Genomic DNA, 82,807 nt, shown 5'->3' with positions numbered 1-82,807 from the left:
GCTAGAGGTCCGTCAATCCGTCAATCGGGCGGCGTGACAGTTAGAAATTCTCGCGGCGCTCAGTGCTTCAGATAAGCTGCGGCCCGATCACGGCGTGTTTAGCTCCGCAGGCTGCTGGACGGTTCCTAATAGCGCTATGCTGACTGCCTCCGCCGTCGAATAAGCTCCAGAGTACGGCCCATCTCGTTAGATTGTATCATTAGTGCCTCGTCTCCCCCCAACCCGGGTTTCGACCCTATGAAGTCCGGTCTTGAGGCGAGAGCGATATGCATTGATATACGCGTCGATTGGTCGGTTTCATTCGCCGAGCCGCCCAAAAATGCGCCCATACCATGCGCCTTGCAATATAGGACGGCCTCCATGGAGTTGTTGACTCCACCGAGATCCGGCATTTTGATCTGAACGTAGTCAGACGCTTCCTGATCGGCAAAAAGGCGTATGTCATCGATGCTATTGCACCAATCGTCGGCAATAATACCTGCGTTAACACCAGCTTTTCGAAGCGCGCATCTCAATTTCCGCAAGCTGTCGATCTGTGCCTTTTGGCTCTCTTCTAGTACCGGCGACTCTATCAGCAACGGCAATGGACCTGCTGCCGTGGTCGCTCTGCCGATTAGGGTCGCAATCTCCGCCGTGTCCCCTGAGAATAGTTCTCCAAGTACGCCATAGAAGTCGAAATGAAGGGCAGGTGTATACGCCGCGCCACCAATCGCTTTCACGCGTGATGAGAGGTGACGAATATGCTCAAGCAACTTCTCACCGTCTCGACCAAGCTGTTCGACATCCGTGAAATACGTGTGCGGAAGGATGGCAGGCTGCTTCAAAATCATCCGGTCAAGTTGTCGAGCATCATCAGGTTCGCAACTGACGGAGATGGGAATAGGAGTTGTGGAGAGGGTTGTGTCGTACTCACGTGCGAGGACTTCGGCCATCGTCTCTCGGTTAGTCAATGCAACGGCATGCAAGATCGCTTGTGTTAATCCGTAACGCAATGCGACATGCAACCTGTGACCCTGGTAGACGAAGTTATCCAACTCCTGAGCCAGGGAGCGGAAATCAGAAACGTCGCGGCCACACAAGCGGCCTGCAACCTCACCCTCGAGCATGGGCAAGTTTTCATGGCCCCGAAGAACGGGGTCCCTTCCTGAGACCCCCGCGAAAACAACGTCACAGCAATCTCCAAATCCTACTTGCCCGTCGTCGAGAACCAACATGACCGAAATAGCATCGGCGGGCTCTACAATTTTCGTGAAGCCGGGTGTCTGCGGCTCACCGTCGTAAATGAAGCCGTCTGAGGTAACTCCAGATCTAAGAGCGGCGAAATCAATGTGGAAGTAACCCGATCGGCCAACGGAGCAGACGACTCGATCTATTTTCATCATAAAGCCTTTATCGGATCGTCGCGCAGAGTGTGGTCTCCGCGTCACTAGGCGTCAAAATTCGCTTTGACCGCATCGTATGCTGCTTCAGATTTCGGCTGGATCGTTGTCCACTGTGAATTGAACCCGATCGCCTGCCCATACTGCCTCCGAAAAGCAGATGGGACTGCCAGCCTCGTCAACGTCAACCTTTTGGGTACACAGTACCCATCGAGAGCGCGGCTGTTGTAGCGCCCTGGCCTCGGTGTCGGTTGGTGGTCGAGTGGTGATGATAGTGTTGAGGCGAGTATAGTCATGAATTCCGTAGGATTGGAGAACCGGGCTTATAGATCCCTCTTCGATGCGTTTTTGGGCAAATCCAGGAAAGCGAAGCGAGGGGTAATACATCTGTCCATAAGAAATAATTGTTTCGTTCGCGAGGGAGAGCGTTTCGACCACAACGACCAAGTCGCCCGGTGTGATCTTCAGGCGCTCTGCAACCAGGTCCGACGCTGGGATCTCCTCTACACGCTTTGTTATCCTACTGGGGTCTACACCCTGACGTTTCAGATTCTCGGAATAACGCGTACGCTTTGAAATCTCGTAGTTGATTATTCCCTCATGGACAAAAGTGCCCCGGCCCTGCTCTATCCGAACCAGTCCGTCATCCTCAAGCATCGACATCGCACGCCGCACCGTGGTGCGGCTGACATCGAAGCGGGAAGCGAGTTCTGGCTCCGTCGGGAGGCGTGAGCCAGGTTCGAGTCCCTGAGCAGCGATTTCATCGGCGATTTGGTCACCGATTTGCCGCCAAAGTGCTTCTCCTGATTTTCGCTCAAGCACCGTTGATACACTCCCTATCTGTGCTGAATCGTGATTTCGACAAAACGGTCCGAACTCACGTTGACGTCGATGCGTCCAATCGGTCACGAAGCCAATCTCCAACTAAAGTGACCGACAACGCCGTGAGGAAAATTACTAATCCAGGGGCAACCGCGGTCCACCATGCTGTGGTCATAAACTCTCGTCCATTGCCGATCATCAGACCGAGACTTGTTAGAGGGGGTTGTATCCCGAGACCAAGAAAACTCAATCCACTCTCAAGAATGATAATTCCAGGAAGGTTGAGAGTAATCTGCACGAGCAATGACCCAGCAATGTTCGGAAGAACATGCATCCCATATATACGGACTGGGTGGAAACCCAGGTTCCGCAACGCTTCGACGTAACCTAACTCCTTTGCCGAGAGAACAAGCCCTCGCACGAGTCGCGCATAAACCTCCCATCCGTAAAGCCCGAGCAGGGTAACAAAGAGGAGTATGCTATTGCCGAAGAAAGCCAAAGCGGCCAGGGCAAATATCATGAAGGGAATGGCCGCTTGGAAATCGATCAATGCGGACAGAGCCTCGTCGCAGACACCGCGAAAATGTGCGGCCAGGAAACCGAGCAGCGTGCCGAAGCCGGCTCCAATCAAGGTTCCGGCAATAGCGATAATCAGGCTGAAGCGCAAGGAAAACACAAGCCGGCTGAAGACGTCCCGCCCCAATTCATCCGTCCCTAGATAATGCCCTTGAGGACCGCCAAGAAAGGATGGTGGCTTCAGGCGATACAGCAAGTTCTGGTCATTATATCCATATGGCGCGAGCACATTCGCGAACACGGCACACAGGGCTGCTATCAGTAGAAAGCCCATGGCCGACGATATTAGAACGCTCGGTATCCGAAAGTTTCGAGGTGCTTTAGCGGTCGGAGTAATGGAGCTAACGACGGCTTGGTTGCTCATCTCGACTTTCCTTCCGTGGAAGAGCCGATCCTAGGATCGAGCCAGCCATAAAGAAGATCGACCAAAAGGTTGGCCGCTACCATTGTCAGCGCCGCAAGGAAGACGATGGTCTGTACGACCGCCACCTCGCGAGCCGCTACTGCCGTAACAGTTAGCCGGCCTATTCCCGGCCACGCGAAAACGGTTTCGACAATAACTGCCCCACTTAGGAGCTGTCCAACAATCAGTCCAATAATCGTAACGATCGGGATCGCGGCGTTTGGCAAGGCGTATCCGAGAATTCGCCAAGACAATGGCAGACCATTCGCGACTGCAGTTCTCATGAACGGTTTTGAAAGCACATCCAGCATGGACGCCCGTGTGAATCGGGCGATGGTGGCCGCATTCCACAGGCCTATCGTGCACGCGGGCATCAGCAGATGCGCCCAGGTTGCGCTGCCTGAACTTGGAAGCCATCGCAGTGACATCGAAAACAGCAAGATAAGCAAAATTCCGAAAAAGAAAGTTGGAATGCTGTGGCCAAGAACAGCGAAAGAAATAACCGCGCGGTCTATGGCGCTATTTCGCTTCATGGCCGCCGCAATTCCAGCGGGCAACCCGACAAGAAGTGCCACAATCAATCCCGCAAAGCCAAGTGTCGCGGTTGCCGGAATACGCTCCGTCACCACCTCGAGAGCAGGCCGTCCGTCGCGAAATGAAGTGCCGAAATCTCCGCGAAGAACGCTACTAATGTAGCTGACATACTGAACATATATCGGGGCATCCAGGCCCCACCTCGCACGATATTGCTCAATGACGTTTGCCGGCGTCTCTTCGGGCAGCAGCATTTTGATGGGGTCTCCGGCGAGGCGGAGCATTACAAAGACAAACGTGACCACCAGTATGAGGGTCAGCAACGCCCTGAGAGTCCTTGCTATCAAGAATCGGACGTTCATTGGGAACCTCCATTCTCTGACAATCCAGTCATATGGCAGGCCACTGTGTGATCTCCGCCCGCATCGGCCAAGGCTGGTTCCACCTGGCGGCAGATATCGTGCACTAAAGGACAGCGTGTTTGGAATCGGCAGCCCGACGGCGGAGAGGCCGGATCGGGCAGTTCGCCTTCGATGAGGGGAGTTCGTGAAGAATGTCGGTTTCGGGAATCAATTGCTGGCACCGCCGCCAACAGGGCACGTGTGTACGGATGGAGCGGGTTCTCAAAAATCTCGAACGTGCGGGCCATCTCGACGATGCGCCCCAGGTACATAACCGCGACACGGTGACTGATATGGCGCACAACCCGGAGATCATGCGAAATGAATAAGTAACTCAGGCCGAACTTCTCTTGCATTTCGACCAGGAGATTGACGATCTGGGCCTGCACCGAGACATCGAGTGCTGAAACCGGTTCATCGCAAACGATCAGCTTTGCCTGCATCGCCAATGCTCTCGCTATGGCGATACGCTGCCGCTGACCTCCCGACAGTTCCCTTGGATATCGAAGATCTGCCCCGCCGAGGCCAACGCGGTCGAGCGCGTCCATCATCAGGTCACGAGACGAATGCTTTTTGTCGGCTAGTCCATGGACTGAAATGACTTCCTCAATCTGCGCCCCCACTGTCATACGTGGGTCAAGGGCGCTCGATGAATCCTGGAAAATCATTTGCATGTTTCGGCGTGACCGTCGCCACGCTGTTCCATGGAGTTTGGATAAGTCCTGGCTTTCGTAACGAACAACACCACTCGTCGGCTTCATCATGCCGAGGGCGAGGCGACCCGTTGTTGACTTGCCCGAACCGCTTTCGCCGACGAGTGCCAGCGTTTCACTGCGGCCGAGAGCAAATGTTACGTCGTCGACCGCCTTGACTATGCGCTGTTTAGAATTAAACAACCCTCGGTTGAAGAAGAACGATCGCGACAACTTTGTCGCTGTCAGCAGCGGTAAGTCGTTCATTGTGTCCATCCGTTTGGGAAATGACAGGCAACCATTGCGCCCATGGACGTCGGCTCGAGATGCGGAGGCATTCGGCCACACTTGTCATTTGCACGCCGGCATCGAGGCGCGAAAGCGCAGCCACTTGGCGCCCCCAAGAGCGACACGACACTTCCCGGTATCGTTACCAAGGGCCCGACTGTTGGCTCGATGCCTGGTGAGGCTTCAATCAGTCCCTGTGTGTAAGGATGCTTCGGGTCTTTTAGCAGAACCTCTGTCCGAGCCTCTTCTACCACCTCTCCGGCGTACATGACGGCAATGCGGTCCGAAGTTTGCGCTATGACGCCCAGATCATGCGAAACGAGGATAATCGCCATCCCAAGTTCGCGCCGAAGCTCGCCAAGAAGGCTAAGGATTTGGGCTTGGATGGTCACGTCCAGCGCGGTCGTAGGTTCGTCAGCTATGAGAAGCTTGGGTTCGCATGACAACGCCATGCCAATCATGATGCGCTGGCATAGGCCACCGGAAAGCTGGTGAGGGTAATCATTAAGACGCTCCCGAGCGGCAGGCACTTTTACCAGATCGAGAAAGCGGGCGGCCTCGGCTAGCGCAGCTCCGCGAGATAACCCCTTATGTACCATGATCTTGTCAGCGATCTGCGCTCCCACCCGCCGGACAGGATTCAGCGAATTCATGGGATCCTGAAAAACCATTGCAATCTCCCGGCCACGTATGCCGGAAATTCCCTTGGACGAGATCGTTCGCAGATCCTTTCCCCCGAACAAAATTCGCCCGTCGATCCGCGCATTGTCTGGAAGAAGTGAAAGAATTGCCGAACAAACGGTGCTCTTGCCGCAGCCGCTCTCGCCAACGACGCCAAGGCACTCGCCGGCATTCACGCTCAATGATACATGCCTGACGGCATGCACTTCACCGTGTCGGCTAGGAAGACGGACACTGAGAGCGTCAAGGCGCAGCAACGCTTTTTCGGGAACAGAACCGACTACGCGGAGTGGTACTGCGATCTCTCGCAGTACCTGACCGACCACAAAAGTTGTCGTTTTAATTGTCGACATCGTGCCGCCTTTAACGGGTAGCCTCAGTGAAGCTAAGGTTCCCCGGTCGGAAATCCGTCCTAAAATCGGGACTCGGAGCCCACAATATGCTCCGCTTGCCCGCAAAGAAGTGGGGGGTGCGGTAGAGAGGGGTGGCGGGCACTTCGTCCTCCAGGATATCGAGCATTGCCTGGAACGTTTGTCTCCGCTTCGCCGTGTCCAGCGTTGCCAGATTTGCAGCGAGTGCATCCAACCCTGGAATTCCGTCAGGAAACCCGCGTTTGCGAGTGAGAGCTTCGTCGCCAAAGAAGCACGAAGCAAGCGACTCCGGAGATGCCAACTCAAAACCGCATCCGCCCATTACTACCGATGCACCTGGCGCAAACGCCTGCGTAAAGTTCTCGACAATCTCAAGCTTTGCATTGATCCCGACCGCCTGCCACATGGCTTGGATAGCCTGTATGGCAGCTTCGCCATTTACGTAGTAGTTCGCTATCACGCGAAGCGTCACGGGTGCGTTTGAATAACCCGCTTCTTTCAGCAACGTCCGGGCGCGGTCCGGATTAAACTGAACTCCGGGACGATTTGGGTCATACAGCACACCCAGTGTCGGCAGCTGAAACTGGTCTTCAACTTTCGTTTGATTATTCCAAAGTGATTGAACGATGGCTTCTCGATCAATCGACATGGCAAGCGCCTGGCGAACGCGCTTATCCGATACGGCCGGTTCCTTGCCTACTATCCAAAGCATTTGCATCTGTTCCAGCAAGGTCGGCAAAACTTGAAGGTCTGGGCTTGCTTCGATTGTGGGAAATTGATCCGGAGTGACCTGCGTAATAAGGTCAAAGTCTCCACTAACTAAACCAGCCACGCGAGCAGCGGTCTCGGGAACTTCACGAAAGGTGATAGAGTTGAAAGTTGGGTGCCCATCGAAATAATCGTCGAATGCCTTAAATTTGATATAGTCTCCGTCCTTCCACTCGACAAATTGCAGAGGACCTGTACCGACCGGAGCTCGTTTGAACGCTGCTTGACCCTCTTTTGTGTATACTGCCCTGTTGACAATACCTGCGGAATAGTGGGTTAGCTTCAGTTCAATGACCGGGTCCTCCGTGCAGCCGACGATCCGTACCTTATAGCGCGAGAGAACTTGGACAGGCTCCCAACACCCGAAGAACGATTTCGCGGAAGGGAGTATCGCATTCGCGCCAAAAATTCTTTCGGGCGAAAACGTGAATGCCACATCCTCGGATGTAAGCTCGTCACCATTGTGGAATTTGACTCCTTGGCGAAGCTCGAGCTCTAAAGTTCGGCCGTCAATCCTGGTCCATGCGGTAGCCAGCGCCGGAACAAGGACGGCACCCTTCGATGGATCGATGCCTTCGGCCTTGAAATCGCGTTTGATGAGGTTGTCAAAGACCGAACCATAGACCCGCAACTCGGTCGCCAATGGGAAGTCGGCGGGATCCATTTTCTGGCCGAGGGAATTCACTGCGACCGTGAGGTCTGGGCGATCTCGCGCGCTAGCTCCCGGCGCCAAGAATACGGAAGCAAAAGCGATGGCGCCGAACACGGCGTGTACGGGTCGTAACCAGTGTTGCATCAGGAACATCCTTTGAAGTGAACGGTGAATGTCCGCTCAGGAGATTCGAAGCGGCACCGAACCAAAATACATAGGAACGATTGCATCTATGTGACGATTTCCACCATTTGCGATGTACAAGGTACCGGTCGGGTGACACTTCGAAGACTCGATCACCGCGGCTCGGTCTTACCGCAAAACCCACCGGTCGGGCTGCGGACGGCAGTGAAGGCCGTGTTAGGAAGATTAATGTTCGAGTCAGATAGTGAACTGGCATAATTCTCGAACGCGGATCATCTTGGTTCTGCGGTGTTGGCGTGCCAAGTCGTACCTGTGATTGAACGCCAATCATCGGAATTATACTCGCCATTGTTTGACAGGAGCCGAGCGCATTGCGCCGTACTGGCGGATGATATCTGTAACATCGGTCGCAACCATACCGCTTGGTTCGACCAAACCGAATTCCAGGCTCCCGTCGTCGTCCAGCCAAAAGTTGACGAGGCCGGGCCTTAGCAGCGCAGTAAATGGTCTAGCCATATGAAGGATTTGGGCCGTGCTAGGGGCCCAGACCATCTTCACTTCTCCTGACGTCAGCGTTCGATAGTGATGGTTGTGACCGCTGGCTACAAATCGAAGATTTACACCTTGCATGACGGAGAGCAGCCGGTCTCGACCCACGTCGACGACACACGCGTCCGGTGAACTTTCTTCATCGATGCGATTGATACAAAGTGGCTTGTGAAGGAACAATGCCGTTGGTCGGTTCGGGTCTTCATGAGCAATCTCACGAAGCCATTCGTACTGCTCAGCCTCGACCTGTAGTCCAGAGCCCGGCAGCATTGCGTTCAGGCCGATGAGTAACCAATCGCCGAGTTCTCTGGTCCAGAAATCAGCGCCAAAGCTACGCCTGTAACGCTGAAGGCGAGACACATCGAAGCGCTGCCCCATGTATGGGTTTGGGTGCGTATCGCCGATGTCATGGTTCCCGGGTATTGATGCCCAAGGGGCCGATATCCGATCCAATTGACTCCGTACGAAATGATGATCCTCATCACGGTCCGGATCATCAAGCACTAGATCGCCGGTGACAGCAACAAATTCTGGCCCGCTATTCTTAATATACTGAACGCAAGCCTCCCATCCGGGCTGATTGTAGCTCCGCTCCTCGCTCAGGTGCAGATCAGAAATCTGGATAACATGGTGTCGTGCCACTGGTTCCGCCGTCTTTCGCTGCGCGCCGCATTCCTCAGAATGCGCTTTGAATGTGAGTGCCACAATAGGTAGGAACGATTACATGTTTATGACAGCAAATCAAGTGGGCTATCGATCCTGGCGTGGCGCGGGAAGGACGTTGGATATCCACGGGTTTGCGCGACCTTGCGCAGTCCTTTTGGCGCCGTTTCATTGTGCAAGCGACCCTTTTCACCGGACTTCGCCGAAGACGCCGTACGTCCTCATAACCGAAGTGCCCGACAGCGAGTGCGAGTGTCAGTGCCTAGCACGGCATCGTCTTTTCGTGTTGCTGGCTCTAGGAATTGAGGACGATGACATTCTGGATGATCCCTTTGAACCGACGTGCGAAGAGATCGCCTCGACAGACGACCGTCGCTATGTGCCCACAAACAGGCCGAGGCGATGCGTGACGGGATCAGAAAAATCCTAGTCTTAGTCTAGATTCATGGCTTCGCGAACACCGAGTAAGCATGTGGACATTGGCGCGTTGCGTCCGCTCGCATGCGTCAATCGTTCCGCGCCTTGCCCTCCATGAGGTCTAGCACTGTGCGCGCTGCGTCGAGGACGTTGGTACCCGGGCCGAAGATGGCGGCGACACCGTTGTCCAGCAAAAACTCGTAGTCCTGGCGCGGCACCACGCCGCCGCAGATGACCATGATGTTTTCTGCGCCCTTTTGCTTCAGTGCCCCAATCAGCTGCGGCAGAAGCGTCTTGTGGCCGGCGGCCAGCGAAGATACGCCGATGACATGGACTTTCGCGGCGACCGCCAGATCGGCGGCCTCGTCCGGCGTCTGAAACAGCGGTCCGGCAAGGACATCAAAACCTATGTCGCCGAACGCCGAGGCGATGACCTTTGCACCCCGGTCGTGGCCGTCCTGACCAAGCTTGGCAACCATGATCATTGGTCTAGTTCCGAGCGAGGCCGAGAAATTTTCAAGGCGTGAAACCAGTGTGCTGAATTCCGGCTCGCCGTCATACGCCTTGCCATAGACCGTGCAAACCACTTCCGGCTCGGCGGTATGAGTGCCAAAGGCGCTGCGCAGCGCGTCTGAAATCTCGCCTACCGTGGCGCGCGCACGCGACGCTTCGATGGCAGCTTCAAGGATATTGCCCTTGCCGTTAGCCGCGGTCTGGCCAAGTACGACAAGGGCAGCGTCAACTCGCTTGGGATCGCGTTGGCGCTTTGTTGTTTTGATCCGAGCAATTTGCGACAGCTGCACAGCGGCATTGTCAATGTCGAGGATGTCGATCTTGTCTTCCTCGTCCAGCCGGTATTTGTTGACACCAACAATCACCTCGTCGCCCCGGTCGACGGCTGCTTGACGACGCGTCGCCGATTCCTCGATCATGCGCTTGGGCAGGCCGGTGGCGACGGCCTTAGTCATGCCACCCATTGCCTCGACTTCTTCGATGAGCGTCCAGGCCGCGTCAGCGAGCGCATTGGTCAGGCCTTCGACATAGTAGGAGCCGGCAAGCGGATCAACCACCTTGGTCACGCCGGTCTCGTGCTGGAGGATGAGTTGTGTGTTGCGAGCAATGCGGGCCGAAAACTCTGTAGGCAATGCGATTGCCTCGTCGAACGCATTGGTGTGCAGCGACTGTGTGCCGCCGAGTGCTGCGGCCATCGCCTCATAGGCCGTGCGCACGATGTTGTTGTAGGGGTCCTGTTCCTGCAGCGACACCCCGGAGGTCTGACAATGGGTGCGTAGCATTAGCGACGACTGCTTCTTCGGCTCGAACTCCTCCATGATGCGCGACCACAGCAGACGCGCGGCGCGCAGCTTCGCCGCTTCCATGAAGAAGTTCATGCCTATCGCAAAGAAGAAGGACAGGCGGCCAGCAAAGGCGTCGACATCGAGGCCCTTGGCGATCGCCGCGCGCACATATTCGCGGCCGTCCGCCAGCGTGAAGGCAAGCTCCTGCACCAGCGTCGCACCCGCTTCCTGCATGTGATAGCCGGAAATCGAGATCGAGTTGAACTTCGGCATCTCCTTGGCCGTATATTCGATGATATCGGCGACGAGGCGCATCGAGGGTTCGGGCGGGTAGATATAGGTGTTGCGGACCATGAACTCCTTGAGGATATCGTTCTGAATGGTTCCGGAAAGTTTCGCGCGCGGCACGCCCTGTTCCTCGCCGGCGACGATGAAACTGGCGAGGATCGGAATGACGGCGCCATTCATCGTCATCGATACAGACACTGCGTCGAGCGGGATGCTGTCGAACAGGATCTTCATGTCCTCGACGCTGTCGATTGCCACGCCCGCCTTGCCGACATCGCCCTCGACGCGGGGATGGTCGCTGTCATAGCCGCGGTGGGTGGCGAGGTCGAAGGCGACCGACACGCCCTGCTGTCCCGCGGCCAGCGCCTTGCGGTAGAAGGCATTGGATTCCTCGGCCGTCGAGAAACCGGCATACTGGCGGATCGTCCACGGCCGCCCGGCATACATGGTGGCGCGCGGCCCGCGCAGGAACGGCTTTATGCCCGGCATGGTGCCGAGATGGCCGACGCCTTCGAGATCGGCCTGCGTATAGAGCGGCTTGACGTCGATGCCTTCCGGGGTTCGCCAGACAAGACTCTCCGGCGATGCTTTCAGTTCGCATTCGGCGAGCTTTTGCCAGTCCTCATAGTCTACGCGGTCGGCCATTGCCCCATCCTCACTCGAATTCCATGATGAGTTCGTCGACGGTAAGGCTGGCGCCCGCTTCCGCGGAAATGCGCCGGACGATCGCCTTGCGCTCGGCGCGCAGGACATTTTCCATCTTCATGGCTTCGACGGTGGCCAGCGCCTGTCCGACCTCAACCTGGTCTCCAGCCTTTACCGTGACTGCGGTTATTACCCCAGGCATCGGGCAGAGCAGCATCTTCGATGTGTCAGGCGGCAGCTTTTCCGGCATCAGCAGCGCCAGTTCGGCAACGCGCGGCGTACGGACGTGGGCCACCACATCCATGCCACGCCAGCGCAAGCGGAAGCCCGTCGCTGCCTGCGCCGTCTTCACGCCGAGCACGTCATTGTCGACGGTGAATTCCGCGTGGTGGCGGCCGGGCAACCAGTCGCTGGCGACCGAGACTGAGGGACCATCGCCGAAGCTGACAATGGTCCTGCCGCCTTCTTCCCTTAGCCCGATCAGAAACCTCTCACCGGCCAGCGTCACCACCCAGTCGCGGCCGACGACGCGGCGATGATTGTCCATCGCGCCGGAGATCAACACGCTGCGTTTATGTCCGCTGAGGTTGATGAAAGCGGCAATCGCCGCGAGCTTCCTGGCGTCGCCCCCCGACGGCTCGACGCCTGAAAAGCCGTCCGGATATTCTTCGGCGATAAAGGCTGTGGTCAATCGGCCTTCACGGAAGCGGGGATGATCCATGACGGCTGACAAGAACGGCAGATTGTGGCCGATGCCTTCGACCTCGAAATCATCCAGCGCCTTGCTCATCGCTTCGATTGCAGCGCGACGATCCAGCGCCCAGGCGCACAGCTTGGCGATCATGGGGTCATAGTACATCGAGATCTCGCCGCCTTCGAAGACGCCGGTGTCGTTGCGCACGACCGCGCCGTCCGCCCGGACGCCTTCGACCGGCGGCCGATAGCGTGTCAGCCGGCCAATCGACGGCAGGAAATTGCGGAAAGGATCTTCGGCGTAAAGCCGGCTCTCGACCGCCCAGCCGTTCAGCACCACGTCCTCCTGCCGAAGGCGCAACGGCTCCCCTGCCGCCACGCGGATCATCTCCTCCACGAGGTCGACGCCGGTGACGAGTTCGGTCACCGGATGCTCAACCTGCAGCCGTGTATTCATTTCGAGGAAGTAGAATTTCTTCGCGCCATCGACGATGAATTCGACCGTGCCGGCGGAAAAATAGCCGACCGCCTTGCCCAGCGCGACAGCCTGTTCGCCCATGGCCCTGCGTGTTGCAGCGTCCAGGAACGATGACGGCGCCTCTTCGATGACCTTCTGGTTGCGGCGCTGGATCGAGCATTCCCGTTCACCGAGATAGATGAGATTGCCATGCTGGTCGCCAAGCACCTGGATTTCGATGTGACGCGGTTGTGTGACGAATTTCTCGATGAAGATGCGATCGTCGCCAAAGGAGGATTTCGCTTCGTTCTTTGACGACTGGAAGCCTTCACGCGCCTCGGAATCGTTCCAGGCAATGCGCATGCCTTTGCCACCACCGCCGGCGGAGGCCTTGATCATCACGGGATAGCCGATCTCGCTGGCGATCTTCACGGCCTCGTCGGCGTCCGCAATCAGGCCCATATGGCCGGGCACGGTGGAGACGCCAGCCGATGCGGCGATCTTCTTGGAGGTGATCTTGTCGCCCATCGCCTCGATCGCCACCGGCGGCGGGCCGATGAAGGCGACGCCAGCAGCCTTCAGCGCCTCAGCGAAATTCGCATTCTCGGACAGAAACCCATAGCCGGGATGAACAGCATCCGCGCCTGTCGCCGTTACGGCGTCGAGTATCTTGCCGATGACGATGTAGGATTGGCTTGAGGGCGAAGCACCGATATGGACGGCTTCGTCGGCCATCTTCACGTGCAATGCATCGCGGTCGGCATCCGAATAGACGGCGACGGTGGCGATGCCGAGTTTCCTCGCCGTCTTGATGACGCGGCAGGCGATCTCGCCGCGATTGGCGATGAGGATTTTCCTGAACATGTTCTGCGTCCTCACAGCGGTATCGTGTCGTGCTTCTTCCAGCGTGTATCGACGCTCTTGCCGCGAAGCGCGGCGAAGGCGCGGGCGATGCGCTTTCGCGAGGAATGCGGCATGATCACTTCGTCGATGAAGCCGCGCTCGGCCGCCACGAACGGGTTGGCGAAGCGCTCCTCGTAATCCCTGGTGCGCTGGGCGATCTTCTCCTTGTCGCCGAGTTCAGACCGATAGAGGATTTCCGTCGCGCCCTTGGCGCCCATCACCGCGATCTCGGCGGTCGGCCAGGCATAGTTCACGTCGGCGCCGATATGCTTCGAGGCCATCACGTCGTAGGCGCCGCCATAGGCCTTGCGGGTGATCAGCGTCACCATCGGCACGGTGGCCTGCGAATAGGCGAACAGCAGCTTCGCGCCGTGCTTGATGACGCCGCCGAACTCCTGCGACGTTCCCGGCAGGAAGCCAGGAACGTCGACCAGCGTCATGATGGGGATCGAAAAGGCGTCGCAGAAACGCACGAACCGCGCCGCCTTGCGCGCGGAATCGATGTCGAGACAACCCGCCAGAACTATCGGCTGGTTGGCGACGACGCCGACCGTCTGGCCTTCGATGCGCATGAATCCGGTGATGATGTTTTTTGCGAAGGCGGCCTGAATTTCGAAGAAGTCGCTCTCGTCGGCGATTGCCAGGATAAGCTCCTTCATGTCGTAGGGTCTGGCGGCACTGTCGGGGATCAGTGTGTCGAGCCGCATTTCCAGCCGCGACGGATCGTCGTGGAACGGCCGCACCGGCGGCTTCTCGCGGTTGTTGAGCGGCAGGAAATCAAACAGCGTGCGGATTTGCTCCAGCGCCTCGACATCATTGTCGAAGGCGCCGTCGGCAACCGACGATTTCTGCGTGTGGGTGCGTGCGCCGCCGAGTTCTTCGGCGGTGACGATCTCATTCGTCACCGTCTTTACCACGTCAGGGCCGGTGACGAACATGTATGAACTGTCGCGCACCATAAAGATGAAGTCTGTCATTGCCGGCGAATAGACCGCGCCGCCCGCGCACGGGCCCATGATCACTGATATCTGCGGGATCACGCCGGACGCACCGACATTGCGCTTGAACACGTCGGCATAGCCGGCGAGCGACGACACGCCCTCCTGGATGCGCGCGCCGCCGCTGTCGTTCAATCCGATCACCGGCGCGCCATTGCGCACCGCCATGTCCATGATCTTGCAGATCTTCTGCGCATGGGTCTCGGACAGCGAGCCGCCGAGAACGGTAAAATCCTGCGAAAAGACATAGACCAGACGGCCGTTGATCGTGCCCCACCCCGTCACCACGCCGTCGCCGGCCACCTTCTGCTCGGCCATGCCAAACTCGGTGGCGCGATGGGTGACGTACATGTCGTATTCCTCGAACGACCCTTCGTCGAGGAGCACGTCAAGCCGTTCGCGGGCGGTCAGCTTGCCCTTCGCATGCTGGCCAGCGATACGCTTTTGGCCACCGCCGAGACGCGCCTCGGCGCGACGGGATTCCAGCTGGTCGAGAACCGCGCGCATCAATGACCTGTCCGCGCGCTGATCCACTTCCAGGTAGTCGGAAAAACCAGGGCGGCGAGCAGAGCCTTGGCGATGTCACCGAAGATGAAGGGGTAGAGTCCGAACTGAAGAATGGGCTTGTCGAAGCCGAGCACGGCACCAAGCCACAGCAGCCCCGGCACATAAATGACAGCCCCGGCAAACAGGGCCGCAGCCATTGCGTAGAGCGGATTACGATCCCAACCGCGCACAGCTAGCCAACCGGCAAGGAGCACAGCCGGCAAGTAGCCCAAAAGGTAGCCTCCTGTCGGTCCCATCATGTAGGCAAGTCCAATGCCCTTCTCGGGCGTGCCGGCGAAGACTGGAAACCCTGCCGCTCCTTCTGCGAGATAGAGCAGCACAGCAGCGAGGCCGCGCCATGGACCCAGAGCCAGGCCGAGGCCGATCACCACAAAGGTCTGCATGGTAATCGGTACTGGATAGAACGGCACGGCGATCTTGGCCGAGATCGCCAGCAGCAGCGAGGCTGCGACGACGGTGGCGCCGTGGATGGCAAGGTTGCTCGTTCCCCACCGCTTGGCAATGGCGCTGTAGATCGTCATTTCGCTTCTCCTGTCTAGACGCCGCCTAACTGCTGCCATCAGCCTTTAGGCGGTGCGATCGAATGAGAAAACGTTTGAACAGGTAGGCGGGCGTAATATAGAAAGTTGCAATCTGACTTTTGCAAAATTGCGAACATGGTCACAGGCAAGCTCTTTATTGGCAGAAAAGTCCGAGAACTGCGCGAAAGCGGCAAGGCGACCCAGGCCGCCTTCGCTGAGCGCATTGGCATCTCGACCAGCTACCTCAATCAGATAGAAAACAATCAGCGGCCGGTTTCGGCGGCCGTGCTTTTGACCCTGGCAGAGAACTTCAAGATCGATATTGGATCTATCTCAGGAAGCGACAGCGACCGCCTGCTCTCCGCGCTCAGCGAAGCGCTTGCCGACCCGGTTTTCGATGCCTACTCGCCGAGCCTGCAGGAACTGAAACTTGTCACTCAGAACGCGCCCGGCTTTGCCCACGCGCTGATCGCCAGCCACCAGGCCTACCGCCGCAACAGCGAACAGCTTGCGAGCCTCGATGATCACATGGTTAGGACCAACGCATTCAGCGATCCGACACCTTACGAAGAGGTCCGCGATTTCTTCCACTTCGTTGACAACTACATTCCCGACCTCGATCTGGCAGCTGAACGGCTGGCGGCGGAACTCGGCATCCCGGATCGTGATGCCGGGCTTGTTCTGCCGAACCATCTGGAGAGCCGCCACGGGGTTCGCATACTGCGCGCGGAACCCGGCGAGGATCTTCTGCGCCGATATGACGGCACTTCCCGTGCCCTGTTCCTCAATCCCTATTCGCCGACCTCAACGCGAACTTTTCAGATGGCGTTCCAGGTGGCCGCCTTGGAATTGGACAGAGAGATCGATGCGATTATCCAGCGGGCAAACTTCCGCACGCAAGAATCTGGTGAGATTTGCAAGATCGGTTTGCGCAATTACTTCGCCGGAGCGCTGACGCTGCCCTACCAGCATTTTCTGGCGGTAGCGAAAGAACTTCGTCACGACCTCGAATTGATGGCGACGCGTTTCGGTGCGAGCCTTGAACAGGTCGCGCATCGTCTTTCCACCTTGCAGCGGCCGGGCGTCAAGGGTGTGCCTGTGTTCTTCGCCCGCATCGATCGCGCGGGGAACATCACCAAGCGTCATAGCGCTGCGAAACTGCAATTCGCCCGCTTCGGGGCAGCATGCCCGCTCTGGAATGTACATCAGGCCTTTGAAACGCCGGGCCGCATCATCCGGCAGCTAGCTGAGACGCCCGATGGTGCGCGCTACTTGAGCATTGCGACAGAAATCACAAAGGGCAGCGGAGGTTTCAATGCGCCGCAACGGCGATACGCCATCGCTCTGGGATGTGAGGTCGCCTATGCGCAAGACTTCGTCTATGCCGACGGCCTCGACCTCACCAGCCGCGCGGCATTCGATCCGATTGGCATTTCATGCCGTATCTGCGAACGCGCGAATTGCTTCCAACGTGCCGTTCCGCCGCTCAAAAGTCGGCTGACGGTCAATCACGACCGGCGTGCAACATTGCCGTATTCGATTTCTTGATGCGCCAGGAATACTTCCTCGCGCATGGACAGCGTCACTTGCTGTATCTGAACCTGCCGATAAGGAGCTGCGACGATCATCTGTCTGCGCGCGGTGCTTGTTCTTCTGAATACGATTCATTCGACCAAAGGGTCGGTTGCGCCGATATCGAACAGCTGCACGCTCTCCATCATCGATGGGCTGCAGGAAAGAGTATGTCTTGGTCTACGAGCACATTGAACCTGTAGCCCGGCCGAATTTCCAATGTTGGCTGGACATCGAGATTTTTGGAGATCGTGCGCTCGGCGACCCGGCCAAAGGTTTCCGCGAAACTCCTCCGCGCGGCGTCGGACGCCGTGTCCTGTGTCGCGAGGGTCGAGCTTTCGGGGATTGCCATATCAGTGCCGGCACCGATGAGCGCAATCAGGATCGCAGAGCCGAAAGTACGGAGATAGTGGTTGTCGACCTTGTCGGAAAACCCGCCATACCCGGCGGCATCCGTGCCGGCCATGCCGCCGATCTGCAATGTCGATCCATTCGGGAAAATGATGTCCGTCCAGACGACGAGCACGCGCTTCTGGCCAAAGGCGACCTTGGAGTCATAGCGGCCGAACAGCTTCGAACCCTGCGGGATGAGCAGGTGGTGACCAGTGGCGCTGTCGAAGACGTTCTGACTGACCTGTGCGGTGATACGGCCAGGAAGATCGGAATTGATGCCGGTGACAAGCGTGGCGGGAATGACCGAACCGCGCTTCAGCTCGTAGCGTGAGAACTGCGGCACGACCTGGTTGGGCAGATAGCCAAGTTCCTTGATATCCTGGTTGAAGAATTCCGCCTTTGACTCCTGGCCGTTCGGATCGACGTTCTGGCCGCCGAGCCCGGCCTTGAGGGCCGCAGAATAAAGATCAGCCGCGATGCCGGGGCGGCCCGGTGAACCGTTGTCGCCAGGCTCTTCTCCGGATGTTGCCGATGCTTGTGCGCTCTTGAGGTTGACGGCGATCGGGGAGTCGTAGGCGGCATCGTCGGCTTGCAGACGCGCCATCTGCTGGCGGTGTTGTTCGCGCAGATACTGCTCCTGCTGTTCCCGGCGCAGACGTGCTCGCCAGACATCCTCCGGCTCCAGCTCGGCTGCTGAGGTCTTCGGAGCAGCTGTTTCGGCGGGTTTCGGGGAAAACGGGTTGGGCTGGATTTCCGTCTGCTCGGGCGGTGAGGGTTGGAACGGTGTCTCGGCAGGCTCGCCGATGATGCCGTCGCCCACGCCTCGCTTGAGTTGATCGCCATAGGTGGAAGCCGGCGGCGCGTCGGATCCGGTGTCAATATCAGGATTACCGCGGAAATATATCCCGCGGTTCGAGAGGCCGTAGACGATGACGCCGAGAAACAGCACGACGAGGATGATCGCGACGATGACTGGCAGGCGGTTCAGTCGCCGGATATGGGGCGCGCCTGCTTCGCCGCCGCCGAGCTTGAGTGTTTCCGTCATGTCGCCCCCCCTCGCTGCAGCAAGGAGATCGGGCTTGATGGAGACGCGCCAGTCGGCGTGAGTTGATAGACGCGGCCAAGGTCGAAGGTTTTGGTCGACAGTCGAGCGAGCACGCTGCCTTCATAATTCTCGACAACATAGGCGAGCGATACCGTCGCCTTGCCATCGGCCGTCTGGTCGGTGACGACGGCATAACCCCAGCCCTTCAGGGACGTCTCCAAGGCCTGCCCGAACGCCGAGCTGTCCGGTGCCAGGTGGATCGTGGTGCTGCCAGGGCCGACATGCTCCGTGAAGCGGCTCACCATGTCGCCGGCGATGGCGCTCGCGGCAGCAGGCGGAAGTTCGGTCGGCGCGTGGCTCGCTACGAGTTCCGTCCTGTCGAATGTCTGGCATCCGACGAGCGTGATCGCGATAGCTACGAGACCCGCGCGGACGGCAAAGGATCGGCTGAGCAACATCCTCACCCTCCCCGCCGGATGGTGATCTTGTCGCGCTTCCAGCCCACCCCGGAAACCAGCACGGCCTTCTCGATATAGTAGTCGACAACCATCATCGAACCGTTGAGACGGTAATTGACGATGCGGTTCTCGCCACCGGAGACAACGAACAGGACCGGGGCGTCCTGGCCGGCAAGGGAGGACGGGAATTGGATGTAGGTCTTGGTCCCGTCGGAGTAGACCCGCGTCGGCCGCCAGCGGGCGCTACCGCTGACCTGATAGGCAAAGCTCAGCTGTTCGGCCGCCACGCCGGCGCCGGGAACGACGCTTGCCTCTATGCGTGAATTGACCTCGGCCAGCTTGGCGCTGACATCTTCCGGATATTCGAAGCCGACACGGGCCATGTACTGGCCCTGACTGGATTTGAGCTGGATATGATAGGTGCGCCGCGACGTGGTCACCACCATCGAGGTGAGCAGGCCGGGTTCCGAGGGTTTTACGATCAGATGGATCGCCTGGCCGCCGACCGCGCCCGACGTCGCCGGTTCCACCTGCCATCTCACGGTGTCGCCGACCAGTACGTCGCGGACCACCTCGCCGGCCTGAAGCTCAATGTCGCAAACCTGCAGCGGCGAGCAGACGACGGAAGGCTGCACCTCGCCATAGAGGAAGATGACCTTCCCGTCCGGCCCTTTCGTGACGAGCCCCCTGCCCTGCCGCCACTGTCCGGAGATGGCGGTTCCCTTGGCTTCATTGGTGCTCATGTCCTGCACTTGCGCGGATGACACTGATAGGGGCATGGCGATTGCAAGGCCAGCGACGGCAAGGATCGCCCGGAGCTCGTTGACTGTCATTCCTGTCTCCTTCCGGGCACTCACAATTGCGCCGTCCATTCAAAGTCCCTGAGGTAGAGCCCGATCGGATTGAGCCGGATGATCCCCTCGTCCTGGGGCGGGGTGAGCGTCACCGTGGCGATACCGCGGAAGCGACGCACAGCTGTCTCCTTGCCTTTGCGGTCACGCTCGTACTCGGTCCAGTCGATCTGATAACTCTGATTGGAGAGCGGCACGATGTTGGTGACCTCGATGGCTACTGTGGCGTTCCGCGCCTTGTCGAATGGAGAGTTGCCCCGGAACCAGGCGTTGACCTTCTCGGTCGCCGGGTCGGAAGTTCGCAGCAGCGAGTAGGTCCGGTCGATATATTGCTTCTGCACGACCGTATCCGGAGTGACGGAGCGGAAATTGGAGACGAAACCGCCAAGCGTCGCCCGAACGACCCGGGGATCGGCATATTCGATCTGCTGCGGGAAACCGACGCTTGCCGCGGTACCGAGCTTGTCGACCTCGACAATGTAGGGGACGAGTTTTACCTGCGTGCTCTGGTAAAGTGCGTAGGCGGTGCTGATCACCGCCAGCGCCATGCCGGTGATCCCGACGATGCGCCATGAGGCGGCCGCCTTCACATAGGAGCCATAGCGCTCGTTCCATTCCTGGCGCGCTGCAAGATAAGGATTGTCCGGAGGATTACGGCCAGCCATCGGCGCCCCGCTCGTTCGTTATTGTCATTTCTTGGGGCCGGGCTGGGTTTTCGTGCCCTGGTCGAGTTTGGCGTTGGCGAGGCCCAGGGTCGAGGCACCCCAGCTTCCCGGCACGCCGATCGCCTTGTCACGGGCGGCCGAAGCAAGCGCACCACCGGCGGCCCCTGCACCCTCGGTCATGCCCCTGAGCGCTGCCGCACCGAAGGACGAGCCGCTCGCGCGGGCATCGGAGTAAGCCGCAGCCCCTGTCCTGGCCCCACCAGCCGCCAGTGAGACGCTGCCGGCAGCGAATGAGCCGGCTTGGCCACCGTGGCGGATCGTTTCCATGCCGCCGGTGACGGAGACGCCCTGCACGACGCCCTGCACAATGTTGGGTACGTAGATCGAGATGATGAAGACGACGACAGAGATGCCGCCGATGGCGAGTGTCGAGACAAATTCGTCGGAACCTGCCGGCGCGTTGGCGAGATTGAGCAGAACCTGCGAACCGATGCGGGCGATCATGACCAGCGCCATCAGCTTCATACCGACGCTGAAAGCATAAACGAGATAGCGGACGGCAAAATCCTTGGTGAAGCTCGATCCGCCGAGGCCGAGCATGATCATACCGGCGAGCAGGCCGACATACATCTCGACCATCACCGAGACGAAGATTGCCGCGACGAGGGAGAAGCAGACCACGACAATGACCATGGCAAAGACCGCCGCGATCGCCAGTGCATTGTCTTCCCAAAGGCCGAACTGTGCCTTCTGCGACATGGCGGAGGCGACCTTCAGGCCGGCATTGAAGACATCCGCCGGAGAGGCCGATCCGCCGGCGGCGCCAATCTGGAACAGGCTGTCGACCATCGCCTTCGCGAATGCCGGCCCCTGTTCGAGAATGAAGACGAAGAGACCGATGAACATGATGCGGCGGACGAGCTCGGCGAACCACGCGTCGAGCGAAGCCGCCTGAAGGGCAAGCCACACGGCCGCGATCCCGACCTCGATGCCGGCAAGGATCCAGAACAGGGAACGCGCCGCCTGCATCACGGTGGCTTCCCAACCGCGCGCGGCCGTCCCCACTTCGTTTTCGAGATTGGTGAGCAGGCTGCCATCCTGCGCAAACGCGGGCGCGATGCCGGCGACCAGCCCGAGCGTTGCGATCAGCCAGATTCTGTGCGGCCGCCCCTTTCCCAATTCACTCACCCCAGCGCGGCTTCATTTGCCGGCCGCCGGTCGTGTCATAGTCTCTGGTGGAGTCCAGGAAATCGCCCTGTTGCGCCGGCCGCGTGGCCTTCGGCGGAGACGGGGGTGACAGGAACACCCACGCGATTGTACCGAATGCAACCACGAGGATGATAATGAACAGATGGATCGGCCTCACCAGCGCGGCTCCATAGTCTGGCCGCCAGTTGTGGAAGGAGCGGTGGAGTTGAAGAAGTCCTCACGACGCGCCTGCGCCAGATCCTTGTCGGCCTGCTCGGACTGATACCAGGTGCCCATCATGGTCATCTGCTGTGCGACCAGACCACGCAGCTTCTGCATCTGCGCGACCTGCTGCGCCGCGATCTCATGACCGACCTGCAGCGCCTTCATCTGGCCGTCGGCCGATTCCGACATCGATCGAAGCTCGCTCATCGTCGACTCCTCCGACGAGAACTGCTCCGCGGTAAGACCGGCCGCCCTCAACGTTCCGCCGATCGTATCGCGATTGGTCTCGGACCAGTTCTGATAGGTCGACGAAAAGGCTTCGCCGTCGGGCAGGTTTGTCTTGAAGTCGGCGTAGCTCTGGAAGCGCTGTTTCAGGACGTCGTCCACATTGCCCATGGAAAAGGCGATGCCCTGCCCCTGGCTGACGACGCTTTGCAGCCGGTTTAGATCGTTCTCAACTTGGCCCCAGACGTGGCTTGGAAGCTGCATGGTGTTCTGCAGCATGTTTTCGTAGATGCGGATCTGGTTCTGGATCTGCTCGGCGAGCTGCGTGATCTGCGTAATCTGATTGTTTATCTGCTCGGTCGACTGGCCGACGAGACTGACCAGTTCACCATTGTTGAGCAGCTGGGTCCATTCGGTCGCCTGGCCGGTGACGCCGCCGGCGTGAGATTGTCCCGACAGAGCAAGGATGGCGACCGCTGTTGTCGTCGCGCAGATCCTACGAAATTTCGAGAAGCGCTTGCGCATTGCCGATCCCCCTTTCCGTGAGCCAATGGATCGGCCATTCCGACCCATGGGTTTCGCTGAGCGCCTGGATGCGCTTCAGATCATCCTTGCCCGATGCGCCGGCGAAGGCGAGCGCAACTGGTCCAAGCGCCATGTCGAAGAGGCGTCGGCCTTCGGGCGAAGCGACGTAGTATTCGCGCTTGGGCAGAGCGGTTGCGACGATCTCGATCTGGCGCTCGTTGAAGCCGATCCGCTCGTAGAACTCCCGTGTGCCGGGCTCGCGCGCCGCACCGTTCGGCAGACAGATTTTAGTGGGACAGGATTCCTTCAGCACATCAATGATGCCGGAGCGCTCAGCGTCGGAGATCGATTGCGTCGCTAGCACCACGGCACAGTTGGCCTTGCGCAGCACCTTAAGCCATTCCCTGATCTTGTCGCGAAACACTGGATGGCCGAGCATCAGCCAGGCCTCATCGAGGATGATGAGGCTCGGCACGCCGGTGAGCCGCTTCTCGATCCGCCGAAATAGATAGAGGAGCACCGGTACGAGGTTGCGCTCGCCCATATTCATCAGTTGCTCGATCTCGAAGGTCTGGAACTGGCCGAGCGCCAGGCCGTCTTCCTCGGCGTCGAGCAACTGCCCCATCGGACCATCCACGGTATAGTGATGGAGCGCGTCCTTGATCTCACGCAATTGCACGCCAGAGACAAAATCCGAGAGCGACCTGCCGCGAGCCTTGGTCATCAGGCCGACCTGTCGGGAGATGGCATTGCGGTGATCTGGAGTGATCGAGATACCCTGAAGGGCGACGAGGGTCTCGATCCATTCGGACGCCCAGGCGCGATCTCCGTCAGTTGACAGCTCCGAGAGTGGGCAAAACGAAAGGGCCGCTGCCTGGCCTTCCCCTCCCCCGACATCGTAGAGATCGGCGCCGGCGCCAAGCGTCAGCGGCAACATCGAGAGGCCCTTGTCGAAGGCGAAGATCTGCGCGCCTTCATAACGGCGGAACTGAGCGGCGATCAGCGCGAGCAGGGTCGATTTGCCGGAGCCGGTCGGGCCGAAGATCAGCGTGTGGCCGACATCGTCGACATGAAGATTCAGCCGAAAGGGAGTGGAGCCCGAGGCGACCTGCATCAGCGGCGGCGACGCCGGCGGATAGAACGGGCACGGCGCGGTCGCACTTCCCGACCAGACCGAATTGAGGGGTATGAGATCGGCGAGGTTGCGTGTGCTGATCAGCGGCTCGCGGATGTTGGCGTACCAATTGCCAGGGAGGCTGCCGAGATAGGCTTCGGTCGCGTTCAGGGTCTCGATCCGCGCTCCGAATCCTTCGGCCTGGATCAGCCGGCGAACGGCTTCAGCCCTCTCTCTCAGTTTGCCGTCGTCCTCGGCGAACAACACAATGACGGGCGTGAAATAGCCGTAGGCAACGAGTTGGGACGACGCCTGCGCGATGGCATCTTCTGTTTCGGCCACCATCATCATGGCGTCCTGGTCAACCGAGCGGCTCTGGGTCTGGAACAGCTGGTCGAAGAAAGGCCGCACCTTCTGCTGCCACTTCTTGCGCGTGCGCTCAAGCCGCGTCCGGGCTTCCTGATCGTCGAGGAACATGAAGCGTGACGACCAGCGATACGATAGCGGCATCAGGTCGAGCGAATTGAGGATGCCCGGCCAGCTCTCGGCCGGAAAGCCGTCGATCGCAACGACCGCGAGATAGCGGTTCTCGACCATTGGCGAGAGGCCGTGATGGAACTCGGCGGTCGCCAGGAAATCCAGATACATGGGGATCTCGGGCAACCGCACCGGATGGTTCTCGCCGGAGATGCAGAAGCGGATGAACTGGAAGAGTTCGTCATAGCGCACGGTGCGGCCATCGGCCTCGTCGACCGACCGAGTGACCATGCGGCGGATCGACAGCACATTGCCGAGATACTGCTCGACCTCGCGGATCGACGTCTGGAACGTGTCGAGCACCGTGTCGGCATAGGAGGCCGCACGGCTTTCGTCATCGGAATAGACGTAGCGCGCCAGGCCGGACTTGCGTGTGCCCGTGGGCCGGTAGGTCAGGATCAGTGCATGCTGACTTTCGAAATGCCCTCTCTCCCGTTCGAAATGCGTCCGCCGTTCCTCGTCGATCGCGAGGGAGACGGGATCAGGAAAGTGGCCGGCTTCGCGGGAGGGATAGGCCACCGTCGGGACCCGCACCGCCTCGACCTGAATCATCCAGCCAGAGCCGAGGCGGGAAAGCACCGCGTTGATCTGGCGGGACACCTCATTGCGCTCGACATTGGTCGAACTCTCGGAATCCGGTCCGGCAAAATACCAGCCCGCCATCAGCGAGCCGTCCTTCAACAGGATGACGCCGTTCGCGACCAGCCCGGCATAGGGGAGGAGATCTGAGAACGACGGACCAGCATGCTGGAATCTTTTGAGGGCCACCATCAGCGCGACCTCAGTATTTGCGCCAGGGCGTCGAGGTCGGCCGGTAGTGCGGGTGGTAGCCGATATGGCGGGCGTAGACACGGCGCATCATCGGATCCGCCTTGGCCATCATGCGCAGGATGGCGACGACCACGATCCAGATCGCCACACCCAGCAACGCCGAGAACCAGGTCAGCACGACGAAGATCAGGATCGCGGCCGCCAGACCTGTCAGCAGCACCAGTTCACGGTCCGCACCCAGGAGCAGGTTCGGACGGGACAGCGCCCGATGGATGCGCGAGCGATTGAGAGGAACGCCCTCGTCACTCACGGAGTGGGCCTCCCGTCGTCCGCGAGCTCGGCGACGTCGCCGATCGATGCGCCGGCGGCGCCGAACAGCGCGACGATCTGTGTCGCGCCGAGCAAGATGCCGGCGACGAGCACCACATACATCAACCGTCTCGCGAAATCGTTGAGTTCGCCGCCGAAGATCAGCATGCCGCCGGCGATCGCGACGGCCGCCAGTGCGATGAAACCCGCGACCGGACCGGTGATCGACTGCTGGATCTGCTGAAGCGGTCCCTCCCAGGGCAATCCCCCTCCCCCTCCCGCAAAGGCCGGTTCCATCGCTGTGACTGAAATTACAAATGCTGCGAACGCCAGAAGGCTCGTCCGGCTAAGCGACATGGCGCTCTTTCTCCCCCGAATAGGATTCGATCTCGTATTGGCCGTTCGCGAAGCCCTCGACATGGATCACGTCGCGAACGCGCCTGCCCTTGGGCGTGCGCTCTATCGAAACGATCAGATCGACCGCTTCGCCGATCACGTCCCGCATCGGCTGCTGGCTTGCTTCTGCCGTGAGCTGCTCGAGTCGACGCAAGGCCGAGTTGGCGCTGTTGGCATGGATCGTGGTGATCCCACCTGGATGGCCGGTGTTCCAGGCCTTGAGTAGTGTTAGTGCTGCGCCATCCCTCACCTCACCGACGATGATCCGGTCCGGTCGGAGGCGCATGGTCGATTTGAGCAGCCTGCCCATGTCGACGACATCTGTTGTGTGAAGGGAAACCGCATTCTCGGCGGCGCACTGGATCTCGGCGGTATCCTCGAGGATCACCAAGCGGTGCTCAGGCGCGGTTTTCACGATCTCGGCGATCACCGCATTGGCAAGCGTCGTTTTGCCCGATCCCGTGCCACCGGACACCACGATGTTAAGCCGCGCGTCGATCCCATTGCGGATCACCGAAGCTTGATTGGTCGTCATGGTTCCGTCCCGGACATAGTCGTCGAGCGGGATCAGGCGCGACGCTCGCTTCCGGATCGTGAAGCTGGGGGCGCTCACGACAGGCGGGAGAAGACCTTCGAAGCGGTGTCCACCGATTGGCAGCTCGCCCGAGATGATCGGCCGGTCCTCGTCTGCCTCCGAGTGCAAGGCGTGCGCGACGCTGCCGATGATGATCTCGGCGGCTCCCCCGGGCATCGTTCCTGCCGCGGAGATCCCCTGCCCCAATCGTTCGATGAAAAGGCGGCCACAGGGATTGAGCATAATTTCGACAACGGCGGGGTCATCGAGCGCAGCGCAGATCGCCTCGCCGAGGGAATCCTGGAGCTTCCGAACGAGGCGCGGATGGGAGCGAGATTCGGCCATCAGGGACGCCCCTCGCTCACCCAGCCGATTTGGCCACAATGCCGAAGGATCGGGCGCTGGTTTGTAGTGATGTTGTCGCTGTTTGCATGCAGGTGCTCCGCCGATTCAAGTTCGGCCGAAATGCATCACGCACTAGTGGGACGGTCACCCCGTCAAATATGACGGGGCTGGCCGAAGATGAGTCGCCCGCGGCTCCGCCCGCGAGACGGAAGTGGTTCGTTGGTGGGCTTGGGTCTGGCGTACGAGACCCGTCAAATATGACGGGTCCAACACTATCTTTACTCTTGGCTGGATTTGACCCTAAGTAGCGGAATAGATGTGACAATTTGCAGTTTGCGAGGACAATCCCGGATCGTCGAGCAATCGCGATTAAGTATCTGTTAACCTTAAACCGCTGGACGAACGTGAAGAATCGTGGCCTACCTTTTGTCGGGCAAAGGGCGATAAACCGCCTAAAGGCCGACAAAGAGGGTGTGTTACGACAATGGCTGCACAGGCTGCGACCGCTGCACCGCAGGAAGATCCGGCGGACAAGATTGTCCGGCACGCCGGGATGCTATCTAGCCATCTACAAGCCAGACGTCAGCAGATGTATCCGCCCAACGCCCAGAAGAGCCTCAGGTACTTCATGACTCATGAGGTTTCAAGACTTACTTCAATACCTGAATCTACCCTCAAGTTGATGTCGAATGAGGGCAAAGGCCCGGTGCCGGCTCGACTCGAGAACAATCATCGCGCCTATACGCTCGCGCAGATCAATGAGCTTCGCGAATTGTCCGCGGCACAACGCCCGACTGAAGCCTTGCGTTTCTTGCCACATCGGCGTGATGGCGAGCATCTTCAAATTTTAGCTGTCGCTAATTTTAAAGGCGGGAGTGCTAAGACAACGACGAGCGCGCATCTCGCACACTACCTCGCCCTCCACGGTTATAGGGTCCTGGCGATTGACCTCGATCCTCAGGCTTCGCTGTCGGCCATGTTCGGCGCCCAGCCGGAGATGGATGTACAGCACAATGAGACCATCTATGCGGCACTTCGCTACGATGACGAGCGGCGCCCGATCCGGGAGATAATCCGAAAGACCTATTTTACCGGGATCGACCTGATCCCGGGAAACATCGAGGTCATGGAGTACGAGCATGAAACTCCCCGCTTCCTATCGAAGCGGCAAGTCAGTTCCGACAGCATCTTCTTCGAACGGCTTCGGCTCGCGCTGGGAGAGGTCGAAGATGCTTATGACGTCGTCATCCTGGACACCCCCCCTTCCCTCGGCTTTCTGACGCTAGGCGCAATCTATGCAGCGACGGGTCTTCTGGTGACGGTCCATCCGGCGATGCTCGACGTGATGTCGATGAGCCAGTTCCTGTTGATGATGGGCGATTTGATATCGGTCATCCGCGATGCGGGAGCAACGATGAAACAGGACTTTCTTCGCTATGTCGTGACGCGCCATGACCCGATGGATCACTCTCAAGTTCACGTCGTAACGATGCTCCGGCATCTTTTCACCGAGGATGTCCTTACGTCGACAGCGGTAGAAAGTGCCGCCATCGAGACCGCGGGTCTCGCTAAACGGACCCTGTACGAGCTTGAATCCGGGAACATCTCTGCCGCGACCGCTAAGCGCGCGAGGGAGTCCATCGACGCCGTCAACGATCAAATACTCGGCTTGATTAGCCAGAGCTGGGGACGAACGTGATGAGCAAGCGTCCATCTGGGAAGTCGATTCTCGCTAACTTTAGCTCTTTTTCTGAACCAGAAGCTGGTGAGCCGCCATCCTCAGGCGGGGCGACTCCTCCGACGCAGGCGCAACCCCTGCCTCGCGTGGGTGCAGGCGTGATCGGCGCGACTCAGCGATCTCTTTCCGAACTCAGGGAAGAGCGTGACCGGCTTCAGGCCCTGGTTGATGCCGGTGGCGGAGCCGAGCTTGATCCAAAGTTGATCGATCCGTCTCCGTTCCCCGATCGATTGCCCGACGACAGTGATGTCGAGTTCGCGGCACTGAAAAAGCTAATATCGGAGGAAGGCCAGAAAGTTCCCATTCAGGTCCGCCGGCACCCGACCATGGAAGGTCGTTACCAGGTCATCTATGGACATCGCCGTTGGCGTGCCGCGATCGACCTTGGCATCAACGTCAAGGCGACGGTGGTTGCATTGTCAGACGCCGAGCTTGTCGTTGCACAAGGTATCGAGAATGCGGCGCGCCAAGATTTGAGCTGGATAGAACGCGCGCTTTTTGCCTGGCGGATGGATGAGGCGGGCATCAAGGCGCGAGATATTCGCGCCGCTTTGTCCATCGACGACCCAGAGTTGGCGCGTCTTCGGACTGTGTGTAGAGCTCTTCCCCTTGACGTGATTGAGGCGATTGGACGTGCACCCAAGGTGGGTCGACCGCGCTGGCTCGCGCTGGCTACTGCTGTTGGCACTGACAACTCTGCGCTTGGTCGGCTGCGAAAAACCTTGTCAGCTGACAAGGTTTTGGGGCTGACCTCGGATGAGCGATTCAGACATGCGCTGGATGCGATTAAGGTGCCGGCACAGCGCTCGCACAGTGAAATTGAGCTCATGAGCCCGAGCGGCAAACCCGTTGGGAGGGCATCCTTCTCAGGTGCGGATGTCAAGCTTTCAGTAGCTGGCGAGCATGCTGCGGCATTCAATGCCTTCATCGAAGCAGAGCTGCCAGCCCTGATGGAGAGATTTTTTTCGCAGGAGGAGCGGACGTGAATTCAGTGTCGGGCTCAAAATCTTGTCATCTGACAAGGGTGGGCGAAGCGCTGGACGGGGTGGAGGCTTCGGCCAAAGCCAGACAGACTTGGCGCAACAAACACAGAGGTAGCAAGCGGTAAAAGAAAGGCCCCCGAAACAGCGTCTCGGAAGCCCCTCTCGTTCGTTTGGCGACAACGAGAATCTCACTTCCGCGAATCACAGTCAAGGGTCTCCTTGCGGAGATTGGACGCCATTTTGGTGAGCGCTTTCGCTTTGCCTAAAAGCTGAAGGGCAGAACCATGACTGAACTACTAGCGACGACGCCCTTTGGGCGGCGGCCGATGACGCTTGGCATGATCTCAAGCCAAGTCAACGCACGGACGGTGTCGAAGGACGCGACCGTCCACAAATGGCATGTTTTCCAAGATATCAAGGACGCCAGGATCGCTCTGGGCGCTACTGATCGCGCTTTGGCTATTCTCGACGCACTGTTGTCGTTCCATCCGGACACGGCGCTTTATGGCGACAGCGAGCTGATCGTCTGGCCATCCAACGAGCAGCTGATCCGCCGCGCCAACGGAATGCCCCCAACGACGTTGCGACGGCACCTGGCCGTCTTGGTCGAATGTGGATTGATCATCCGTCGCGACAGCCCAAACGGCAAGCGCTTCGCCCGAAAAGGGCAGGGGGGCGAGATCGAGCAAGCCTATGGCTTCGACATCTCGCCGATCGTCGCGCGCGCAGAGGAGTTCAAGGAGCTGGCGGAAGCGGTCAGATCTGAGAAGAAGGCCTTTCGGCTCGTTAAGGAGCGGCTAACCATATGCCGGCGTGACATCGTCAAGATGATCGACGCTGGAATTGAGGAGGGCGTGCCGGCGAATTGGGGCAGGGTCCAGCAGGCCTACCAGGCGATTGTCGGCCAGATACCACGCACCGCACCCAGACAGGCCTTCGAGGCGATTGCCGAGGAGCTGGAGGGCCTTTGGGCTGAAGTGCGTGAAGCACTGGAATCATTTGTAAAAACACAGAAAATGGAGGCCAATGAGTCCCGAAATGGACGCCACATACAGAATTCAAAACCAGACTCTAAATCTGAATCTGAAAGTGGCTCAGGAAATAAAGATGAAGCGGACGGCAACGTTGCGGATACCGACAACGTACGGAGCCTGCCGAAGCGCGAGCTGCCGTTAGGAATCGTGCTGGATGCCTGCCCGAACATGCTTTGGCTGGTGAAGGGCGGCGGCGGAATCCGCAACTGGCGTGACTTTCTGGCTGCGGCCGAGGTTGCCCGTCCAACCATGGGCATCAGCCCGAGCGCCTGGGAGGAAGCGCGAACGGCGTTGGGTGAGCAGCAGGCGGCGATAACCATTGCCGCGATCTACCAGCGGCAAGACCAGATCAACAGCGCCGGCGGCTATTTGCGCAGCCTGACGGATCGAGCAAAGGCCGGAAAGTTCTCGGTATGGCCGATGATCATGGCCTTGCTGCGGGCAAAGCTTGAGGCGTCAAAAGCCGCCGGGAATGGAACTGAAGCCGCTGCCGTCGATCTCGAAATGGCTGGGAAGGTAGTTCGCACCGAATCCCGGCTGGAAATCAGCGATGCGTTGCGCCGCAGCCTCGACAAGCCGGGGCGCAGATCATGATGAGGCGGACGGTTCGGCGACGAGTCCAAGCCGGCGGGCTCGATCGAGCAGGTTCTTGATTGATGAGGCCGACCATTTTGCGCTCCCTCGTGGGGTTCGCTCATGCAGGCGCTCGAGCTGGCCAGCGATGTCGCGTAGCGATAGGTCTGGGTTGGATTGCGAAATCCCTGCCACGAGGGTCATCAGGCGATCTTCGGGAGGCTGGGGAGACGCCCGCTTTAGCAGTGTGGATTCGGCTAGGTGCTCGGTGACGAGCCACCTCACTGCCCGCCGCAGTCGTTCAGGCGTCCAGTTGAGGCCGCGCTGCTTCAGGACCCGAGCGATATCGTCCCAGTTGTGGTCTGGTCGCATCCGGCGGACCGTCGGAAGCCACTGGTTCATCGTTGATTGAAGCCGTCGGCCATAAGCCGCCTTTTGCACCGCGGTCATCTTCGCCAGGGCTTCGGGCTTGCGCTCCCGGATACCAGGATTGCCGGGCAGTCGCCCCTTCGATCTTGCAGCGATGATGCCGGCCTTGGTCCGTTCCGAGATCAGCGCACGCTCGAGCTGGGCAACGGCGCCGAGTACCTGCAGCGAAAACATGCCCTGTGGCGTCGACGTGTCGATCGGATCTCGGAGAGATCGGAAATGCGCGCCCTTCTCGGTCAGGTCCTCGATCACCTGAAGAAGGTGGCTGACCGAGCGCGCAAGGCGATCGAGACGCACGACGACCAGGACATCGCCGGCGCCGATATCGCTGATCAACCGCAGTAGGGCAGGGCGAGCTCTCGACGCACCGGATCCATGTTCCTGGACGACGACGTCGCAGCCGGCCGATCGCAGCTCAATTTCCTGCGCTTCCGTCGCTTGTTCGTCCGTCGACACGCGCGCGTAGCCGATTTGCCGGCCCTTTGGTCGTCGGGAGCGTCGATGTTGCGCTTCACGGGCCATTTGCGGCGTCTCTCAGCATTGGAAAGGGGTGTTTGTACAAACACCGAAGATAACAACAAACGATCGTTTGTAAACGTCCCTAGTGGCCCTTCGGATCGCTCCTACGGCTTCGATAAGCCTGAAAATCAACGTTTCAGCCTTCCTGAGCGCCCCAGGGCGTGGTGCTGTACAGTCCCGATAGGAGGTCATTATCGATAGTGAAAAAACCGCCCGAGAAAATCCCCTGCAAGTCAACTTAATATCGAGATAGCTTGACTATGGCAAATCGGCTATTGTGAAAACAATGGCTTACCAGATTCGAGATTTGCCCCTGGAGGCTCTATTTGGGCCGGTCGCGCGCGCGACTGTCGATTTTACTTCCCGATTTCAATTGAAGCGCTAAGCTGAAAATCCTCACCCGTCCGAGCCGCTATTCGGCGGCCGTAAACGGGGGAGGGGAGGGGGCTTTTCTACAGCCTTCTACAGCCCCGACGCCTTGGTGAGATTGACGCGAAAGCGGTCGCGGCGGCGCTGATACTTGCGGGTCATCTCCGCGCTGGTGTGGCCAAGCTGCTTCTGCACGTAGCGTTCGTCGACCTCGGCCGAGGACGCCAGGCCGGCGCGCAGCGAATGGCCGGCAAACATCATCCCGCGTTCGCCTTCGGGCAGATCTCCACGCACGCCCGCCGCCAGCGCGGTTCGCTTGACGAGCCGGGCGACCTCCTGGTCGTTGAGCCGGTTGGCGCCGACCGCCTTGCCTTGGCCGGTGACGCGCCGGAAGAGCGGGCCATGCGCGATGCGCGCGAGCTTGAGCCAGGTTTCCAGCGCCACGACGGGGCAGGTGGCGTCCGACGAACCACGCCCGACCTCGACCTCGCGCCAGCCAGTCTTGCCGCGCAGGCGCAACAGCATTCCCTTGTCGAGGATTTCGATCCAGCCGGAAGAATCCTCGGTCTGGTCGCGGCCGCAATCGAGCCCGACGACCTCGGAGCGGCGCAGGCCGCCGGCAAAGCCGAGCAGAAGCAAGGCGCGGTCGCGCAGGCCGCGCAGGGTGCCGCGGTTCAAGGTCTCCAGCATGGCGATCAGATCCTCGGGCAGCACCGCTTCCTTCTGCCGCGGTGGGGCGGCGTGCTTGTTGCGGATGCCGGCCATGACGGTGGCTATGTGGCGGTCCTTCCTGTCGAGCGGCTGGCCGCGTTGCGCATAGTTCCAGGTGAGCGAGGAGAGGCGGCGCTCGATCGTCGAGACCGAGTTGGGCTTCTTGTCCCCGGTCGCCTTTCCAGAGGCGCAGGCGGTGATGTAGAGGCCGACCACCTGCGGATCGGGCGGAAACATCTCGACGCCCTGCCGACGGCACCAGCCCGCAAACTGCTTCCAGTCCGAAGCGTAGGCGCGGCGGGTGTTGGCCGAGCTCGCCGCCTCGACATAATCGCGCGCACGATCCGCCAGCGCGTCGAGATGCGCCGGCAGCCGAGGATTGGCGACGACCGGAAGAGGAGAGGAGGGGGCGGCCGAGGGCTCCTCCGGCGCGCGGCCCATCTCCATGACGAGGTCGACGATGTCGGGCAGTTCGCCGTCCGGACCGTCGTCGTCGACTTCCGGCGTAGCTGGGTCGGCCGACGGCCGCGCGTCAGAAACCTGGTCCTGCGCCGCCGTGCTGTGGGACGCTCCGGAGGGTCGCGCGACGCGATTGTTGGGCTTCTGCTCGATGAAAACGGCCATTCCTTCTATAAAGAGCAAAACGAACGATAATGCAACATTATCGTTCATTATTTATCCGCGACAGGCGCGGCGGTTTTCGTGCATTGCAGTTGCCAAAAGCGCCGCTTTGATTCATCCTACTCGTGATGATTCTGCGCGCCATACCGTCTCCACGCCACCTTGGTATGCTCGCCGGCGCCACGGTGAGTGCCCCCATAGTCGCCCTTCCGACCTGGCTACGGAGGGCGGTCCCCGGTGAGCAAGCCGTTGCGGCACAAGGCTTGGAGGACATCGCGATCGCCGCCGGCGCCGCCATCGGTGCCCTTGATGCGGTAGTGCGCCGGCAAGAGCGATGGGCGGGCGCCTGGGGTCGACGCCTCGCCCTTGCCGCCGCCTCGATAACGGCAAAGCAGGCGGGACGAGTCGAGGATGATGCGGCGCTTCGAGATGCCGTGCTGCTCACTCGGCCGGGCGACGATGCCGGGCCTGCCGGCAGGATGTATTTGGGCTGGTGCCGACTGACCGCCCGACCCACCGAGGATCTTCTGACGGAGGCAAACCTCGGCGCCGTGTTGGAAGAGTTTGGCCACGCTCGCGACGACGAGGCGGTGGGCGAGCTGGTGGATGAACTCCGCAAGGTCGGCGCCAGCGCCGGGACGGTTGGGATGTTGACAGGTGCGTTCACGGCCGCCGAACGACACGGCTTCGGCCGTGTCTTCGGATCCTGGCTCGCCGACGCGCTGCTGGCGCAACGGCTGGGCTGGTCACATGCAGTGCCGCTGTTGGGTACCAATGCGGCTTTCGGCATTAGCCCCGGTCGTTCACGTCGCACGGCGACAGCCCAAGCTTCGACGAACATTGTCGACGAAGCAGGGTGGGCAAAGGCGCTGCTTGGCGCGCAGGCGCGTGCCGCGCTGCGCGCGATCGATCTGTCTGCGGAACTCGGGCGCCGGGCGGATCGGCTGCTCGCAGTCGCCCCGAAACTCAGAGCCAAGGCAGCAAACACCGTTATTGAAAAGCTGCTGTCTGACGACGCGATTGTGGCATCGGAAAATATCGCCGGGATGAGCGATCGCGGCCTGCGCCGCCTGTTCGACCGTCTGCTCGAACTCGGCGCCGTCCGCGAATTGTCGGGTCGCCCGACCTTCCGCATCTACGGGCTGTAAGAATGGTCGAGGCGGCGCGCGCGAGAGAGGGGAAAGGTCGATCAGATGACCATCTGTTCGACCGGGAGCTGGATCATCTGCCGCCGGAGGCGCGCTGGCGCGAATGGATGAACCGCGTCGAGGCAACGATCTTCGCCGCCAGTGAACCGGTCGGCCGGGAGACGCTAGCTCGCATCGTCGGAAAAACCTGCAGCATCGATCTTTTGATCGACGACATCCGCGAGGAGCTGCGCGGCCGGCCCTATGACCTCGTCTCCGTCGCCGGCGGCTGGAAGCACCTGACCCGCCCGGCTTACGCCGATGCCATCCGCGCCGCAGTCGGCGGCAGCGAGCGCGCGGTCGACCTCACCCAGTCGGACGTGCTGGTGCTGATGTGCGTGGCCTACTTCCAGCCGATCACCCGCGCCGAACTGTCATCGTTTTTCGGCAAGGAGATTTCTCGCGACCTGATCGGCCATATGCGCGGTGCCGGCCTGATCGCCTCCGGACCCCGCAGTCCGACGCCGGGCGCACCCTATACCTATGTCACCACCAAAGCATTCCTGCTCGAGTTCGGGCTCGACACGCTGCGAGACCTGCCCGACTTCGAGGCGCTCGAGGACGCCGGGTTGCTTTCGAAGGAGAAGCTGCTCGCCGGCGACATCATGCCGGGGTTTGCAGATGCCGGCGACAGTGGCGCAGACGCCGCCATTGACGAATAAATGATCTATGCCAAGGATCATAGGATCCGGCCGCGATCTCGGGTTCGCTGGGCTGGAAGATCGCGATGGGGTTTCGACAAGGTCCGATCGCCGGTCACACGAAAATATGCCGTCAGCAAATCGGCGAGTCGAGCACTGGGCCGTGTCGGGCGCGTGGATCTCGGCTTCGCCTGATGTTTGTCCAGGAAGTTGGCGAAGCAGGCGATCAATTGATTATGGCCGCCCGCCGCCGCGATCATCCAGCGCCGGTGAGCGACGGCGACGTCCTTGTCCGTCACCAGCCAGTCAAGGGGTTTTGCCGCGAGTTCCCCGAAGCAGCGAATACGCGCGGTGGTCGACAGATTTGTGAGGGTCCTCGCCGAGCCGATATCAGCGGTTGCCGGCGAGCGCCGTACGCGCAAGACGACATCGCTGGTTTCCGCCGATCTTTTGGCCGATTCCACCCTACAGATATCCGCGATCGCGCGCTCCAGCCGGCGTGCGGCTGCCTTGACCGCGACCTTGGGGGCGTCACGCAGGTCGAAGCCGCAACGTGCGCAGAAATGCTGCAGGACAAGCTCGCCCTGATCGTAGGACACGATTCCGCTGCGGCAGGCCGGGCATCGATCGCGAAGACCGCAACCATGCACGAAGCAGGAGATGCGAGATGCCAGCCGCCACTGCCGACGAAAGTACGGCGTTTCGTCCTGTGCAAGACACTGAGGGCAAAACTGCATCCAGGTCGAGCGTAGCCGGCGGGCGTTTTCGCGCAGCGGCAGCAGGAGCGGCGTCAACGCCCAGCCAGTCAGGGCCATCGCTGAGATCGCATCCTGCGGAACGCCCGACTGATCACCGAGGAAAGCGGCGATGTGGCGTGGAATCTGGAGGTCGAGGCAGGGCGACCACATCCCGTCGCCGCACCCGAGGACGCCGGAGAACGGCCGCGGCGCGATTCCGTTTGCGAGCGCGAGGCGGTTGATCCAACTTGACAGCAATTCGTCTGGACGTGGGTCGACGGAAACCGGCCACCGATCCCTAGCGACGTCGCCGTATCGCTCGCGGATCTCGACGGCGAAATCCGCGCCGAACGCGTCACCCCTCATAGCAGGCCGTCGCGCACCGGCGCTCGCCGGCGCTTCGAGACCGGGACGTAGCGAAGCGCTTCGAGCCCGGATTTCGTGACCCGCTCCGCACCAGATCTCGCTGCCGTCACGGCCGCCGCGGAGATGATCGCCACGACCTCGCCGATCAGGCCCTCGGAGAGCTTAAAGACCGTCCGCGCCATCGATGCATCCGAGAGATCGGAAGCACGGGCGAGCGGCAAGGCGGCTTCGAGGCTGTCGAGCAGAGCGAGAAACTCCTCGCCATATTGCCATCTCGGTACTGCGTGCAGGTCGAACCGGGTCGCCATTTCGGCGGTCTGGTTGACGAAATCGAAGACGGCGACCTCACCAATCAGAACCGGCGAGATGTCAAACTGGCGGCCGATCCGCCTGAGGAACGCAAGGACCGCCTCGACGTCGCGGGCCCGGCCACGCAGCGCATTGTGGAATTCGTCGAATATCAGGATCCTGGGCTTCAGGCTGTCGAGCAGGTGATCGATCTGCTCGGCCTTGCGGCCGACATCCCGGCTGTTGCCGGTCGGAGCGCGCAGCGCCTGAAGGATACTTCCGTAGAAATGTGCGAGGCCGGCGCCCTCGCGCGTTTGGACCACCCACACCCGCTGTTGCTCGGCCGCTCTCAGGTGCCCCACGGCGAACCGCTCGGCGATCATCGTTTTGCCATTGGCATAGGGCCCGACCAGCATCAGCCCTCTGGTCCGCAGCGCTGGCGGCCGGGACAGCAACTCGGCAAGGCGTTCATGCGCCTGGATCGCAACCTGATGGCCGATCCATCGCGGCGCTTGGATATAAGCGATCCGCTCTTCGATGCTGCGGTCGAGATACGGACGGACGTGATCGAGCAGATGGTCAGCCACGTCACCAATCCTCGACCGGCAGACGGCGTTTCCGGCGTGCGGGATGCTCGGCAGGCGCCGGCATCGCCGGACGCATGGCATCATAGGGCTTGGGCGCCTCGGTAGCGTGAGTCTTGCGCACGGCATTGCGCAGCTCGATCTTCGACGGCTTCTGTCCGTCTGCGATTTCCGCGATCCGGCGTCGCAGCGTCACCTTCTCGACATCCGTTCGCGCATTCGCGGCGCGTCGCTGCAAGCGGTCAGCTTCGTGTTCCCACAACGTCATGGGAGCAAGTGTTCCGTCGCGCCGCCCCACGGGTCGGAACTCCCTGGTCTCCGGGTCCCGGATGTAGACGTGACTGATGTCACGAGGATCGTATCGCAGATCGAGCTTGCCGAGCCGGTCGCGTTGCGGCACCAGGGCGCCCAGCCAGGGCGAGTAGTAGTCGAGCGCGAACATGCTGACGCCTTGTGGCGACAGGCGCCTTTCGGTTCCGGGCATGAATGCCAGCAGGACCCGCAGGGGTTCATCGTCGAAGCGGGGAAGATCGCGCGCCTGCCGTTCCCATTCTGTCGCCGGCACCTTCAACGTCCTCGCGTTTTCCTGCAGGTTGTGGTCGATCACGGCGAGCGTGACGCATCGCTCGAGATCGGCGAAGCTGAGACGGGCTCTTCGCTCAGCGGGATATCCGTCGCGATCCGCCACCGAGCGGCCGGTCGAACCGGGCTGCGTCGCAAGAACGGCGTTGAGCTTCCCGAGCAGTCTTTCGACCACGCCGCCCTGATGGACACGGCCACGGTCCCGGTAGCGGATGCGAATGCCATAGTCCTCGCACCCACGCTGGAAGGCGTTCCCTTTGAACTCCTTGGCGGAGTCGGTGACAAGCGACCGCGGTCGACCGAACATCGGCCACCCATGTGCGATGTCGCGCGCAGCCAACCACGTTTCCTTCGGACACATGGCCTGCGCGAGGCAGAGCGCGACCGATAGCGCCGACGGCTTTTCGAGGGTGAGGCAGAAGCCCAGAATGCAGCGCGTCGCCACGTCGGTGACGATCGTGAGATATGCCCGACCGACAAAGGTTCCGCCGTCGACGACCTCCACGAAATTGATGTCGGTCGGCGTGTGATCGATCTGGCAGACATCGAGCGGTTGCGCCGCGTGGATGTATCCCGGCCGTGGCTTGAGCCGGTGGAGGTGCTTTGGGTTTGCGGATCGCTTCTTCGCGATCTCCTCAGGGCTGAACAGCACAGCTATGCGGCGGACCACCGTGAGGTAGGAGGGAGGAGCCAGGCCTGCCTCCTCGCAGCGGGCGCGGATCTCGGCCACGACAGGGGCGAGTGGCGGAGCCTCCAGCACCAGCCATTGCTTTCGCAATGTTGCCGCGATGATCTCCTCGATGTCCTGTTCAAGACGCTTCTTCCGCACTCCCTCGAGCCGGGGCAAGAGCGACGTCACAGTCCGATCGACACGGTAGCGGGCCAGCAGATTGTAGACCTGTCGGGTCGAGAGGCGCAGCTCGGCGGCCGCGCGTACGATTGCCGCACGGCGGGGGCCCGAACCGTCGAGAATCCTGTCCAGCTCGCGGGCCACACGACGTGCCGCCGACCATGCTTCATCGGAGTGTGACGCAGCAGGCGCCGGTTTCAGGCTGTGCAATCGGTTCGGCAAAATGAGCGGTCAATGAAATCGTTAGCGAAAAATCATGCGTGTCGTAGCGCCTAAACCTAAACAGCACATGACTCTTTCGCGTTTGAAATCGGGAAGTAAAAGCGACAGCGACCGAGGCTCTGGCGCGGCTCGACGAGCGCCTAGCCCGTTCGCCGGTGCGTGACGGCTTTGTCGAGCGCCAGCATTTTGCCGACGCCGCTTCCGCCCTGTGGCTCGAGGGCGAGCTTGTTCATCTCGAGGACTTGGTGCTGCACGACGCCCACATGGACATCCGCACGCCAACCCACGAGCTCACCCGCGCGCACGCGGTGCTGCGAACCCGCCGGCGAATTTTAGCGCAGAAGCCGGACTGGGCGCTCAGCCGCGACGGTTTTCTAGCCCTGACCGGCCGGGGCGGCGCAACGCCGGCGTCGGGACAAAAGAGCCGGGAAGGGGAGAGGGCTGGAGCCAGCTCTGTTGAAGCCGACGGTCGGGATGACGCCGGGGACGATCTTCTGACCGAAGAATTTGCCGAGATCGATGCCGTCCTGGCACGCTCGTCAAAGATTCTGAGCGGCGCCGACGTGCCTGCTCGAAAAGAGGAGATGTCACTCCGTGACCGGCCGGATCTGATCTACGATCTCGACTGGAATGAAGAAGAACGCCTGGCGGAATGGCAGGACGTTATCACCAGGACACGCGATCTGCCGGTCGTCCTGCGTGGCGCGATCCTGCTCGAAGCCTGGTCGGACATCGAGGTGCTGCAGCATGCCACTTGGCTCGGGCCGCTGCTTGTTGCTGCGCTGCTGCGGCAGGAGGGTCTTGCCGCCAACCATCTCGTCTGTCCCCACCTTGGCGCCAAGAACATTCCACGAGAGCGGCGACGGGCGCGCAATCGCTCCGATCGGTTGCTGGCATGCCTCGATGGAATCCACGACGCAGCGCTGGTCGGCTTGAAGGAGCACGATCGGCTGACGATGGCGAAAAGCCAGATGGAGCGGCGACTGCGTGAACGACGCGCCAGTTCAAAACTTCCCGACCTGATCGAGCTAGTGCTCTCGCGGCCACTTGTTTCGACGGGCCTTATCCAGGACAGGCTGAAGGTGACAAAGCAGGGCGCACTCAACCTCGTTGGCGAACTCGGCCTGCGCGAGATGACGGGGAGGGGAAGGTTTCGGGCGTGGGGTGTTTTATGACTCGAAGTCAATTCGAGCGTACTCCCCAGCATACCCTCCTTTTAGCTCGACCAAGGTTCCAGATGGGTATGCGCCGATCGAGAGAACTCAACGCCGGGAGGATCACGTCATCGAGATAGGATCTGATCGTCCGGTCGCGCCGGGAGGCAGCGACATACGCATAGCAGTTCTGCCACCGGAACGGCGTCATCGACTACATCTCGATCCAAAGATGGTCAATCAGGATCGGCTCGAGGCCCGCTTCGCGTTTGTGTATCGACTGCAAAGAAGCAATCCGGGTCGCGCTATGGTGTGTCGCTAAAGCCAGCTTGTCGGCCGAGGACCAACCTTGAACCGGGGTGGCAGCAAGCCCATCGATCCATGTATCGAGCTGCGTGCGCCAGAAGGGGATGTCTCGGGCCTGGACGTAACCAATCATGGCCGCACGAATATGTGCGGCAGCGTGATGACCTGCCTTAAATCGTTGAATCCCGCCAGTGGAGCTGAACTGGCTGAACACATACTCCCGTTCGTCCCGGTCCTTGCCGTTCGGCGTCGGCAGCCGTTTGCACTCTATGGGCAGGAGAGTGCGATATTCGCTGTATTCGCGGCCGGCGATCCAAATAAGGGCGCCACTGGGTGCCACGACCAGATCGATGGAACGCCCCGCGCGAACATCATCAGGCTCTTCGCGACGGAACTGCAGGAAATCCCATCCAGGCGAATGGTGGCTGACGCTGTTCAGTCGCGCGCAAAGCTCTGACGTCAATCCGGTTTCGTTGGTCTGGGCTGGCCGTCTAGGGTCGTCGCGCCACCCCGGTAGCGCTGCGGCAATGTATCCGACCAAGGATGACAGCCATTCTCCCGGAAGGTGGATGTTGGTGCCGAGTGTTCCAGCCTGCACCGAGGCTTCGTTTTCGTCCGCCAACACGCTAGAAGCCCTGTGCCCGAAGATCGGCGAGGACGTCATCTGCATCACGCAACGCGACCGACCGCGTCCAGAATCGATGGCGATCGGGCTTCAACAGGAAAAGGAAACCTTGATCATATAGGCGGGTTATGCGCGTGATCGTGAGATTGGAACCACGACGTTCCTGTAACAGCACATCAAGTTTGCTTCGCAGCTCATCCGCGCCCGACCAGTCGACGACGCCATCGCCGAAAGCATACGCACCGCAAATGGTTCCGGCCCAATGATAGCGGCCCAAAGCACGCAATGGATTGCGAGAGTAGATAGCGTTGATTTGCGTCGCAAAGGTCTCGTCAAACGCACTGAGTGCGTCCTCAGGTGCCTCCTGCATGAGCGCCGAACCGGTGCCTCGGCGAATAAACTCACGCTGATAGTCTACAATGTCCTGCGCGATAATCCGGTCGTTGTCGCTGAGGTCGAGATTTCCGCTTTCTGGGTACGGCAGCGCAAGAATGTCGGCTCCCAAGATCGCCGTGGCGCGCTGCGCAAACAGGCTCGCGCTGATTCCGGCGACATAGGCTCTCAGGACGGTCTGCTCCTTCTTCAGCCACGCCTCGATTGCCTGCAGGTGCGCGACGTCTCGCCCCTTCGCCGCGAAGCCGGTAATCCGGTGCTTGTAGGTAAGGTATTGCCCCTGCCAAAGGCCGTGGTGGAGATCCTCGTTCTCTTTGACAAGGAGGAAGGGAGGTGTGAATCGCTTAGCAGTCTTGGTGTCCTTTATCGGTTGATCCGGGACAGTATCTAGAGCGCTCGCATCAATGCCGGCTTCGGACAGCGCCTCCGTCGGCAGAAGCGGCTTACCGGTCAGGTGCTCGGCCGGCCGAGAGATACCCTTGGCGCCAGCGATATAACCTTCACCAAAGTCCCATTCCAGGCGTGTCGCGATGTCCCGGAGCGTCGGATACTGTCGCAGGCGCTTAATGAAATCGCGAACTCGGCCGCCACCGAGCAGGTTCGATCTCCACACGTCGGCCGACTCTCTGGCGTCGTTGGACCGAACCCAGTGAAGATCGTAATAGTCGATGTCAAAGCCCTGTTCGGCGGTAGCACGTCCGTTGCGACGGAACACTGCGTGCAGAATCCGCCCATCTGTAGTGGGCTCAGTTGCTTGGACGACCGCGACAACGATCTGCGGGTCGGCCTTGCCTTTCTTGAAGAGGCCCCGTGCCGAGACGAAGTCAAGAATCTCGCGCACGTCCCAACGGGTGAAAATACCATGTCGGAACGAGGCAGCGTTCTGATTGTATAGAAAGCCGGCAGGTTGGATTAATGCCAGTATTCCATTGGGCCTGAGAAGCTCCATCGCCTCGTGGAGGAACAGATAGGCGAGCTGTGTATCTGCGAGCAGTCCATACCCTTTGGTGTAGGCAGCATAGCTCCGCCTGGCCCCATCGGTGGTCAGCGTCGACTCGAACGGGGGATTGCCGACCACTACGGCGACCGGGACTTTCAGCAGCCCCTTTTCCTTCGCTTCGAAGAAGCAGCTCCAGTGAAGCGTCTCATTCGCGAGTGGTGGGAAGAGCTTCACGCTGGCGCGGATCTCCTCGGGCTGTAGCGCGTCGCATAGGCTGAGACACAAACTGAACGCCGCCAGTTCGATCGCCCCTTCCTCAAGGTCGACGCCGTGAACTCGCTCCAGCAAAGGGCGCAATTCTTCGATGCCTGGACGGGTCCATCCGTGACGCATCCGCCAGTGCAGCACGAGGCGCTTATAGGCTTCGACTAGAAAAACGCCCGACCCACATGCCGGATCGAGAATGACGCCGTCACCGGCCATCAGCGCGTCCAGCCTGTCCCAACTCAGCGCTTCCTCGAGCATCAGACGAACCAGCGCCGGCGGCGTGTAGATGGAGCTCGCGACATCCTTGACGAAGAGCTGATAGATGTTGCTGATCAACTCGACCGGCAGGTCACGGAACGAATACAGGCGCCACAGGCTCATTTGGCCCGTCGCATCCTCAAGCCCTTCCACCAGCCGCGCATAATTTGCGAGCTCGGCGCTCTCAAGCAATGCGGTGCGCTCAGCACCGGTCACGCGGAACACGTGGCCGTTGAAACGTTCTTCCAGCGCTTCGAGCAATTTCACCAACGCGGTGCCGTCTCCCAACACTTCGAAGAAGCGCGTCGCGCCCGTGCGAGCGCGTGAGAAATCGTCGGGTAGCAGAACCGACCGCTCTTCGAGATAAGCGATGAGCAATGCGAGAATGAGTAGTCGACGACGCAGCCGTGGCTCTAGCAAGCGACTTTCCGTGAGCTGCCCGGCAAGGTTGCGCACTGCCTCGACCAGTGTGCGGTGCGCCGATTTCTGCGCCGACAACATGAGGTCACATGCATCCGGGTCATCCCAGATCGTACCGTTCCTAATGCGCGCTGCGTTCCACCATACATCTTCAGCTGCGATGTCGGCTGCCACGGAAAGGGTTCGTATCGGGCGACAAACCGGGGCACTGTCGGGCCCAACGAAGTCCGGTTTGTGTGCACAGCGGAACAGTTGGATGCGACCGGGAGCGGCACGATACACAAGTGGCACGCCTCCCCAGCTCCACAGGCGCTTGTGCAATTCGGCAAACTCGCTGTCATCGGCCGCGGTGCTCACGTCGAATACAAGGGCTTGGGCGACCGGAGCGCGCCCGTGCCGGGCGGCCTCGAAGAATACAGCGCGCGCGCCGTAGTCGAGGGCCTTCTCCATGACTGCAACTTCTTCTGGGGCGCGTCCCGATGGATCATAGCCGTCGACCGCCACAAGGCCGTCGACGCCCGGAAAGCCACGGCCTTCTCCAATGGCGAACAGCCAGTCGGCCTCGGATCCAGGACTTCCTACTTCGTCCAGAGTCATAGGTGCCACCCAAGCGATGTCTGTGATCGAAGGGCGCCGACCCGCAGCCTAGATCGCGGGCTCATTTCTGCCGCTTCTTCTTCGAGAGGACGAAGCCCTCTTTGAGGAGATCGGTCATGCTGATCCCCTCGGACACTGCGAAGCCCTTGAACTCCTTCTTGAATTGGGGGCTGACCTTGAAGTTGAGCGACTCTTTTTCGCTCTCCGGCGCGCTGTTCTCGCTGGTGCTTTCGGTCCGCCTGCTGGCCAAAGCCACCCCCATGGCGCGGCGACTATCGCCCCCGGTCGCGCAACGCAGCACCAGGATACAGATTTCTGCCTTTCTTGCAATCCCGAAAGGCAGAAATCGTTCTATCCCGAAAACCAGAAATAAAGAATTCTGGATCGGGCGATCCACCAATGCATAGCCCATCGTCAACCACTCGCGCCTGCTATTCCCTACCAAGTCGAGACACTGTCCGATCACTCATCTGGACGTTGCTGATCGTCTCAGCAGTGGGCGACCCGGCGACAAAGCGTTGGATCCGCCGCTTGGTCTCGCTCGGCAGCCAGAACAGGCTCAATGCGCCGCATGGGACGGAATCGAGCCTGACTTCTCGGGTCGATGCTAGAACAAATAGTGAACGCTCCGCAAGGGCCGCATTGCGCACAGATCGAGAGGATCGAAGGCCGTCCCTCGGCTACTCAGCGGTGGGCTGGTACGTGGCCCTCTGCCTAGGATCGCCGGGAGTTCCTGCAATGCGTCCGCTGGAGAGACGTGGCGAACCGGGGTTGCCGCTCATTGGTCGATGAGTTCCTCGGTCTGCTCTTCGATCAGCGCCTCGGCCAGGTCGGATGCGGTCACGCCGCGAAGCCAGCAGCGAATGCCGAATCGATCATGCCGCCGGCCGCCAGCCGATCCAACGTCGGGAGGAGCTTAATTTCAGACGTTCTCGAGGTGGCCGACCCCGTATCGATTTTGTTGTCGAGCACGAGTTTGTCATCGTTCCCGTACAGTCTCACCCATTTTGAGCGTTCAGCGTTTGCTGAAATGAGGCTTTTGGCTGAAATTCAGTTGACGAGTTTCACTGATCTGTGCAATTTCAGCAAATGCTGAAAGCCCGCTTAGAAGTGAACGAACTGGAGACCCAGGCAGCCGAAGCCGTCGCCGCGTTGTTGCGAAGCGTCCCTGTCATCCACATGGAGAAGGTCGAACTGACGCCGCCTGGTTCCAGCGTCGATATTCTCGCCGAGTTTAGCCTCAACGGCAATCGCCGCTTTCTCGCTTGCGAAGTCAAACCGTTCGGTCAGCCGCGGCATGTGCGTGCGGCACTCTTTCAGCTTCGGAAGGCTGCGGAGAAGTTCGATCCGCCGGCAATGCCGATCTTCATCGCGCCTTACTTGTCTCAGGAAGCGCAAGCACTTTGCCGAGAGTTCGATGTGGGATACCTCGACCTGGTGGGAAATGCACGGATCACTTTCGATACCGTGTTCATTGAACGCCAAGTTGATACAAAGCCGCCGGCTGTTCAGCGAAACCTGAAATCCATCTTCAAACCGAAATCCGCGCAGATTCTCCGCGTTCTCCTCCGCGACCCTGGTCGCGCGTGGCGTGTCGCGGATCTCGCCCAAGCTTCTAATGTGAGTCTGGGCCACGTCAGCAACGTCCGCAGTGAGCTGGTGGATCGGGAATGGGCTGAAGTCACGGATGACGGCCTACGGCTGTCGCGGCCCGACGGGCTCCTGGATGCTTGGCGTGACGCTTACGAACCACCGGCCGGCGAACGCATGGGCTTCTACACGACGCTCCATGGGCAATCCTTGGAAGTCTCGGCGCGCAGGGTGTTGAGCTCGGGGCGGGATACGCCAAATGCCGTGTTCGCATCGTTTTCGGCGGCGCATTGGCTGGCGCCCTACGGCCGGGTGTCCACCCAATATTTCTACGCGGACTCGGGCGGGCTTGTGGCGTTGCGCGATACTCTGAAACTGTCTCCAGCTACCTCAGGGGCGAATATCGTAATCACGGTGCTGAGGGATCATGGGCTTTTCAACGATGCCACCCAGCCTGCCCCGGGGGTGGTCTGCACAAGCCCCGTCCAGACTTACCTCGATCTCGGCGTTGCCGGAGAACGAGGAGCGGAAGCTGCGGAACATCTAAGACAGGAACTCCTCTCATGGCGAAAATAGTGCCGTCTGACCCTCAGTCTGCGGCGGATTACGAAGACCGGACGACGAAAGCCGTGAAGAGTGTTCTGGTCGAAATTGGGCAGATCCTCGGCAGCTTCAAGGGAAAGTTCGCCGTGATCGGCGGCGCGGTTCCCTGGCTGCTTCTCGACAACGAGGACATGCCTCATGTCGGAACGCTCGATGTCGATCTTGGCCTCGATCCAGAGGCTCTGGGTGACGGTGAGTACGTCACCCTGGTCGAAGCCTTGATGGCCCAAGGTTACAAACAGCGCGAGGAGCTTCGACGCTTTCAGCTCGTCCGTGAGGTGCCCGTCGATGATGGAGGTACACCTATCGACATTGTCGTCGATTTCCTGATGCCTCGTGATGCAGAAATCGTGAAAAACCGTCCGCCGATCCTCAGTGATTTCGCCGTCCAGCGGGCCGATGGCGCGGATCTGGCCCTTCGCTTCTATCAACTGGTCGCGATCTCGGGCGACATGCCGGAGGGCGGCACCAATCGCGTCGAGATTGCCGTTTGCTCCATCCCAGCTTTGCTCGCCATGAAAGGCTACGCGCTCAATGGCCGGCATAAGCAGAAAGACGCCTACGACATCTACTACTGTATCCGCAACTATCCCGATGGGATTGAGGCCTTGGCCGAGGCCTGCAAACCTCTGCTCGAGCACGAAAGCGGAGCCCAAGGCTACAAATACATCGCAGACAAGTTCGATACTGCTGAAGGATACGGTGCCACGAGCGTGCGGAAATTCGTTGCCGAAACGGATATCCTCGATGGCCGTACGCCCGAGCAATGGCAGCAGGACGCCTTTGGCCAGATCGATGCCTGGTTGCGGGCGCTCGGCCTGCGAGGATGACTCCGCCGCGATGGGCTCTCGGCCAAAACGATAGATGATTGGGGGGAGTGTGGGAAATTCAGGATCGCGGTGGCTTCGATGGGAGCCCCATATTCATGCCCCGGGCACCGTGCTCAATGACCAGTTCAGTGGCGCGGACACGTGGGAGGAGTACCTCGCCAAAATCGAAACGGCGACGCCTACGGTTCGCGCGCTCGGCGTGACCGACTATTATCTGCTCGACACTTACGAACGTGTCCGCGATGCGAAGCATCGAGATGGTCGCCTTCCCGGCGTCGACCTCGTTTTTCCGAACATCGAGCTGCGCCTGGCCTTTGGAACCGTCAAGGGCAACTGGGTCAACTGCCATCTCCTCGTCAACCCGCAGGATCCCGATCACGTCGGTGCGACACAGCGCTTCCTTGCGCAGTTAAGCTTCGAATATTCAGGCGATCGCTTCACATGCACGCCCGACGAGCTCACGCGCCTCGGGTCGAAGATCGACCCCAATCTTTCTGGACGAGGAGCACTCGCGCGCGGCGCGACGCAATTCAAAGTCAGCTTCGAACAGTTGGGCGAGCTCTATCGCGCCATCGATTGGGCCAAGAACAACATTCTCATCGCCGTCGCCGGCAGCGAGCATGACGGCACCTCCGGCATGCGCGGAGAATCCGAAGGCGCGCAGCGGCAGGAGGTCGAGAGGTTTGCTCATATTGTCTTTGCCAGCAGCGTCAGCCAACGCGATTTCTGGCTGGGTCGCAAAAGCAGCGCAACGCCGGATGAGATACGTGCCCGCTATGGCGCGCTCAAACCCTGTCTTCATGGCAGTGACGCGCATGAAACGGCAAAGGTCGGCGCCCCTGATGACAATCGCTATTCTTGGGTGAAAGGCGGAGCGCATTTCGACGCGCTCAGACAGGCCGTCATCGATCCGGCCGGGCGCGCTTTCGTCGGTGCTGCGCCCCCTATCCGTGCCACCCCTTCGCAGGTCATCTCCCGCATTACGATCCAGAACGCTCCATGGGCGGCGACGCCTGTTGTCGAGCTCAATCCGGGCCTTGTGGCGATCATCGGCGCGCGGGGATCCGGAAAGACGGCGCTTGCCGACGCGATCGCTGCCGGTTGCGACGCTGCGTCTGAACACCTCAGTCCTGCCTCGTTTCTCGTGCGCGCAGGGGATTTGCTGGAAGGGGCCAGCGTCCGACTGGATTGGGGCAGCGGAGATCCTTCCGAGCGTAGACTGCTTGACTATGAATACGATGCCGATCTGGATGGCCGGTTCGCGCGGGCTCGCTATCTTTCGCAGAAGTTCGTCGAGGAACTCTGCTCGGCCGACGGCATGACCGATGCCCTGCTCGGCGAGATCGAGCGGGTCATTTTCGAAGCTCATCCCGAAAAGGACGGGACATTCCATTTCGACCAGCTTTTGGAGCTTCGAGCCACCCGCTTTCGCCTTGCTCGCCAGCGCGAGGAGGCGGCCATTGCGACGCTTTCCGACCAGATCGGGCTCGAGCGCGAAAAGAGGCGCCAGATTCCAGGGTTCACTCAGCAGCTTGCCCAAAGGGAGCAGACCGTCAAGGGACTGGAGGCCGATCGCGACAAGCTCATCGTCAAAGGGACGGAAGCCCGCGCCGATCGATTGACCGTCATCGTCAACGCCGCCGAAAAGGTACGCTCTTTCGTCCGGTTCTTCACGAACCAGGAAAATTCGCTCCTCTCCTTGCAGGACGAGGTAAGGGCCTTCCGCCAGAGCAAGGCTCCAGAGGCCCTGCGCCAAACCAAGTCGAGTTTCGTCGCGGCTCGGTTGGAAGACTCGGATTGGCAGGACTTCCTGCTAGAGTACCATGGCGACGTCGACGCCGCTCTGGCGGCCAAGCTTGAGACCGCGCGCAACAACGCAGCAGGCTGGCGCGGCGCGGCCCCCGCACCTCTCGCAGACTCTGATCAATCCTATCTCGGGGAGAATGCTGATCCTGAAAAGCGGCCGCTCGCCGTGCTGGAGGCTGAGGCAACCCGTCTGCAGGCGCTGATCAATATCGATACCGAGACTGCGAACAAATTCGCCGCTTTGATCAGGCGCATCGCCGGCGAAAACACGCAGATCGAGACCACGCGCACTTCCCTTGCCGATTGCCAAAAGGCGGCTGAGCGCATGACGGATCTCAGTAAGCAGCGGCGGGAAACCTATCTTCGCGTATTCGAGTCAATCATCGCCGAGGAGCAGGTACTGCGCGACCTCTACCGGCCCTTGGTCGATCGGCTTCAGGCCGCCAAGGACACTTTGCAGAAGTTATCATTCTCGGCGTCCCGACATGCCGATGTGAAGCAGTGGGCCTTACTAGGTGAGAAGCTATTCGATCTGCGGCGCGCCGGTGACTTCAAGGGAAAGGGCTCCATTGAGCAGTGGGCCAACGCCAACCTGCGCAAGGCTTGGGAAACAGGAGATGTCGCGGCCGTTGACAAGGCCATTCAGCATTTCACCGACGCGTGGCAGGATGAGTTACTCGCCGTCGCCAACGTGGCGGCCAACGATCAGACCGCTTACCGGGGCTGGCTGATGCGTTTCGCCAAATGGCTGTTCAGCACCGACCATATTCAGATCGAATACAGCATCGACTACGAGGGCACGGACATTACCAAACTCTCGCCGGGCACGCGCGGAATTGTCCTGCTGCTGCTTTATCTAGCGCTCGACGAGAGCGATCACCGGCCGCTGATTATCGATCAGCCGGAGGAAAACCTCGATCCAAAGTCGATTTTCGACGAGCTTGTCACCCTGTTCATGGCGGCCAAGATCAAGCGTCAGGTGATTATGGTCACCCACAACGCAAATCTTGTGATCAATACCGATGCGGACCAGATCATCGTTGCGAACGCCGGCCCGCATGGCCCCGGCGAACTACCGCCGATTACCTATGTCTCCGGAGGAATGGACGACGCCTACATGCGCCAGCACGTGTGCGACATCCTCGAGGGAGGAGAGGAGGCGTTCAAGGAACGCGCGCGACGTCTCAGGGTGAGGCTGGAGCGATAGCGCGCCGGAAGTGTGCCTTAAGCGACAGTTCCTCGTCTGGCCGCGTATGCTCGTGCCGACCGGGGATGAAAACCTATTCGGGTTGTGCAATCATTGCTGATCATCGGGCGATACAGGGGGACTACGATGCTCGGTCATTTGGTCACGAGAACGTTGGCCGCCTTTCTGCTCTCAATCACCGCAGGAATGATCACCGGAAAGGTACGCGCGGAGAACGCGGAGCTCGAAAAATGCACTTGCGATGCCCAGCGGGAAAACGAACCGAACAATGGTGCCTGGGTAAAGAACGCCACAGCCTGCTGGTCGACGGAAGATCGCGGGCGACAGTGGTGTGATATCACGGTCCAGAGTCTGGAAGGTGGAACGGCACACGGTGCGGTCGTCGGTACCTTGTTCAACTATCAAGGCGACATACCGGCTCTGGTCGGCGTTTTTCAGGAGCAGTTTCGGCAATACGCAGCCTCCTACGAGGCCGGCGGTCACACGGTGCCAGTCGACATGAACCGGGCGCTGGAGACGGTGCCGGCTTTGCTCAAGGAGAACGAGAGCCGGATTGGCGAATGTGTCAGCGCCTTTCGAGACGCGGCCTCAGGAAAAGGTGGCTTTCAAACCGAAGGCGGCGGTTTTCGATGCAGTGTCAGCGAATCCAGCGGGTGGCTGCGCATTGAATTTTTGGCCGGCGATTTCTGGATCGCTTATATGCTGGCGCCGAATGGCTAAGGCGGCAAACACGGGAGGCGAACGGCGGACAAGCTGGCAGTCAGCTGTTGCTGGCTTCATTCTCGGCGGATTTGCGGGGGGCTTCCTCGGATATTTCGGAGACGCACTCGCCGGTTGGGCTGTCGACGAATACTGGTCGCCGTCACCGTCCGTTAAGATTGACTTTCAGGCCGAGCAGCGTTGTCCCAATGGCAAACTAACGGACATCCGTCGTTTCTTCGAGGATGACGGGATTCCGCTCTCCAACGGTGCGGATCAACTCACGATATGCGACTCGGAAGCATTGATGACGACCCGGTCGCAGGTGCCACGGGACCTGGCGGCCAAATACCCAGCTTGCCTGAAATGGATCGACAGCGACTTGATTATGCTCCGGGCCAGCAAGGCAATATGCGCCTTGCCGGATGATGCCGGGTTCGTTTGCGATGGCGCCAACGGACGCATCTTTCCCGGATCCGGTGCGCTGGGCATCGGCAATTCCGTCGAGTTGTGCGCGACCGAATTGCTCGTTCGGTTCGGTTTCTCCCCGTAGTCCTGACGTGGTCGATGGCCGAACGTTCGCAATGGCTGGCCAGTTGCGTCTAATCACTGTCGTCCTCAGCAGGATTGTTTTCGCTGTCGCTCGTCGCTCCGTCTGGTAAGAAGGGCATTCGGGGCGGCGCTGATCGCCACAGCAACGCGATCTCTTCGGAAGTCAGGCCGTAAGCCGCATTCACAATATCAGAAATAACACCCTCAAAGCTCGCAGCTTCCGCACGGAAGTTGATCGCCGGGATGATTGTGGCGCCGTACTCGCGCTTCAGCTCGCTAACCTCGGAAGCCGTCAGCTTACGGCCGCGTTGGAGACCTGCTTTGACCGCTTTGATGAACTCATCAAGCGATAGCGCGCTGGGGTTCTTCAGGTGGGGTGAGCCCCGTTCAATGGCAAATTCCTGATGGAGCCACTCTCGAATACTGCTTTCAGCGGTAGCGATCTGATTCACGATGTCCATAAGATCGACGACAGCGCGTTTTAGATCGTCGTTCTCAAGAAGCGAGCTGGCAATGGGAAGCTCGGCAATTTTAACCTGATCGTTGGAAAGCGCTTCATCCTTCATATGGATGAAATGTCGCCAACCATACCACCACATCAGAGGCGAATTCAGAACTCCCAAAAGGGCCGTATTTTCGGCAGAAAAGAAATAAGTCTTATTGTTTCCGTAGACTTCGTTTTCTTCGAACGTGTAGCGCGCGTAGAATTGGATCGCCTGATAAATGAACTTGGGTCGCGCAAATAGATCGTAGTAAGCGCAGGATCTTAATTCCCACCAGAACCTCCCCTGATCCTCTCGATGTCGAAGACCGCGGATTTTGCCTGTCTTGGGATCTTTATAGCTTTCGAAACGCTTCATGCGTTGATACACCGATGGATAAGTAGCTTGAAATACCTTCTCGGCTTCTTCCTCGCTTTTTCCGGACCACGGCCATGAGAAGTCGGAACTCGACTTCAACAGTATCATAAACTGAGTTTTCTCGGGCGAACGCCAGCGGCGAATATCCTGCCCTCGCAAGTAAGGTTTTATTATCGGCGCGCATCCTACGTCTGATGCGGTCAGCCGGGCATGCTCGGCGGCGTCTATTAGGAAGGCCTTGTTAAGACCAGTTTTGATGCCGTTTACGGGAAGCCGGTGAACAACACTTCTCAGTGGCACACCCTGCGCTTTGATCTTGGTCAGCAAGGCGGCGACGGCCGGGGGTTCAAGCGCCCAAGGATCTTTGGTGAAGTAGCTTCGCGGCAAAGCGTAGGTGGCCTTCGCCACAGCTTCTTCTAGCCCCTTTTCCGGGACATCATCGCGAGGAATGACGCACACTTGAGTTTCGTCGGGCGCGAGGACGTTGGTCGGCTTCCTCACGACTATGACTGAGGGAAACACGTCAGCATCAGGGAAAAACTTTTTTGCGTGGCCAAAGTCGGCAACAAACTCGATCCAGCCGCTTTGGGCGAACAGATCGCGAAGTCCGTCCGCGTATCCGGCGCGCATCCATTTGTTTGTCACAACGTAGGATAGGCGGCCGCCCGGACGAAGAAGTTTGAGCCCTTGCTCATAAAAATACACGTAGAGATCAGCGGAGCCATCATACGTCGCGGCGAATGCTCGTTTTAGGGCGGGCTTATATTCCTTGATTAGCTCCTGGCGAACGTAGGGCGGATTTCCGATGATGGCGTCGAACCCGCCGTTGAGGCCCACATTCTCCCACTGCTTCCAGACGCCGGGAAAGGACACTTGCCAATTTTGGAACCGCTCAGCGGCGATGAATTCGCGCGAGCGGTTGAGCAATCCGGCAAACCGCTCGGCGGCCGGGACGATTTTGGGCGGCAGACGTTGCATGACATCCTTGGCCCCGGGATGCCCCATACCTGCGTCGGACGGCCCTAGTCTGATCTTACCGCGGGACACGTCAAAAGGATCTCCAAACTGTCCGTCAAGCCAAGCTCGGATGGCGCCTTCGTCCGCCTTGTTAAGCGTTTGCCAGTCCAGGGCGTAGAGGGTGTTGATGAACGTATTGAGCGGCATCGTCTCCTGTTCGATGCCGTCAAAGAGCGTTTTGGATTCATGTACCTCGGCAATGTCCACGTCGGCGACATGTTCGAGCTTTCGCATCGCGACGGCCTGTGCCATTGCCTTTTTCATCGGCTCGTTAAGAAGGAGCTGGCCTCCCCATTTTGTCGATCGATCAATCGCTTCGGAAATCCAGTACCCAAACAAGGAGTTTCCGCAGCGAAGATGGTGGTCTAGGAACGAAAGCGGTGCGCCAACGGTGAAGGTGTGCAGCCAAAGTGCGACTTTCGCCAGTTCCACGGCCATCGGGTTGCGATCTACACCGTAAATGCACCGCTTCAAGATTGTGCGGCGAACGATGTGTCGGTCGTCCAGGTGCTCGATAACGAACGGCCATTTATGCTGAGTCGCTTGCTTGATAATGTCCTGGCGCGTGGCCTCGATACTGTTGAGTACGGGCGACCGATACGGTGTTTCCGACCAGTCGACGACCGACTCCGATTCCGCGATGGCCGTGAGCACACGGTCGGCGAGCCAATCCACGAGGCTGACTAGGAAATGTCCCGAGCCCATCGCAGGATCGCAAATCTTGAGATCCAGGATATGACTTGCCGGGTCCAGCCCTTGCAATTCGGCGTGGCGAATTTCGACTGCCCGTTGGTCGCTTCTTAGCTCCTCGGCGCGCTCGCGAAAAGCCTGAAGTCGGTCTTGTACGAATGCGCCAATAGCCTTCTCGATGATGAGCGCAACCAAGCTATCAGGCGTGTAATAGCTGCCCGATTCATGACGGGCGGTATCATCGATTTGAACCGTGATCGAGCGACCCTCAACGCGCAGATCGTATTCGAGGGTGCGCTCATAGATAGTCCCCAGCTGTTGAACAGAGAGGTCGCGGTAGTTGATATACCGCGGCGCGCCATCCTCCTCTCGGTGAGAGAGGCCATAGATAAGCGCCGAAACGATATCATCGGGAAGTTGGACCCGACGTAGCAATAAGGAATTATCTTTGGAGAAAAGCCCACCGTTGTAGGGCGGAATGCCGAGGTAATCGTCACCTTCGGAAATTGCTTTGAAAACGGCCGAAAGTTTGGGCCAGTAAGTGACCATTGAGGACGACAGCGTCTGCTTCTTTGCAATGCGCTCAGCAATGTCAAACCGCATTGTTGTCAAAGAGTACGATTTATACGGCTCGCGTTGATCGGGCAGGAGATCTCGATCCTCAGCGTAAACAACGAACAACAAACGATAGAGCAGAACCAATGCTGCCTGCCGGACCTCATCGAGATAACCTCTCTCGATCTCCGCGGGCGGATTCGGATCATGCTTGGCAATGGCCGTCACCAGCTTCGGGAAGAGTTCTCCGAAAACAAGTTTGGAGAGATCCTTTGTGACCTTTTCTTCCCAGCTCTTTCCCGCTTCTCGCGAGATGTCATGAAACGTGCGCGTGCCTTCGATCGGAAGAAACGTCGGCCGCCCGAACATGAGGATAAATAGACGCAGGATGCGGTCGGGCGTGAGCCGGGCGTCAGCGCGGTCTAAAAGGTTCAGGTCGTGATGTGGGAGCTCCAGCGCTTTTGCGAGATCGACCTCGAAATAGTCTTCCGAAACGGAAAGGGCACCTTGAAAGTAGAGTCGCCAAACATTCCCGTTTGTTAATATGCCGAGGCGGACCTTGTTGTTGGTCTGTACATCGACGCGGCTCAGATACTGAAGCATCTGGGTGGATGGAACGCCTTCCTCGCTCGGGTCCTTTTTCTCCGCGCGATCGAGCGCGCGGCCCCATCTCTTTGCTTCCAGAACCGCCAACCCATATTGAAAGCGCTTCCACTGTTGCGCCTCGCTGACGGCCAATGATTTGGCAACTGGATCGCCAAAGAGAAGTGCGTCGGGGACCTGTTTGCGGCCCTTCTGGGAGAGGATTTGTTGGACCTGATAGTCCGACCAACCTAGGGTTTCGAGGACCGGATAAATGAACTCTTTTTCGGTTTCGGCTTCGTTGGGCTTTGCGATTTTTGTGAAGTTGGTGGCAACCGCCACAAGGCGCTGCCTCAGCGCCTCTACGCTTTTATCTTCGAGGTTCTTCCATTGTTCGGTGCGCTGAATTCCTTCGAGAAGGTAGTCGCGCGTGAACAGATTGCCTGAAATCGACAAGTTGATCCCTTAGATTTTACGATGCCAGTGGGCTTAAAGGAAACCTAGCGCAGCGGATAACGATTCTGGAATGTCGTTAGCACCTCAGGGGTATTTATCCAAAGTGAGACTAGGGTTTTCCTTCGCTTGGTCGACTACGGGGCGAAGATGCGACCTCCATGCCCTCCGCGCGCACAGTCTGATGACAGTCCCGTTCAGCGAGCGCTCGTCGCCCGTCGCATATCTAGGCAACAGATGTATCTACACCGATGATTTGAAGCGGTCGGCTGCCGAAAGTCGTTGCATGAGTGGCTCCGCTTCAGGCCAGCGATAAATATCCCCGCGCAGAAACCGAAGTTCGTCGTCGAGAGTCACTTCAGCGATTTCGGTCCACCAGGCTTTCGGGCGCCCGTCACTCCCGTCCGACCACCGATATCCGCGCGCCTTCAGATGGTCCTTCATCTCGAAGGGGCTGTTTTCGGCCCACACCCGGACGCGGAGTCGTTGGCTGGCGGCGTAAAGCTCGGCGAATGGCGTTACGTCGCCGCTGGCGATCGGCCTCGCAAGAATTTCGAGGAGGGCGTGGCAATCATCGGTTGCGCGATGTCCGTCATGGAACAGGCCCGACTGCCCGACCAGATAACCAAGTTTGTTGCCTTCAAACCCGTGATCAGCCCAGCGGATTTCCGTCACCGAACATGCCCAGGGTTTCGGGATGAACGATGGTGACAGATGCTCGCAAAATGGCCGGTCGAAACCGGCGTTGTGGGCGATGATGAGATCGGCGGGCTCGATAAGTGCATCGAGGGCAACGAGGTCGATAGTCTGTCCCGCCACCATCTCGTCGGTGATGCCGGTCAGGCGCGTGATTTCTGCCGGGATAGACCCTGACGGTTGCCGGAGCGCGCTGAAGACGCCGACGACATCGCCGATCATCCCCTCGTCATCATAAGTGAAGGCAACGGCGCCGATTTCAATCACTTCGTCGCGGGAATGATTGAGACCTGTCGTCTCGACATCGACCAGGACAGCAAGCCGCGGATATCTGCCTATTGGCGCGATCGATGATCGGGCGGGGCACCAGCTTTCGCAGAATCTTGAACCGCCCGGTATCTTCAAGCAGTTGAGCGAGATCATCCTCAGTCTTGGGCCTCGTGCCGGGTAGTTGCCGCGCGCGTCGAACCGGCGCAATGCGCCGCGGCGCTTCTCTGTAGCCAGGGTCAAGGTCGAACAGGTCGAACTGTGCAGAAAGTGCGTTCATCAAATCATCCGGTATCCGCTGCCGGGCTGAACTGCTTTGGAAATTCCAGGATGTTGCGCACGGTCGCGGCGCGGAATGAATAGATGGATTGCGCGTCGTCGCCGACGACGGTGAGGCCGCGGCCGTCCGGCTTCAGGGCGAGCAGGATCGAAGCTTGCAGGCGATTGGTGTCCTGGTACTCGTCGACCATAATGTGGTCGAAGCGATTGCCGATATCATCGGCCAGCATCGGATCGTTGACGGCCTGCGCCCAGTAGAGGAGCAGATCATCGTAATCGAGAACGTTCTGTACCTGCTTGGCCTCGACATAGGTTGCGAACAGCTCGCGCAGCTGCGCCGACCAGCCCGCACACCATGGGAAAGAAGTCCCCAAGATCTCGTCGAGCGGCTTCACAGTGCGGGAATAGATGGAGAGGCAGGTGCCCTTAGTCGGGAAACGGCTTTCCGTCTTTGAGAATCCCAGCTCGTGCCGAGCAAGATTCATCAGGTCTGCGCTGTCCTCCCGATCGTGGATGGTGAATGCGGGATCGAGCCCAATCTGCTCGGCATAATCGCGCAAAAGCCGTGCACCGATGCCATGGAAAGTGCCAGCCCAGGTCAAAGCATCCGACATCACGCCGCCATTGCCGTTGAAGACGCGGTTGCAGATCCGCTCGACCCGCCGCGACATCTCAGCTGCTGCACGGCGCGAAAATGTCATCAGCAGGATGCGGCGTGGATCGGCGCCGCCAACGATCAGGTGGGCGACCCTGTGGGCAAGCGTGTTGGTCTTTCCTGATCCGGCGCCGGCGATGATGAGAAGTGGAGCGGCAATCATTGTCTTTGCATCGATGACGCCATGCTCGACGGCACGCCGCTGCTCAACATTCAGCATTTCCAGATAGGCAGCCGCAGCAGTCACAGATCGAATCATCCCGAGCTATCAGCTCGGACGATCACAGATTCCTGTTTTGTTCGCAATGCGGGAAGGAGGCAGTGCGCGATGCTTGCAAATTGTAATGATGTGCATTACATAGCCACTATGAACACCACCGTGAAATGGACAAGGGCGATCGCCGGGGGCATCGAAACGGGCACGCTGTCGCCGTTTGTTCCTATTTTTGATCGGGCGGTCCTCCAAGCAGAGCTTGGGCAGTCTAGCCCTCAGAGGCTGGAGAGCTCTGCGGTCGTGCTTGATGCCTACCTCCAACGCGCCCAAATCGCCGTGGCGGGCACCAAGGTTGAGGACTCTCTCCGCGATACTCTGCTCACATGGGCGCGTCCCGAGAAGACAGCGGCGTCCCAACGCCTGTTCTGGCGCTTTTATCACGGCATCCGGCAGGCCGAAGAATACGATCTCGACGTACTGATCACGCCTCCTCACGAGCTTGCAAACTCCTCGCTTAATTGCCGCGTCATTGGACAGGCATCGACGGGAACGGACGTACTGGCGAAACTTGCTCAGCTCGATCTGGACCGGCTTTATGTAGTTGACGGCCAACACCATTGCACGTTCATCTCAGGCAGCTTGCAACTCGACCTGTCACAGCGAGCTATTCGGCAGATCGCGGGGCGGCTGCTCGCCGAACTCGAAGACATTTCCAACACCGTTTCAACCTCTCTGTTGTCGATCTTTCGGCATTCGCTGGAGAGTGAGGTTGCGAGCAAGTCCACAGTCAGATGGACGTATGTCAAAAGCCGGCCTCGCCAGAATACGTCGCCTCACACCAGAGAATGGATTCTGGCGTTTCTTCTGCGGACCGGCACCCCTCCTCCGTCAACCTTCAGCGATCGACGCCCAGGCGCCGACGCGGTGCCTGTGGCTTTTGCCCAGGCATCTCAGAGGTTGGAACATGGAACGATTTGCAGACGATATCATCGAGGAAATTTACTGGACGCGGTTCGCCGCGGGCGTGGAGCAACACCTTTCAGTCAAGGCCCACAAGATTGCACATCCCCTGCTCGCCGCCCGCAGCTTGCAGGATGTCGACGTGTATGGACCGATTTTCAGGTGGCCGAATTCCACGGGGAGATTGGGAGTGCAGGTCGACGGAAAGTGGTACCTGACGTTCGATTGGGTGGAAGGAGAAGGCGCCTTCGCTATCCGCTTGGAGCGGCGGTAAACATTCGGAGAACATACGCATGAAAATGCAGAGTCGATTTGTTCCGGCCTCGCCAGTCAGGCCGGGGGAAGTCCTGCACGAGCGTTTCCTTACTCCGGGGTCGATCACCCAGGACCAACTCGCGCGAGCACTGCTGGTTTCTAGGTTTTCGGTCAATCAGATTGTGAATGGTCGCAGAGCGGTGACCGCCGATATGGCGTTGCGCCTGGCAATTGTGACCAGCACGACCCCGGAATTCTGGCTTAATCTTCAACGCAACGTCGACCTCTACGAGGCGAGGCTAAAATTGGCGGATGTCATCCCGAGACTCGAAGTTCTTCGGAAGGAGAAAGCTCCGTCGGAGCTGATCTCTGACCTGGACATGGAATAATGTCGTGGACGAGAAACATGCCAAGCAGATTGCCGAACTGCTGAATGAGCACAACAAGCTTGTCGTTCATTACGACGCGGAGAAAGTCCTGCAATCCGCCGAAAACTACCTTTACGAAGTCACGGAGTCTGGAGACGTGGCGGCGTGCCTAGAGCTCAAGCGCATGCAGTGGTATCAGTTCGAGGTCGACCATTTGACGGTGCACGATGACTTTCTTCGCCGGGGCTACGGTCAGAAACTGCTCGACCAAGCCGAAAAGAAAGCCGTGACCGAAAACGGCCGACTGCTTCAATGCACAATTCGACGGGACAATGCTGCGAGTGAAGGGCTCTTTGCCAAATGTGCCTTCAATCGGGTGGGGGAGTTTTTCTATCCCCTCAGCGGTAATAACGTCGGCGTGTGGCAGAAGGTGATCTCGCCGGCGCGATAGCCCGGGGACCCACTGAGGATTGACGTGACGTCAGATCGGCTCACGCGGCAAATAGGCTCAGCTGACGATTATCGTGCGGCAAATCTCGCGGCCACTCTTCGCGCCGGCGAGCATACTCGCCTTCGAAACGCTCACGCTCGAAGAACCAGATGCGCATCAGCGGATAGATGCGCTCATCGTATAGTTTCCGCTGCCCCTCCGTCAGCCGCTCGAAATCCCAATCATCGAGCAGGAACGCGACCTCATCTTCGGGGCGACCGTCGTTAAAGTAGCCTTCCTCGCACATCTCCTCGAGAATGCCGGCATCGGCTGTCTGAAACAGCCATTCGCTACGCTCTTCCTCCGATGTGAACCTGAAACGCTGCGGTTCCCGGACAAGCTCGAGTTCGGCCGAACGTGGCACTTTGTCGGCAGGCCAGCCCGCACAGCAGGCCTGGACCGCCGCCTGGTCAGCTTCGTCCCAGACGGTGCAGATCGCGAGTTCTTCCTCGGGCACTTTGCCGGCAAAGCCACGGATGTCCCAACCCTCGACGACAAAACGCGCCATCGCTGCCTGGTCAGGCGTGACGCTGGCCTTGTCGAACACTTCCTGGGCGGCGAGCAGGCCGCGCACGATTTCTTCCGGCTGCGCCCCTTCGACACGGATGGTGATGGTCATCACCTGCCTCCATTGCTGTTCGGGAGCATCGACGCTTTCGCCTTCCGTAGGGGCACGACATCATCCCGATTGACTCTCGATCAAGACAAGAACAAATGTAGAACATATCACAGGCTTTCCGCGTTTCAAGGGTCAGATGAGTGTATCGGCGCCCCCTGCTGCCATTTCCGAGCTTCGAGACCGCATCGCGCGTCTCGAAGGCGGAAACGTACGCGCCCGCACGGTTTTGCCGTTCGGGGTGGCTGCGATCGACAGGGTTCTGCCGGGAGGGGGACTAGCTTTTGGCGGCCTGCACGAGGTCGCGGGCGGCGGGAATGGTGCTGTCGATGGCGCGGCCGCGGCACTCTTTGCAGCGGGTATTGCCGCACGAACAGCGGGCAAGGTCCTGTGGTGCGTTACCCGGCCAGACCTGTTTGCGCCGGCGATCGAGCAGGCCGGCCTGCCTCCGGGAAGGGTGATCTATGTCGAAGCCGGCGACGAGAAATCTGTTCTCGCCTGTTTCGAAGAGGGCCTTCGTGGTGGCTTTGGTGCTGTCGTTGCCGAGATAGCCCGGCTTTCGATGACGGCCTCACGGCGGCTTCAGCTCGCCGCCGAAAGCTCCGGCGCGATCGGCATCGCCATTCGCCGCTGGCGCCGACAGACGGAGGCAACCGATTTTGGTCAGCCTACAGCCGCCGAAACCCGCTGGCGGGTGTCGGTCCTGCCGTCGGCGCCATTGCCCGTTCAGGGCGTCGGGCGTGCGCGCTGGCAGCTTGAACTGATCCGATGCCGTGCAGGAGAGAGTGCAGATTTTACAGTGGAGGCATGCGATGCCAAGGGTCGTATCGCTCTTCCTTCCGTTGTGGTCGACAGACCGCTTCAGAAGGAAATCGGGCGACGCCGCGCCTCCGCCTGAGACGCCGCTCGTTCTTATCGGCCGTGACGGTCGTCGTCGTGTTGTGCTCGCCGCTGATGCAGCAGCTCGCTCCGCCGGCCTGCGTATCGGCATGCCGGCGAGCAAGGCACAGGCTTTGGTGCCTGGCCTCGCGATTCATGATGCCGAGTCCGACGCGGACGCCATGGCGCTCGAGCGGTTGGCGCTGTGGGCACTGCGCCGTTATGCGCCGATCGCTGCGGCCGATCCGCCGGACGGCCTCGTGATCGACACGACCGGCGCCGATCATCTGCATGGCGGTGAGGCGGCAATGCTCACCGATATGGTGGACCGTCTTGGCGCAGCGGGTTTTGCAGCACGCGCCGCGGTCGCCGACAGCTGGGGCGCAGCCCACGCACTGGCCCGCTTCAGTAGACGGCAGACCCTTGTGGTACCGTCCGGCGAAATTGCCCAGGCGATCCTGCCTTTGCCGATCGCTGCCCTTCGCCTTCCCGCCGCGACGATCGATAGTCTGCGACGGCTCGGCTTCGAGACAATCGCGGACCTTGCCGGCACGCCTCGCGCGTCGCTGGCCCTGCGTTTTGGACCCGAACCCGGCCGGCGCCTCGACCAGGCGTTCGGACGGGTGAGCGAACCGATCGAGCCGATCCGGCCGGAGGAGATCGTCGAAGTGCGGCGCAATTTTGCCGAACCGATCGGCGCTGCCGAGACGATCGCCCGCTATACGGGCAAGCTGGTGGCCGAGCTCTGCGCCGAACTCGAGATGCGAGGGCTTGGTGCACGCCGGCTCGATCTTCTGTTCTTCCGTGTCGACAATCGCATCGAGGCGATCGGTGTCGGCACAGCAATGCCGGTTCGTGACACGAAGCGCCTGACCCGGCTTCTCACCGACAAAATTGAGACAATAGATCCTGGGTTCGGCATTGAGCAGATGCGGCTTGCCGCGCTTGCTGCCGAGCCGCTGCGGGCGAAGCAGACGATCTCTTCTCTCGCTGAGGTGCCCGAACTCGATGTCTCGGAGGTAATAGACATCCTCGCCAACCGTGTCGGCGAGGACCGGCTCTATCGCTTCGCCCCGGTGCAGAGCGACGTTCCCGAACGCTCGGTTCAACGTATTGCGCCAATGGCGCCCGACACCGGCGAGGGCTGGCCAGGCCATTGGCCACGCCCGTCGCGGCTGCTGCCACAGCCCGAGCTGATCGAGACGGTGGCACTTCTCCCCGATCATCCACCCGTCACCTTCACCTGGCGCGGCGTTCGCCGGCGCGTGAAACGGGCGGACGGGCCGGAGCGTGTGTTCGGAGAATGGTGGAAGCGCGACGCCGAGCTCGCGGCGGTGAGGGACTATTTCCAGGTCGAGGACGAGAACGGTGAGCGCTACTGGGTCTACCGCGCCGGCGACGGCGAGGATGCCGCGACCGGATCGCACAAATGGTTCATGCACGGGATCTTCGGATGATTGGTGGAACCCGATATGCCGAGTTGCAGGTCACCTCGCATTTCAGCTTCCTGCGTGGGGCGAGCAGCTGCGAAGAGCTGTTCGCGCAGGCGGCTTTGCTTGGCATCGAGGCGCTGGCTGTCGTCGACCACAATTCGCTTGCCGGCATCGTCCGCGCACACGAAGCGGCGAAGACGACAGGCGTCCGGCTGATCGTCGGCTGTCGCCTCGATCTCGCCGACGGCATGTCGTTGCTGGTCTACCCGACCGACCGACCAGCCTATTCGCGTCTCTGCCGCCTGCTGTCGCTCGGCAAGGGCAGGGCGGGCAAAGCAAAATGCCATCTCGAATGGGATGACGTCGTCGTCTATGGGGAAGGACTGATCGCGGTGCTCGTTCCCGACGAGGCCGATGATCTTTGCGCCGTTCGTCTGCGGCGGCTGCGTGAGGCCTTCGGCGATCGCGCCTATCTTGGGCTGACGCTTCGTCGGCGACCCAACGACCAGCTCCGGCTTTACGAGCTGGCAAACCTGGCGGCCGCGATGCGTGTGCCGACGGTCATCACCAATGACGTGCTATTCCATGAGCCCGCCCGGCGGATGATGCAGGATGTCGTCACCTGCATTCGCCACAACGTCACCATCGATGATGCGGGCTTTCGGCGCGAACGTCATGCCGATCGCTACCTCAAGCCGGGTGACGAGATGGCGCGGTTCTTCAGCCGCTATCCCGAGGCCTTGGCGCGCACGGTGGAAATCGCCGACCGCTGCCGCTTCTCGATGGACGAGCTCGCCTACCAATACCCTCAGGAAAAGACGATGCCGGGCCTCACCGCCCAGCAGGCGCTGGAAAAGCTGACCTGGGAAGGTGCCGCCCGCCGCTACCCCGAGGGTCTGCCCGACAAGGTGGTCGGCATCCTGAAACACGAGCTCAGGCTGATCGAGACGCTCGACTACGCGCCGTACTTTCTGACGGTGAACTCGATCGTCCGCTTCGCTCGCAGCCAGGACATTCTTTGCCAGGGCCGCGGCTCGGCCGCCAATTCGGCCGTCTGCTATGTGCTTGGCATCACTTCGATCGATCCCGAACGCAACAACCTCCTGTTCGAGAGGTTCGTCAGCCAGGAGCGGCGCGAGCCACCCGACATCGATGTCGATTTCGAGCATGAGCGGCGCGAGATCGTCATGCAGTGGGTCTACGAGACCTACGGTCGCGATCACGCAGCACTCTGCTCGACTGTCATCCGCTACAGGACGAAAGGCGCCGTTCGGGATGTTGGCAAGGCGCTCGGCCTGCCGGAGGACATGACCAAACTGCTGTCCTCGCAGATCTGGGGCCATGGCGAGGCAGTCGACGAGCAGCGCGCCCGCGAGCAACCTCAATCTCGGCGATCGGCGGCTGCGGCTGACCCTCGAACTGGCGGCGCAACTTGCCGGCACACCGCGCCACCTCTCGCAGCATCCGGGCGGCTTTGTCCTGACGCATGATCGCCTCGACGATCTCGTGCCGATCGAGCCGGCGGCCATGAAGGATCGCCAGGTCGTGGAATGGGACAAGGACGATATCGACGCCCTCAAGTTCATGAAGGTCGACGTGCTGGCGCTCGGAATGCTCACAGCGATGAAGCGGTCATTCGATCTCCTGTCCGAGCACAAGGGTGTCACACTCGACCTGGCGACGATCCCGGCCGAGGACCCGCGCACCTATGCCATGATCAGGAAGGCCGACACGCTCGGCACGTTCCAGATCGAATCCCGCGCGCAGATGTCGATGCTGCCGCGCATGAAGCCCCGGACATTCTACGATCTGGTCATCGAGGTCGCGATCGTTCGCCCCGGCCCGATTCAGGGCGACATGGTCCATCCCTATCTTCGCCGGCGCGACGGCAAGGAAGCGGTGACATTTCCGACACCAGAGCTCGAGCGCGTTCTCGGTAAGACGCTCGGCGTGCCGCTGTTTCAGGAGCAGGCGATGCAGGTTTCGATGGTCTGCGCCGGCTTTTCCGCTGGCGAGGCCGACCAGCTGCGCCGTGCCATGGCCACCTTCAAGCACACCGGTGGCGTCTCGAAATTCCGCGACAAGCTGGTCAACGGCATGATCGCCAACGGCTACACCCAGGAGTTCGCCGAAAAGACCTTCTCGCAACTCGAAGGGTTCGGCAGCTACGGCTTCCCCGAAAGCCACGCCGCCTCCTTCGCGCTGATCGCCTACGCCTCGAGCTGGATGAAATGCTGGCATCCCGATGTCTTCTGTGCGGCGCTCTTGAACTCGCAGCCGATGGGCTTTTATCTGCCGGCCCAGATCGTGCGCGACGCACGCGATCATGGCGTCGAGGTGCGCCCCGTCTGCATCAATGCCAGCCGCTGGGATTGCACGCTCGAGCCGACTGATGCCGAAGATCGCTTCGCTGTCCGGCTCGGCCTGCGGATGGTGAAAGGTCTCGCCAATGATGACGCGGCCGCGATCGTCGCGGCGCGGGCCGATGAACCTTTCCTCTCGGTCGACGATCTGTGGCGCCGCGCCGGCGCGCCGGCGGCTTCACTGGTCCAGCTCGCCGAGGCCGACGCTTTTTTGCCGGATCTGAACCTTGCCCGCCGCGACGCGCTCTGGGCAATCAAGGCGCTTCGCGATGAACCTTTGCCCCTGTTTGCGGCCGCGGCTTCCCGTGAACAGAAAACGGTGCCTGAGATCCACGAGCCTGTCGTTGCACTGAGGCCGATGACTGCCGGCCGTGAGGTCGTGGAGGATTACGGCCATGTCGGGCTGACCTTGCGCAGCCACCCGGTCTCGTTTTTGCGCGCGGACCTTCGCCGGCGCCGCATCGTGACCTGTCAGGAAGCCATGCAGGCGCGAGACAGACGCTGGCTGGAAGCCGCCGGCCTGGTGCTGGTCCGGCAACGGCCGGGCTCGGCCAAAGGCGTGATGTTCCTCACCATGGAGGATGAGACCGGCGCCGCAAACGTCGTCGTCTGGGTCAAGGTGTTCGAGAAATTCCGGCGCGTGCTTCTCTCCTCCGCCATGCTCGGCGTGCGCGGCCGAATCCAGCGCGAAGGCGAGGTCGTACATCTCGTCGCGCACCAACTGACCGATCTGTCGGCCGAGTTGGCAAGCGTCGGAAACCGCGACACGCCGTTTCCGTTGCCGCACGGCCGCGGCGATGAGGCTCATCATGGCGGATCGGGCATCGATCCGCGGAGCCTGCCGAAGGGCCGAAACATCGTCGATCCATACGAGCACATTGACCGCATCAAGGTGAAAACGCGGGATTTCCGGTAGGCAAGAATGGGCAGGACCGCCACAATCCTCCATGCGGATCTGGATGCCTTCTATGCATCGGTCGAGCAACTGCTTAACCCGTCCCTGCGCGGCAAGCCGATCGCCGTCGGCGGGGGTGTCGTGCTTGCTGCCTCCTACGAGGCCAAGGCATACGGCGTTCGCGGCGGCATGCCGGGACGGCGGGCGCGCGAACTCTGCCCGCAGCTGATTTTCGTCGGCGGCAACTTTCAGGAGTACCAGCGGCTCGGCGACGCTGCGATAGCCATCCTCGGCGACTACACGCCGCTCGTCGAACGGATTTCGATCGACGAGGCTTTCGCTGACGTCGCGGGCTGCACGCATCTCTTCGGCTCACCGGCTGACATTGCAGCGACGATCCGACACCGGGTCCGCACCGAGCTCGGTCTGCGGATCTCGGTCGGCGTGGCGCGGACAAAACACCTGGCCAAGATAGCTTCGCAGGTTGCCAAGCCCGATGGCATGGTGCTGGTCGATCCGAAGACCGAACTGGAATTTCTCCACGACCTTCCCGTCGAGCTGATGTGGGGTGTCGGTCCCGTCACCAAGGCGAAACTTACGGAGCGGGGCATTCTCACCATCGGTCAGTTGGCCAATACGCCGGGACACTCCATCGAACGCCTGCTCGGCACGGCCGTGGGCGAAAAGCTTTCGGCGCTGGCCTGGAACCGCGATCCGCGCGAAATCCGAACCCAACATCGTGCACGGTCGGCAGGAGCGCAGTCTGCGCTTGGCCGCAAGCCGGCCGTCGAAAGTGTGTTCAAGCCGGCGCTGCTCCATCTCGCAGACCGCGTTGCCTCGCGCCTGCGCGCGAAGTCTCTCGCCGGTAATACTGTCACAGTGAGAGTCCGGTTCGCGGACATGCGGGCCGTTACCAGATCGACGACGCTGGATGCACCGATTTCGGCGACGATGATGCTGGCGGAAATTGCAGAGGAATTGGTGCGAGTAGCGCTTGCCGATCATCCGCAGGAGCAGACGATCACGCTGCTGGCGATATCGGTTTCACAGCTGAGAAAGCAGCCGGATATCCAGCTCGATCTGCCTCTCGGGCTTCCGGACGAGAAGCGCAGACCCGGCGCCAAAAAAGGCATTGCTCGCTGGACCGCCGACCGCGCCATCGACACTATTCGCGACCGCTTTGGACGTGACGCGGTCGGCTATGCCGCCACAGCGCTGGACGGTCCGCGCGCGGTCCCCGACGGGTTCCGCGAACTGGCCGAGAAGGAATTGTAAAGCGCGGCGGCCTACCCCGCGCGGCGAGTTTCCTCCCGCGTCGGAAGCTTCCAGTTCGGTCGCGGGAAATGACAGGTGTAGCCGCTGGGATAGCGCTCGAGGTAATCCTGGTGCTCGGGCTCAGCTTCCCAGAAATCGCTGACCGGCACCACCTCGGTCACGACTTTGCCCGGCCAGAGGCCCGAGGCGTCCACGTCGGCTATGGTGTCTTCCGCGACACGCTTCTGCTCATCATTTGCGTAGAAGATCGCCGAGCGATAGCTCGCGCCGACATCGTTGCCCTGGCGGTTGCGCGTCGTCGGATCATGGATCTGAAAGAAGAATTCCAGCAGATCGCGATAGCTGATCGTGTCTGGATCGAACACGATCTCGATCGCCTCGGCGTGGCTGCCATGATTGCGATAAGTGGCGTTGGGCACCTCACCGCCGGTGTAGCCGACGCGAGTGGAAATCACGCCGGGATAAAGGCGGATCAAATCCTGCATACCCCAGAAGCAGCCGCCGGCAAGCACAGCGCGTTCGGTCGTCATGGCCTCTGACCTCCTGAATTTGGGTTCATCGCCAATATAGGCATTGTTGACGTCTTTTTTCAGTCGCAGGCCATTTGACACAAACGCATCGCCCGATGGAGATTATCCTGACGCTAGCGCAGGGTGCGCTCCATGTCAGTCGAGACGATCATGGGCAAATATCGAGACCATCGCGAGCCACGCCGGCATCGCCATGACGATGCCCCGGTGTCCTTTTTGGAACGGGCTTCCGAGCCAAGCTACTTTCAGCGGCCCGCGATTGTAGTCGCAGACCCTGTCGACGCCGAGATATTGTGGTTCAATGCCAGCAAGGGTTTTGGCTTCGTCAAACTGTCGGACGGCACGGAGGCTTATCTGCACATCCGAGTGTTGGAGGCTGCCGGAAGCGGCGCTGTTTCCGAGGGAACACGTCTCAAAGTCGCGGTTGAAGAAAGTCCAAGAGGTCAACAGGTCGTGCAAGTGCTGGAGATCGGCGATCAGATCGCGAACACGCCGGCAGATACGCGCCGCGCTGGAGGGGATTCCGCCAGCACGGACGCACAGGTGGAGAGCGAGGGCACGGTCAAGTGGTACAATCCCGAAAAAGGCTTCGGCTTCATTGCACCCGATAGGTGAGAAGGATGTCTTCGTTCATGCCAACCTGATTTTTGCGGCAGTTCTACCCTCTCTGTCCGATCAATGCCTTACCTGTCGTAAATATCGCTCGCAAAAGGCGGCGCTCCGCGACCGACTTTTGCGACAAACCGAACGACCGTTCGCCGGTGGGAAGCTCACATTGCCGTCGTTGATCTGAACGGCCGGGGCGCGGCCAATGCGGTCCGCCGTGCGAAGGGGCATACGCACCGGAAGCCGTCTTGCCCGGCTCAGCGCAATCATCGCCGCGGAGCTTACGCGTGAAGGGCAACAGACCATGCCGCGGCGATCGCCATACCGGTCACCATCGCCCAGACCGCGTTCTTCGACCGCAGCATGACCAAGGACGCAAGACCAACCGAGATCGCTTCCCTGAAGCCATTTTGCGCAAGAAACGAGGCGACGAGCGCTGCGATGACGGATACGGAAAGCCCGTCGAGAAAACGTTCGATTTTAGGGGATGGCTCGACCCTGCTCATCAAGACGGAACCAGCCAACCGAGTGGCGAGCGTGACGCCCGCGATCAGCGCGATTGCGGCCCAGGTGGACAAATCATTTGGCACGGAACATTTCCCCCGCAATACCACCGATGATCGCAGCCAGAATGACGTTCCATCCTGTTGGCAGCCAGCCACCCGTGAGAAGCGCGATCACGGACGCGACGATGGCGGGAATAATGGCCGTCCTGTTGTCCATCTCGCCCATCAAGACCGTTGCAAGGAAGCAGTCCATCACGACGTCCAGACCAAAGGTCTTGGGGTTTCCGATCATTGATCCGGCGACGGCTCCAAGTGTGGTTCCGATGACCCAATTCGCCCATAGGACCAGCCCGCCTCCGAGAAGGATGCCGACATCCCGCTCTCCTGATTTGAACGCCCGTTGGCTGTCGGCAAAGTTGGGATTGGTGAGATAGCTAAGGACGAGCATCCTCTTCGTGATCGGAAGGGCGTTGACCCAGGGCGAAAGGGCCGCCCCCATGATGATGAACCGCGCGTTGATGGCGAGCATGATCAGCGCGAGCGAACCAAAGGCAACGGGGGCTCGCAAGAAATCAAGTGAGACAAACTGGGCAGCGCCAGAAAAGACCAACGCGCTCATAGCGATGGACTGGTATACCGACATCCCATGTTCGGTAGCGGCAACGCCGAAGGCAATGCCGAACGGGATGAGGAAGATGGCAATCGGAAAAAGGCGGTGGATACCGCGCCAGGTGCCGCCCAGGGTCAGCACCGTCTGGGTGCCGGCGGGCCGTTGCGAATGTGCCGTCTGTCTAACCATGCTACTGGTTAGACAGCAGCACGGGTTGCATGTCAACCCCACCACAGGTTAGAAATGGCTCATGACCTACAGCAACACTCATCCGCTCCGACTGATAGGCGGGCGACTGGCCCTCGACTTCCTCAATACGGCCAATTGGGCGTCTGACGGCTCCGTCGTGCACGAGAAGATTGAAAGCCTTGCGGATCTGGACATCTGGTTGCAGGCCGCCGGTCTGCCAGATGCCGCCCGCCCCGGATCAATCGACATGATCCATGACTTCCGCACGCGGTTGCGCGGCATCTTTCGAGGAGAAATCGGGTCGACCGCGTCGGACCTCCAAGCGTGTTTGCGCGAGATTCAGATCGGCCCGGACAGCCCGATCACCAATCTGGCCCGGCAGCCCGTCCTCAGCCTTATCACCGTGTCGGCCCTGTCCATTCTGAGCGACCCGAAGGAGCTGGCGCGCGTCAAGACCTGCCCCGGCGCGGGCTGCGGCTGGATGTTCCTGGACGAGACGAAGGACGCGCGGCGGAAATGGTGCATAATGGAGACCTGCGGCAATCGCGCCAAAGCGTCTCGAAACTACGCAAAAAAGAGTGCGGGAAAGGGATCGTAGGCGGAAATGCAGCTCAGCATCCCCTAGGTGATTATTACTCGTTCGTCAAAGTCTCGCCGTGTTTAGATCTGCATAGATTGTTCGGCTCTGCTCAGGAGGAGCGCTACGCGCGCGCGATCGCGGGCGGTTCGTAAGCGGCACACGCGGAAGCGATGCGATCTGCCCAATTTGCTTACAGCCCGAGCTCGCTCAGCGATGGGTGGTTGTCCGGCCGCCGCCCTAGCGGCCAATGAAACTTGCGGTCGCCCTCACGGATTGGCGCATCATTGATGCAGGCGAAACGGCGGCGCATCAGGCCGTCCTCGCCAAACTCCCAATTCTCATTGCCGTAGGAGCGGAACCAGTTGCCGCTGTCGTCGTGCCACTCATAGGCAAAGCGGACGGCCATGCGGTCCTCGCGGAAACCCCACAGCTCCTTGATGAGCCGATAATCCAGCTCGCGCTGCCACTTGCGCGCCAGAAAGCCGACGATCGCTTCGCGCCCCTGCACGAACTCGGCACGGTTTCGCCAGTAGCTATCGACGGTGTAGGCGAGCGCGACCTTTCAGGATCGCGGCTGTTCCATCCATCCTCGGCGAGGCGGGCCTTTTCGAGCGCGGTTTGCACAGTGAAGGGGGGCAAGGGCGGACGCTGAGTGCTCATGGGGAATCTCCGTTGTTGGCAAGGCGAGCGCGTAGCTCGGCATTTTCGGCTTCGAGCTGGGCTAGCCGATCGCGAAGCGGACGGACCGCCTTGCTGACTTCCTGCTCGGTGAAGCGCGGCGTGATGTGCTGCGGGCAATTCCAGTCGAAGGTTTCGAGGCGCAGCCGGAAGATGCGTTCGAGCTTCGCTCGGTAGTCGGGCACGGTGACGAGTTCGGTCAGCGCCGGGAGGGCATCGAGCGCCAGGGTTTCGACATGGACGTAAATCTTGAGCCGCGCGCGGCGGGCATAGTCCATCAGGAACAGGCAAGCCCGATCGTCAGCGGCGAGATTGCCGGTGCTGATGTATTGCCGGTTGCCGCGATAGTCGGCAAAGGCAAGCGTGCGATCATCGACCAGCTTGAGGAAGCCGCGCGGGCCGCCTCGATGCTGAACGTAGGGCCAGCCCGTCTCCGAAACCGTCGCCATGTAGAAGCTGTCACGATCGGCAATGAATGCGGCTTCGTTGTCGGTGAATCGATCGAAATCGCGGTGGCCCTTGAAGTCCTGCGAGATGTGATCGGCGCCCATCTTGGCCTGCACGGACCGGACGCTGGGCGTCACGGCGATATCGAGAAAACCATAGGACATATGACGGGCCTCCGCTGATGGAAAGGAAGCGGGCCGGGGTCTGCGCTGCCCCGGCCCGCTTGGCGTCACGCGGCTTCGGCAGCGTGCACGACGGGGAAGTCGATTTCCGTCTGCGCGACCACGTTGAGGTAGTTCGTGAAGCTGTTTTCGGCGACGAGGCCGACGATCTCCACGACCTGGGCGTCAGTGAAACCGGCATCGCGGACCGCCTTGATGTCGGCATCGCTGACGTGGCCGCGCTCCTTCGCCACCTTGACGGCGAACTGGACGGCGGCGTTTGCTTTGGCGTCGCCCGACGCGCCCTTGCGGTTCAGCGCGATTTCCTCCGGGCTGATCTTCGCCAGGTTCAGGCCGAGATAGCTGTGCGCCGAGAGGCAATAGTCGCAGCCGTTGACCTGGGCGACGGCCAGCGCGATCCGCTCGCGGGTCTTCACGTCGAGGGTCTTCGAGAGGGCGCCCTGAAAGCTGGTGAAGGCGGTGAGCACGGCGGGGCTGCTGCCGATCAGACGGAACAGGTTGGGGACGACGCCAAGCTGCTTGTGCACGGCATCCAGGATTGGCTTGGAGGCCTCGGGAACGTCGCCGCGTGCGGGGATGGAAAGACGGGACATGGCTTTCTCCATTTCAGGTTGGGAGCCGACGATCAGCTCTCACGGCCCGGATTAGCCAGTTCCACCAGGAAGGATAATCAGCTAGTTTTGAGAATACTGTTCTCACTGGGTGGAATAATTATGGACCGCCTCGAAGCGATGACGATCCTCCTGAGGGTTGTTGCCAAAGGGAGCTTTTCGGCTGCTAGCCGAGACCTGGGGGTGCCGCTGGCAACCGTGAGCCGCAAGGTGAACGAGCTTGAGACCCACCTCGGGACCAAGCTTTTAGTCCGCACGACTCGTAAGGTTGCGCTAACAGAAGCCGGCGGTACTTACGTGGCTTCGGCCCGGCGCATCCTTGATGAGATCGACGAGACCGAGCGGGTCGCCGCTGGCGAGTTTCATGTCCCCCGTGGCGAGCTAATCCTGACCGCCCCTGTTTTCTTCGGGCGTCTGCACATCCTGCCCGTCGTCACCGAGTTCCTGGGCGCTTATCCGGAGATCAATGTTCGGCTGTTGCTCTCGGACCGCAATCTCCACCTGATCGAGGACCACGTCGATATGGCGGTGCGGATCGGTCCACTGCCGGATAGCACCATGATCGCAACGCGTGTCGGATCAATGCGGACGGTCGTATGCGCCAGTCCGAAACTTCTCGCGGGGCACGGCATGCCCAAGAAGCCGGATGGTCTGGGCGCATTGCCGTGCGTGAATTTCGACTTTCTGTCGCCGAACTCGGCCTGGTCATTCCGGCCGAAGGAGGCCAAGGGAAGCATCGATGTACCGATCCGGCCGCGCCTCTCCGTTTCCACCGCTGAGGCGGCCGTCTGGGCTGCGGCTCAAGGTGTCGGCGTAACCCGTGTGCTCCATTACCAATGCGCCGATGCCCTACGCGACGGATCGTTGCGGATCATTCTGGCGGACTTCGAGCTGGAGCCGCTTCCGGTTCACCTGATTCACGCTGGGCGTGGCGCGCTGCCCTTGAAGATGCGGGTCTTCCTGGATTTTGCGGCGGGTCGCCTGAGAGAGAGGCTGAAGTCCCTCTGATCTTTCAAATCCGTTTGGGTTTTCGCACAGCCTGCGGGGTGGTGCGACGCGCCGAGGATCGGCGCGTCGCGATTGAAGTGGCGCTCACGCGCCGCTCTCGGTGAAGTGCCAGACGGGGTCCGAGGCGGCGAGCCTTGTCGGCGAGGTTTTCGGTGATGCCCGAGCCGGGAAAGACGATGACAGCCGGCTGGTCGCGGACAATCGCAGCTATGTGTCAGGAACCGGCGTACCACATCGCCGTCGACCGCGTCGATCCCTATGCGGTTCCTGTCCAGCCAGACAAGCAAGTGCTTTACAGGTCCGGGGAACTCCTGAAGATATCCCGGCGCTATGCCGGCCTTGCGCAAATAGTCCAAGAACTCCGCGACTAGCGGCCAGGATCGACCATTTCCTTCGACGTCTTTCGCAAAGCATCCGCGCGTGTTGATTGCTCAGCCATTTTCATGCTCCTTCGTCGTGATGACGTTAGGAGCATGCTGGTTAGGTTGAGCGAAGTCTTTCATTCAACGCGAAGATCGCAAAGCCGGTCAGCGCCAACGTAACGCCGCTGAAGCATGTACGGACCGTGTTCCAGATTTGCCAGGGCCGCGAGTAGTCCTCCCAGATGCGTTGGGCCTCGGCAGTGCTCTCGGGAGCGCTGATGGCAGCCAATGCTTCGTTCACCGGGACGTTGACGGTCATTGTGAGAATCAAGCCGCCCAGCAGATAGATCAGGCCGGCCGCGGCGAAGGCCATAGCGGCTTTTCTTAACCTGCTGGCATAGGCAAGGGCGGCAGTGACCAGCAATACGACCGGCGTGCCGAAGAAGGCCGGCGCGAAGACAGCATTGCGCACGGACGCATTCATTGCCTGCATGGCCTGGATCGCGACTGCCGGATCGGCTGCATCGAGCCCCCACATGGTTGAGCACACCCAGGCATAGAAAAAGCCGAAGATCGCGCCGCTGAGCATCATCGATAGGAAGGCGAACAGATAAAGCATTATGGTGATCACTGGGAATCTCCCTCGTCGTTGTGCGAAGGGGCGTGGAGCGCGAGGAATAGCTCGAAAGCGCGCTGTGCCCGCCGGTCAATCGCCTTTGCGGAAAGCTCATCGAGAACTCCGATCACCCGCCGAATCTGCAGGTCGCCGATCAGGAGGCCGAAGTAGATTTCCGTGGCTTCCGCCGGATCGTTGCAGGCGATCACGCCCTCTCGCCTTGCGGCTGTCAGGAGGTCGCACACGAGAGGCGCAATTGTCTCCCGGCCGAACTGGGCGATCGCCTGTCCGAGGGTGCCCGTGTCGCTGACATCGCTTGCTGCGGCGCGATTGAGGATAACGGCCTTCTCTCCCGTCACGAGAGCGAGCAGGATTGGCCCGAGTGCCGCCAACGTTCCAAGCGGATCGCCGGATCGGTGAAGCGAGTCCTCAAGCAGGAGCCTTGCCTCTCGTGCGTTCGCCTCGACTAGTTCACGGAACAGGCCCTGCTTGTTTCCGTACCATTTGTACAGCGTCTCGTTGGAAGCCGATGCGCGTTGAGCAACGGCAAGCAAGGACGTGCTCTTGTAACCGGCCTCCTTGAGTACCGAATAGGCAGTCTCCTCTATCCTTGCTCGGCGCGCGGCCTGTTTCGTCGTTCTCAAGGCTGTGCTCCTGGCCTTTGCAAGAACCGTACACATTTATACGGTTTCTATCAAGCGATATTCATTTCGACCCAGGAGCACACTGGCAGGGGCCCTTCTTCCGCCATATACCTGCCCATCCACCGGCTCACCCGTCGGCCGCGCTTCGCAAGTGGCCGCTCATGGTCATCGACGCCATCGGGCCGACCCGATTTGGCGTGGCGGAGAAGCATCCGCCGGCGCATCAACGATTTCCTGCAATGTCTGGCGGGCGAGCTCTTCTCCATGCTAATACATCGTGGGTAACGCGGCACGGGGCTCACGCAGTGCGTCCAAGCGGAACCCATCCATGTCACAATCTGCGCAACGCGGCGACCAAGGTATTATTCCAAGCGCGTTGACCCCGGCTCATGCACAGAACACCGATCCGGTCGCGGCATCTGACGCTCCGAACCCGTCCGATGAGAACGCTTCGGTCGAACGGGCTGTTCCAACCGCCGAAATCGAACTCAAGCTCCTTGGCAATCGCGAACAACTGGCGGATTTCGTCAGCAGCCCGGCCATTCCCCAATATGCGCGTGATGCGGGCGTGAATACCGATCTCATCGCAACCTATTACGACACGCCGGATTTTGCTCTGCGCAAGTCGGGTGCTGTTTTGCGCGTTCGCACCGACGGGCAGCGCTTTGTCATGACGCTAAAGTCCGCGAGCCGAGCAGATGGCAAAACGCTTGAGCGGACGGAATGGAAGGCGCCGGTTCAATGCATGGAGCCGGACCTTGCCGCTCTATCGCAATTCCTGCCGGCGGAAACCTTCGCACAAGTTGAAGGTGCACAGCTGAAGCCGGTGTTCACGACTGAAGTGCGGCGTCATACGCGGATGCTGGATATACCGCTCGGCACAGTGAAACTTGCAGTCGATCAGGGCCGGATCGTAGCCGGCGAGCGCACGGAAGAAATAAATGAAATCGAACTCGAACTGATGGACGGCAGTACCGCGGCGGTATTTCAGCTGGCGCAGGACCTCGCATCGACTACCGCCCTGCGGCCGAGCATCCGCAGCAAGTCCGCCCGCGGGTTCGACTTGGCTCTCGGCAATCCGCCCCAAATTACCAAAGCGCCAAAAATGAAGTTTGATCACGGTGCGACGCTCGATCAAGTGCTGGACGGCATCCTGCGCTCGGCGCTTCAACATCTCATGGAAAGCCAACCTGCGGCCGAAGATGGACAGAACCCCGAAGGAATTCACCAGTATCGCGTGGCGCTGCGCCGCCTGAGATCGGTGCTGGGACTCATGCGGTCGATTGGACCATCTTCGCAACTGGATGCATCCCGGGATGACGCCAAATGGCTAATGTCCAATTTCAATGATGCGAGGGACTGGGATGTTTTCATCACAGAGACCCTGCCGCCGATTTCGCAGGCCTGCCCGGCGGTCGAAGGCTTCGATGTCCTCAAACGCGCGGCGGAAGAACACCGCCACAAAGCTCATGACAAGGCGCGCGCCGCAATCACCGATCCGCGAACCGGACGGTTCCAGATCGCCCTGGGATTGTGGGGCGAACAGGCAGGATGGCGCGCCGGCGCCCGGAAGGTTTGGGGCTGCTGGCCGCACCGGCCCGCCGTTTCGCGACAGGAGTTTTGGAGAAGCTACACCGCAAAGTCCTGAAGCGGGGTCATTATTTCAAGAAACTCTCGCCAGAGGAGCGACACAAGCTGCGTAATGCGCTCAAAAAATTGCGCTACGCTTCCGATTTCTTCCTGCCGTTATTCGAAAAAACCAAGCGCAAGCGGCATTTTGCAAAAACCCTGGCCGGGTTGCAGGATCAGCTCGGCCGCTACAATGACATGGCCGTTATGGAAGAACTCGTTCAGCGAATTATGAAGAACAAGCTTCCGGTGACTGGCCAGCACGCAGCCGGCGCATTGCTTGGCTGGCAGGCTGGCAGCGTCAACCGAGACGATGCGGAACTCCTGTCGGCCTGGAAGGAATTTCAAAGCGCCGACCTTCCCTGACCAAACGAACCTGAGGCTGCGCTGCAATATCTGGCATCCGTCCACTCTGCGTTTGCGAACTCTGGTTAATCACCACCGCAACGCTAAAGTTGTCGCAGGTTGAGGAAATTTTGCGACAAAAGACCTCACGGATGTTCATGCGAGTAATCTTCGCCTTCATAGCTGCGCGCATTGAACCATCATCAGGGCCATCAAGAAATGACCGCCTCGCCTTCCTTTCTCGGCTTTCCCGATCGCCTCGCCGATGGCCGCATGCCGCGTGCGGTGATCTTCGGAGCCGGTCACGGCAGCACCTATCCCGGCAAGGACAGCAGCGGCTATGCCTTGGCCGCCGACGCCATCCGCGCTGCAAGCCAGGAAGATGCCGCGCTCGTCGATCACTGGGATTTCGATCTCGGCGGCCCGCTGTTCGACGGCGGGCAGGTCTGCTGCATCGACGCCGGCGACATCCAGACCGCCATGCATGACAATGCCGGCAACCGGGCCCGGATCGAGGTGAAGACACGCGAGGTCCTGGCATTGCCGGCGGTACCGATCCTGCTCGGCGGCGACGATTCCGTAGTCATTCCCTTCCTCGCCGGCTTTGCGGATCGCGGGCCGGTCTGGATCCTGCAGATCGACGCCCATATCGACTGGCGCGACGAAGTGCATGGCGAGCGCCACGGCTATTCGAGCCCGATGCGCCGCGCGAGCGAGATGCCGCATGTCGCCGGCATGGTGCAGGTCGGCCTCCGTAGCGTCGGCAGCGCACGCCTCACCGAAATCGAAGCGGCGCAGCACTTTGGCAGCCGCTTCGTGACCGCCCGCGAGGTTCACGCTGAGGGCGTCGAAGCCGCTCTGCGGCATATTCCGGAAGGAGCGCGGGTCGTCGTCACCCTCGACTGCGACGGCCTCGATCCCGGCATCATGCCGGGCGTGGCGGCGCGTGCGCCCGGCGGCCTCACCGACACGCAGGTTATCGACCTGGTCGCTGGCCTCGACCGGCGGGCCAGGATCGCAGGATTCGACCTCGTCGAACTCTATCCTCCCGCCGACATTGACGGCCTGTCGGCCCTGATCGCCTCGCGCCTTGTCGTCAATGTGATCGGCACCATCGTCCGGCAGGTTTGAAACCCCGGCTTGTCGCGCAAATCCTAAGGCTTGTTACGTCGCAGGTTCTAGGCGCAAAATGTGTCGCAGGTTCAGGGTCTTTGGCGAGGGGAGGCAGACGGGTTGCAAGTAAAAACAGGCGCTGGTTGGTTCAAATTTGAGGACAGAGCGAGAGGGGCGCGGGGCTACATCAGAGTTTTCTACTACATTCCCGAACGAATAGAGCCGACTTCGCGAATACTGATTGCACTCCATGGGTTAGATCGAGTTGCGGCGGGATTTCGAAACGAGTTCATTGCCGCAGCGGATCGCCACGGCAAGATCGTGATCGTTCCGGAATTCGATATTGATGCATTTCCGGGCGTATATGCCTACAACTATGGAAATGTCGTCTCTGCCCCACCAAATTCGCAGTCCAATGCTCGGGAGGAGTGGAATTTTGAATTGATCGATCGTCTGTTCCTGTCGATCAAAAATGACGCTCAAATCCAGTCGGAAAAGTTCGATTTGTACGGCAATTCTGCCGGCTCTCAATACGTACTGAGGTATGTCGCGCTTACGGAAGCGCCCCTGTTGGAAAAGCCAATATCTTCGAATAGCGGTATCTACATGCTGCCCAATCTGACGGTGAACTATCCCAATGGGATGGGCGGCATAGGCATGGGCGATGCAGACTTGAGAAGATATTTTTCTCGCCCTTTGCATATACTGCTGGGAGATGCAGACACTGACGCGACAGCGGCCGATCTTCCGCGAACGCCCGAAGCTCTTGCGCAGGGGCCTCACCGTCTCGCCCGTGGCCTCTGGCACTTCGAACACTGCAAGTCTTTAGCTAAAACGTTGGGTATTGAATTGGCATGGACTGTCGAAGTCGTGCCAGGAGCACAACATATTAGCCGAGCCATATTCGATCGGGCGATGGCAATATCAGGCTCAGGATGTCGCGGAAATCCTAAAGCCTGCTACGTCGCATGAGTTGGTCGCAAAATGTGCCGCGGGTATCGGGAGTTTCGCGACAAGTGGACCGCTAGCTTTGAGCTAGTACCTCGCCCGATCTTTGTCGCCGCTTTGATTTTGTCAGAACATCAAAGATCACCGCCGCCATGACCAGGCTGCCACCGATCCAGGTGGCCCATGCGGGAAGCTCCCCGAAGGCCAACCAGACCCAAAGCGGCGCGAGCGGGTTTTCCATGCTGCCTATCAGGGCGGAGCGTGTTGCCGAGATCAGCCGGGTTCCGACCGTCATCAACAGCAGGCCGAGACCAAATTGGGCGGTTCCGAACAGCACAAGGTCTAACATGGCCGGGGCCGTCACCTGCATGGGCTGAGCGAATGGCAGCACCACAAATGCGCAGAGAAAGGCTGATAGGCAGGCGGCCGGGAGCATGGAAACATGCCGGTTCTTGCGGATGATGACCATCATTGCGGCATAGGATAGCGCCATCGTTGTCGCGAAGGCGTAGCCCGCCAGATAGCCGCCGGAGGCTTGCGGGTTGACGATGATCATAACGCCAACAAGCGCTATGAAGCTGGCCGCCCATGTCGTCCAGTCTTCCCGCTCGCCCGTGAAGAAAAGCGCGAGTATGGCGGTCATGAAGGGAATTGCAGCGTGGATTGTCATCACGTCTGCCACCGGAGCCAGGCGCAGCGCATTGATGAAGCAGATCGTGGCGAGGGTGGACAGGACCATGACCCAGAAGCCAGGCATCCCAATGGCCCTGTTCGCTCCCCACAGGTCTTTCCGGTAACGCCACGCCACATAAGCGCCGATGAATAGCCCGCCGAAGATTCCGCGCCAGAACAGGACCGTCCATACATCGAGCGTGATTAGCCGTGTGAAATATCCTGACAGGCTGTAGGCGATTGCAGAGCCTATAATCAGCAACGTGCCGAGCCATTTGTTTTGATCGTCTTGCATCGGTGCCCCCTTGCATCCGAAGCCTTGTACTCCGATGCTACTGACACCGTTTTGTCAGTGGTGTTGGGAGGGCCGCTCGTGCGCCGCGCCGATCGTCTTTTCGATATTATCCAGGTGCTACGTGGAAAGACGCAGCCCACGACCGCCGCCGCGCTGGCGCAAAAATTGGAAGTGGCGACCCGCACCATCTATCGCGACATCGCGACTTTGCAGGCTCGCCGAATCCCGATCGAGGGTGAACCTGGACTCGGCTATTTGCTGCGCAAGGGGTTTGATCTGCCCCCTCTGATGTTCACGATGGAGGAGATCGAGGCGATTACAGTCGGTGCGAACCTTGTTCATCGCATTCGCGATCCGAAATTGCAGGAAGCGGCTGAGAGTGTGCTGAACAAGCTTCAGCATTCTGTTCCGAAGGAGCTGCGCTCCTATCTGGCGTCTCCTCGGTTCTTTGTGTCGGAAGGGGATACGGTCCGTCCCGAGGGGATCGAACTGCTCGATGTGCGCAATGCCATCCGGACATGCCGCAAGATCAGCATCACCTACATCGACGAGCAACAGCGCCGATCGCGACGAACAATCTGCCCTATCGCCACGGTCTATTATGTCGATGTTACGTTGATTGCCGCATGGTGCGAGCTTCGCGGGGACTATCGGCATTTCCGGGCAGACCGCATCGTTCAATCCGAAGTTCTCGAAGATCGATTTGCCGCCGATAGCAGCCCCATGATGGCCGAGTGGATGGCGAAGCGTTCGCAGAAATCCTGAAACTCGCTACGTCACAGGAGTTTGTCGGAAAATGTGTCGCGGGTTGGGGGACTTTTGCGACTCCGGTGCATCACGCGGCTCGCCCAGAAAGGGCGGACTGCCCCTGCTTCACGATGGTTTCGAGGAAATCGCAGACGACGCGAACGCGCCTCATGTCGCGAACCGCTTCATGAACGACGAGCCAAATGGCTTCCTCTTGCCGGCAGAGAGCGGGCATGACCCTGACAAGCTGTTCCTCTGAATCCGCCAGAATGCACGGCAGTACACCGAGGCCGTTACCCGCCTTCATGGCGAGCACCTGCGCCTGCATGGTATCCACGGTCAGATTGGCAATGCCGCTATCTGCCCATGACCGGAGTGTTTTCGGCAAGGCCAGGAACGACAAGGGATCGCCCCAAGTGGTGAGGCGATGGCCAGCGATCGGCAATTGATCTTCCCGAACAGGATGACGGGCGAGATAGTCCTTCGATCCATAGAGTCCGAAAGCGATCGTTCCAATCCGCCGCACCACGAAATTCCCCTGCTCGGGCCGGCAGAGCCGCAGGCCGATATCCGTTTCCCTTTGGGGATGTTGAGCGAAGGAAGTCGCGTTGACCGCGACCCCCAACGACAGATCAGGATAGGTTTCCTGTAGAGCGGGCAGGTTCGGGATTAAGAGATGGTGCGCAAGCGTATCGACGGTGACGATTCGCACCGTCCCCGAAACGCGGCCGTCCTGTCCGCAGAAGCCGTCTTCCAACTCGCGCATGGCGGCTTCGATCGCCATGGCCTTTTCGACCATGGCCCGGCCCGCTTCCGTCACTTCGTATCCATCCGGCTTGCGCTCGAATAGCCGGGTTCTTAGCGCCGCCTCCAAGGTTTCGACCCTGCGCGCCACCGTGGAGGGACTAGCCTTCACCTCGCGCGCCGCGCCGGTCAGGCCACCATGGCGCGTCACGGCGAGGAAATATCGGACATCGTTCCAGTTCATGTTTCTATTTTTCGAAAGCTACTTCCAAAACTTAGGCGTCGAACAGACGAAACGGAAGGTTTAATCCTACGAAGGTCAATGAAATGGAGCTTGGGAGCGAGGCATCGGCAACAGCTCTTTCGCTAAAACGGTCAAGGCCGCTTTCGCATGAACAAGCAATTCACCATCGGCGTCTTCGCCGCACTCTTCGCGGCCTTTGCCTTCTCGCTCAACTTCATCGTCCCCTTCATCATCGGTGACTATTCCACATTCGATTTTGCCCTCATCCGCCATGTCGTCTCCGCTCTGGTCGGTTTCGGCATTCTGTTTTCGGAAAAAGGCGTGATGCAATACCTTACTATCCGAAACTGGTTGGCGACGCTCGGGTTGGCCTTCATCGGCTATGTCGGCTACTTCCTGACGGTAACGGGAGCTGCGATCTTTTGCGGACCGGTCATCGCTCCGGCTTTTCTCGGCCTGGTCCCGATCGTGCTGGCGATCGTCGGCAACCGGCGTCAGGAGTCGCTCCCATGGCGTTTCCTGATGATGCCGCTCATGCTGGTGGTGATCGGCCTTGCTCTGGTCAACGGCACGGCCCTCACTGCCGACACTTTGGGTTCCGTTCGCTCGCTCTGGATCGGCATTCCGCTTGCGCTCGTGGCCGTAGTGCTGTGGGTCTGGTTTGCCATCGCCAATCAGGCGGCGCTCGCCACCCGGCCCGATATGCCCTTGGGCGCATGGTCAGCGCTCATCCTGGTGGCCGGCGGTGTCCAGATGCTCGCCTTCTTGCCCGTCGGCGCGGCGCTGGGGCTCTTTCAGCTTCCTAAGCTCGGTTTTGGATGGGACGCGGCCGGCTCCCTTTATCTTTGGGGTGTCTCGCTCGCGCTGATGGCTACGGTCTGCGGAGTGTGGGCATGGAATGTTGCCTCCCGAAATCTGCCGGTGGCGCTGGGAGCGCAACTGATCGTCTCGGAAACCGCCTTTGGCGTCATCGGCGGGCTTGTCGTCCATGCTCGATGGCCGACCGAAATGGAAGCGGGCGGGATTGCCGTCCTGATCGCCGGCGTCGTTCTGGCGATCCGCGTCTTCCATGGCCGGCAAGTCAGGTCGAACGAGGCTTTGTCGCAAATTTCCTG

The 82,807-nt window shown here is 60.1% G+C and carries 71 protein-coding genes and 5 pseudogenes; 30 read left to right on the top strand and 46 right to left on the bottom strand.

Going from position 1 to position 82,807, the window contains the following annotated elements; genetic code table 11:
- Positions 1-134: 134 nt before the first annotated feature.
- The 12 genes from IQ26_RS25615 to IQ26_RS25560 form a co-directional block, all read right to left on the bottom strand.
- Positions 135-1,382, bottom strand: a complete 1,248-nt coding sequence (locus tag IQ26_RS25615) for a methylaspartate ammonia-lyase (RefSeq protein WP_145721074.1) — start codon at positions 1,380-1,382, stop codon at positions 135-137.
- 84 nt (positions 1,383-1,466) lie between these two features.
- Positions 1,467-2,201: a phosphonate metabolism transcriptional regulator PhnF gene (gene phnF / locus IQ26_RS25610; protein ID WP_145721080.1), complete on the bottom strand. Its 735-nt coding sequence runs from the start codon at positions 2,199-2,201 to the stop codon at positions 1,467-1,469.
- A gap of 55 nt (positions 2,202-2,256) precedes the next feature.
- Positions 2,257-3,141, bottom strand: a complete 885-nt coding sequence (locus IQ26_RS25605; protein ID WP_145721073.1) for an ABC transporter permease — start codon at positions 3,139-3,141, stop codon at positions 2,257-2,259.
- Positions 3,138-4,076 (bottom strand): ABC transporter permease, encoded by a 939-nt coding sequence (locus IQ26_RS25600; RefSeq protein WP_145721072.1) that lies wholly within the window; start codon positions 4,074-4,076, stop codon positions 3,138-3,140. The genes IQ26_RS25605 and IQ26_RS25600 overlap by 4 nt, the downstream gene beginning before the upstream one ends.
- On the bottom strand, positions 4,073-5,074 hold the full coding sequence (locus IQ26_RS25595) for an ABC transporter ATP-binding protein (RefSeq protein WP_145721071.1): 1,002 nt from the start codon (positions 5,072-5,074) through the stop codon (positions 4,073-4,075). The genes IQ26_RS25600 and IQ26_RS25595 overlap by 4 nt, the downstream gene beginning before the upstream one ends.
- Complete coding sequence (locus tag IQ26_RS25590; protein ID WP_162458073.1) at positions 5,071-6,129, bottom strand: ABC transporter ATP-binding protein; 1,059 nt, start codon at positions 6,127-6,129, stop codon at positions 5,071-5,073. Before IQ26_RS25590 ends, IQ26_RS25595 begins: the two co-directional genes overlap by 4 nt.
- A 10-nt stretch (positions 6,130-6,139) precedes the next feature.
- Positions 6,140-7,711, bottom strand: a complete 1,572-nt coding sequence (locus IQ26_RS25585; protein WP_162458072.1) for an ABC transporter substrate-binding protein — start codon at positions 7,709-7,711, stop codon at positions 6,140-6,142.
- 336 nt (positions 7,712-8,047) lie between these two features.
- Positions 8,048-8,902 (bottom strand): metallophosphoesterase family protein, encoded by an 855-nt coding sequence (locus IQ26_RS25580; RefSeq protein ID WP_162458071.1) that lies wholly within the window; start codon positions 8,900-8,902, stop codon positions 8,048-8,050.
- 527 nt (positions 8,903-9,429) lie between these two features.
- The gene (gene scpA / locus IQ26_RS25575) at positions 9,430-11,571 is read right to left on the bottom strand and encodes a methylmalonyl-CoA mutase (RefSeq protein ID WP_145721067.1); all 2,142 of its coding nucleotides are present in this window, start codon (positions 11,569-11,571) and stop codon (positions 9,430-9,432) included.
- Positions 11,572-11,581: 10 nt separating this feature from the next.
- Complete coding sequence (locus IQ26_RS25570) at positions 11,582-13,585, bottom strand: acetyl-CoA carboxylase biotin carboxylase subunit (RefSeq protein WP_145721066.1); 2,004 nt, start codon at positions 13,583-13,585, stop codon at positions 11,582-11,584.
- Positions 13,586-13,596: 11 nt separating this feature from the next.
- Positions 13,597-15,129, bottom strand: coding sequence for an acyl-CoA carboxylase subunit beta (locus IQ26_RS25565; RefSeq protein ID WP_145721065.1), 1,533 nt, complete (start codon positions 15,127-15,129; stop codon positions 13,597-13,599).
- Positions 15,129-15,710, bottom strand: a complete 582-nt coding sequence (locus IQ26_RS25560) for a biotin transporter BioY (protein WP_145721064.1) — start codon at positions 15,708-15,710, stop codon at positions 15,129-15,131. The genes IQ26_RS25565 and IQ26_RS25560 overlap by 1 nt, the downstream gene beginning before the upstream one ends.
- Positions 15,711-15,845: 135 nt before the next feature.
- On the opposite strand from IQ26_RS25560, the gene IQ26_RS25555 reads away from it, so the two are divergent.
- Complete coding sequence (locus tag IQ26_RS25555) at positions 15,846-17,258, top strand: helix-turn-helix domain-containing protein (RefSeq protein WP_145721063.1); 1,413 nt, start codon at positions 15,846-15,848, stop codon at positions 17,256-17,258.
- Between the two features lie 169 nt (positions 17,259-17,427).
- Here the strand turns inward: IQ26_RS25555 and trbI are convergent, their stop codons facing one another.
- The 11 genes from trbI to trbB form a co-directional block, all read right to left on the bottom strand.
- Positions 17,428-18,720 (bottom strand): IncP-type conjugal transfer protein TrbI, encoded by a 1,293-nt coding sequence (gene trbI / locus IQ26_RS25550; RefSeq protein ID WP_145721062.1) that lies wholly within the window; start codon positions 18,718-18,720, stop codon positions 17,428-17,430.
- Positions 18,717-19,178: a conjugal transfer protein TrbH gene (gene trbH, locus IQ26_RS25545; RefSeq protein ID WP_145721061.1), complete on the bottom strand. Its 462-nt coding sequence runs from the start codon at positions 19,176-19,178 to the stop codon at positions 18,717-18,719. Before trbH ends, trbI begins: the two co-directional genes overlap by 4 nt.
- Positions 19,179-19,180: 2 nt before the next feature.
- Complete coding sequence (gene trbG, locus IQ26_RS25540; RefSeq protein WP_240547228.1) at positions 19,181-19,957, bottom strand: P-type conjugative transfer protein TrbG; 777 nt, start codon at positions 19,955-19,957, stop codon at positions 19,181-19,183.
- A 74-nt stretch (positions 19,958-20,031) separates the two neighbouring features.
- Positions 20,032-20,694: a conjugal transfer protein TrbF gene (locus IQ26_RS25535; protein WP_145721059.1), complete on the bottom strand. Its 663-nt coding sequence runs from the start codon at positions 20,692-20,694 to the stop codon at positions 20,032-20,034.
- Between the two features lie 24 nt (positions 20,695-20,718).
- Positions 20,719-21,849 carry a P-type conjugative transfer protein TrbL gene (gene trbL, locus IQ26_RS25530; protein ID WP_407660221.1) on the bottom strand — a complete coding sequence of 377 codons (1,131 nt, stop codon included), beginning with the start codon at positions 21,847-21,849 and terminating at the stop codon, positions 20,719-20,721.
- Between the two features lie 25 nt (positions 21,850-21,874).
- Positions 21,875-22,060 carry a DUF2749 domain-containing protein gene (locus IQ26_RS25525; RefSeq protein ID WP_162458070.1) on the bottom strand — a complete coding sequence of 62 codons (186 nt, stop codon included), beginning with the start codon at positions 22,058-22,060 and terminating at the stop codon, positions 21,875-21,877.
- The gene (trbJ, locus tag IQ26_RS25520) at positions 22,057-22,857 is read right to left on the bottom strand and encodes a P-type conjugative transfer protein TrbJ (RefSeq protein ID WP_145721057.1); all 801 of its coding nucleotides are present in this window, start codon (positions 22,855-22,857) and stop codon (positions 22,057-22,059) included. Before trbJ ends, IQ26_RS25525 begins: the two co-directional genes overlap by 4 nt.
- Positions 22,829-25,279 (bottom strand): conjugal transfer protein TrbE, encoded by a 2,451-nt coding sequence (locus IQ26_RS25515; RefSeq protein ID WP_145721056.1) that lies wholly within the window; start codon positions 25,277-25,279, stop codon positions 22,829-22,831. The genes trbJ and IQ26_RS25515 overlap by 29 nt, the downstream gene beginning before the upstream one ends.
- A 10-nt stretch (positions 25,280-25,289) precedes the next feature.
- Positions 25,290-25,589 (bottom strand): conjugal transfer protein TrbD, encoded by a 300-nt coding sequence (locus IQ26_RS25510; protein WP_145721055.1) that lies wholly within the window; start codon positions 25,587-25,589, stop codon positions 25,290-25,292.
- Positions 25,586-25,945, bottom strand: a complete 360-nt coding sequence (locus tag IQ26_RS25505) for a TrbC/VirB2 family protein (protein WP_145721054.1) — start codon at positions 25,943-25,945, stop codon at positions 25,586-25,588. Before IQ26_RS25505 ends, IQ26_RS25510 begins: the two co-directional genes overlap by 4 nt.
- The gene (gene trbB, locus IQ26_RS25500) at positions 25,935-26,903 is read right to left on the bottom strand and encodes a P-type conjugative transfer ATPase TrbB (RefSeq protein ID WP_145721053.1); all 969 of its coding nucleotides are present in this window, start codon (positions 26,901-26,903) and stop codon (positions 25,935-25,937) included. Before trbB ends, IQ26_RS25505 begins: the two co-directional genes overlap by 11 nt.
- Positions 26,904-27,387: 484 nt before the next feature.
- Here trbB and repA point away from each other — a divergent pair, with 484 nt between their 5' ends.
- From repA to repC, 3 genes are all read left to right on the top strand, one after another.
- On the top strand, positions 27,388-28,602 hold the full coding sequence (gene repA, locus IQ26_RS25495) for a plasmid partitioning protein RepA (protein ID WP_145721052.1): 1,215 nt from the start codon (positions 27,388-27,390) through the stop codon (positions 28,600-28,602).
- Positions 28,602-29,627: a plasmid partitioning protein RepB gene (gene repB / locus IQ26_RS25490; RefSeq protein ID WP_145721051.1), complete on the top strand. Its 1,026-nt coding sequence runs from the start codon at positions 28,602-28,604 to the stop codon at positions 29,625-29,627. Before repA ends, repB begins: the two co-directional genes overlap by 1 nt.
- A 281-nt stretch (positions 29,628-29,908) precedes the next feature.
- Positions 29,909-31,252, top strand: coding sequence for a plasmid replication protein RepC (gene repC, locus IQ26_RS25485; protein WP_145721050.1), 1,344 nt, complete (start codon positions 29,909-29,911; stop codon positions 31,250-31,252).
- Here repC and IQ26_RS25480 read toward each other — a convergent pair.
- Together IQ26_RS25480 and IQ26_RS25475 are read right to left on the bottom strand one after the other, a co-directional pair.
- Positions 31,247-32,182, bottom strand: coding sequence for a recombinase family protein (locus IQ26_RS25480; RefSeq protein ID WP_145721049.1), 936 nt, complete (start codon positions 32,180-32,182; stop codon positions 31,247-31,249). The genes repC and IQ26_RS25480 overlap by 6 nt on opposite strands.
- A 459-nt stretch (positions 32,183-32,641) precedes the next feature.
- On the bottom strand, positions 32,642-33,883 hold the full coding sequence (locus IQ26_RS25475; protein WP_145721048.1) for a tyrosine-type recombinase/integrase: 1,242 nt from the start codon (positions 33,881-33,883) through the stop codon (positions 32,642-32,644).
- A gap of 164 nt (positions 33,884-34,047) precedes the next feature.
- On the opposite strand from IQ26_RS25475, the gene IQ26_RS25470 reads away from it, so the two are divergent.
- Positions 34,048-35,028 carry a DUF1403 family protein gene (locus tag IQ26_RS25470; RefSeq protein ID WP_240547225.1) on the top strand — a complete coding sequence of 327 codons (981 nt, stop codon included), beginning with the start codon at positions 34,048-34,050 and terminating at the stop codon, positions 35,026-35,028.
- Between the two features lie 2 nt (positions 35,029-35,030).
- On the top strand, positions 35,031-35,729 hold the full coding sequence (gene scpB / locus IQ26_RS25465; RefSeq protein WP_145721046.1) for an SMC-Scp complex subunit ScpB: 699 nt from the start codon (positions 35,031-35,033) through the stop codon (positions 35,727-35,729).
- A gap of 17 nt (positions 35,730-35,746) precedes the next feature.
- Here the strand turns inward: scpB and IQ26_RS25460 are convergent, their stop codons facing one another.
- From IQ26_RS25460 to IQ26_RS25450, 3 genes are read right to left on the bottom strand one after another with little or no spacing between them, the layout of a single operon-like run.
- Positions 35,747-36,811, bottom strand: coding sequence for a TniQ family protein (locus tag IQ26_RS25460; RefSeq protein WP_145721045.1), 1,065 nt, complete (start codon positions 36,809-36,811; stop codon positions 35,747-35,749).
- Positions 36,808-37,686 carry a TniB family NTP-binding protein gene (locus tag IQ26_RS25455; RefSeq protein ID WP_145721044.1) on the bottom strand — a complete coding sequence of 293 codons (879 nt, stop codon included), beginning with the start codon at positions 37,684-37,686 and terminating at the stop codon, positions 36,808-36,810. The genes IQ26_RS25460 and IQ26_RS25455 overlap by 4 nt, the downstream gene beginning before the upstream one ends.
- Before the next feature lies 1 nt (position 37,687).
- Entirely contained in the window at positions 37,688-39,337 is a 1,650-nt protein-coding gene (locus IQ26_RS25450; RefSeq protein ID WP_145721043.1) for a Mu transposase C-terminal domain-containing protein, read from the bottom strand.
- A 155-nt stretch (positions 39,338-39,492) separates the two neighbouring features.
- Between IQ26_RS25450 and IQ26_RS25445 the strand changes: the two genes are divergently transcribed.
- Positions 39,493-40,512: an RHE_PE00001 family protein gene (locus IQ26_RS25445; RefSeq protein WP_240547224.1), complete on the top strand. Its 1,020-nt coding sequence runs from the start codon at positions 39,493-39,495 to the stop codon at positions 40,510-40,512.
- A gap of 193 nt (positions 40,513-40,705) precedes the next feature.
- Here IQ26_RS25445 and IQ26_RS25440 read toward each other — a convergent pair whose 3' ends face one another.
- The 3 genes from IQ26_RS25440 to IQ26_RS40560 all read right to left on the bottom strand — a co-directional run bounded on the left by IQ26_RS25440 (position 40,706) and on the right by IQ26_RS40560 (position 44,709).
- Positions 40,706-41,422: a hypothetical protein gene (locus tag IQ26_RS25440; RefSeq protein ID WP_145721041.1), complete on the bottom strand. Its 717-nt coding sequence runs from the start codon at positions 41,420-41,422 to the stop codon at positions 40,706-40,708.
- 1 nt (position 41,423) lies between these two features.
- Positions 41,424-44,297, bottom strand: a complete 2,874-nt coding sequence (locus tag IQ26_RS25435) for an HsdM family class I SAM-dependent methyltransferase (RefSeq protein ID WP_167522707.1) — start codon at positions 44,295-44,297, stop codon at positions 41,424-41,426.
- A gap of 61 nt (positions 44,298-44,358) precedes the next feature.
- On the bottom strand, positions 44,359-44,709 hold the full coding sequence (locus IQ26_RS40560) for a hypothetical protein (RefSeq protein ID WP_240547223.1): 351 nt from the start codon (positions 44,707-44,709) through the stop codon (positions 44,359-44,361).
- Positions 44,710-45,078: 369 nt separating this feature from the next.
- Here IQ26_RS40560 and IQ26_RS25425 point away from each other — a divergent pair, with 369 nt between their 5' ends.
- From IQ26_RS25425 to IQ26_RS25400, 6 genes are all read left to right on the top strand, one after another.
- Complete coding sequence (locus IQ26_RS25425; protein ID WP_145721040.1) at positions 45,079-45,393, top strand: hypothetical protein; 315 nt, start codon at positions 45,079-45,081, stop codon at positions 45,391-45,393.
- Positions 45,372-46,463, top strand: a complete 1,092-nt coding sequence (locus tag IQ26_RS25420; RefSeq protein WP_240547222.1) for a type IV toxin-antitoxin system AbiEi family antitoxin — start codon at positions 45,372-45,374, stop codon at positions 46,461-46,463. Before IQ26_RS25425 ends, IQ26_RS25420 begins: the two co-directional genes overlap by 22 nt.
- Positions 46,451-47,320 (top strand): nucleotidyl transferase AbiEii/AbiGii toxin family protein, encoded by an 870-nt coding sequence (locus tag IQ26_RS25415; protein ID WP_145721039.1) that lies wholly within the window; start codon positions 46,451-46,453, stop codon positions 47,318-47,320. The genes IQ26_RS25420 and IQ26_RS25415 overlap by 13 nt, the downstream gene beginning before the upstream one ends.
- A gap of 49 nt (positions 47,321-47,369) precedes the next feature.
- A complete protein-coding gene (locus tag IQ26_RS25410) occupies positions 47,370-50,333 on the top strand; it encodes a TrlF family AAA-like ATPase (protein ID WP_145721038.1) in 2,964 nt (987 codons plus the stop codon).
- Between the two features lie 126 nt (positions 50,334-50,459).
- Positions 50,460-51,053, top strand: coding sequence for a hypothetical protein (locus IQ26_RS25405; RefSeq protein WP_145721037.1), 594 nt, complete (start codon positions 50,460-50,462; stop codon positions 51,051-51,053).
- Positions 51,046-51,585 (top strand): hypothetical protein, encoded by a 540-nt coding sequence (locus IQ26_RS25400; RefSeq protein ID WP_145721036.1) that lies wholly within the window; start codon positions 51,046-51,048, stop codon positions 51,583-51,585. The genes IQ26_RS25405 and IQ26_RS25400 overlap by 8 nt, the downstream gene beginning before the upstream one ends.
- Positions 51,586-51,634: 49 nt before the next feature.
- Here the strand turns inward: IQ26_RS25400 and IQ26_RS25395 are convergent, their stop codons facing one another.
- The 3 genes and pseudogenes from IQ26_RS25395 to IQ26_RS25385 form a co-directional block, all read right to left on the bottom strand.
- On the bottom strand, positions 51,635-55,744 hold the full coding sequence (locus IQ26_RS25395; protein ID WP_145721035.1) for an Eco57I restriction-modification methylase domain-containing protein: 4,110 nt from the start codon (positions 55,742-55,744) through the stop codon (positions 51,635-51,637).
- A gap of 240 nt (positions 55,745-55,984) precedes the next feature.
- Positions 55,985-56,984: pseudogene (locus IQ26_RS25390) on the bottom strand (3'-5' exonuclease).
- A 13-nt stretch (positions 56,985-56,997) separates the two neighbouring features.
- Positions 56,998-57,897 (bottom strand): annotated as a pseudogene (locus tag IQ26_RS25385) (ATP-dependent helicase); the annotation flags it as partial.
- Here IQ26_RS25385 and IQ26_RS25380 point away from each other — a divergent pair.
- Genes IQ26_RS25380 through IQ26_RS25370 form a run of 3 tightly spaced genes read left to right on the top strand, consistent with a single transcriptional unit; the run spans position 57,823 to position 59,886 of the window.
- Positions 57,823-59,109, top strand: a complete 1,287-nt coding sequence (locus tag IQ26_RS25380; protein ID WP_162458064.1) for a hypothetical protein — start codon at positions 57,823-57,825, stop codon at positions 59,107-59,109. The pseudogene IQ26_RS25385 and the gene IQ26_RS25380 overlap by 75 nt on opposite strands.
- Entirely contained in the window at positions 59,106-59,456 is a 351-nt protein-coding gene (locus IQ26_RS25375) for a HigA family addiction module antitoxin (RefSeq protein WP_145721033.1), read from the top strand. The genes IQ26_RS25380 and IQ26_RS25375 overlap by 4 nt, the downstream gene beginning before the upstream one ends.
- A gap of 4 nt (positions 59,457-59,460) precedes the next feature.
- Positions 59,461-59,886, top strand: a complete 426-nt coding sequence (locus IQ26_RS25370; protein ID WP_162458069.1) for a GNAT family N-acetyltransferase — start codon at positions 59,461-59,463, stop codon at positions 59,884-59,886.
- A 40-nt stretch (positions 59,887-59,926) separates the two neighbouring features.
- On the opposite strand, the gene IQ26_RS25365 is transcribed toward IQ26_RS25370, so the two are convergent.
- Positions 59,927-60,499 carry a hypothetical protein gene (locus IQ26_RS25365; RefSeq protein ID WP_145721031.1) on the bottom strand — a complete coding sequence of 191 codons (573 nt, stop codon included), beginning with the start codon at positions 60,497-60,499 and terminating at the stop codon, positions 59,927-59,929.
- A gap of 181 nt (positions 60,500-60,680) precedes the next feature.
- Here IQ26_RS25365 and IQ26_RS25360 point away from each other — a divergent pair, with 181 nt between their 5' ends.
- The 5 genes and pseudogenes from IQ26_RS25360 to dinB all read left to right on the top strand — a co-directional run bounded on the left by IQ26_RS25360 (position 60,681) and on the right by dinB (position 67,386).
- On the top strand, positions 60,681-61,439 hold the full coding sequence (locus IQ26_RS25360) for an ImuA family protein (protein ID WP_145721030.1): 759 nt from the start codon (positions 60,681-60,683) through the stop codon (positions 61,437-61,439).
- The gene (locus tag IQ26_RS25355) at positions 61,354-62,877 is read left to right on the top strand and encodes a Y-family DNA polymerase (protein WP_145721029.1); all 1,524 of its coding nucleotides are present in this window, start codon (positions 61,354-61,356) and stop codon (positions 62,875-62,877) included. The genes IQ26_RS25360 and IQ26_RS25355 overlap by 86 nt, the downstream gene beginning before the upstream one ends.
- Positions 62,850-65,486, top strand: a pseudogene (locus tag IQ26_RS25350) (helix-hairpin-helix domain-containing protein); the annotation flags it as partial. The gene IQ26_RS25355 and the pseudogene IQ26_RS25350, both read left to right, overlap by 28 nt.
- 88 nt (positions 65,487-65,574) lie before the next feature.
- Positions 65,575-66,132 (top strand): OB-fold nucleic acid binding domain-containing protein, encoded by a 558-nt coding sequence (locus tag IQ26_RS41580; RefSeq protein ID WP_407660220.1) that lies wholly within the window; start codon positions 65,575-65,577, stop codon positions 66,130-66,132.
- Positions 66,133-66,138: 6 nt separating this feature from the next.
- Positions 66,139-67,386 (top strand): DNA polymerase IV, encoded by a 1,248-nt coding sequence (dinB, locus tag IQ26_RS25345; protein ID WP_145721028.1) that lies wholly within the window; start codon positions 66,139-66,141, stop codon positions 67,384-67,386.
- Positions 67,387-67,397: 11 nt separating this feature from the next.
- Here dinB and msrA read toward each other — a convergent pair whose 3' ends face one another.
- Positions 67,398-67,916, bottom strand: coding sequence for a peptide-methionine (S)-S-oxide reductase MsrA (gene msrA, locus IQ26_RS25340; RefSeq protein ID WP_145721027.1), 519 nt, complete (start codon positions 67,914-67,916; stop codon positions 67,398-67,400).
- A gap of 132 nt (positions 67,917-68,048) precedes the next feature.
- Here msrA and IQ26_RS25335 point away from each other — a divergent pair, with 132 nt between their 5' ends.
- On the top strand, positions 68,049-68,531 hold the full coding sequence (locus tag IQ26_RS25335; RefSeq protein ID WP_240547220.1) for a cold-shock protein: 483 nt from the start codon (positions 68,049-68,051) through the stop codon (positions 68,529-68,531).
- A 272-nt stretch (positions 68,532-68,803) separates the two neighbouring features.
- Here the strand turns inward: IQ26_RS25335 and IQ26_RS25330 are convergent, their stop codons facing one another.
- Entirely contained in the window at positions 68,804-69,112 is a 309-nt protein-coding gene (locus tag IQ26_RS25330; RefSeq protein ID WP_162458068.1) for an AzlD domain-containing protein, read from the bottom strand.
- The gene (locus IQ26_RS25325) at positions 69,102-69,779 is read right to left on the bottom strand and encodes an AzlC family ABC transporter permease (protein ID WP_162458067.1); all 678 of its coding nucleotides are present in this window, start codon (positions 69,777-69,779) and stop codon (positions 69,102-69,104) included. The genes IQ26_RS25330 and IQ26_RS25325 overlap by 11 nt, the downstream gene beginning before the upstream one ends.
- Before the next feature lie 109 nt (positions 69,780-69,888).
- Here IQ26_RS25325 and IQ26_RS25320 point away from each other — a divergent pair, with 109 nt between their 5' ends.
- Positions 69,889-70,425: a CGNR zinc finger domain-containing protein gene (locus IQ26_RS25320; protein WP_145721024.1), complete on the top strand. Its 537-nt coding sequence runs from the start codon at positions 69,889-69,891 to the stop codon at positions 70,423-70,425.
- A 172-nt stretch (positions 70,426-70,597) separates the two neighbouring features.
- On the opposite strand, the pseudogene IQ26_RS25315 reads toward IQ26_RS25320, so the two are convergent.
- The 3 genes and pseudogenes from IQ26_RS25315 to IQ26_RS25305 form a co-directional block, all read right to left on the bottom strand.
- Positions 70,598-71,067, bottom strand: a pseudogene (locus IQ26_RS25315) (nuclear transport factor 2 family protein).
- Positions 71,064-71,696, bottom strand: coding sequence for a pyridoxamine 5'-phosphate oxidase family protein (locus IQ26_RS25310; protein WP_145721023.1), 633 nt, complete (start codon positions 71,694-71,696; stop codon positions 71,064-71,066). Before IQ26_RS25310 ends, IQ26_RS25315 begins: the two are co-directional and overlap by 4 nt.
- 65 nt (positions 71,697-71,761) lie before the next feature.
- Positions 71,762-72,307: a carboxymuconolactone decarboxylase family protein gene (locus IQ26_RS25305; RefSeq protein ID WP_145721022.1), complete on the bottom strand. Its 546-nt coding sequence runs from the start codon at positions 72,305-72,307 to the stop codon at positions 71,762-71,764.
- Between the two features lie 120 nt (positions 72,308-72,427).
- On the opposite strand from IQ26_RS25305, the gene IQ26_RS25300 reads away from it, so the two are divergent.
- Entirely contained in the window at positions 72,428-73,333 is a 906-nt protein-coding gene (locus IQ26_RS25300) for a LysR family transcriptional regulator (RefSeq protein WP_145721021.1), read from the top strand.
- A gap of 480 nt (positions 73,334-73,813) precedes the next feature.
- Here the strand turns inward: IQ26_RS25300 and IQ26_RS25295 are convergent, their stop codons facing one another.
- Together IQ26_RS25295 and IQ26_RS25290 are read right to left on the bottom strand one after the other, a co-directional pair.
- The gene (locus IQ26_RS25295) at positions 73,814-74,326 is read right to left on the bottom strand and encodes an anthrone oxygenase family protein (RefSeq protein WP_322791108.1); all 513 of its coding nucleotides are present in this window, start codon (positions 74,324-74,326) and stop codon (positions 73,814-73,816) included.
- Positions 74,323-74,955, bottom strand: coding sequence for a TetR/AcrR family transcriptional regulator (locus IQ26_RS25290; protein WP_145721020.1), 633 nt, complete (start codon positions 74,953-74,955; stop codon positions 74,323-74,325). Before IQ26_RS25290 ends, IQ26_RS25295 begins: the two co-directional genes overlap by 4 nt.
- A gap of 328 nt (positions 74,956-75,283) precedes the next feature.
- Between IQ26_RS25290 and IQ26_RS25285 the strand changes: the two genes are divergently transcribed.
- The 4 genes from IQ26_RS25285 to IQ26_RS25270 all read left to right on the top strand — a co-directional run bounded on the left by IQ26_RS25285 (position 75,284) and on the right by IQ26_RS25270 (position 79,014).
- Positions 75,284-76,603 carry a CYTH and CHAD domain-containing protein gene (locus IQ26_RS25285; RefSeq protein WP_145721019.1) on the top strand — a complete coding sequence of 440 codons (1,320 nt, stop codon included), beginning with the start codon at positions 75,284-75,286 and terminating at the stop codon, positions 76,601-76,603.
- Positions 76,576-76,950, top strand: a complete 375-nt coding sequence (locus tag IQ26_RS25280) for a CHAD domain-containing protein (RefSeq protein ID WP_240547219.1) — start codon at positions 76,576-76,578, stop codon at positions 76,948-76,950. The genes IQ26_RS25285 and IQ26_RS25280 overlap by 28 nt, the downstream gene beginning before the upstream one ends.
- 198 nt (positions 76,951-77,148) lie before the next feature.
- Entirely contained in the window at positions 77,149-78,060 is a 912-nt protein-coding gene (locus IQ26_RS25275) for an agmatinase (protein WP_145721017.1), read from the top strand.
- Between the two features lie 102 nt (positions 78,061-78,162).
- Complete coding sequence (locus IQ26_RS25270) at positions 78,163-79,014, top strand: hypothetical protein (RefSeq protein ID WP_145721016.1); 852 nt, start codon at positions 78,163-78,165, stop codon at positions 79,012-79,014.
- Between the two features lie 52 nt (positions 79,015-79,066).
- Here the strand turns inward: IQ26_RS25270 and IQ26_RS25265 are convergent, their stop codons facing one another.
- Positions 79,067-79,957, bottom strand: coding sequence for a DMT family transporter (locus tag IQ26_RS25265; RefSeq protein ID WP_145721015.1), 891 nt, complete (start codon positions 79,955-79,957; stop codon positions 79,067-79,069).
- A 78-nt stretch (positions 79,958-80,035) separates the two neighbouring features.
- Here IQ26_RS25265 and IQ26_RS25260 point away from each other — a divergent pair, with 78 nt between their 5' ends.
- Positions 80,036-80,722, top strand: coding sequence for a helix-turn-helix transcriptional regulator (locus IQ26_RS25260; protein WP_162458065.1), 687 nt, complete (start codon positions 80,036-80,038; stop codon positions 80,720-80,722).
- A gap of 70 nt (positions 80,723-80,792) precedes the next feature.
- On the opposite strand, the gene IQ26_RS25255 is transcribed toward IQ26_RS25260, so the two are convergent.
- Positions 80,793-81,488 carry a LysR substrate-binding domain-containing protein gene (locus IQ26_RS25255; protein WP_240547218.1) on the bottom strand — a complete coding sequence of 232 codons (696 nt, stop codon included), beginning with the start codon at positions 81,486-81,488 and terminating at the stop codon, positions 80,793-80,795.
- Between the two features lie 30 nt (positions 81,489-81,518).
- Positions 81,519-81,692: pseudogene (locus IQ26_RS41575) on the bottom strand (LysR family transcriptional regulator); the annotation flags it as partial.
- A 147-nt stretch (positions 81,693-81,839) separates the two neighbouring features.
- On the opposite strand from IQ26_RS41575, the gene IQ26_RS25250 reads away from it, so the two are divergent.
- The coding region (locus tag IQ26_RS25250) for a DMT family transporter (RefSeq protein WP_145721012.1) at positions 81,840-82,807 on the top strand (968 nt) is incomplete at its 3' end.

The sequence above is a fragment of the Mesorhizobium tianshanense genome (assembly GCF_007830515.1).
GTDB lineage: Bacteria > Pseudomonadota > Alphaproteobacteria > Rhizobiales > Rhizobiaceae > Mesorhizobium > Mesorhizobium tianshanense.
Note: the sequence above shows the minus strand (reverse complement) of the source record. Positions and strands in the feature narration are given on the sequence as shown.

Bases quoted from the DNA above. Each gene is read 5' to 3' on its own strand.
- IQ26_RS25615 (WP_145721074.1), bottom strand. From the start codon at position 1,382: ATGATGAAAATAGATCGAGTCGTCTGCTCCGTTGGCCGATCGGGTTAC.
- IQ26_RS25605 (WP_145721073.1), bottom strand. From the start codon at position 3,141: ATGAGCAACCAAGCCGTCGTTAGCTCCATTACTCCGACCGCTAAAGCA.
- IQ26_RS25600 (WP_145721072.1), bottom strand. From the start codon at position 4,076: ATGAACGTCCGATTCTTGATAGCAAGGACTCTCAGGGCGTTGCTGACC.
- IQ26_RS25595 (WP_145721071.1), bottom strand. From the start codon at position 5,074: ATGAACGACTTACCGCTGCTGACAGCGACAAAGTTGTCGCGATCGTTC.
- IQ26_RS25590 (WP_162458073.1), bottom strand. From the start codon at position 6,129: ATGTCGACAATTAAAACGACAACTTTTGTGGTCGGTCAGGTACTGCGA.
- IQ26_RS25585 (WP_162458072.1), bottom strand. From the start codon at position 7,711: ATGCAACACTGGTTACGACCCGTACACGCCGTGTTCGGCGCCATCGCT.
- scpA (WP_145721067.1), bottom strand. From the start codon at position 11,571: ATGGCCGACCGCGTAGACTATGAGGACTGGCAAAAGCTCGCCGAATGC.
- IQ26_RS25570 (WP_145721066.1), bottom strand. From the start codon at position 13,585: ATGTTCAGGAAAATCCTCATCGCCAATCGCGGCGAGATCGCCTGCCGC.
- IQ26_RS25565 (WP_145721065.1), bottom strand. From the start codon at position 15,129: ATGCGCGCGGTTCTCGACCAGCTGGAATCCCGTCGCGCCGAGGCGCGT.
- IQ26_RS25560 (WP_145721064.1), bottom strand. From the start codon at position 15,710: ATGACGATCTACAGCGCCATTGCCAAGCGGTGGGGAACGAGCAACCTT.
- IQ26_RS25555 (WP_145721063.1), top strand. From the start codon at position 15,846: ATGGTCACAGGCAAGCTCTTTATTGGCAGAAAAGTCCGAGAACTGCGC.
- trbI (WP_145721062.1), bottom strand. From the start codon at position 18,720: ATGACGGAAACACTCAAGCTCGGCGGCGGCGAAGCAGGCGCGCCCCAT.
- trbH (WP_145721061.1), bottom strand. From the start codon at position 19,178: ATGTTGCTCAGCCGATCCTTTGCCGTCCGCGCGGGTCTCGTAGCTATC.
- trbG (WP_240547228.1), bottom strand. From the start codon at position 19,957: ATGCCCCTATCAGTGTCATCCGCGCAAGTGCAGGACATGAGCACCAAT.
- IQ26_RS25535 (WP_145721059.1), bottom strand. From the start codon at position 20,694: ATGGCTGGCCGTAATCCTCCGGACAATCCTTATCTTGCAGCGCGCCAG.
- trbJ (WP_145721057.1), bottom strand. From the start codon at position 22,857: ATGCGCAAGCGCTTCTCGAAATTTCGTAGGATCTGCGCGACGACAACA.
- IQ26_RS25515 (WP_145721056.1), bottom strand. From the start codon at position 25,279: ATGGTGGCCCTCAAAAGATTCCAGCATGCTGGTCCGTCGTTCTCAGAT.
- IQ26_RS25505 (WP_145721054.1), bottom strand. From the start codon at position 25,945: ATGTCGCTTAGCCGGACGAGCCTTCTGGCGTTCGCAGCATTTGTAATT.
- trbB (WP_145721053.1), bottom strand. From the start codon at position 26,903: ATGGCCGAATCTCGCTCCCATCCGCGCCTCGTTCGGAAGCTCCAGGAT.
- repA (WP_145721052.1), top strand. From the start codon at position 27,388: ATGGCTGCACAGGCTGCGACCGCTGCACCGCAGGAAGATCCGGCGGAC.
- repB (WP_145721051.1), top strand. From the start codon at position 28,602: ATGAGCAAGCGTCCATCTGGGAAGTCGATTCTCGCTAACTTTAGCTCT.
- repC (WP_145721050.1), top strand. From the start codon at position 29,909: ATGACTGAACTACTAGCGACGACGCCCTTTGGGCGGCGGCCGATGACG.
- IQ26_RS25480 (WP_145721049.1), bottom strand. From the start codon at position 32,182: ATGGCCCGTGAAGCGCAACATCGACGCTCCCGACGACCAAAGGGCCGG.
- IQ26_RS25475 (WP_145721048.1), bottom strand. From the start codon at position 33,883: ATGGCCGTTTTCATCGAGCAGAAGCCCAACAATCGCGTCGCGCGACCC.
- IQ26_RS25470 (WP_240547225.1), top strand. From the start codon at position 34,048: ATGCTCGCCGGCGCCACGGTGAGTGCCCCCATAGTCGCCCTTCCGACC.
- scpB (WP_145721046.1), top strand. From the start codon at position 35,031: ATGGTCGAGGCGGCGCGCGCGAGAGAGGGGAAAGGTCGATCAGATGAC.
- IQ26_RS25460 (WP_145721045.1), bottom strand. From the start codon at position 36,811: ATGAGGGGTGACGCGTTCGGCGCGGATTTCGCCGTCGAGATCCGCGAG.
- IQ26_RS25435 (WP_167522707.1), bottom strand. From the start codon at position 44,297: ATGACTCTGGACGAAGTAGGAAGTCCTGGATCCGAGGCCGACTGGCTG.
- IQ26_RS40560 (WP_240547223.1), bottom strand. From the start codon at position 44,709: ATGGGCTATGCATTGGTGGATCGCCCGATCCAGAATTCTTTATTTCTG.
- IQ26_RS25415 (WP_145721039.1), top strand. From the start codon at position 46,451: ATGGCGAAAATAGTGCCGTCTGACCCTCAGTCTGCGGCGGATTACGAA.
- IQ26_RS25405 (WP_145721037.1), top strand. From the start codon at position 50,460: ATGCTCGGTCATTTGGTCACGAGAACGTTGGCCGCCTTTCTGCTCTCA.
- IQ26_RS25400 (WP_145721036.1), top strand. From the start codon at position 51,046: ATGGCTAAGGCGGCAAACACGGGAGGCGAACGGCGGACAAGCTGGCAG.
- IQ26_RS25380 (WP_162458064.1), top strand. From the start codon at position 57,823: ATGCTCGACGGCACGCCGCTGCTCAACATTCAGCATTTCCAGATAGGC.
- IQ26_RS25375 (WP_145721033.1), top strand. From the start codon at position 59,106: ATGAAAATGCAGAGTCGATTTGTTCCGGCCTCGCCAGTCAGGCCGGGG.
- IQ26_RS25360 (WP_145721030.1), top strand. From the start codon at position 60,681: ATGAGTGTATCGGCGCCCCCTGCTGCCATTTCCGAGCTTCGAGACCGC.
- IQ26_RS25355 (WP_145721029.1), top strand. From the start codon at position 61,354: ATGCCAAGGGTCGTATCGCTCTTCCTTCCGTTGTGGTCGACAGACCGC.
- IQ26_RS41580 (WP_407660220.1), top strand. From the start codon at position 65,575: ATGACTGCCGGCCGTGAGGTCGTGGAGGATTACGGCCATGTCGGGCTG.
- dinB (WP_145721028.1), top strand. From the start codon at position 66,139: ATGGGCAGGACCGCCACAATCCTCCATGCGGATCTGGATGCCTTCTAT.
- msrA (WP_145721027.1), bottom strand. From the start codon at position 67,916: ATGACGACCGAACGCGCTGTGCTTGCCGGCGGCTGCTTCTGGGGTATG.
- IQ26_RS25335 (WP_240547220.1), top strand. From the start codon at position 68,049: ATGTCAGTCGAGACGATCATGGGCAAATATCGAGACCATCGCGAGCCA.
- IQ26_RS25320 (WP_145721024.1), top strand. From the start codon at position 69,889: ATGACCTACAGCAACACTCATCCGCTCCGACTGATAGGCGGGCGACTG.
- IQ26_RS25310 (WP_145721023.1), bottom strand. From the start codon at position 71,696: ATGTCCTATGGTTTTCTCGATATCGCCGTGACGCCCAGCGTCCGGTCC.
- IQ26_RS25305 (WP_145721022.1), bottom strand. From the start codon at position 72,307: ATGTCCCGTCTTTCCATCCCCGCACGCGGCGACGTTCCCGAGGCCTCC.
- IQ26_RS25300 (WP_145721021.1), top strand. From the start codon at position 72,428: ATGGACCGCCTCGAAGCGATGACGATCCTCCTGAGGGTTGTTGCCAAA.
- IQ26_RS25285 (WP_145721019.1), top strand. From the start codon at position 75,284: ATGTCACAATCTGCGCAACGCGGCGACCAAGGTATTATTCCAAGCGCG.
- IQ26_RS25275 (WP_145721017.1), top strand. From the start codon at position 77,149: ATGACCGCCTCGCCTTCCTTTCTCGGCTTTCCCGATCGCCTCGCCGAT.
- IQ26_RS25265 (WP_145721015.1), bottom strand. From the start codon at position 79,957: ATGCAAGACGATCAAAACAAATGGCTCGGCACGTTGCTGATTATAGGC.
- IQ26_RS25255 (WP_240547218.1), bottom strand. From the start codon at position 81,488: ATGGCGATCGAAGCCGCCATGCGCGAGTTGGAAGACGGCTTCTGCGGA.